This is a genomic window from Hymenobacter montanus, from assembly GCF_014699115.1.
In the GTDB taxonomy this organism is placed as follows: Bacteria; Bacteroidota; Bacteroidia; order Cytophagales; family Hymenobacteraceae; genus Hymenobacter; species Hymenobacter montanus.
In genome coordinates this window covers 1-115,343 of sequence record NZ_JACXAD010000017.1, presented here as the reverse complement: position 1 = coordinate 115,343, position 115,343 = coordinate 1, and the positions used below count along the sequence as shown (strand labels likewise).

The following is a 115,343-nucleotide window of genomic DNA, read 5'->3' as shown; positions in this document are numbered from 1 at the left end:
GACCACGACCTGTATTTCGCCCAGGGCTACCTCACGGCTCAGGACCGGCTCTGGCAGATGGAGTTCCAGACCCACGTCGCGGCCGGCCGATTGGCCGAGCTGGTGGGCCCCGCCCGGTTGGAAACCGACCGGTTTTTTCGGCGCATGGGCCTGCCGTTTGGCGCGGCCAACTCGCTCAGGAGCATGATGGCCCACCCCACTACGCGCACCGTGCTAGAGTCGTACTCGGCGGGGGTGAACGCCTACATCGGGCAGCTCACGCCCGCGACGCTGCCCTTCGAGTACAAGCTCCTCGACTACCAGCCCGAGCCGTGGCAGCCGCTGAAGTGTGCCCTGCTGCTCAAGTTTATGGCCTGGGACCTGAGCGGGCGCACCGACGACCTGCGCATGAGCAACATTCTGCGCCGCTACGGCCCGGCCATCACCAAGGACCTGTTCCCGGACTACCCCACCCGCGAGGACCCCATCGTGCCGGTGGGCACGCCGCTGGACTTCAAGCCTTTGCCCATACCCGCCGTGCCCAAGTCGTTCGAGGCGGCTTACGCGGCCCACCAGCTGCGCGACGAGCCCGCGGCCGACCTGGGCTCCAATAACTTCGCGGTGAGCGGCGCCAAATCGGCCTCGGGCTACCCGCTGCTGGCCAACGACCCGCACCTGCAGCTCAACCTGCCCAGCATCTGGTACCAGATTCAGCTGAGTGCGCCGGGCGTGAACGTATACGGCGTTACCATTCCCGGCTCGCCGCTGGTTATTATCGGCTTCAATGAGCGCGTGGCCTGGGGGGTGACCAACGTGGCCGCCGACGTGCTCGATTTCTACCAGCTGAAATTCCGCGACTCCACCCGCCGCGAATACTGGCACGACGGCCGCTGGAAACCCGTGCGCCGGGTGGTGGAGCACCTCAAAGTGCGCGGGCAGCCCGACCGGCTCGATACCGTGCTGTACACGCACCACGGCCCGATTGTGTACGACAAGCCCGAGAAACCCTTTCTCGCTCAAACGCCCATTGCCCACGCCATGCGCTGGACCGCCCACGACGGGGCCAACGAGATCCTGACCTTCTACCAACTGAACCGGGCCCGCTCCTACCCCGACTACACGGCGGCCCTGGCCAGCTATGGCTCACCGGCTCAGAATTTTATCTTCGCCGACACCGAGCAGGACATTGCCATCTGGCCCAACGGCCGCTTCCCCCTGAAGTGGCGCGATCAGGGCAAGTTCATCCTCGACGGCACCGACCCGGCCTACGACTGGCAGGGGTGGATTCCGCCAGCCCAGAACCCGCACGTGAAGAACCCGGCCCGCGGCTTCGTGAGCTCGGCCAACCAGTTCTCGGCCGGGCCCGACTACCCCTACTACTTGAACTGGACCTATAGCAGCTACGAGCGCGGCCACCGTATCAACCAGCGGCTGAGCGCGATGAGCGGGATTACGCCCGACAGCCTGCGTGAGCTGCAAAACGACGTGCTGGACCTCAACGCCCAGCTTATGCTGCCCCGCCTGCTGGCCCTGGTGGCCGCTCCCGGGGCCGGCCCCGCCTCAGCCGCTATCCCGGATGAAACAATCGTGTTGGCCGAGATGCACCGCTGGCGTTATCAGTACACCGCCGATGCCGTTGGGCCCAGCGTGTTCAACTTGTGGTACAACGACTTGGTGAAGCGCCTCTGGGACGACGACTTCGGGGCGCAAGCCACCGGTCTGGAAATGCGCTACCCGGCCCGCGACCGAACCAACAACCTGATCCTGAACGAGGACACCTCGCCCTGGATTGACGACCATCGAACGCCAGCCCGGGAAACCCTGCCCGAGCTCGCTCGGCAAAGCCTGCGTTTCGCCATCGACTCGCTCACCCGCAAATTCGGGCCGCCTTCGCCCAAGTGGCGCTGGGGCAGTCAGAAAGGCACCGACTTGCTGCACCTGCTCCAGCTCAAGGGCTTCGGGCAGTTGGGGGTGGACTGTGGCGGGGGCGCCGGCATCGTGAACGCTACCTCCAAGCGCAATGGCCCGTCCTGGCGCATGGTGGTGGCGCTGGGCCCGCGGGTACGGGCCTATGGCGTATATCCCGGCGGGCAGAGTGGCAACCCCGGCTCGCCCTTCTACAATAATCTGCTGGAAACCTGGCGCGTGGGCCAACTGGATGAGCTGGTGTTCCTGCGCTCAGCCCAGGAGCCGAACCCACGCGTGGCTACCGCCTGGGTGTTAAAGAACAACTAGGCGTTCTGACGCTCCGCAGCACCATGCTGCGCTGTTCAACGCTCAACCAAGTTGCTACGTTTCGCTATTTTGGGTGTTGTTAAACGAATAGAACGAATAGGGTAAAACCTCCGACTCAGCGGTTCGGCAAAGCGTGATCCTAGGGGTTAAGCTTTTTTGGGTTTTAGCTTTTTGGCTTCTTCTTCGCTGATGCCCGTTAGTTCTACTATTTGCGATATGGGAAAGCCTTTTCCTTTTAAGGCTTTGGCAAGGTTTAGTTTTTCTTTTTGAGCGCCTATTTTTTCCGCTTCCTGTTTAATTTTAGCCTGCAGCTGATAGTTGGGAACATACCTGGTACTTTCCTGTATCTGCTGTAACAGGCCGGTATCGCTAAAGCTATTGTAGGCTTTTTCTCCGATGATTAAGTGATCTATCACTTCAATACCCAGAATGCGGCCTACCTGTAATAAACGGTCGGTGATGTCTATATCTCCTTGGGAGTGCTTCATTTCCCCCGTAGGATGGTTATGTACCAATACCATTTTTAGCGCGGCTTTTTGTACGGCAATCCTGAACACCTGCATCGGCTCTACGGGTACACTGGTCGTAGTTCCGAGGCTAATCAATTCTAAGTATAAAATACGATTGGCATTGTCTAAACCAATCGTCCAAAAATGTTCTTTGTTCCGGTCGATTTTATTTTCTCGCAACAAGACTTGCTGCATTACGCCATAGATGTCGGTGGAGTTGAGCAGCTTTATTTTTTGAGTATCGGTTAATTTTATATTCATCTTTTTTAAGCGTTTTATTGCTAGAGCAGGATGATAAAGGTAAGGTATTGAGTGGGACTGTTCTACGGCGGTTTGTAACTCTTGCATTTAATTGGCCAAGTAGCTCTCGGTTGAACTTACGTAGCGTTGACCAGCCATATATGCATCTGATCGAGGCAGCGAAGCCACCTTGGATACCCGACGCAGCTTCGCTATTCGTGACCAGGCCGTGCGGCTACTTAAGCGGAGCGGCAGCAAACGATGTCCTCACGTTGTCGCACCACAGCACTACGCTTTTGTAGTCGACAGGCTTGGTGCCAGGTCAAGGCGAAGTACCCATAAACATTTTCAAGTGCCCAATACTACATGCTTGGCGGCGTGGAGCCACATCTGCAAGTCGGAGCCTAATTCCCCAGGACCAGCAGTTGCATTTATAAGCGATGCCTTGCAGGCCGCGGGCTGCGCCGACATCGTGCAGGAAAAAGCGTCGTCCTCCAAAGACTACCGCAGTTCCAGCAACTGCTGACTCGGCTGCGCGCCTGCAATACGCTCCTTAAAAAACCTCGTGATGCTGATGACGGACTTTCAAGACAAGGGGCCAAACACATAGGCCACCACCCACGCCGTGTCCACATCCTCTACCTACCAGAGCCAGCGCGGCTGCCGCTTGTAGCCCAATCACATCTCGTCGGCGTAGACGCACAATGTTGTGGGTTGCTGGCCTCCATAGGCCGGATGCACAGGCGGGCGCTAGTTTATTTACTCGATCTTTTTTTAGCTGCGCCATCACCACTTGTGGGCTGATGCCCAACACACGGCCCGTGTCGCGGATGCCGCTGCCATTCAGGGCAAGCGCTTCAACGCGGTTGCCCATACCGGCCCTATGCTTGTAGAGCAACTGAAAGCGGCGGCAGACCGTGCACCGTAGACTTGGTGCCCCACGGCCCATCGGCCGTGGGGCTATGCCTGTACACGTGCTCGGGCTGGTGGCAATGCGGACAAACAACAGATTCGTGGACTATGACGCAAGATGTCTCTTCTCTACTACAGTAACGCACAACCAGCTTTTTCATATCTACAACCTTTCTTCTATTATAGCCTTATGAGATTTAATCATTTCTTTTTTCCATTTTGGTGTAGTTCCTTTCCATGTGGAATGATGAAATTGCATCTCAAATGCTTTTGCGTGCAACACTCCTTCTCCAGGAACATGCCCTTTAAGATGACCTTTTCCTTCATGGACGGCAGCATTTTGTATGTTTTCCACAGTAAACTCCCCATTTGTTGTCCATAAACGGCTTTGTAGCTGAAATGTCATTGTACCATTCGTAACACGCATATTTGCAGGAGAATCTTCCTGCCCCATATATGAACGATTCCCATCATTAGTCTTAATTTGTAGCAAAATATTGGGGGTTTTTGATGGTTCTATATAACTCGTTGAAGTTTTACCATTGTGAAGTTCTGAAATGGTAAAGCCCATGTCTTTCCCTTTTGATACTATATCCGTTAATGCACTATTGATCATATTCATTGTCCCTGGGCTCATGCTAATCGGGTCTTTTCCCATTATCTGGGGAAGTGTTTGTCCATATTGCAAAGCAGTTTCATGATTTATGTTATTTGAATAGTTTGCACCAAATCCACCCCCTTGAATTCCTCCCAATAAGGCAAACATTTGCTCACTCATGAAAATTACCTGCCCTGTAAATCCTTTACTATCGTTTCCCAGATATTTACCATCTAATCCATAAATTGGAGAATGAGGCATCATCCCATCTGGGTCAATAAGAGATACAGGATTATCAAAAGCATAGTTATACGGGCTGTGGCTGCTCATCTTCCCCGCGAGCGGGTCGGTTGCCATCCACCTTCCAATACGTGGGTCATAAATTCTTGCCCCAAAGTCATAGTTGCTGTTGAATTCGGCATCCTTCTCCTTCCCATTAAACCCAAAGCGGTAGCCGGTAATATCGTTCCAGGCTCTTCCATTCATGGTTAAACCGAAGGGATAGTAATCGCTGGTGCTGGTTACACTGGCCCACACGTGGGGATCCTGCATGCCTACCTTATCGCTGACGGTGGCCAGCACGTTGCCCAGGTGGTTGCTTAGCTCGTAGTTTTTCTCCCCCAGCCTGCGGGTGCCGATGCCCACGCCGCCCTTGTACTCCCCTATCCGGGAACTACCGTAAATGGGCTGTTCAATCAGGCTACCGTCTTTGTAAATAGCCATTACATTGCCGGAAGCATCCCGCAGGTAACGCGTAACGGTTATCGTGTTGTTCACTACCACCTGCTTCTCCACCCGGTTGCCGGCCGCGTCGTACCGGTAGCGAATGAGGAGACTGTCGTCCTTTACTCCCACCTGACGAATCTTGCCGTAGGGCGTCCACTGGATTTTCGTCCCCTCGTCCTGGTCGAGCACCAGGTTGCCGATGGCATCGTACTGGAAGGTGCCATTGTCCACTATGTGCGCCCAGAAGTCGGTGCCCTGCGCGGAGCGGAAGTTGAGGCTCATCTGAATCTTCTCCAAAGCCTTTACCTCCACCAACTTGCCGGAAGCTACGTAGGAGCTGCCCGTTAAGGTCAGGTTGCGGTAGCGGATGTCATCTTGCACCACCCTGCCACTGCTAATGATTTTATCCTTGGCGACGGGTTTGACTTCCCGGAGCTTATTCGTGCCGGGGTAGTAAGCGTACCGGAAATCGTCCTGCAGCGCCGCCGTTTCATCGCGCCGCTGGAGGGTGAGCAGGTTGCCATTGCCATCATAGGAGTAGTCCTCGTCGTAGGCGCCCGCAGAACCCGAAGCGCGCGCCCCAAAGCCACTGCCGGCCTGGTAGCTCGTCAGGCTGCGGCTTTGCACGATCCGGTTCAACTGGTCATACTGGTACAGCATGCCCTGCATTCCCTTGGTGCGGTTGTTGGCCAGCTCGCCAAGCTTGGGCAGGTCGGTCACCATCCAGGCGATGTTGCCGTTGTAGAGGCCCTGGTGTCCCATCGTCTGCCGGAGCCGGGGCCAAAGCTTATCGCGGGAGTCGGACAAGGCTACCGAAGCGTTCAGCGGCTGGTAGTCGCCCTGGTAGTAGCCCAAGGAGTAGGCAAAGGCGTCATTACCCACCGAGGAGCCCGGGCTGCCATCCCGGCCCGCATCACCGGCGTAGGGCATGTTCACCCCTTTCAGCCAACCCTGCAGGGTATAGTAGTGGTCCAGCCCCTGCACCCGGTACTCGCCCAGCTCCACCCGGGCCAGCGGGCCGTGCAGGTAGTACTGGTATTTCGCCTCCTTGTTCCAGAGAAAGCCGTCGCTGGAAGTGAAGACCGAGGTCAGCCGGTTGTCGGCATCGTATTGGTAGCGATGGGTGAACTCGTCGGCCTGGCCATACTGGTAGAAGACGTAGTTGACCTTGCCGCTCACCAGGTCGTAGCGGTAGTCGGTCCGCTTGGGGGCCAGGCCCGGCAGGGCCTGCAACAACGACCGCACGTTGCCGTGCACGTCGTAGCTGTAGTAGGTGGCGATGGTGTCGGAGAACCCCTTCTCCAGCATGGCCGTCCAGGAGACCCGGCTGCGCAGGAATTGCTGGGCGAAGACCGACCGGAGGGATTTTTTAGGGAAGTCGTAGTATGTGAGGGTGCGGTCGGCCAGTTGGTAGTCGCCCCGGCCCGCCGAGGGGAAGGAAGGGGAATCCAGCGAATCCTTCAGGGCCGCGAGCGGCTGGGCCGTAGCCAGCTCGCCCACCTCCCTAACCCGGCCCTGCTCGTCGTAGCGGGTGTAGGAATAGGAACGGGCTGGCTTGGTCGCCAGTATTGGCGATTGCTCGATGTTCTTCCGTTGCTCGGCGTTCTGCGAGAGGCGCAGCTGTCCCTTCTCGTTGTAGAAGGACCGCGACTCCCCGCCGTCGGGCGTGTGTTGGGCAACTAAGGCGTTGAGCGAGTTGTACTGGTAGCGGGTCCGGAGCAGGTGGGGCGGGTCGGTGCGGTTGCCGGCCAGGAAACTGGCCACCCGGGCAGGGGTCAGCGGCTTGACGCCTTCGGGCGGCACGGTCTGCGCCAGGTTGCCGGCCTGGTCGTAGTAGTAGAGCGTGTAGTGATGTTCCTTCGACGCGTAGGTGTAGCGCAGGGCCTCACTCACCCGGTTCAGGCAGTTGGTCCGGTAGGCGGCGTAGGCCGTACTGGTCAAGCCCTCCAACAGTTTATCGATGGCCAACTGGATGAGGATGCTGTTCTCCTGGGCCGCGTTGGCCTGGCATTGGGCCACCAGATCGTTCAACGAGAGCACGACGGAGAACGGATTATGCTGGTCGTAGGCCAGGCAAGTATTAACCACCCAGCCGGCAACGAGCGTGCGCGTCCGGCTGACCAGCGTCAGGGTGCGGGCTCCCGGATTAGTAATTTTATAATAATACCGGGTCCCGATATCGGCGAGCGTCAGCGGGGGCGTGGTGTAAGTAAAAGCCGTCGCGGAAGGGCTCGCCTGGAGGGCGGTAGTCCTGCCGTTGGCCACTTTGAACCACTGGTAAAGGCTGGCGGGCGTGGTGGAGCGGTCTACCGCGGCCGTGAACGTGAGGGTACGCCCCACGGGCACGGTGATGCGCAGGCGCAGGTCCACCGAATCCTGCCTATTATAAGAAAAACTCGTTCCGGGTAGTTTATGCTGGATAGTATATAGTAAGTGTTCAAAAGTGAACTGATTATCCATAATGGCTAGATCCGACAGAGTGGGAATGGTGCAAATACTCGTGGGAAGGACACCCGTCAGATACTTGTTATTGGACAGCGCCAGCATCTGCAGGCTGGTCATCCCGCCTATTTCCGCGGGAATTGGTCCCGACAGGAAATTATCGGATAGCTGAAGGATATAGACCTGTTTAAGATTACCAAAGCTCGTAGGGATGGAACCCGTCAGCGCATTGTTCATTAAATACAAGCGAATCAATTTACTCAACGCTCCGATTTCGGTTGGAATGGACCCGGTTAGTTGATTGGCGCTCAACTGGAGATAGGTTAAATTCTGTAATAAGCCAATGGTTCGCGGAATCGGGCCCGTTAGGCGGTTATTGTTCAGAATGAGTTGGCTCAAGTTCGGCAACCCTCCAATCTCGGCCGGAATTGGCCCGGTCAGGTTAGGGTTAAGGCTGATAGACAGGCTATTCAGATACGTCAGGTTGATCAGGGCAGCAGGAAGGGAGCCGTTCAGGCGGTTGTTGGAGAAGCTAATGCGGGTAACGTGTGGTTGGTCGACCCCATTAACCCTGACCATCGAGACCGTTACGCCCGACCACTGGCCGGCTAGCAGCGAATCCAAACTACCAGTTTGCCAGCCTTTCTTATTGATCCAGCGAGGGCCGCCGGTCGCATTGTATAGGGCCAGGAGTGCCTGGCGCTCCTGTTCGATGGTGGAAGGAGGAGGTGGGATAATCGTGGGCGTAGGCGAGGGATTGCCAGTGGACGGGTTCGGAGAAATCGGGGTGGTCGTGGGCAGGGGCAGGTACAGGGTCGTATCGCGGACGCAGGAAATCGGGTTGGCCACCGCCACCCCATTCAAGCTGCAGCCACTACGCTGCAAAATCGCCTCGATGGCCACCAGCGAGGGGTTGGTAGCCAGGTCTTCAATGAGAATAACCCGGAAGAAATTTTTGGGGTTGCCGTTGAAATACGTTTGCAAATGGCCCGCCACCGCTATGCTGTCGGCCGCACTCAACTTGTGGGCGCACTTGTTTTGGATGGCGGCGATGCTCATCTGCAGCTGCGGGACGCTGACCGGGCCCGTGGCTCCGTTGGTCTCCCCGTAGGTGGTAATGCCATCCGACGTCTGGGGCAGCCCATCCATCAACTGCAGCGAGGCTTTCGCACCCGGGCAGTTGTTGTATTCGGGAATTTCCAGCTTGGTTTTCCGTTTGGCCTCCAGGTAGAAGCTCTTGTAGAGGGTCCAACGCTGCTGGCTGAGTTGGGCACTGTACGCGGCCGGGCTCAGCTGGGAGCGGCGGCCCATCAGGTCCAGGTACAGCAAGTGCTTGCCGGCCGGATTGGGTTTCCCCTGCTCGTCGATGTAGAAGGCGGTGTTGGCCGGATCGATCACCTCCGTAATGGGTCCCCGGTAGGTCCTGCTGTCGTCGGGCGTGCCGTCATTGTTCGAATCAACAGGTAGGGTGGCCACAAACACGTCGTTGAGCTTGGCCGCCGCGCTGGCTTTGTAGTCAGCTCCACTCAGGGCCGGGTTATTGAAAAACGGATCCAGGTCCAGGGTCCGGTGGTAGCCTTTGCTGACGGCCGTCTCCCAGGTATCCACCCGCGCCAACTGCATCTCGAATACATCGCTCGGCTGGTTCTTGTCGCAGAGCAGGTATTCGCAATAGGCGGGATGGGCCCTAATGCTGTCGAGGGGCACCTGGTAGGGTTCCTCCCCCGCTTCTCCGTACTTCCCCTGGTAATAGGCTACGATCTGCTGGTAGATGTTGTCACAGTTGCGGGTGGCCACCTCCTGTATCGTGGTCTCAATAACGCTTTCCGCCTCCGGGCAGGACTCGGTACAGATCGCGCAGTTGTCGGGTTGCACCACGTAGCTGTCGCGGATCTGCTGGATCTGCTGCTGAACCGAAGGATTGGCTAGCACCAGGGTGGAAAGCTGCTCGAACGACAACTCGTGCGGCGTAAGCGTTTTCACCACGGTATAGTTGCCAATGTCGGGCAGCGACAAGGTGAAAGCCGCGTTAAGGGGCGTCGGACTGGCGCAGCTGGCCGCCGAAATATTCCGCCGCTCATAGCTGTATTCGCTGGTGGATTCGTTGCCGATGGCCTGGCTGATCTTCACGGGGAAACCTTCCGGATCCGTCAGCGTGATTTTCAGATCGAAGGCGCAGGTCTGGCAGCCCAGCTGCTCCAGGGATGCCGCGTAGGCCGACAGGTCGTATTGGAAGGTGTACCCGGTATTCGGACTGGTGTTGAGCAGGGTGTGAACGGTCGTGCTCACGCCATCCTGGATGGCGTTGCGGGTGCCTGCATTGACCGTGATGGGTGCGAGGCTCAGCGCCGTATAGCTCGGTAGGGCCTGCACGTTGTCGGGTTTCTCCCCGGCCAGAGCCGTGGCGATGGTGCGCCCTTCCTGGTCCTGGTAAGTCACCGACACCTGGCCGTTGGCGTCCACGGCCAGGTTTTTGCGATAATGGCTGGCCGCGCCGACGTTGGAGCCGAACAGGCGAACCAGTTCCTCGGTCACCGCCGTGCCGTAGAACTGGCGGCTGGCGTGGAGGCTGTCGATGCGGAAGCGTTGGCCCACCCCGCCCTGCCGGCTTACCCGCCCGGTGGCGTCGTTGAGGTATTCCGTCTGGCTGTAGACGTAGCCGTTAGCCTGGGGCGTGTAGTTCCGGTGGATGCTGGTGAAAGGATTCAGCGGGGAGTAGTATTGCGCGGCTCCGACCTGGCTGGACATCGGGCTGTTCTCCAGCCGGTAATTGTCATAGTTGAACTTCTGACGGCCAGCGCCCGTGTGGTCAGCTACGGCCGGGAGAAGCGGGGAGAAGGCGTGGAAATTGGCATGGTAGGTAAGCGCACTGTCCCCGGCCGGTACGGCCATCACCTCCACCGATTTCCGGCCTTCGTAATCGTAGAGGCTCTCCCCCACCAGGGTCCGTCGCTCGGAGCTCAGGTTGGTCAGTTGCTGGCGAGTTCGCAGACTGCCATCCAGGTACGAAACCCCGTGCTTGTACTCCCCATTTTCGGTGAACGCGGTTTGCCGCTGCCAGGTCTTATCCGCTTGGGTGTTGTTGACGGCGATTCCCGCGTTACCGCTGTAGAACCATTGGCCGGGAATCCGGTGCGTGGGATACGCCGGATTATAGCCCACGGCCCGGGTCCGGTACCACAGCCGGCCTTTGGGATACACCAGGGCGTGCTGGTAATAACGGTTGGCCGTGGAAATGCGAACGGGCTCCTTGTAGGCGAACGCCGCGTCGGCCGTTGCTCCCGCAAAGGGTTCATGATCCTCAATGAACACCCATTCCAGGTCGTAGGAGGCCGTGGCCGTCCCGGGATGGTTCCATTGGACGCTGGCATAGCCATTGGCCAAGGAAGTGTTCAACGTGATGGCCGTCGACGGATTGAACGCCTCCTCCAGGTGTTTGAAGAGGAGCACCTTGAGTGAAATGTTCTGCTGGGGCGTCTCGGTGCTCGCGGTTTTGGTTTTGATGGCCACGTAATAGTTGCCGTCGCAGGAAACCAGCGTATCGTGAAATACGGTGGTAATGAAGGTCTGGGTGCCCATGTCCACGCGCAGCGGCTTAGTCCAAAGCACCTCCGAGCCACGCAAGAAACTGACCTCCAGATCCGCCGTCCAGGGCTGGGTGGTGTTGCGGTCGCCCAGGTCGTAGAGGAGTTGTACGCCCACGTAGTAGCGTCCGCTCAGGCAGCGTGGACCCGGAAATACGTTCTTCTGGATCCCCGCGGACAAGTCGCTGAACAGGAACTGGCGTTCGACGTCCGGCAGGGGCAGGCGGCCCTCCCGGCTCACCCGAATGGCCGGGGGTATCCGGGTCACCGATTGGGCGTGCCCGACTGAGTACTGCAAAAAGCCGAGAAGGAGGGCAAAAGCAATGCGACCCAGGGCAAACAGGTGTTTCACCGCCGAACGTTTCATGGGCGTTGGATAAAGGGAAGAGCTTACTGAAGGAAAGGGCTTACGGGAGGCTTATTTGCGATCTTGCAGCCGCTTTTTCAGGGTTTCGATTTCCTGCTGCTGGGCTTCCAGCTTGTGGTCCTGGTTAATCATATAGAGGGTCAGCTCCTCGATCTTTTTCAACAGCAGGGCGTCCATCTGCCCCAGGCTGTGGCCGTTTTCGGTCACTTCCCTGGCCGAAGGCAGCTCCTTCAGGTGCTTGTTGGCTTTCAGGTAGCCATCCACCTCCTTCAGCGAGGGAAGCTCGTAGGTGGGTTCGAAGACGTAGTCCGGCCAGGTGGCGCTGGTGGATTCCACCCGCACGTCCTTAGCCCCGATTTGCCCGTTGACGGCTAACGTGTAATTGTTGGGGTTGGAAGCCAGGGGAGTTCCGATAGCCACCTTGCCTTTAATGATCAGGTCGTTCTTGCCAGGATCCGCGTAGCTGTAGTCATCCGAGACCAGGATCCCGCCCGCCTTCAACCCGTTAGCATTCAACCGGTTGTAGATGTGCAAATACTGAGCCGTCTCGGGGGTATTGATGGCCGGGGTGGCGGAATCGATGAACAGTCCGTTGGCGCCGATTTTACCCGCCACCTGCAAGGGGTAAGCCGGCGCGTCGGTGCCTACGCCCACGTTACCGTTGCCCAGGATGGTAAACAATTCGGTTGAACTAGCAGCGTCGTTGCCCCGGAAAAACCGGTAGGCGTTGGTACTGCTGGGAATCTGGAAGCGGAAAGTGGAAGTAGGCCTAGCCTTTAGGACTCCCAACCCGTAGAACTGGTGGTCATTGTCGGCATCCTCGAGCAACACTAGTTTTCGGTTTCCTGTGGTGTTGCCCAGTTGCAGTTGGGCGTGAGGGTTCGGGGTACCGATACCTACATTGCCTGCCGCCAGCAGGTTTCCTTGCCCGTAATTGCTTCCACCGGAAACGTAGCCTACTAGTAGGCTAGCATTGGAAATTTTGACCGGGGCGGTCGCCGAACCGTTCAGGTTCAACCCATTGTTTTCCTGAATGGCCGTCACATCCGCTCCCCCCGAGGAGGAAAAGGAAAGCAGTGATCCTGATCCCATAGGACCGCCCGAACCCACGTTGTCGATCACCAGTCTCCCGTTCACTTGCAGCCTTCCGGTTGGCGTATTCGTGCTGATGCCAATACCCATGCTGCCCGCCACAATTGAATTGCTATGCACCGTTAAGTTATCCCAGATACCCACCTCCCGGAGGCCCCCCGCGGAACGGTTACCCGCGATAATCAGCTCTTTATGAACTCCGTTGTCATTGTAAATGGCGGCTCCGCCATCCCCTACCCCGTACGCGGACCAGTCAGTATAAGCGGGGGTCAAGGCATAGGTGCCCCCAATACTCCCGCCATCCACGTGCAGTCTGAACATCGGCCTAGACGTACCAATGCCCACGTTGCCAGTGTTGTAATAGATGTTTGTACCCGTAGTGGTCCACTGAGACAAACCCGGAACCACCTGGGCATTACTTTCCCTAGCTAGGAAAAACAGGATAGGAAAGAGGAGATGCTTTTTCATGAAACTGCGGTGTTGAAAGTTGAAATAGCTAGAGAAGATTTTAACTGATTGGCATCTCCATTTAAAGAGTCGCAAACCTTTTCAAAGTCCCTCAGATTGGCTGAGGTGGTAATGCTTGAAGCTAACGGCCGGCTGGACGGTGCCACCCGAACGCGTGATGTAGCGCGCTTCCGCGAACACGTCCGGCCCGAACCGGGGCTGGGGATCGAACGTGAGGAAATGGATGGCTACCAGCGGACCTTGCCGGTACCGATACCGGATTTCCGACAGGAAGCCGGTTCCGCCGTCAATCAACAAGTCGATGCGGTCCACGGGGCCTTTCTTTTGCACGACCCGGTAGTGATCCGTGTGGCCTTTCCGGCCCAGGTACTGCGGATCCTCGTAAAAACGGAAGAGGCTGTCCAGATTCGGGGCTTTGGCGGCCTGAAAGGACGGGCCGGCGCCGGGTTTCCGGGTGTTGAACATCATCTCGCGGGCCGACTTGTCCACCATCACGATGAACCGGGCGTTGAGCAGCATTTCGGTAGTCCCGAAAAGGTACCAATAATTGGCGCCCTCCCGCTTGATGTCCGCCTGCTCCTGGTAGTAGGGGGTAGTGGCGGTTTCTTTTTCAAAAGCCTCAATCCGCATTACGACGTGCAGCCGGTTGCTCTGCGAGTAGAGCTTTTGCATGCGGGTGACGGCCTGCTTGAGATCCTGGGCCCTCAGCGATGTGCCGGCCCACAGCACCAGGGCCACGGTCATCAAGAATCGGGCTCGCATCCGGGGGGTTGGGTTAGTTGCCATTGCCCTTGAGGTAGTTCACGTTTTCCGTGAGGGTCTTGATGCCCTCCTCGGTTTCCTTTTTGGTCAGGTAGAGGTTGCCTTGGGCATCGTAATAGAAGAAGGAAGCGAAATTCTCCTCGTCGAGGATGGCGCGCAGCCGGTAGTCGTTCAGCTGATAGACGTAGCTCTTCATGTTGCCTTTCTCCGGATGCAGGCGCAGGTCGTCGTACCAGGCGGTACCGGTACTGCCCGGGCGGAAGGTCACCTCCAATTTGGCATCCTTGTCCGGGCAGGTGAATACGCCCCGCACCTGCTGCCATCCTTCAATCACCGGACCGGCCGGCTCGAAGAGCACCGAGCGATTAGCCAGCAACGTGCCCTGCGCATTCTTGAACGTCAGGGACACGCCCAGGTCGTCAGCCAGCTTGGGGGTCTGTACTTGCGAATTCTTGACCGATACCCAGGCCGAAAGCAGGTAAGACTTACCGGTTTCCAACTGGAGCTGGGGCTGCTGGAAAGTTTTTATGGTCGTGATTCGCAGGCTGCTTCGCCCCGCGTGGGCATAGGTCGTATCCACATCGGGCTCCACGCCGGGGTTGACTTGGTTTCTCACCCGCAGGTTTCCGAACCATACTCCGCCGAAGGGCGCGCGTTTGAGCACCAGCAGCGAAAAGGCGGGCTTGGTAGGATGCGCCTGCTTGCAGACCACGTCTACGTCCTCCTGGTAGTTAGTCACTGGGAAAAACAGGCCGAAGGCCCGGGCCTGAACATCCACTTTCGTGACTCCTTCCAACTCGCTGAGGCGGGCCTCCACCAACACTGACTGGCCCACGCCGATGTTGACGGGATACGTGGAATATTGTGACAAAGGCCGGGTCCCGAACACCCAGTTGCCGGTGGGGTTTCCATCCAGGTGCTCAAAACTGGTGAAGGCCATTTCCGCGTGCCGGGTGTTTACCCCGTTGGCCGAGGGCAGGTGGCCGCCGTAATCGTATAAGGCCGCCGAATACACCCCCAGCGCGTCCCGGTTCTCCAGCTCGTAGCCGGAGGGACTGTAGAGAGTCTTGGATTCGGCCTTGATCCAGTGCGGGATGGCATTTAATTCCGCTTGCGGCCAGTTGAACTGTTCCGCAGTGAAGGTGCCGTCGGTGGCGGTCTTGACCGGAGCCGAGGCCTGGCGGTCCACCTGGTAGACATAGGTTCCTTCGTTCCGCCATACGCCCTTGGCGCCATTGAGGTAGCTGTTGCGCGCCCCCAGTTCCTTGTTGTCGTAGGCCAGGGGCCAGACATCCGAAAACGTGGAAGCGGTCGTCTGCAGCACCTGTTCCTGTTCCTGCGTGAGCACGGTCAGCACGGTGTCCTTGACCGGATTGACGTCCGGGAGGATCGTGACCGACTTGGTTTGGCTGATGTTGGTCGCGTCACAGGCGCCGCATTTGTAACTGACCGTGAGACGAACCGGGTAAGTACCTGGCTGGGCATAGGCATGCATGGGATCAGCCTCGTTTGAACTCCCCCCATCCCCGAACGACCAGTTGTAAGACGTAACCTGGCAATTTTGGGGATTGCTCAGGGCAGGAGAAAAGATGGTGGCGCATACATACTTCCGGTAGGTAAAGTCCAGGGCTGGAGTGACATTCGGAAGGATCGTGATCGACTTGGTTTGGCTGATACTGGTCTCTCTACAGGCGCTGCATTTGTACCTGACCGTGAGACTAACCGGGTAAGTGCCCGGTCGGGTATAGGTATGGATGGGATTGGACTCGGTTGCACTTCCCCCATCCCCAAACGACCACTCGTAGGACATGATCTGGCAATTCTGGGGATTGCTCAGGCCAGGAGAAAAGGTGGCGGCGGTGGTGGTGGTGCACCCGTTCTGCTGGGAAGTAAAGTCCAGGGCTAGTCTATCCAAGGTGGACACGTCGAAGAAAAAACACCGGTTGTCCAAGAAGTCGACGCCAGCCCCGGTCTGTAGGTTAGTAGCATCCGCGCCGGGCTGGTTGAACCGGCCCAGTTGGAAGAAGAAGCAGTCGTCTCTTCCCGTATTGGCCCCCACCGTGGCGGGGGTACCTCCAAATCCATTCTTGCCGCCGGAAGCACTACCGGTCGTCCACTGCATATCCCCGTAGTAAAAGCCCACGTTGTTGCCCACCCCAACTAAAGGGTCCGAACCATTCGTGATCACGAGCTTGAACGTGTTACGTAGGTCAGCCTGCATTCCAAAATATCCTACGTGGTCCCAGATAACGGTTACGCGGGTGGCTTCCACCTTGTAGTAGACGAGTCCACTGTCGGAATTGCGAGTATCCACATCGGCCCAGAAGGGGGCTACCATGGGGTATGTGGAGGGAAACCCGGAGGAGGAATATGTGTCGTATGGCCTTCCGAAAGATATGTTTCCGTTGTTGTTCACATAGATCTCTCTATAAGAGTCTCCATAAAACGTAAACGTGAAAGGCAGCTGGATCGCCTCCGAGGAACCATCGTCGTTGCGGTCTCTACCATAGACGATCAAGGGTCTAAAAGAACGATCGCCGACCGGATTTTCGATGAAGCACGGGGGCGGGGGCGGGGGGGGCGGGGGAGCCGGCCTATTGGCAAGGGATTGCCCGGCAGCCACTCGCAAAAGGCTGGCTGGTACGGGGTAGTTGGTCAGCACCGGCGCTTGCACGGTGGCTGGCAACCGGCCCTCTGCCTTGGCCCGTTCGTACTCGGGGCTGTCAGCAGTGAGGGGGGCCTGGGCAAAACCGGCCCTCACAAGAGTCAATACGATGCCTGCTACTAGGAGTAATCTGGTCATTGGGTTTTCGGAATGGAACGGGTGACCGAATGCGTGCGGGGGGCTCCGGGCCTGGTAGGGTCCTGCAAGGCAGTCACGCTGCCCGCCATGACGCCCAGTTGGTTTCGGAACCCGGATCGCACCACCAGGCAGCGGTAGTTGGTTTGGGTCAGCTCCCGGTCGGCGACCAGCTGACTGGCCCCGTTGCTCTGCCCGGTATACACTCCGCCCGCCACCGGATTGGCCAACCCTCCTTCTCCGCCAGGGTATAGCAGGAGTTCATCACCGGGCTGCAAGGGCAGCGTCCCGGCGCCCGGGGAAAACTCGTAGAGATTATCCCGGTACAGGCTCCTTCGCACCTGGCTCACCGAGAAGGTCAGGCCAATATTTTGATAAGCAGCCCCCATCCCCGGGTACTGGGAATAGGCGGGGATGAAATAGCTGTAGACCGGCGCGTTGAAGTTGTTGTTCACCACCGAAAGCACGGGGGCGCCCGTCAGCCGATCCCACTTCAGGTGCTGGGTGGTCAGCTCCGAGCCTTCGTTGTGGGCCACGGTCTTCTCCAGGATGCCCGTTTGGAAGATGACCTTGTTGGTGACCGCGCTCCGGAGTTGGTTGGAGGCCTTGCTAACGGATGGCCATACCGTTCCGATCGGTATCGGCAAGACCCCAATCACGATGGGGATGTACAGGATATCCAGGTTGGCGCTGGCTCCCCCTTGCCAGGTGTTGTCCTCGTACTGCCGCATGTCGGCGAAGAACTCGTTCTCCTGGCCCAGGGTGTAACGTTTGAGGCTTGGATTCGACAGATCAGCCGCGTCGGCCAGACTCAGGGTGCCGTCCGCGTTCTCCTTGAAGGTGTTGACCAGGGCCTGTACTTTCTCCCCCTCGTAGAGGCGGGGAGCGACCCGGTATTGGTACGCCACCCAGGAGATCGGCTCGGGCTCCAGCTTACCTTGGGGATCCTGCCGGTAGTTGCTCACCCGTTTGGGTTTGCCGTGCATATCGTTGGTCCGGATGCTGTAGCCTTGGCTGGTAGACAGCTTGGAGATGTTGATGCTGCCCAGGAAAGGGATGAGCACGGAGAGTCGGTAGGGCTTGTTGGCTTTTTCCGTTTCCTCGGTGATTACCGGAAAATCCCGGGCCGTGTAGAATTCGTGCACGGTGGCCCCGGTGGTACCGTAGCTGATGCCCTCCCCGGAAGGAAAAATGGGTTTGTTGTCGGGCGTCGTGGCGTGGCGTACTGATTTGCCAGCCAAGCTGGCGGCCGCCAGACTAGTGACCGTTACCTTGGAGTATCCCACCTGGGCCCCCGGATAGTAAGCTTCGTTAACGGGGTACTCAAAGAAGAGATTATTGTCGGACCGCAGGGGAACGGACTGTACGTACTTCTTGGCGTAGCGCAACGGATTCTCTTCCCCGCCCACCAGGGGCTCGTAGGCGGCCACGCCGCTACTGATGGTCTCGCCGTTGTCCACCGTGGTGTATTCGTAGACCTGGCCGTAAACGCCCTCCCCGTCGTGGGCCCAGTTGTCCTTCAGCGTAATTTGCCGCACGCGCAGCCCCCCGCCGAATTTGGACCGATCGGGCGATTTCAACCGGATCCAGGATTCGCCGGCCACCACTTCCTTGCCCCAGCCCTTGTTGTTGCAGTAGTTGTTAAACCCCTCGAACATTTGCCGGATCTGGGTGAACATGCTGCTCAGGCTCCTGATCTGGTCGATCCGCTCGCTGGTGCTGGTGGTGGGGGTGAGTCGGCGGCCGGAGTTAGCCAGCTCCGGCTGGTTGGTCCGCAAGTGCTGCCAGGCCCGCATGGAAAAGGGGTGGCGGCCATCCTCCGCCTTCACGTGGAAGTAGCCGTAAGCATACCGGCCCTGGGCGTCTTTCTCCAGCCCCATGGGTTTGGCGAAGTCGATGTCGGCGTAGCCGGAGATGTATTCGTAAAAGTCTTCCCCCGGACTTCGCAGGTTGATCTTCAGCTTGAAGAATAGCTGTTTGCGTTTCGAATCCAGGTATTTGCGCACCTCGGCCGACCCGTCAACGGGCTGGCTGCCCGGGAGGGGCTTCTCCAGCGGGAAGCGCACTTTCAGGTTGCCGGCATTCAGCTCGAATTTGGCGCTTCCCGCCGCCGTTTCAGGAGCCTGGTAGGGGTCCACGATCTTGGTCATCTGGGTGGCCACTTCGTGCTGCACGTAGCCGTAGTCGTCGGCCTCGTAGTCCACCTGGATCTGACCTCCCGAGGGCAGGGTAATCTGCTGCAGGCTCCAGGAAGCCGCCTGGTCCGCATACGCTTGCTTGTTGGCGGGATCCTGGTCTACGTAGGGCGCGTCGTGGTTGTACTGGTAGTTTCCCGCCGGATAGGGCTTGTAGTTGCCCCAACGGTCGTAGGCGTGCATGTCGTAGGCGGGATTGCTCGTGTGGTAAGCGAATACGTAGGGATTGAGGCTACCCCGCTTGCTGCTGCCGTACTCGAACCACACCTTCTTCAGGGTCAACTTCCCTTTGCCCTCGCTGCTGTTGTGGATGCCCGGGCAGAGGGGGTAGCTGGCGTCGTACTCCAACTTCACCCGCTTCAGCGGATGGGTAATGCCCGCCGAACGGGTGTAGAGCTGAACGCTGTCGAGCCGATGGACGGCTTTGCCCCGGGCGTCGGTATCCTGGAGCTTAGCGGCCACCCCGAAGCCATCTTTGCGCGCCGAGGTGTAGAACCGGGCCACGTGGGACTTGGTCTCGGCCCGTTCCAGGTACCAGAGTTCCTTCTCCCCGTAGGTGAAAGAGCCCTTGTCGTCGCGCGGGTCGGTCTTCCAGCCTTCCTGGTAGTGCGCTTTGGAGAAGGGATCCCGCCATTTGTAGCGGTCGGTATCAGTAGTGGTTTTCCGGTAGGTGAACTTCACCCAGTAGCCCAGGTCATCCGGACTGACGCCGTCCCCGGTCACGTCCACGTAGTCCGGGCCCACCACCGAGGTGAGCAGGTAGGAATGGGCGTAAGGGGGTATTTCCATCCGCTTGAGGAACTGGTCGGTGTTGTTGTGCGAATAGCTGGGATCCCCCTGCCCACTGTTGCCGACATTCACGCGGTTGACCTGGCCGGCCTCCTTCCTCACGCTGAAGGAAGTCTCCTCCTGGTACAGGTTGTAGGCGGGAATGGCGTAGGTGTAGCGCAGTCCTTCCCCCGTCAGGGCCGTGTAGCCTGCCGGATGGTGCCTGGGTAGCCCAGCCCGGGAATAGTCGACTTCAGCGCCGCCCGCGTCCCGGTACTTCACTTTGAACAAAGAAAGTTGTTCGGTAGCGCCACTCAGCAGCTGTTGGTTGGTCACGGGCTGAACCACCTGGTGGCGCGGCTTGCGCTCCCGGTTATAGGAATCGGTGGCAGGCGCCGCCTTGGCCGGCAGGGTCGCGTTTTCCAGGGCGGCGTCCGCCAGCGGGTTGCTGTTCGCTCCCGAAAGCCTCACCCGAACGGCCTCGGCTCCCTTGATGTCGTCCAGCGGCTGGGCGGATTCGCGGTTGGCCTCTCCGTGCACCTTGAAGTACCAGGGTTCGTAGGGATCGTTGAGTCGTGATTGTTGAAACTTCGCCGGTTGGGCCAGCAGGTTGTTATCTGCCCATCCTCCGGAGGTGGATTTGGTGAAGTTGACGCTCAGGTTGACCCCAATGTGGGAAGCGGCTGGCCCCACGTCCACGCCGACGGCTCCCCCGGCGGTTTCCGAGGATACTTCAGGATCGCGAACAATGCCGTAATCGTTGCGCATCGGCCGGTACATCGCCGAGAACCCCTGTCCAGTGGCCGAATAGATGTCGTACGTCAGCGAGGGGATGGCCAGGTTGGGCGACTCCTGGGTGATGAGACCATCCTTTTCCCGGTTGAAGTCCATCAGGGCATCGGACGCGGTGGCGTCCTGATAGTGCAGGTAGCCGTAGGCCGGCGCCTGGACCCGCTTCCTGTCGTGCCTCAGGGTCTGCTGGCTGTAGTAGCCCCGCACGTAGGGCGCGCCGAAGATTCCCCACCAGGCGGCCCCCGCCTTGAAGGTGGCCGCCAGGTTGATGTTGCTCATTGGCATGGTGATCTGGGGGGTGTAGCCGGGATGGGCAAGCGAAAGGGAAGCGGAGCTGGCATAGCCGCCAACGCTCCAGGTTCTTTGCTGGTCGGGGTGCCGCTTGTTGGGATAGTAGTATTGCTTACCACCAGTACTGTGCGTGAAGGAAAGGGTGTGCAGCCCTTCCTTAGAGTTGTACCCCGAGCCCAGCCCGAACTCGCCGAGCTTGCCCTTCAGGTTCAGGGAAGGATTGACGTTGACGCCTTCCTTGGAGTCCAGGCTCAGGTTCAGGCCCACTCCGCCGGTCATGCCCGAAACGGTCCTTTGAAAGCCCAAGTTGGCATCGATGCTGTAGCCGAAGCCCTTGTAGTTGTTCTGGGAAACCCCCAACCCCACGCCCAGGCTCGCATCCTTGCCGAACACCTCCACCTGCACGCCGGCCCCTAGTCCGACGGTCACGCTGGGAGCAATCGACATCTTGGTGTAGACCATATCCCCGCTGAACTCGTCGGGCAGCCCCCGCATCTGCCGGGAAACCGAACCGGGCTGGAGGCTCCATCCCAAACCGACCCAGCTGGCTTCCTGATCCATCCCGATGGAGGATTGGTAGGAGAGGTTGAACGGGTAGCCCCCATTGGGACCCGGCAGTTCAAACAGCGGAATGTTGTACGAAAAGTCCCCGCTGAACACGTCGACCATGTCGGTGGTGGCGGCGGCCTGAAAGCCTTGCGTCTCCGGCTGGCTGGGTCCTCCCGTCAGGGCGTAGGCCGGGGGAGGCTGAACGGCCAGCACCAACAGCCAGGCCGCCAGCAAAAGGCAAATCGTTCTTTTCCGGGAGCGTAGAATTGTTATCATAGTTGCAGGGCGGGCAGGTTGTCTTTGGATACCGTAATCGTCAGCGGCGCCGCGCCGAATCGGGGGGAATCAATCACCAGGGAGGCTTGCCGGGCTTGGCTGCCGTTGTTTTCAAAGCCGACCACAAAGGTTCGGCTGTTGGCGGACCGGGTCGCGTACTGCTCAAAATGGTACAGCACGCAAGGCAGCCGCTGCCCACCCTCCTCCAGGTGGATGTCGTTCTGGAACTGATAAGAGAAATAGTACAGGCGCTCCTGCTTTTCCGCGGTCGTGCCGGCCCGGTAGGTCATGAAGTTGGCCGCCGCATCCTGCAGGCCGACGGTGACGGTGAAGTATTGAAGCTGGTCGATTTCCCGGCGAACCTCGGTGGCAGCAGAGCCGGGCGAGGCCCCCGCTCGTTGCAGCCACACGTAATCGGTGGGGGTGTACTGCACATCCCAGACATATTCGCCTTCCGGCTTCTGAACGTGGAGGCCATGGCTGTAGTCCTGGACCCAGGCCAGGTAGGAAGGCGGATCCAGCTTTCCTGAACACGCGCTCAGGCCCAACAGCAGCAGCGGGGCCGTTCGGAGCCAGCGCCAGTTTCTCCGATAGGGGTCTCTTTTTTCCATGGACAAGAAGTCTGGTTTCCGGCGAGGGGGTTTCCGTACTGGTCTTTTGGTGACAGGAGTTGGGTGGCTCAAGGCCGGGCCCGACCCGAATCCGGCAAGTGCCCGCCGGCCCGGCAGGGGGCTCACCGAAAGGAGTATCGGTATGGGGTTCATTACTTGGGACTTTTCACCTGGAGAAGGTCTCTTTCCCGCAGGGGTTCCACGAACAGGGTGTGAACGCGCCTCCTTTTTTCCGGACACTCCAGGTAGACCATCTGGTCCCGCTGGCTGCCGCAGGCATCCTGCACCCGCATCAGGACGTAATAGTTGGGGTTCTTGTCGAGGGTGACCACTGCCGTGCTTCCGGCCGCTTCGATGCGCTGCTCCCGTGGTTGATAAAGGAAGTTCGTCCGTTCCTCGTCGAGCACGTACCAGTTCACCTGGTAGGGGGCTTTGCCGCCCGAGATTTCCCCGTGGAACTCTACGGCATTTCCGGTCGGCTCCCGGCAGGAGAACCGCACGGGATTGACTACCAGCCGCACGTTCGGCAGTTCCTTGCGGACGGGCTCAATCTTACGGAGGCACAAAGCCAGCGTCTGTCCGGATTCATCCCGGGCCTCAACGGTGTAAGTCTCTCCGGTCACCCACTCGGCAAACAGCGGCCCCAGGTCGATCCGGAAATAGTTGCTGCCGTAGGTTTTGGCCAGCCGGTAGGAGACCAGCGGTTCCCGTTTCCAGTTGTAGACGGTTAGCGGAAGTTCGGCAGCGCGGCCCAGCCGGTCTTCGTACTGGAGGTTGAGGGCTCCTTCCTGCAGTTCGTGAACGGTGGTAGGCACCCCCTGGTTGAGGTTGAGGTAGTAGGAAGCCTCCGGTTCGGTCTTCGCCGGTTGACTCCAGGCAATCTGGGCATGCAGCAGAAAGGCCCACAACCCGTAGCCTGTCCAGGTGCTAAACAAGCGTCTTTTCATCGGTCGTCGCGTGAGTTGGTGCTGATTCCGGTACGGAGCATCCAGGGGGAGTAAGAATTTTCGAGAATGCGGGTGTTTTGCAGTTGGTATCCCACCGACAGGTTCAGGGAAAGGGAAGAGCTCAGCGCCAACCGGTAACCGGCACAAATCATCAGGTTGTGCCGTTTGAAGATTTCCCGTAATTCCGGATCTGCTTCCCCGTAAGAGTCAAGCAGGTCCTCGGCCTGCAGATAGGCCTTGCGGGCCAGGAATTCGGCCTTCAGAAAAGCCCGCACGCCCAGGGAGGGATGGACTGTCCGCCCCTGCCGTCGCAACAACAGGTTCGGACCCACGCCCAGCGACAGGTTACCCAGGAAGTGGTAGCCCAGGGCCGGAGAAAACTGGACGATGTTTAGGTTGACGCCCGACATCCCAACGAGGCCTTCGAAATAGGAACGCTCCCAAAACGTAGGCTTTTGCGTGTAGGTGAGCAATTCTCCCTTGGCCAGCTGCTGCGTTTGGGTGAGCTTCAAACGGGCTTGCTTCAAATTCACTTTCCGAAGGTTGGCAAACCTGGAAAGCTGGTCAGTTTTCAGCAGGCCAGCCGCCATGGGCGACAGTTTTTGCAGGGAGCTGTCGGGCAGGGTCCAGCCGGCCAGGTCGGTTTCCGGGGCCCCCGCTGCAGGCACGCCAGCGACGGGGAGTGGCACTGCCGCCGCTGGGGCCGGCGGCACGTTGGCCGGAGGGGAAAAGAATTCCCGTTGAATGCCCCCAAGAAGCTTCTCCTTGGAAACCTCCTGCTGGGGAATGGCTTCCCCCGCGTGCCGGAGGGCATTGCCTAATGGGAGGCCAGCCAACGAATCGGCCCGGGAGCGCCATAGTTTTTCCGAATAAACCGGCAGGGAGGGATAACTACCCTTCACCGACAGCAACGAATCCCGCAGCGCGGTTGCCCGGCGCGTGAGGGCCTCGGATTTGGTCGCGCTCAGGGCGCGTCTTGCTCCCTTCTCTACCAGCTCCGGCCCGGACGAATTGCCCAGTGGCAACGTCTGGCTCCAGACCGAAAGCGGGTAAAGCAAGCATACGGCAAAAAGAGGTAGCTGTATTTTCATGCAAGTAGGTGATTGAGTAGCAACTCCTGCCGTTTCGCGGCTGGAGATAGCTAAGGCTTTTTTAACATAGCCCGTTCGCGCTCCGGGCGACACCGCGTTGGGCGAAGGGAAGGTTTGCCGCCGCTCCCCCTTTGCGAATAGCGGCTGATCTACGACTAGCGAGCCTGCTGCGGGATGCGGTAGCGGACCCGGGTGGTGCCCTCGGTGGGGTTGGGCCCATTCTGCCCGGGCTGGCCCCCCGCCCCGGTTGCGGCGGCCGTTGGGGCGGAAGCGGCACCCGGTTGCTGGTTCAACAGATTCTCTAACCGGGTCAGGCGCGCTTCCAGCGTCGCCATCTGGGCGTCTTTCTCTTGGAGGCGAGCCTCCATTTGGGTGTCTTTTTCTTGAAGGCGAGTGTTGAGCTGCGCCAACTGGTCCTCTTTCTGCTGGAGGCAGGTATGCTGCTCTTGTTTGAGCTGCTCTATCTGCTTTTGCTGCTCCTGAACGGCGTTGACGAGGATGTAGTTGAGGGCATTAGCATCGTAGTCGAGGTACTCCGCTTTCCGGCCCGTGGGGTCCTGGTAGGTGAACTGGCCCACCATATAGGGCGCGACCTGCTGCATCTGCTGGGCAATCACGCCCACGTACCGCTTGCCCGTGGGCATGTTCGCCTGCCCGTTGTACTCAAACCACACCGGCTTGACTTTGCTGAGCACCTCCAGCCCGTCGGTGAACTCCGACACGTTCTTCTTCAGGCGCGCATCCGAGGCCACCGCCCAGCTGCCCCCCCCGGGCTTGGCCGCCACCCCGTTGACGTGCAGCAGATACGCCGGAGCGGTGGTGCCGATGCCCACCTTGGTTGAGTCCGTGGCCCCGTTCACTCCCTTGATGGCCCCGAGCACCAGGCTGTTGGAGGCCGACACGTACGCCCGCGCCCCGATGGCCCCGGCGTTGGATAAGTCCCCGGCGCTGGTGTTGGCTTCGTAGCCCAGAAAGCAGTTGAAGGAGCCCTCGGTATTGGCCTGGCCGGCGAAGGTGCCCACGAAGCTGTTGTTACTGCCGGTCGTGTTGTAAAAGCCGGCGTCTCGTCCCACAAAGCTGTTGGCATTGCCGGCCGTGTTGGAGGAGCCGGCTAGATACCCCACGAAGCTGTTGTAGATGCCTGTTGTATTGGAGGAGCCCGCCTCGTTGCCCACAAAGCTGTTGAAGTTGCCGGTGGTATTAGCGAAGCCGGCCCTATATCCCAGAAAGTTGTTGCTACTGCCCGTCGTATTCGAGTTGCCCGCAAATGTGCCGACGAAGTTGTTGTTATTGCCCGTCGTATTCAAGTGGCCAGCTTGGGTGCCCACAAAGCTGTTGCCACTGCCCGTCGTATTGGTGTACCCAGCATAATTGCCCAGAAAGCTATTGGCGTCACCCGTGGTATTGGAATAGCCGGCTTCATACCCCATGAAGCTGTTGCTATTGCCCGTGGTATTTAGCCGCCCCGCTCGGGTACCCAAAAAGCTGTTATTACTGCCCGTCGTATTGGCGTAGCCCGCTTCGCTACCCAGAAAGCTGTTGTTTGTGCCCGTGGTGTTGAAGTAACCGGCATAGGTGCCCACGAAGCTGTTGCTAGCACCCGTCGTATTGGAAAAGCCGGTCTGAAATCCCACAAAGCTGTTATTACTGCCCGTGGTATTAGTGTTGCCGGCCCCACGCCCCACAAAGCTGTTATTACTGCCCGTGGTATTCGAGTAACCCGCATAGGTGCCCACGAAGCTGTTGTTATCACCCGTCGTATTGGCGTAGCCCGCCGCATGGCCCACAAAGCTGTTGTTATTGCCCGTCGTGTTGTTTTGACCCGCCTGGCCGCCTAAAAAGCTGTTGTAGCTGCCCGTGGTATTCGAGTAACCGGCAGTAACTCCCACAAAACTGTTGTTACTGCCCGTCGTATTGGCGTAGCCTGCTCGATGCCCCAGAAAGCTGTTTTGCAGGCCCGTGGTGTTGAGCCTACCCGCATCGGTTCCCACGAAGCTATTATATGCGCCCGTGGTATTGGAGTAGCCGGCATTGGTCCCCAAAAAGCTGTTTTCAGTGCCCGTCGTATTAGAGAAGCCCGCCGCATGACCCAGAAAGCTGTTGTAGGCGCCCGTGGTATTGGAGGAGCCCGCAAAGCTGCCCAGAAAGCTATTGCTATTGCCCGTGGTGTTGGCGGCGCCGGCCTCATACCCCACAAAGCTGTTGTGATTGCCCGTGGTGTTGGCATAGCCCGCCCCACGGCCCACAAAGCTGTTAGAGGCACCCGTCGTATTCGAGGCGCCCGCCACATATCCTACAAAGCTGTTGTTCGTGCCCGTCGTGTTAGCGGCCCCGGCCTGATAGCCCACAAAGCTGTTGTTGGCACCCGTCGTATTGGAAAAGCCCGCTCCAGTGCCCAGAAAGCTGTTATATGCGCCCGTCGTGTTGTGGTACCCAGCATTGGTTCCCAGAAAGCTATTGTCATTGCCCGTGGTATTGGAGTAACCGGCATTAATCCCCACAAAGCTGTTAGCTTCCCCCGTGGTATTGGAGTAGCCGGTTGCATACCCCAGAAAGCTGTTGCTGGAGCCCGTCGTATTAGAGAAGCCTGCCGCATGTCCTAGAAAGCTGTTTCTACTGCCTGTGGTATTGGCGGTGCCGGCCTGATACCCCACAAAGTTGTTGTTGGAGCCCGTGGTGTTGAGCGCACCAGCTTCGGTGCCCACAAAGCTGTTGAAGGTACCCGTCGTATTGGACTTGCCGGCTTGGGTGCCCAGAAAGCTGTTATTACTGCCCGTCGTATTGGTCAGGCCCGCTTCGAGGCCCACAAAACTGTTATTGCTGCCCGTCGTATTCAAGTAGCCGGCCCGATACCCCACAAAGCTGTTGGAGTTACCCGTGGTATTACGATAGCCTGTCCAGGTGCCAAAAAAGCTATTGTTACTGCCCGTTGTATTAGACACGCCGGCTTCTTGGCCCACAAAGCTGTTGTAGGAACCCGTCGTGTTAACATAGCCTGCTCTGCTGCCCACAAAGCTGTTGTGGACGCCCGTGGTATTAGCGAAGCCTGCCCCCGTGCCCAAAAAGCTATTCTCATAGCCCGTCGTATTGGAGTAGCCCGCCTTATAGCCTACAAAACTGTTGCTCGATCCCGTCGTATTGGCGGTGCCCGCTTCTCTGCCCAGAAAACTGTTGAAACTGCCCTCCGTATTGGCGGCGCCGGCATTCACCCCCACAAAGCTGTTGTAGCTGCCCGTGGTATTGGAGAAACCCGCCCGATGCCCCAAAAAGCTGTTCTGAAGGCCCGTGGTATTTGAGTAGCCGGCCTGAACCCCCACAAAGCTGTTGGCTTCGCCCGTGGTATTGGCGTAGCCCGCTTGGGTGCCGAAAAAGCTGTTGTTGGAGGCCGTCGTATTGGAGAAGCCGGCCTGAACCCCCACAAAGCTGTTGGCACTACCCGTCGTATTGGCCTGGCCCGCAGAGCTGCCCACAAAGCTGTTGCTGTTACCCGTCGTATTGAAGCGGCCGGTAGCAACCCCCACAAAGCTGTTGTACTCGCCCGTCGTATTGCGTTCGCCGGCCACATACCCCAGAAAGCTATTGTTACTGCCTGTGGTATTGGACCCGCCCGCTCCATACCCCAGAAAGCTGTTGTAGTTGCCCGTCGTATTGGCGTAGCCTGCCGTGACACCCACAAAGCTGTTGCCGCCGCCCGTGGTATTACGGCTGCCGGCCTCATACCCCACAAAGCTGTTGTTAGTGCCCGTCGTATTGGAGTTGCCTGCAGCAACCCCCAGAAAGCTGTTGTTGAAGCCCGTGGTATTGTGATTGCCGGAAAAGGTGCCCAGAAAGCTGTTGCGTTCGCCCGTCGTATTAGAGGAACCGGCATTACTCCCCACAAAGCTGTTATAAGTGCCCGTGGTAGTGGAATAGCCGGCATAGGGCCCCACAAAGACGTTGGCATTACCTCCCGTGCCGGAATTAACGCCAGCATTGTAGTTCTGGGCGCAGAGGGGAGAGAACGAGAGCAGACCCATCAACGACAGCAGCAGCCGAAGGAATGATTTGCTTGACTTCAGGTTCAGGTAAAAGTCAGCTTTCATAGGCAAAAGAAGAAAATGAGGCAGGATAAAAAACAAATGTATAATTATTTTCAATGTATAATAATTTTCATAGCAATTTTAAAAAATGTCAATCAGGTGTTATATCTGGCTTGCTTCCCTACCAACAGGCTGAATAGCCTGCAATCCCATTGGCTTCCGCCTCACCACGGTTCTATCTCTATTATCCTTGGGCAACCGCGGTAGGGTAGTCGACTCAAATCGCCTGGCGGATACGGGTTTGAACGGGCCGAAACGCATTCCCCGGGCCCAGGCGGGGACTCCGCCAAGCAAGTCCTGATGCATTCGGGCCGTTTTTCTGCCCTGGCCAGGGACCACGTGCCGAACCAGGGCCCCGCCTGATGAGCAACAGCAAAACGCCCCACAGGTCATCGCCGGGCCGCTGGCCTCGCTGCATCACTTCGTAAGCACACGGGCTTCGCGCTATTTTTCGCCCCTTGTAACGAGCCCCCAGTACGACCGCGAGGATATTCTGGAAAAGACCAAGGTCGGCCAGCAGTTGGCTGCTCAGGGCAGGCACATTGGCCGGCCCAAAGCACGTGATGCGTACTACCTCTAATTATTTGGCGGTGGTTTAACGTAGGGTGGTGCCACGAATTGCCCACAGGGCTTCGTGGTACCACTACTAGCTTGCACAACGGACCGAACGACTAGTGGTGCCACGACTTGCCGTCGTGGCACCACCCCATTTTAGACCACCGCCAATTATTTAATAAATATTCCGTGAATCCCAGTGGCTAAAACCGCTCCGCCAACATCAGGGTGTTTTATATTCCTTATCCTATAAATTCGCGACATGGCTCCCCGTATTAACCCTCTTCTGACCGGGAATGAGTGGCCGCGCAAAATGCTCAGGTATTATTTTCTGTTGCTTTCCGCGCTGATTTCCCGGTCTGCCACCGGCCAATACTTCGCTGACACCGCCCAAGTATATACCTACGTGGAGCAGATGCCTGCCCTGCCCAGCGGGGGCGGCAACTTGGCCTTGGTGAAAGCCATTCAGCAGCGGGTGCGGCTGCCAGCCGAGGTGCGCGAAGGCCGGGTGGAGGGGCGCGTTTTCGTGCGCGTCATCATTGGGGCGAGCGGCGTGGCCCGGCAAGCGGCGGTGCTGCAAAGCCTAAGCCCCGCCTGCGATGCCGCCGCCCTGGCGGCCGTGCAACGCATGCCCCGGCTGGTGCCCGCCCGCTACAACGGCCAGCCCGTGGCGGTGCTCCTCACCGTACCGGTAATGTTTCTATCCCCTAATCACGTTTTTGCACTTGCTGAAGTAGGCCAGCCACCCCAGTTTCCCGGTGGCCGGGCGGGCCTCGAGCAGTACTTGCAAAAGAATCTGGTGACCCCAGCCGAGGTGAAAGAGCGCGACTTGCAAGGCGAGGTCACCATTCGCTTCGTGCTGAAGGCGGACGGGCGAGTGGGCGCCTGTGAAGTAATTAACTCACTCTGCACCAGCTGCGATGAAGAGGCACTACGGCTGGTCCGCAACTTTCCGCGCTGGCAGCCCGGCCTCGGCTACGACGACCAGCCGGTGGCCGTAGCCCAAACCCTGAAGGTATGGTTTCAGCCCCCACCCCCACCCGCCGGCACGCCCGAGCCGGTTCCGGAGCAGCAAGTATATGCCCAGGTAGAGCAAATGCCGGCGCTGTCCGGTCGCCCCGGCCCTGGTGCCGTGCAGGCCGCTCTTCAAGAACTTATCCGCTACCCCGAGCAGACGACCAATGGCGAAGGTGAGGTCAGCTTCGTGGTCGAGCCCGACGGCCGCGTCACCCGCCCTCTCATGCTTAAAAGCATCGGGCACGCGACCGATCAAGCCGTGCTGGCCGCCGCGCTGCGCTTGCCCCGGTTCGAGCCCGGCCGGCAACATGGTCAGCCCGTCGCCGTGCGCCTGGTCGTGCCCGTGCTGGTGGAAATCCGCTAGGGCCCGAACCTGCATCAACCTCACTGCTGGCCCGTGCGCTAGAGCGTGTTATGGACTTGTAGGCGAACTTTGCGAGGATGGAACTTACCCGCCGCGCTTACCCCAGCGATGTCAGCGACGAGGAGTGGGCCTTTCTGCTCCCGTAGTTGCTGCTTGTACGCGAAGATGCTGGACAGCGCCAGCACCCCCTGCGGGAGCTGTTTAACGCTTTGCGCTACGTGGTGCGCACGGGCTGCACCTGGCGGTATTTACCCCACGATTTGCCGCTCTGGGCTGCGTGTTACCAGCAATGGGCCCGCTGGCGTGACGCCCGCGTGTTCGAAGCCCTGACCGACGACCTGCGCCAACTCCTGCGCCTGAACAGCGAACGCCCAGCTGCCCCAAGCGCGGTGATTCTCGACTCGCGCACCCGGCAAAGCACGCCCGAAAGCGGCCACCGGGCCGGCTATGACGGCGCGAAACGGCGCAAGGGCAGTAAGGTGCACGTGGCCGTGGACACGCTGGGGCACTTGCTCGCCGCTGTTGTCACGCCGGCCAACGAACCGGACCGGGCCCAAGTCGGTGCCCTGGCTCACGTGGTGCAGGCCGTCGCGGGCCACCAGGTGAGATTGGCCTATGCTGACCAGGGCGATACTGGCGATGCCCCCCAGCAGGCGGCTCAGCAGCAAAGTATTGACCTACAGGTTGTCAAGCTAGGCCACACCAAGCGCGGCTTCGTGCTGCTGCCCCGCCGATGGGTCGTTGAGCGCAGCTTGAGGTGGAGCGCCCGCTACAAGCGCCTGGCGCGTGATGATGAACGCCTGGCCCTGAGCTTACAACAACTCCACTACCTGGCTTTTGTCGGAATCATGCTCGCTAAAGTCACCGCGCTCAACCTCGGCGTCAGTCCATAACACGCTCTAGTAAAGTATAAGATTATCGTAATTGGAGCAGAGTAATACATAGGCCTGTGATGCTTCTAAAGCGAAAGATCTATCGGAAGTATTGGGGTATGCAACAATTTTTGACATATGAAACCTCAAACCATCAGTTCACTAACACAAAGCATAAATGATTGACTATATAAGCAACAAGAGTAAATAAGCGAAAGAGAAGTAAGCTGTGACTTTACATTGCTAACTATAAATTCCCCATAAAAACCTGCGTCAATCTACCAACATGTGAAAGAGCCAAAAACGATAAAAAAATAGGATATACTAGGCCTAGCAGTATGCATATTACCCTGCTAGCTATTGAGATACTTTTAAAGGAATAGAACAATGCAATGCCAAAAGCTATTATCACGACTAAACTTAGTAAGCTTAGACCACACATGCTTTCTTTCACCTCACGTATGTACTTGGGTGCACTATAAGGCAAGTTCCCAAATCCGTCACCGTGAAAATACTCTAGTATAAAATTACAATATGCAATCCACACATAATAAAGCATGACCAGTATGACAGCAGAAGTATTCAGGAGAAAACGCATGATTTTGAGAGGGTCTAGCTGATTCGGACACAATATAGACATAGTTTGTAGTAGCGTTTCGAAGTGGTTAGACGAGTGGTAGACGGGGAATGAGTGGCGGCATTCGACATTGTAATAGGCGATGTGATGGTCTTCTATCTGTTATGTATAGGCAACCTCATTTTATCAAATTTCTCGAGCAGCTTCGAATAAATGAGCCCAACGTATTATTCTTCCTGAACTAATCGGAAATTCCACTTCGTGTAACCAAATTGCAGGTTATTCTATAGCCCTAAAAACATCAAATTTTATCCAAACAATCATTACACCAACATAATACCCTTAACCCCTAATTTATTAGCCTCAGCAAGAATCCCCCTAGCTAATATTTCATTTTCTATGACAATTAATAAAGGCACACCATCAAGCAATGCATTTTTACTGCGCATGGCTTCAGCTAGGGTTAAGCCTGCTTTTTCGTGCAACAGTTTCATAAATGGAACTCCACGCATACCTACTTCCCAGCCAGTAAAATGTATTTTAAACACAACTAGTAAATTATTTTAAATACTAATCTAGGCATTTTACCTGGATTTGCACCAGTGGTCCTTTTAGCGCCCTCTACAATGAGCTGATCTAAGTTACGTTGACGGCCAAAATCTACGATAATGTCTCTGACACCTTTGTAACCGAGTTGATTGGTAACTGTCCCATCGATGTCAAAATTTCTGATAGTAAGAATTCTGGCGGTGGTCTAAAGCGAGGTGTGCTCGAATGCTTTTCACACAACAGCTCTGTGCTTCCTGTGGCAGCGAGCACATTCGGCGCAATGGCAGCGCCGCCAGCCATGCCAAAGACCGGTGTCGTACCTGCAGCTATCAGGCTCGCTTTACCCCAGCCGCCATCGCCAAAGCGGGGCAGTACGAACAGGTGGACAAGCTCTTGAGCGAGCGGGTTTCCCAGTGTGGCATCCGTGCGCTTGACGGGCATCTCGCGCATGACTGTGGCCAAACGGGCAAAAAAAAGCCCAGTCGCCCCCGTCGCCCCTGCCACGACTTCGCCCGAAGAAGGCCCAGAAAAAACGCTGGGAGCCCTTGAACTGGACGAGATGTGGTCCTACGTGGGCCGCAAAAAAGCTCTGGTTGGCCGTCGAGCGTGGCAGCCGGCGCATCGTGGCCTGGGTCGTGGGCCAGCGCGACGCGGCCACGGCCCGGCGCTTATGGCTGGCGCTGCCGCGCCGCTACCGGCGGCATTGCTGGTCACCGACTTGTAGGACGCCTATATCGGTGTGTTGCCCGGCTGGCAGCACGCCGCTGTTCCAAAGGCAGCGGCGGTACCAGCATCGTGGAGGCCGTCAACTGTTCGCTCCGCCAACGCTGTAGCGTCCTCGTGCGCAAAACCTGTTCCATTAGCAAATCTATAACCATGCACATGGTGCGAATTAAAATTGTCATCGACAACTATAACCGCACCATGAATTAGACCACCGCCTATTTTTTATCTATATAATAACCCCCTTTAAATACTGTATAGAATATTATCTACCGATACCATGCAGGCTGCTCTTCAAGAGCTTATCTGCTACCCCGAGCAGACGACCAATGGCGAAGGTGAGGTCAGCTTCGTGGTCGAGCCCGACGGCCGCGTCACCCGCCCTTTCATACTTAAAAGCATCGGGCACGCGACCGATCAAGCCGTGCTGGCCGCCGCGCTGCGCCTGCCCCGGTTCGAGCCTGGCTGGCAACACGGCCAGCCCGTCGCCGTGCGCCTGGTCGTGCCCGTGTTGGTGGAAATCCGCTAGGGCCCGAACCTACATTAACCCCACTGCTGGCCCGTGCGCTAGGCACTGGGCTTGTTGTGGATGCCAGCCGGCCCCAAGCGGGCCCTCTCGGCTACTTACGCTGTGGGCTTTGGGCATTTAGCCGTTGGTAATAGTCATGCGCGCCACGCCCGTGCCACGGATAGTGCTCCACTGCGCATTGCGCTCCACCACTAGAGCACCAACGCGGGCTTACTGGGCCGCCTTGCGCCCGGCGCCCAGCACGAATAAGCCCCGGTAGCGGCAGGGTGCGTCCTGGTACTTCGGCTGCCCGTTTTTGCTGCCATTGCACCGCTGCACGCTGTCGCATTTCACGCCGTGAGATTGAGTATGAATCATCAGACATGCTTATGGTCAAATACGCTTTAAACAGATCACCGCCCCACATCTCCTTGACTAGATAATGTTATACTTTATAGCCCATGCACCTCAATACTATGTGGTTTACTATCAAATATTTATTACGCATGTTATTTTTTGACAATCAATTTGCTGAATTGCTAACTACATGGTATCTCACTTTTATTGAATACTTTATTTTTATAACTTTTCTTATTTCATCCTACTTTTTATTGTTTTTAATATATTTTTAACGATATTTGCATCACAGCTATAAAGCAGCAAATACGTATGGAGATTAAAAGCATATACTCTGAAACGGCCCTATATGATGTTTCTCGCAGTGTTTTAAGAGTCTGTTTGCTGTGCGTATTTTTCTTTTCCGGTATCGCCGGGTCAGCAGCCAAAAATTATAACAGCGAAATATTTTACCCGGCAGCAACTTCTAATAACAACGCTGGCAGCACTTCACCGGACTCAGTATTTCAGGCCTTGGAGGAAACCGGTCATTACGTCGATGCTCTCTCGCCGTCCAACCTACAGGAGTTGCCCATCGGAGTAAAAAAGCGAATTGGTAATTTAACTTATACGGTTGCTTTTGTAAAGGCAAAGCTCAACCCCCAGCATGCTGCCCTCACGGCGTTTGCCAAGATTGAAATTCCACAGCAGAATACGCAAACCGGCAAGCCTTTCTCCCTATTCTTTGGGGCGGAGGATATAAAGTTCTCTTACAATGGCGGCCTGGTGGGCGATGCCCGCCTGGTGCTGCTTGATAATGTGGCCATTCCCTTCAACGGAAATAAGTGGGAGCTGGACCTTAAAGGCGGCTTCGATGCAGCAACCGGAACCTTCGCCGATCTGACCTATGTAAAAATTGACTGCGAAGGATTTAAGGAGCTGGGCGTATCGGCAGATGTGGCCTTTAGCCGCGATGTGGTTATTCCGCTAAATGCGCAGATGGATATAATTCCGGACCCGACGCAGCGGGTCAAGGGCGCCTTTCATACCATAGTGAAAGACTGGAACGACATGCTCGTTGAGGTGTCGCTAAGTCCCTTCGCGCTCAAAGCCCAGCCCAAATTTGCTTTCACGGTAAACCAGGCCGTGTTTGATTTCAGCGACTTGCGCAATTCACCTTCCGTTGTATTTCCGCAGAAGTACACTACGGAACTGCTGGATCCCGCCAATATGAATCTGTGGCGCGGCGTATTTGTGCAATCGCTGCAGGTAGTGCTGCCGCCGGAGTTTAAGCAAAGGGGCAGCAACAACCGCATCTCGTTTGGAGCGCACAACCTGCTGATAGATAATTTCGGGGTCAGTGGCGACTTTTCGGCTAATAATATCCTTGCCCTTAACAACGGTGACGCCTCTGGCTGGGCCTTTTCGGTAGATACGTTTGCCCTGAAAGTAGAAGTGAACCAGCTTAAGGCCGGAAGATTTGCCGGCAACCTGAAGCTGCCTGTTTCGGAGAAAACCGACCTGCACTATACGGCCGCTATTACCCCTACGGATTACCTGATCGCCGTCGCGAACAATAAGCCACTCGACTTTTCTTTATGGCGGGCTACGCTCCATCTGGACAGAGGCTCTACCGTGCTGATGGCCGTGCAAAACAGTCAGTTCAGGCCGAAAGCCATCCTGAACGGCTACATGTCGCTGTCGATGAGCAGCGATACAGCGGCAGTCCGAGACACACTTAACGATAAATCGAGAATACCGAAGCTCACTTTCCAGGCGCTTACGTTGCAGACGGAGCAACCTTACTTCCAGGTGCAGGCGATGGGCTATGCCGGGCAGGTGAAGCTCCAGAATTTCCCGATTTCGCTCAATGGAATTTCAGTCGCGGCAGTCGGTGATGATGTATCCCTCAAGCTGGGCATCGCGGTCAATCTGATGTCTGGCAACTCGGCATTTGGTGCTTCCGGCGATGTCGCAATCGTGGGAAAAATAGAGAACAACGGGCGACAAAGGTGGAAGTACGATCACGTGGCCCTGAGTGCGCTGGCGGTAAATGCAGACTTTGGCGCGTTTGCGATAAAAGGCGGTCTTCAAATTCTGAAGAAGGATCCGGTTTACGGAGATGGCTTCAACGCGCATGTGGAGCTGGACCTCAAAAAAGGCTTTAAGCTGCATGCTCAGGCCAATGCCATCTTCGGCAGCACCACTTACCGCTACTGGATGGTGGACGGCCTGGTGGATGGCCTCAACATACAGGCCGGCCCGATAACGCTCACCGGCTTTGGCGGGGGAGCCTCGAACCGCATGAAACGCAATGCTACCGCGCCCGTCATGGGTGGCGTCGGCCTTACCTACACCCCGGATCAGTCGACCGGATTTGCCTTTAAGGCCGCGGTGTTTTTTGCCGTTGGCGCCAAAGATCTGGTGAAGGGCAACCTGGCTTTTGAGATAGTCTTCAACAGCAGCGGGGGCCTCAATAAAATGGGCCTCTACGGCGATGCGAAAGTATTGGCGAGCAGGGCCGAAGGCATGGCTGGCCTCGATAAGCTACAGGCCAAGCTTAAGCAAGCCGCCACTGCGGAGGAGTCATTCGCCAACCAATATGGCCAGGGCGCGCTGAATGCTTTGGGCTACTCCGACAAGGCGAAACAATTCACGGCTCTCCCCCCCTCCAACGACCAGACCAACGGCATTGAGGCCAAGATGGGCATCGAGTACGACTTTCAGAATAACGTCCTGCACAGTACCTCTGAGATGTATGTAAGCCTGGTAGGCGGCGTGCTCAGGGGCCGCGGGCCCAATAACCGAGCGGGCTGGAGCGTGCTGCACATCGAACCCGGCAGCTGGTATATGCAGATCGGCACGCCACAAGACCGGCTGGGCCTGCGCCTGGGCATCGCATCGCTCAACGTAGAGGCCGGGGGCTACTTTATGATGGGTGACAACATGCCCCCCAGCCCGCCCCCGCCGCCCATCGTAGCCAGCATCCTTGGCGTAGATGCCCAAGAGCTAAACTACACGCGTGACCTCTCGGCATTAAGTGGTGGCCGGGGGGTTGCCTTTGGGGCGGATTTCAGCGTGGACACCGGCGACCTCAGCTTTCTCATCTTCTACGCCTCCTTCCAGGCCGGCGCGGGCTTCGACATCATGCTGCGCGATTATGGTACGGCGCAGTGTAGCGGCGGCAACGGGCCTATTGGCATCAACGGCTGGTATGCGAATGGGCAGTCGTATGCCTATATGCAGGGCGAGCTGGGCCTGCATATAAAACTATTCTTCATAAACAAGAAAATACCCATCATAAAAGGCGCGGCGGCGGTGCTGCTGCAGGCCCGGGCACCGAATCCTTCCTGGTTCCGCGGATATCTCGGTGGCAGCTACAATCTACTCGGCGGGCTGGTGCAAGGCTCTTTCCGCTTGAAGGTAGAGCTGGGCCAGAAGTGCGAAATCGTAAATGCTGGTCCGGCAGCAGGGCTTGCCGTTATCTCAGATATCACCCCCAAAGAAGGTAATACGGGTGTCGATGTATTCGCGGCGCCGCAGGCTGCCTTCAACATGAAGGTGGAAAGGAACTTTCGGATGGAAGATGATGAAGGCATAAAAACCTACTTCATCAAGCTGAACAAGTTTGAGGTAGTGAAGAGCGGGCAAGCTGTAGAAGGTACTCTGGAGTGGAACAGCAACCACGATGTAGCCACCTTCCATTCTTTTGAGATTCTGCCCCCGCAGGCTTCGCTTACGGCTAGAGTAAAAGTTGCTTTTTATGAAGTGAAGGATGGTGAACAGGTGCCGGTGTATGTGAATGGCGCTATTGCCACCGAAGAAAAAGCAGTATCCTTTACGACTGGCACGGCGCCCACTACCATTCCCTTCCAGAACATCGCCCACTGCTACCCGGTCATTGACCAGCAGAACTTTTACACCGCCGAGCGCAGCACCGGATGGGTGCAGCTAAAACAAGGCCAGTCCTACCTCTTCGATAATGCCAATACGTACAGCGGCTCGTTCGTATCCGCAACGGATAGCCTTACCGTGCCGGTCACTTACCAGCAATCGGCGCGGCGGATCGCCTTTACTATGCCGCAGCTGGCGCAGGATAGGGCCTATCGCTTCCTCATCAAGGCCACTCCGGTAACGGCCTCGCAAAGCACCGTGAGCGAGACGACCACCCAGGCAAATATTGGCGGCGACGCAAATAATACGCTGGCGGTAAAAAGCAAAACGCTCAATGGTACCGCATCCAACGGCGGCGCCGCCGCCAAGCTGCTGACGTATGACCTGCGCACCAGCCAGTACCCTACTTTTAGCGCGAAGCTTCAAAGCATAACGGTTGCTAACAACAATATCAGTAAGCCTACCGGCACTTCCGACATTGTATTGCTTGGTGCTACTACCACGGCCAACGAGCCTTTTGATGTAGCCGAGCTGGTTGGTAATACGTATTCTTCCGGCCCGCTGGCATTCATCACGGCAGTGCCGGACGACAGCTACTACAGGACCGACATTCAGCCCCTCATCTATCAGCATTACGGGCTTGGCGGCATCGTAATAACGGCGCGGGACACGGCTCTATTGGGCGCACCGCCGTTGCGGGCCGTTCCGGTCAGCAATGCGTACAAAGTATACGCGGAGCAAGGTATCAATGAGCTATTCCGCAAGACCACTTTTCCGTATGGCTACGAGCTGGCGGCGTTGTACAAGCAAGATTATCGGGAGCTGCAGTACAAGGTGGTAAATGCCACGCTGGGCACCGGCACGATGGCAACCTACTACAACCTTATCATGAATCCTTTCCCGCTAATGACGCGCGGGAATTATAAAATAAAGCTGCTGTACCGCTTCCCGGATGGTACGTCGGGCAGCAGCGGCATTTTCCAGTACTACTGTCCTATCAACTAGAAAGATGAGAGCCGTGTCAGCAAGGATTTACCCTGTTATAGCCCTTTTTTGCCTGCTTGCATTTGCCGCAGGAGCACAAAGGGTGCCGGCCCGGCACCCATCGGTAAAGGTGCTCAGCCGCGTGCAACGGGATAAGATTCTCCTGCGCTGGGCGCCGGATGCGGCTATGGCCTGGCGAAAGTGCAACAAATGGGGCTATACGCTGGAGCGGTATACTATCGCCCGGGGCGGAAAACTGCTGCCTACTCCAGAAAAGAAAGTATTGCTTACCGGCCTTAAGCCCTCGCCCCTGGCCGACTGGCAGGCCCTTGCTACCGCCGATGATAATGCCGCCGTCATCGCCCAGGCGCTCTATGGCGAAAGCTTTAAGGTAGGTAGTGGGGAGAATAAAGTAGCTCGCGTGGTAGCGGTAAGCGAGGAGCAGGAGCAGCGCTTCGGCTTCGCGCTCTATGCGGCCGATCACAATTTCGAAGCGGCCCAAAAAGCCGCCCTTGGTTACCAGGACCGGGATGTGCGCAAGGGCGAAAAATACCTATACCGCGTTTACAGTCTCGTACCACGTGCCGAATTACCCATTGACACGGGCGGAGTTTTTACCGGCCTTGATAATTACGAGGAATTACCCAAGCCGCAGGAACTCGTCGGTATTTATGGCAACAAATCGGTGATGCTGAGCTGGAACTACGAGCTCCTGCGCCAGCAGTACAACAGCTACCTCGTGGAGCGGTCGGAGGATGGGGTCAACTATAAGACGCTGAGCAGCCTGCCGGTTACAAACCTTAATGACAAGGACGGCCGCAAAGCGGCCAGCATGTATTATGCCGATACGCTGGCGGTAAATGGGAAGCAGTATAGCTACCGGATACGCGGCATCAATCCCTTTGGGGAAACCGGCCCGCCGTCGGAGACGGTGAGCGGAAGTGGGGTAGAGCTGCTGGCCTATGTGCCCTTCATCACGCACAGCGATTTGCAGGGTGACAAGAAGGTGTTGCTGCAATGGGAGTTTGACAAGGCCGGCGAGCCCTTACTGCAGGAATTCAGCGTTGCGGTATCCGACAAAGCGGATGGCTTTTATAAGACGGTTATGGCCGGCATTTTGCCCAGTAACCGCAACGCCACTTATGTTCCTCCAACACCGCTGGCAGGTAGCAACTACTTTACCATTACCGCGCAGCCAAAGAGCGGCAAGGGGCGCACCTCTTTCCCGGTACTGGTGCAGGCGATTGACTCCATACCGCCCGCGCCGCCAACCGGTTTGGAGGCCATAGTGTACACCACCGGGCTGGTGCGTATTTCCTGGAGAGTGAATAAGGAGAGCGACATGCTGGGCTACCGGCTCTTCCGCGCGTCACAGAAAGACGAAGAATACTCGGCGGTGAACAGCCAGATCCTGACGGGCACGGAGTACATCGACACCGTGCAGATACAATCGCTCAACAAAAAGGTATACTACAAGCTAAAGGCAACCGATCAGCGCTTTAATAATTCCGATTTCTCCGTCCCGGTCGTGGCGTTGAAGCCAGATCAGTTGCCCCCGGCCGCGCCCATCTTCACCGGCTACGAAGTAGAAGAGAAGGGCATCCGGATTAAGTGGGAGCCGAGCCCCTCGACGGACGTGGTAAACCACATCCTTTACCGCAGCGACACCCCCGACCTGAAAGGAGCTATCGAGCTTAAAAGTTGGAAGGCCGGCGATACCGCGACCACCTATTTTGATGAAAACGCGACGGCGGGCAGAACCTATACCTATACCATCACCGCCGTTGATGGTATGGACCTAAAAACGAGCGCTCCTCAACCACTGACGGTTTCGGCGGACCGGATGGCTAATCTGATACGCCCCGCGGTGAGGGGCCTGAACGTCTATAAGGATGAGAAGTCGGGCTACATGGATGTGTTCTGGCAGTATGCGGAGAAAGGCGTAATAGAATATCTCGTCTATCGTGCGGAAGGGACCTTGCCGCCGACGCTCTGGAAGACGTTGCAGCCGGGCACCTACAATGTGCGGGACGAAAGCGTGCGGAGCGGAAAAGAATATAAATACAGTGTGGTTGCGCGCTTTGAAGATGGCGGGCAGTCGAAATTCTCAACTGTTAAAACGAATTTCTGAGATGAGGAGAATACTATTACTATTTGTGCTGGCACTGAGCTTTTTACCCCGAGCGGTAAAGGCGCAATCCTATAAGCTGGAGTACGACGTTCAGTTCTACTTGGATGAGAATAGTGGCAACCGTCGGTACTACAATACCATGTACTATACTACGGTCAATAATGGTACGCCCCAAACGGTAAGTGCCTTTGACATGTACAGGGAAAGAGGAGACCCCCATATCGTCGGTTCCATTACAATTCCTGCCAGTCAAGGGCCCATCAAGCGTCTGTGGATTAGCACAAATCGGCAGGTGCGCGTTTTAGGCACCTGGAATGGCGACTGTAGCGGCGGCAGAGATACTGATATTTATAATAATCCCGGAAACGCGGAATATTGCTTTAATAGAGCAAACTGGACCGACTGGGGCTGCCTGACTTCGCTGGGGGATGACAACGCTTATACCAACGTTCTGAAGCAATACCCGGTCTATACGCTTACCCAGTCAGATCCTTCTGGTTTTCTGCCGTTAGATGACAACATAACCTTTACCGCCTCATCCGGATTCAGCGCTCCGTTTTACAAGTGGGAATATTCCTTAGTAGGCAATAACGGCCCCTGGACTTCACTCCCAGCATATAACGGGCAAAGCACCTTTCAGGCAAGTGCCAACAGCATATTGGGCAATGCCGTAGCCGAGGCTAATATAAACAGGCCGATATGGATACGCATCCAGAAGGGTTGCGGAAGTTCGGTTGATCCCGTTACGCCACTCCAGCTTAGCATTCGCCTCCAAGCCCCACGGATAGTGAGTGTTGTGCCTCAACCAACCCGCTGCTTTGATGAAAACAACGGCTCGGTAGTCGTGACTTTTGACCGCGTATTACGGGCGCAGGAACAATTGTTTCTGACCTTTAACGGTACTAGCTCATTTCAGGGGGCCCTCCTACCCGGAGCAACTCAGTATACCGCGCCCGCTAGCTTGTTCGCAGGTCAGTACGTGCTTGATCTTTTGGGGACGTACACAAATAATGGTACAGTTGCTCCTACGTACACGGGCGATTTGCAGCATCACCGGGCTACTTTTACCGTCCAAAAGCCGGCGGCGGTTAGTTTTTCAGGTACTCCCGTCAATGTCTGGTGCTATAATGGCTCTGATGGCGAGATCCAGCTCAGCGCATCCGGCGGCGTCGGAACTTATTCCTACCGCTTCTACACCGCGGCCAACCCTGATCCCGTCTGGTATCCATTTACGAACGCAACCACTCATACCATCACGTCCCTGCTGCCCGGCACCTATTTCATCAAGGTGCGCGATGGCAATGGCTGCGTAGCAAAAACGCTCAACGGCACCGGGCCCGAAAAGGTCGAGACCATTACGATTACCCAGCCCGCCGACCCGCTGCGGGTTGACTTGGTAAGCCAGCAAAGCCCCACCGCGTACGGGTTCACCGATGGCAATATTCATGTCGTGGTCTACGGGGGCACTATTAATGCCAACAATACTTATAACCACACCTGGACGGACGCCAGTAATAATCCCGTCACTACGGAATCGACCTGGTTCGCAAACGGCCAGTATCATATTCAGCTGCAGAATATCGGCGCGGGGACGTACACCCTCACCATCCAGGACAAAAATTTCGCCTCCGCTACTACCCGCGCTGGCTGTGAGGTTATTCGCAGCTACCCCATTACGCAGCCGCCGCCGCTTACCGTACGTCTTGAAATATTCCGGCAGCCCTCCTGCAATAAAGCGAATACCCAGGCCGACCCTTGTACCGATGGCGAGCTGAGAGCTCATGCCCGGGGCGGTACCCGTTTCTCACCCGGCTTGCCTTATCTCTACACCTGGAAAAAGAAGGACGCGCAGAATAACTGGGTAGTGATGACGAGCTATACCGATAGCACCGCAGCTGCTTTAGAAAGCGGTTGGTACGCCGTAAACGTGCAAGATGCGAACGGCATCATCCTCGGCCAGTACCAAGCCAATGTCCTGGTACAGGCTACGGACAGCACGGTCTTCCTGCCCGAGCCCCCGCTGCTCACCATCAATGAGACGGTGACGCCGGTCAGCTGTAATGCCGGCCAGAATGGTACAATCATCAGCGGCGTAGCCGGTGGCACGCCACCCTACCAATATTCCTGGAACACCGGAGAGAGTACCGCGAATCTTTCATCGCTCGCGGCCGGCCGCTACTTTCTTTTCGTGAGAGACGCGAACGGCTGCCGCGCCACCAAAGCGATTGTGGTACCAGAGCCTACCGGATACGTACTCACCGTGAATGCTACCCCACCTACCTGCCATGATGGGTGTGACGGTAGCATCGTCCTGAATCTTGCGGGCGGAGTCCCACCTTATACATACACCTGGCAGCAAACCGGGGTAAATACCAATACCCTTTCAAACCTCTGCTCCGGCACCTATCAGGTAACCGTGAGCGACGCCAACGGCTGCTCTTTCGCCCGAGTCATCACCCTGGATAATCCACCTTTACTTGACCTCGGCCTCCCGCGTGATACGACGCTTTGCAATGGGCAGTCGGCCAGGCTGAGCATAGCTATCAATGACCCCGGCGCTTCCTACAGCTGGACCTCCGACAACGGATTTACTTCCACAGACCCAACGGTAGTCCTTACGGCGGCCGGTAATTATTATGCGCGACTCACCAATGGCCGGGGCTGTGTAGGTACAGCTACCATTACCATCCGCCGCCTGAACCTTGATATTGCCGCCGATATGCTGCTGCCCACCAGCGCTATCACCGGCGAAGAGATCGTGCTGGTAAACGTGAGCCGCCCGCTGCCGCAAATTGTTGAGTGGATTTTGCCGCCGGCTGCGACCATACTCGAGCGCACCGATAATTTCATCCGCTTCTCATTTGCCGCCGCCGGGACGTACCCAATTACCCTTCGCACCGGCATTAATGCCTGCCGCGAGCAGGTAACCAAGAACGTGATTGTAAGCCCGGATGCCGGCCTACCGGGCGTAGGCGTCACCGCGCCGCCCTTTATTGAAGACCTGAAGGTGCTGCCGATACCCAATGATGGCACCTTCACCGTGGAGCTGCGCTTGCGCCAGATAGCCGAGGCATCGCTCAGGCTGGTGTACGTCAACAGCTCCGCAGTGGTAAGCGAGCGGCAGCTCCGCGGCAATAAGCAATACGTGGAGCGCTTTAGTCTGCCGGGGCTCGCGCCGGGCCTTTATATGCTCGTGGTACAGACGCCCCAGGCAGTGCGAACTATTAAAGTGATGATCATGCCATGAGAAAGGAAAGTAACTGGCTGACAGCCTTACTGGGCGAGGCTTTAATAATGATGCTGCTACTGTGTGGATGCACGAAAGAGAATCCGCTGCCGGCAAAGGCGGACTTCAGCTACGTCGTCAAAGACAGTAACTATTCCGTGCCGGTGCGCATCACCTTTACCAACAAGAGCACCGGTGGCGAGCGTTTTAAGTGGACGTTTGAGGGCGGTGAGCCGGGCAGGCTGGACACGGAAGACCCCGGCACGATCGTGTACAACAGGCCCGGCATTTACCAGGTGCAGCTCACGGCATCCAATAACGATGGCGAAAGCGATGTAAAGAAGGTAGTGATCAAGATTGACAGCGCCTTCAACATTCATTACATCGCGCGATTTGTAACCGATTCTTTCCCGGCGGCTACGGTGCGTATCACCAATACCTCACAGGGGCCGGAGACGTACCAGTGGACCTTCGCGGGTGGCCAGCCGGCAGCATTCAGCGGGCCGCGCCCGGGTAATATCGTATTTGCCGATCCGGGCGATCACCTCATCTCGCTCACGGTTTCGAATGGCCGCAAGACCCAGACGAAAGATACCGTACTACACGTCGCGCCCCACCTGGCCGCCGCGTTTAGTGTTATACCCGACTTTGACGATAGAGACTGGGAAGCGCCGGTAAAAGTCTATATCGCCAACCGCAGCATCAGCGCTACGCAGTACAACTGGTCGGCACCGGGCGCTACGGTTACTTCATCCACGCAACGGGCTCCATCCTTTATTTACCGTGATCCCGGCACCTACACCATCACGCTCGTCGCAACGAATGGTAAAGAGACGCAGCAGACCCAGCAGACCATCGTGGTGCTGCCCAATACCAACCTGCGGGTGCTGAACGATGTGTCGTTTGGCATCAACACGGCGCAGAACACCACCGGCTGCTACTTCTCGACGGCCAAGCGGAAAGTATACCCGAAAGACTCGGTAGTAGCCCTCGGTAACGCTATTGATGTCGTGTTCTATGGGCTTAACGCAGCCTTTACCTACAACCGATTTGTAGCCCCCGATATGAGCCTGACAGTTGGCCTGGAGCCGGTGCCGGGCGGGCTGCACACGCAGTACATCAACTCGCTGGAAAGCTGCAACTGCGGGGTCTCTTTCACTCCGGCTGACTTTGATGCAATGACGACGGATGCCCGGCTGCAGGCCACGAATTTTAGTGAAAGTCCGGCCGGGCTTCAGCCCTTTACTAGTACGACTGTTCCGCGCATTATACTCTTTAAAACTGCGGCAGGCATCAAGGGCGCGATCAAGATAAAGCGCTACGTGAGCAATGGGCAGCAGTCCTATATCGTGGCTGATCTGAAGTATCAAAAGCAACCGTGAATACTTCTGCCATTTCAAGAATAATACGGGCCCAGTCTCATGCAACCATCATCCATTACCCCATTCCTCGTCCTGACTCTTACCGCGGGCACGGCTACCGCGCAGTCGGTGCAAGTGAAGCACCAGATGCTCACGGTAGACGGCGTAGAAGTAGGCCCGGTTGCTGAGGAAAAGCTGCCGGCAGATGTATACCGATACCATTTTTCCGACACCGCCGGCCACGAGCTCTTTACAGCGGAGTGGCATACCCTTGGTACCCAGTATTACCTAACCCTCGCCCTTCCGGGCTACGAGCGCAAAGCCGACCTCCAGTTCGTACCCACTGGTATAGGCCTAAACCCGGCCAAGATTATTGCCAACCAGCTTATCAAAAATAATGGCCTGCTCGCGAATAAGAGCTGGGATATGGCGGCTATTCGCCACTATATCGACACGCACGATCAGGCGATGAGCGACCTGGCCAAAAGCGAGCGGGACGCGTTGTCCAGGGCGGCGGAGGCAGCCAAAAACATGGATCTGAAAGTATTGCCTAACGGCCGTATCACGGCGTACGGCGGCAAGCCGTTCGGCCGCTATGTGGTTCAGAATGAGGCGGAGCGCCGAATACAGTTCTATAATGCCGCTAACGAGCTGGTGGCCGCGGGGGCGCCGGTTTACGGGAGTTCCCGGAGGTATGCCTATAACATGCGCCGGGACAATACGCTGATTGAAGTTGATGGCGAGTTCTCCCCTGGCATTACCGAACAACCGCAGTATTTTCTGGCGATGGCTCGGCAAGGCCTGATGGCGCAGCTCGCCAAAGGATACTGGTCGGCAGCAGATTCTTCCCGCATCCCCGTAGCCGTACGGCAGCAGGCAGCATTGGAGGCAGGCGTAAACGTGGTGAACCAGCCGGGTAAAGTAGTGTTGGCCGATGGTACGGTGAAGGAAGGCACGATCAACCTCGCTTTCATCAAGCATCCGGAGAAAGGCATTACCGACCTGGACTTTGGCGAGCGGCTATCCTTCAACTATAAGAATGAGTCCGGCAAGGGGAAGAACGCAACCTATAAGCCGCAGGAGCTGAAATCCTTCGAGGCGGGCGGCCGCACATTTGAAAGCGGGCAGGTGCAGCAGCCGCTCATGAAGGAGAACCATTTTCTCGAAGTAGTATACCGGGCCGGCAAGGCCGGCCTCTTCAAATGGTACGCGGACAATGGAATGAGCTCCCTCGTCTTCAAAGCCGATGATCTGGGCCTGACCGTACCGCTGGGCGCCCTGACAAAAGGCAGGAAGGGCGCTAAAGGGGTGTATGAAAAATGCCCCGCGCTGGAAAAATGGATAGCTACCCACCAGCCCGCCGCGGACGAAGCAGGCGGTAAAGAAGTCGTGGACGCCTACTGTCGGTAATGCTTGAAAACCCTGTTCTAATGCGAAAGCGTGTACTTTTCTTGTGCCTTGCCGTCGGTTGCGGCAATCTATCGGCGGCGGCCCAAAGCCTCGACCTCGATCACTTGCTCCATTATAAAGACAAGTATATTCGGTTGGGCGGCGGGGTCTTCTTCAACAATGTTTACACCTACAGCGACGACTCCCGCGTCCGGCAGCAGCCCTTTACCTACACGGTGGGCGGCAATGTAAACTTGCAGATCGCCACTTTTTCGCTGCCGTTTACCTTTTCTTACACCAACCGGCAGTATACCTACACGCATCCTTTCAAGTTCAACCGGCTGAGTATTCACCCCAAGTATAAATGGGTGACGGCGCACATCGGCGACTGTGCGCTGAGCTTTTCGCCTTACTCGCTCAACGGCGTCATGTTTACCGGGGGCGGGGTTGAGTTGGCGCCGCCCGGCTCGGGCCTGCGGCTCACGGCACTCTATGGCCGCTTCCTCAAAGCTACTGAGCCCGACAGCTTCAACATCCCGGCTTACGCGCGCTGGGGCTGGGGCGTGAAGGCCGACTATGAAAAGGAGAAGTACAAGGTCGGGCTATCGGTGTTTCATGCGAAGGACCGCCGGTCGTCCATCAGCACCCCATCCGACTTCCGGTCCGTTTATCCGCAGGAAAATATGGTAGTAGATGCTACGCTGAATACGACCCTCACTAAATGGCTGGTGATCGATGGCGAGTACGCGGTGAGCACTCTCACGCGGGATCTGCGCTATACCGACCGGCCATCATCACGGGCCGGCTTCCTCGCGCCGCTGGTTAGCGGCAACTCCTCTACCACCAGCTATCATGCCTATAAAGGTGGCATCACCGCTATTGTTACCAAGGCACAGCTGCGGCTGGGATATGAGCGGGTAGATCCGGATTATACCAGCCTCGGCGCCTACTATTTCACCAACGACCTGGAGAATACCACGCTGGCGCTCAGCCGCGCCTTTCTAAAAAACAAGCTGAACATTGCCCTCACCGGGGGCGCCCAGCACGATAACCTAAACAACACCAAAGTGCGGACTTCGAAGCGGTTTGTCGGCTCGGCTTCCACCACCTACCAGGCCAGTGAAAAGCTGAACCTGAGCGCCCAGTACAGCACCTTCCAGAGTTACAGCAATATGCGCTCGCAGTTCGATTACATCAACAGCGCCAGCCCGCTTAACCCGGCCGATACCCTGAATTTCGCGCAAATATCGCGCAATGCATCGGGCAATGTGGCCTGGACGGTGAAGAAGAGCGAGACGGCGCTGCACCTCTTCAACGCCAACGTAGGCTGGCAGGATGCGGCCGACAAGGAAGGAGGTCGGGTGCGGGCCGGCGGGGGCTCGACGCTCATGAACTCGGCGCTGACCTACACTATTCAATACCCCAAGAAGGGCCTGGGCCTTACCGCCGCGGTAAACGGCACCTACAATACGGTCGGCCTGGCGAATATGTATCTCTTCGGCCCGGCGGCGGGCATTAGCCAGGCCTTCGCGAAGTCGGGTATAAAAACCGGCCTTTCGATTGCCTACAACAATGCCTTTGCCGATGGCGCCTCTACCGGCGACGTCTGGAACCTGCGGGGTAATGCGACTTACACGCTCCATAAAAAGCATCAGTTCTCGCTTAGCATCACTGATCAGCTGCGCAAGACCAGAAGTGGCGTTGCCCCCGGCAAGCGCTCACAATTAATGATTGCCTCTTTCAACTACGCCGCGGCGCTGTGAGGCGCAGACGATAGTCACTAAATAAACGAGCCAGGGCCAACTACCCTCCGCGATTAACGCTTCAACACCCTTACCCATGCCCCGCCCCTTGCACTGGTTTCTATTCATCGCGCTCAGCGTGTTGGGCTTTCTGGCAGCCCGGCCGGCCGTCGCCCAGGTCTACCCGGTGCAGGTCACGGTCCAGGCCCTGCCCCCCTACCCCATCTACCTGCGCGAGTTTGCCGCCCCCACCGCCGCCTCCGACCGCCTGCGCTTGCAGCTCCTGCTCACGGACCTGACCGTGCCCACCCGCCAGGTGCGCCTGAAGATGAAGCTCAGCAACACCAACGGCAGCACGGTTATTCAAAACGGCGACGTGGTCGCCCGCGCCTTGCCCCTGCAGCTTTCCGGCGGCCTGCCCCTCTACTTGGGCAGCGCCGACCTGGACCCCTACTTCGCCCCCGAGAACCTGCCCGGGCTCTCCCCCACCGCCTACACCCAGCCCCTGCCCGAAGGCGTCTACCAGCTCTGCTTCGAGGTCTTTGACTACCTCAGTGGCGAACGCCTCTCCGGCCCCAGCTGCTTCACCCTGAGCATCATCCAGAACGATCCGCCCCAGCTCGCCCAGCCCCGCGATCGCGAAGCCGTCGCCCTGGCCAACCCACAAAGCCTGCTCTTCCAGTGGACCCCGCGGGCCATCGGCGCCTCGGCCGTCGAGTATGAATTTACCCTGGTCGAGCAGGCCGATGCCCAGCTGCCGCCCCAGGTCGCCGTGCTCTCCCCCCCGCTCTACCAGACCACCACCGCGGCCACTTCCCTCTACCTCGGCCCGCTCGAGGCGCCCCTGCAGCCCGGCCACCGCTACTGCTGGCGGGTGCAGGCCCAAGCGCGGGCTGGCACGGAGACCGTCGGCACGTTCAAGAATAACGGCTACAGCGAGGTCTGGTCTTTCCGGGTGACGGATGCCACCTGCACCGCCCCCACCGGCCTCATTGCCACCGAGCAGGCCAAGCGCAGCCTCAAGCTGGGCTGGACGGCGGTCCCCGACCCGGTGCCGGCCTACCGCCTGAGCTACCGCGTGCACGAAAGCAGCAGCGTCAATGGCGGGACCTGGTACGACCGGCCGGCCGCCACCAACAACCTGCAGATTTTTGACCTGGACCCGGCCACCGAGTACGAGGTGCGCGTCGGGCGGCCCTGCCCCGGCGGGGACTATGTGTTCGGCAACAGCATTTATGCCCGCACCCGCAGCGCCACCGATAGCGCGACGAACACGAGCTGCGGACTGCCGCCCAACCCGGTGGACGTCAGCAATACGAGTCCGCTGGCTTCGCTTAGCCCGGCCGAGAAGTTTACCGCCGGCGATTTTGAGGTAACGGCCGTGGAGGTGACCGGCAGCGGCGGCACGTACTCGGGCAAGGGCTACATCACGGTGCCCTACCTGGCCAACGCGAAAGTGAAGGTGAAGTGGGACGGCATTAAGATCAACAGTGGTCGCAAGCTGGTGCAGGGCGTGGTGGAAACCACCTGGGACCCGACCATGAAGGGCATTACCGATATCGACGGGGTGTTTACCGGCGGCGCCGGCACGGGCAGCGTCGTGACCGGCACCGTGGCCACCGATTACCACACTTCGTTCGAGATCGGCGGAGTCGGCGACTTCAGCTTCAGTGGCAGCGACGATCAGCCGGTGATCACGATTGCCAACCACACCAATGGCGGCGGCTCGGGGCTGACCATTCCGGCCGGGCCACTGCCGGTGAGCGTGAGTGATCCCTCGGGCGACGTGTATGTGGTCGAGAAGGGGCCGGACGGGCACCCGACTGTGGTGCACGCTGCCACGCCCGTGCCGCTGGCCATGAGCCCGGCCCAGCTCAATACGCTCAGTCCGGACAAGGGCAAGGTCGTGTTTAGCAAAGGCGACAAGACCGTCTACGGCTTTGATGCGTACCTGCCGGAGTACGAGGCCTCGACGGCCTGGTCGAACAAGTACGAAGCACTGGGCACGGCCCCCACCTATCGCGTGGCGGCCAAGGCCGCGCTGGCCGCCAAGCCGGACCGGATCCTGGCCCAGCTCACGCTGAATGACGCTTTTCTCAAAGCCGATAGCGTCCAGTTCATCAGCGGCAAGGGGCTGCGCTATACGGCCACCTATCAGGGAAATAACCGCTTTGAAGTGCTGCTGGTCGGCAGCAGTGCCAATGATGCCCAGGAAGTCTACGCGCTCTATCCCAAGCGGGCCTTGCCGGGGGGCACGGCGGCCCCCCGCGGCCAGTACCTGTCGCTGGGCAAGCTGCTAGTGGCGGGCTATGCGCCGAAAACGGCGAAGGTGGTGGTCGTACCGGTGAACGGGGCGGCCGTGAATACGGACTCGGTGCGGGCCGCCCTGGCCAGGGCGTACACGCCTCTCGGCATTACCTGGGAGGTGCAGCAGGCCGCAGCCTGGACCGACAGCGGCTGGGATGCCAACCACGATGGCAAGCTGAAAGTCACTGGCACCAGCGGCTGGAGTGTGTACACCTCGGAAATGACGGCGCTCAATGCGGCTTACCAGGCGGCGCACCCCTTGGTGAGCGGGGCAGCCTACCTGTTCGTGCTGCCGGGCGTGGCTGACAATGGTGGCAGCGCTACCAGTGGCGATGTGGCCGGCGATATGCCGCGGGGCAAGCGCTTCGGCTACCTGTTTGCCGGCAGCCTGACCAACAGCACGGTCGGCCGGGTAGCGGCCCACGAGCTGGGCCACGGGGTGCTCAAGCTGCTGCACACCTTCGACAACGCCTATGGCTTTAGTCCGGGCGCGCTGGCCCAGAACCTGATGAGCTATGGCAGCGGCGATCGCCTGAGCAAGGTGCAGTGGGATGCCGCCCATGCCCCCGGCCTCGTGATCGGCCTCTGGGAAACCGAGCAGGATGCAATGTCCTATGGTACAAGAGATCGTCGTATCCCCTTGGCTTGGCGTAATACCAGAGATTCCTCCGTTAACTTCCTGACGCCACATAAGCAGATTGTCCGACTGCCCAAGAAGGTCATCCAGGCCTACTTTACGTTTGGCACCGGCGAGTATCCTTCCTTCCCGGATATGCCGGCCGGGGTGCTCAAATCGTTTCTGGTAGCGGAAGGTAAAGACACGCTCAGTTACGAGGCGGTTATCAGCAATGGGCAGTTCACGGGCTACTATCGGAATGGAAGTCCTTACACAGGCTATCTGGCCAAAGACGCAGCGGTAGAAGATGGCACCGCCGTCATGCTACTGCCATACGCTAATGGCTTTAAGGCATACCGTCTTAAAGGACTTACCGCGCTAAGCTATATGACCAGCAACCCGACGGCGCCAGTCATAAACGTGCTGGATGCGACTTCGGCCAAGCTGCCGGCTCAAGCATGGGAAGAATTAACGGATTTCTCCTTTGATAGAGAACAGGTAAGGACCGGCATTTCCTCTACATTGATCAATCCGGCTTTTACCGACATTTTGACGGACCTCTCCAATAAGAACGAAGAGTACCTGACGCTGACCAAGATCATGGAGTACCGGACGATATATCCGGACATCTTCGATCGGATGACCACCACATTCGGTAACTGGGGGCCGGTAAGCAACTGGCTATTAGTAAACTTCAACGACTTTCTGAATATTTCTGATGCCAGCGGTCAGATTAATATGCTGATGGGTAAGGAGAAAGAGCAGATTACTGCGGGCTACTTCGATTATAAATGCTATCAAAATGGGTGGGGCCGCCTTTCGCGGCCCACGCTCTATGCGAAGTTCCTGGCCACCTTTAAAGAAGCTATCAACAGCTTTCAGATCAGCAACCGCGCTACTATTGCCCTACTGACGAATACAACTTTTTGCAGTAACAGCTCGAATGAAGATAGTTGGTTTGGCGCAGGCACACCACCCTCCGCGGAGGCGATACGGGATGCCGTAGTAGCGATGTCGGTAGAGCAATTGAAAACGATTTGCCCGGTCAAGCGGGCGGAGGCGATTGCGGTGGTGCTGGATAAGTTTATCGTTAGCGAGCCTTACGAAAACGCCATCTATAAACTGATGTGGACCTGTCCGCAAACCGAGACCAAAACAGAGGAATTTCTGCAGCAGCTTAATGATCTGACGTATAAGGGCAAACACCTGCTAGGGACCCTGGCCTCGGCCATCGACGACCGTACCTTGTTTATGGGCTCCGACCTGAATACCTATGTGATGGACTATTTTAAGGAAGCCTATAAAACAGCGATAGCACATAAGAACTCGGCTTTTTATAATACCTACCTTAAAAACATTCTCGAAAAGCCGAACACTGATGCCGATTACTACAGCGTGATGGCTGGCCGGGTAGTGACTTATAACTACGTCAGCTTTGGCAAGCGACTGTTCAAGACACTAGCGAATGCTGCATTAGGCAGTGCGGCGGTGCCCGTAACCGGCACCAATGTAAAAACCGTCGTAGAGTATAACGAAAGCACGGGAAAGCTAAAGTATGCCAACCAGGAAGTAAACGCCTTTATCCCAGTAGCGACCTTCGGCAGTCGCGTCTTTGATCCCTTCGAGCCGATCATCCTCGACGTCAAAGGCAACCTGATAGATGTGTACGGCGATGGCGACCGCACCCCCTATGTGCCCGCCTACCTACTCTACTTTGCTGAGAAGAAAGCCGATGCCCGAACCACGCAGGCTGCCGTTCAAACGGCCGCGGACGCCATCTCCCTGGTGATCCCCGGCGCTCAGGCCACGCTGGCCCTGCGCCTGCTCAATTATGCCGATAAGCTCAGCTCCGTGTGCAGCATTGTCGGCACCATGGCCGACGAAGATTACCCGCAGCTGGCCAAGATACTGAACATAAGCTCGGCCGCCCTGGGCATCACCACCCTTACGGCAAACCTCAGCCTAGCCCGCCTCAAGAACGTGGCCGGCAGCAGCGACCGGGCCGCCAATATGATTGAGGCCGGCAGCCACCTCAACGCTGCCACGCATACAACTGATGTAGAAGCACTGTGCCGGTCCGTTACGACGGCCAATGCCGGCAGCGAAGTCGCCAATGCGTTGGGCAATGCCAAAGTGCGGGCCTTCCTGCTGCGAATGCTGGAAGAAGAAAAGGCCGCTGCGCGGGTATCGGGTAAGACGAGCCTGGTGGAAAAGCTAGAGGCCGCTACGGCCAAAATCATCTCCGGCTATGCCATCACCAGCAAGGCCAGCCTGGTCTCGCTGCTGCAGTCGAAGTTCCCGAAGCTGACCGGCCTGTTTGCCCGCGATGGGCACTACCTGCTCGAAGGCGGCTACCTGAAGTACGTGAACGCGGAAAAAGGGATTGCCCCCACGGCCATCGCGCAGCTAACCAGCGATGGAAAGAATGTAACCGTGCTCGATAACATTGCCAACAACACCCTACCGGCGAACATTGCCAACAACATTGAGGAAGTAACCGAGGAGGCGGCCCTGATCTGCCGCAACGGTGCCTGCGAGCTGGTGGAAGGTGGCTGCTTTGCCGCCGGCACGCCGGTAGCCACCCCGCGCGGCCTCAGAGCCATTGAGACCCTGCAGGAGGGTGACAGCGTGCGGGCCTACAGCGAAGCAACCGGGGCCTGGGGCTGGGGCCGCGTGGCCCAGCGGGTAACGCGGGCGGCCGGGCGGCTGTACTACGCCGTGTGCGGGCGCGATACCCTGCGTAGCACCGGCGACCACCCCTACTATACCCGCAGCGGCTGGCAGCCGGCAAAAGCGCTCAAGCGAGGCACGGAGCTGCTGCTGGCCAGTGGCCTGTGGGCAGCAGTAAGCGCTACGGGCTATGCCGATAGCGGGGCACTGGTCTATAATATAGAAGTACTGCCCCAGCACACTTATGCCGTGGGGCGTGATGGGCTGCTGGTGCACAATGGCTTCACCTGCTTTAAGAAAAAGTACCCAAACCTGGCCAATGCGAGCGATGAGTTCTTTAGGAATTTTGGGGGTGATGCTAACATGCTGGCGCAATTCGATAACGGTACCTTTAGCTATGCCGCCTGGGACATGCTAGAGGCCTACCCGAACTTGCGAAAAGAGGCCCTCTACCTGAATAAAGCCAAGGCGGTACTAAACAAGGGCCACATTAGCGCAGCAGATCTAAAGACAATGGTGGCGGTGAACGACCAACTGAGAGGGCGGGCTACCGCTTTGACTGACTTCTTGGATGACCTGGATAACTTTGCACAGTATAGAAACCAAAGCGGCTTCAACAGCTTAGTATCGAGCCTAAAGGCAGGTAATTTTAATGGTGCAGGTGCGGATGGGGCCAATTGGGTAATCTCGGCGCTGCGCAAGGAAGGAACGAGCGTGTTTCCGGCACTCTCAACTAATTTTGAAGTTTCAGTTGATATCAATGGGAGTATTAGACGTTATGATGCGATTGTGGGACAGAGGGGCAGTAGAACAGGACTTTACTTCGAATTCAAATCTTATAAGAGCGTTCCTCCGGCTGAATTCTCTACTCAGTTCATCAATGACCTAAATAATATAGACATTGGTAGTCTATCCCAGCTAAAATGGTATTTTGATGCAGCAAAGAATCCATCTAATTTCTTGTCTAACATGACCAATGCGATTGACGCTATGGATATGTCATCAGTACTACCTCAGACATTCGCAAAGTTTGGCGCTGCCAATGCAGCGGACTTAAAACTTCTTATTAAAAACAATATCAGCACCATCTTCCAAGTAAAGTAAAATCATGAAGTTGATAAACCAGCAGTCAGGTGCTAGTCAGCTAATGCTGACTGGCGATAAGGTGTTGCAATTAGACTTGGCAGCTCAAGCAGTGATTGATATAGGTTCAGGCAAGCGCATTTCTTGTCCGCGAGTGAGGCAGCTGGATAATAATTTCTATTCCATGGAAGTGGGTAGAATAATAGTATATGATTCTAGTTTGGAACCGGTAAGGATCATCTCAAACCCTGCCATAGATCCAGAAACTACATCCCTTGTGTCATTCAGCGCAGATAAATATATTCTTGAAGTATTCCATTTAAGCGCTAATTCTAGCGTTGGCCTTCAAAAGGTGATGGAATTTGATAACCATAGTAAATTAAACGAGACGCTTATGAGCAGCAAATTACTTAACCAAAACGTCCGTTTAAACTTTCGCCCTGAGAACCGATATAAACCAACTTATTTTCGGTGCTCTGACTTTTGGGGCACCCAAACTTATTGGGAATATAGTATAAATGAGAATGAGTCCTTATTTAGTAATGAGTATTTCATCTATAATGATTTACTGTTGTTTTGTACAATCGAGAATTCAAGAATACTTCCTCATGATTCTTTATTCTTTGTTGTCGCTCTCGATTTAAAAACAGGCCAATTTATGTGGCGCAGATCTTTACAGGCTCCTCCTGGCTTATTTGATTCAACCCAAGGATTATTTATAAATGTTTATGGTAACCGCCAGCGCTTTGGTGAACAAAAGTATTATCAAATATTCGATGTCAATAATGGTGGCTTCTATCTGGGCGGGCTTAACTACAATGGCGCTTTGTATGGCGTAGGGCCAGCCGTAGAAAGCATTAACGGTGATCGATTGTATTTCGCAGGTAATCATAGATTTACAGACCATAATGAAAGAAAGATACCTCAAATGGGCTGTTTTAATATAGCTAAGCGGATAATAGAATTTTGTGAGCCAATCCTGGAAGCAGAGGAGTTAGAGCCGCAACAAATACTTTTCAATAATGGACTATGGTATGTACGCACTGCAGACAGCCAATTATTTGTATTTAAGGAGTGAATTCTGAAATCCGGGTATTATAATGAGATTAATTGAGCGCATAGAAAAGGCAGAAAATCTTTTCCGCATAGGTGAGCAGATATTTGTTGCTACACCCACGTACATTATAGACTTAGCTTCTGGCCGATCGGTAGACATCAACCCGCTCAATGGCTGGCATTCCGGTAATTTTTTCTATAAAATGCTACCAGACAAGGTGAGTATTTACGATACTTCATTCAACCAGCGGGATTTTCTCTATAAGGATGTAGAAGGTGTAGTTGTATTAGACACATATAACATTATTCTTTTTGTATACAAGGGTATTGAAAGACAATATTACATCACAGGTAACCAAGTAACGGAGAAAAAGGGGCCATGGTGGGGACACTTTCTAAACAAGGATTATCAATTTCACTACGACGAAAATGTCTCTGGCTCAGCCAAGCACTTCCGCTGCTCAAATCTGCTGGATACACAAACCTACTGGGAATACGAGTGTTTATCGGGAGAACATATAATTAAAAATGACTTTTACTTATACAATGACATGTTATTGTTTCTTGTGACGAAGCCTCGGGAGCGAAACGATGTAGCTAATAGCAATTATATCATCGTGCTAGACCTTAACACAGGAAAAGAAGTCAGACGTCTCTATACCCGTGGCTTCAATAACTTATTCGACCCAGTACGAGGCTGGTTTATAACTATCTATGCTGATACCCAACTGCATGGCGAGCAGAAGTGGTATGAGATCATCGATGTAAACACCGGCGGCACCTTCTTTGGTGGGCTCAACGTGGAAGAGCCGCTTTACTGGGTATCGCCTGCCGTCGCTAGTCTGAGCGATAATAAGGTCTATTTCGCTGATAGATCTTCGCGCCCCTCAGAACTTATTGATACAGTACCCAGAATAGGATGCTTCAATATAGAAACCCGAAAGGTAGAGGTATGTGTGCCCATCCCGGAGGCTGACAGTTTGAGCATCAACCAGATACTCTACAATAAAGGGTTGTGGTACTTGCGCACCGGTCTCAATGAGGTGCTGGTGTTTGAAGAATAAAGCGGGCCCATAGAACTACCGCTGACCACCGGCTCGTAGCAGTGCAGGTAGTCAGGTAGCATGTTTAGCGTTCAGCCATCTTCCTGAAATATCAGGGAGATGGCTGAACGCTAAACATGCTGCGATAAAAACTAGTCTCATTACACTGGATGTAATAACAATTTATGCAATTGGTGACGCCGCCTTAGCGGCGAAGGAGTAAATTGAGGTAAAGATCAGCGCTTAATATTCTAAAGGGCGGGAACAACAACTACAGACAAGGGGTGCATTGGATAATAAGAGACATAGCAAATGATGCCAATACCTTCAGCGGCAAGACACTTAGATTTGAAGAGAATGTGGCCAATGCAAGGGGAACGACCTCCTTTATTGATGTTTTTTGTGAGCAATGTATTCCACCTAATCTAAAAATAGAGTATAAATCTGGGCCAGGAAGTATCACCGCTGGTACGATAAAGGACCAATTTATTGAGCGGGACTTGTTTTCTGCTGAAAATCTGAACGAAATTCAGTGGCGAATGACTAATACAGGGATGACAAAAGAAAAGATGGTCGACTGGATGAAAGCCAACAAGACTTCGCTAGAACAAATACTAAATGCTGACCCTGCTAGAAGAAGTAAAATTGCAAGCTGGTTTAATTTGGCTCGGGGCACTACTACTATACCCGATCAAAAAATCATTGACTTCGTAAACAACAATTACACAACCATATTTAGATGAGAGTAATATTTAAAGCACACTTTGCAAAGGCTGCCTTATTAGACATTTTTCCTACAGGTCTTCTAATAGAGTTCTTCGGAAATCAGCCTAGTTTAAAGTTCTTTGACAGGAACTTGCACGAACTTTGGTGCTATCCTATCCAAGAGATTTCGATGCTATATCTGCGCCGCGACTTAATCAGTTTCTATTGGTACGAAGCGGGAGAGAGTAAAGTCATTGATTTAACTAATGGCAGGGTAATTGAGCAAGAACCACGAATATATATTTATTCGGACTCCGACATAAAAGCGTACGTAGAGAATAGTGACGAAGCCAATCTTGTCATACAAAAACATGGAAATAAAGTTTCTATACCGGATGTAAACGGTGAATGTGTTTTCGGCCCAACACGGCTGTTACGTGACTGGTACAAAAAGAAGCTGACAGAAACCTATTCTTCGGATGATGGGGAATTGTTGTGGCAGGTAAAATATGCTGATCTTCTACAATCTGAGAAAGCTTTCCTTCATAGCAATATAGTAGCACATAATGACAAGGTTTACTTATCTGTAGATGGCACCGAAGATAGGGGGATGTTTTGTTTAGATTGTATTTCGGGCCAAGTACTCAATAAATATGAGTCTATTATAGGCCGGATTATCAATGACAATAACATTATATATTCTTTATTTTCCAACGAAATCGTTTATTTACATTTAGAAACAGAGCAATTAAACGTTTGGAGTATTAATGATATATTAAGAGAAAATGGCTTTGTCAGTAACTTTTATCAAAAATGGATTGTGGTAGATGGAGTCCTGTTTTTTACTCATTTTACTGGCACCGATAACGCCAAGCTTGGGGCTATAGATATTATACAAAAGACATTAATCTGGAAACATGATTTACCGCTTAATACAGCCTTGATCGGTGGATTATATGTGAAAGATTCTACTCTTTATATACATACCCAAGATAATTCATTGTACCTTTTTGATCTTGAGCACTAGTACTTTGCCTCTGTCAATGCGCCAGCCTACTTACTCTACTTTGCCTAGGAGAAAGCCGTGACAGCGTGCGGGCCTACAGCGAAGCTACCGGCGCCTGGAGCTGGGGCTGCGTGGCCCGACGAGGGGATAGGGAGCACTATGTAGATTTCGATCCCAGTTGGGCTAAGGCAATGGAAAATGGTTTAGCAAAGCTGAAAGCGAAAATCAATGCTGCTTGACTTATTGAGAATATAGATAACAGTGTGGTATATGGCAGGGGCGTTAACCTCTCCTTGGCATCAGGCATCGTGGTATTAAAAGGTATCCGTAAATTAGCTTATGCTGGTGAAGAGAGGGCTTTCAACGCAAAAAGCCGCTCCTAAGGGAGCGGCTTTTTGATAAAGGTCAAAAAAGCTACTGGTATCCCTTGCTTTAGGCAGCGCCTTTTTTCTGGGCGCCATCCGAACTACCAAGCTGACGCTTACCCTCCCGGCTGCTTACATCATGAGCTTCGCCTTCGTGGCTGTCGTCGTTAACCCGATTGATGATTACTACGGCTACGGCGGCCAATCCGGCAATGCCTAAAATCATCTGCGTGGGGCTGAATCGCTGAGCGGCCTTGCGCAGAAGCACGCCGCCGTGCTTGAGCAGGTCGTCAATGTGCTCGTGCTGGCCTTCAAAGAGGACGTGGTAAGCGCTTTCAAACGTGCGCGCCAGGTCTTCGGGCATAATTTTTTCGAGTTGTTGTTCGATTTGGGCTTCCATAAAGGAGGTACTGAAAGGAGAAGTTGAAAGAATAATAAGGGAGCTGCCTCAGCCAAGCCTTACGCAAAAAGCCGCTGCCAGGCTGCCTTTTTCTATCCAAACTCTAAATAACCACCAAGGATCCATGCATAACCAGGTGCTTGTTATGATCAGCTATTTGGCGCTTATCCCCTCATACTAAATCCTTTTTTTTACGCTAGCGCAACCATGCGCGAACGTACAGATAGGGTCCGCACAGCTGGAAGCAGAGGGCTACGCGGCCAAGCAGCTTAAGTCTATGGGCAGGCGCTGAACACTATAGGCTGTACTCGGTCCACGATGCGCTTCATGGCTCCAGCTACCAGTAAGGCCACCGGGGGCTGCGCAAGGCCTGGGGGTTCGGCTATCACGAGCCACGGAACTGGGATATACCGTGCGAACAGCAGAGGTGTTGAACGCGCTGTAAATAGGCCGCCTTCGACCTCTTCCGCCATAAAAAAGCGCCCGGCTGCTGAAGCCGGGCGCGAAGTGCTTTTATAGATGGCTGACGCGTTATTCTGCGGTCGCCTCTTCGATGTTGCGCACGCGGCCCGCCGCGTAGAAGTTGCGGCGGTAATACGCCTCGTGCAGGGAGCTAACCATTACCCCGCCGTTGGTGGCCGAATGGGCAAACTTGCCGTTTTTCAAATAAATGCCCACGTGGTAGATCGGGCCCCGGCCCCGGCGGAAAAAAACCAGGTCCCCGGTTTGCATCTGGGCCTTGGCTACGTGCTGGGTAGTAGCAAACATCGAGCGGGAGGAGCGCTTCAGCACAACGCCGTACACCTCCTGGAATACGCGGGTTACGAAGCCCGAGCAGTCGGTGCCGCGGTGCGAATTGTTACCGTAGCGGTAGGGAGTGCCAATCCAGTCGGTGACGGTCCGCAGCAAGTCCTTATTTTCGTCGAAGGCCAAGTGTACGCCCAGGGTTTGGCCGTAGTATTGGTAGGCGAGGGAGTCGCGGGCGGCCGCCAGGGCAGCCGCCGTGGGGGCGGCGGGCTTGGGGCCAGGCACGCTGGCGGGTGGGGTAATAGCTTTGGGAAGCTCCGCAGGAAACTCCTTCATCGTGGTGGCCGGAAACAGCGATGCTTCGGCAACGGCCGGTGCCACGCTGGCACGGACCGCAACCGAAGCATCGGGGGCACGTTCGAAGAAGAAGGAGAGAGCTAGCGAACCAGCGGCGAGGCAATAGAGAAAAGGATGTTTCATTGTCCGTCGTTAGGGGAAGGGCTAAAATCCGGGTTCCGGGGAAGGTTAAGGAGCCGGGCAGTGAGGGTTTCTTAGGCGATAGGCAAGGCGTTGAGTAGCCGAGGAAAGAAGTGAAAAAAAGAGTTGAACCCAACGATTTCTATTATCATCGGAATGGGTAGTTGGGTAAAGCTAGGGCATATTTTTGGTAAACCACTTCTTTTCGCTAAGAAAAAGACTAATTTTCTTTGTAAAGTACAGAGCAATAGCCGTAAAATATTTTTTGTGCGTGCAACCCGCTATTTGGCCAACCCGTATTAGCTTGCCCAAAATATTCCTCTACCCTCCCCTCATGCAACCCCTCCGAACCTGGACCCACTCACCCCTAGCCCGCATTGCTCGCATGGTGCTGGGCAGCCCGCGGGTGGCCATGGTTATTGGGCAAACCGTGCACTTAAGCGGGGTCACCCGGGAGCAGTTTCTGGCCGACCCTGAATGGGTAGCCCACGAACAAGTTCACCTGCGTCAGTACAAGGAAAATGGCCTGCTTCCTTTTCTGTGGAAGTACCTCGTTGAGTCGGCCCGGGTGGGTTACTACCACAACAAATACGAGGTCGAAGCCCGCGAAGAAGCCCGCCGGGTAGTGCTGGCCAATCCCAACCACGTGTTGGTCCCACTGCCGCGGCACGCCCGGCCAAAGGACATTGTCTGACCAGCTTATTCGTTCCTGATACCCGTACCCAAGTAACTGTATAAGGGCAATCATGCTGAGCGGGGCCGCAGCAGGACTGCCCTTATACAGTTATTGATGATTGACTACTTAAGTCGGTTCGCGTTCACCTAGCAAGGCATTATGGGCTATTCGCGGATGAAATGGGTCTGGCTGACTCGGCCCTGGCCATCAAACAGCCGCAGGTGGTAAAGCCCCGCCGGCAAGCCCGCCGTGACCAGACGGTCGGCGCCGGCCGGCAACCCTTGCCGCAACACCACGCGGCCGCTGGCATCCGACACCTCGGCTTGCACGGGGCCACCGGGCACGGCCGCCAGGCGCAGGTATTCGCGGCACGGAACCGGATACACGCTCAGCCGGGCTGCCGCGGCCCCGCCGCGCGTGCCCAGCACCAGGGCGGGGTCGCGCGTGACGGTGCCTTCGCCGTTGAGGATCCACTGCTGGGGGTCCACCTCGAGGCCCGTGACCGTGCCCGCCACAGCCAGGCTGTACCCCGAGACGGGCTGGCCCTGCCGCAGGCGCACTATTTGGCTCGTACCGTCGGCAAAACTCAGTTTGTAGTCGACCTCGGTGTCAAAGAAGGGGGTGACGGCGGGCATGGAAACGGTTTCGCTGCTTTGCAGGTAGAGCGTGTTGCCACTTTGGTTCCAGCGCACGGTGAACGTGGGGTAGCCTTCGCCCTGGTACCACTGGTCGAAGAAGTACTGCAGGGAGCGGCCAGCCTCCGCCTCGAAAATGCGTTGCAAGTCCCGGGTACGGGCCGCGCGGCCGGCGTAGGTGCTTTGGTAGGTGCGCAGGGCCCGGAAGAATTTGGCATCGTCGTTCAGTAGATACCGCAGCATGTGGACTATAGCCGCCCCTTTTGCGTAGCTCAAGCGCTGATATAAGATGCGGTCCACGTTTAGTGTGTCAAGTACCCGCACGCTGCCACCGGGCTCCGACATCACTAAGGCAGTGCCTTGGTCTATGAATGTCCGCGCATCCGCCGGCGAGAGGGCTTGCAACGTTAAATATGATCCATAGGTAGCAAAACCCTCGTTGAGCCAGATGTCCTGCCAGGAGGCACACGTGACATTGTCACCAAACCACTGGTGAAACAGCTCGTGGGACACGAGAATAGGGTCGTCAATCGCCCCTATGGTAGTCATGGTCTGGTTTTCTATGGCAGTTCCAGGATAAGTAGGCACGAGGCAGTGGCCGTACTTTTCGTTGGCAAAGGGGTACGGCCCTACTAGGCTGGAGAAGTTTTCAATCATGGCCGGCACCAAGTCCAACTGCGGACGGGCCTGGTCGATAGCGGCTTGGTTGTAGAGGTAGTTGACGATAGGAATGGCCGGACTACCCGCCGGATGGGCGTAGTTGGTGTACTCCACGTAGGGGGCCACGGCCACTGAAATCAGGTAGTACGCAATAGGATGACGCGACTTCCACTCGTAGCGCGCTTTGCCACCAGGCAGGGGCGTCACGCGTTGCAGCACCCCATTAGAGCCGACTTTGTTGAGTAGCGTGGTCGTCACCCACACATCCGACGAGTCCGCTTTGTCGGTGAGTACCTGCTTGCACGGAAACCATTGGTACGAGTAGAATGGCTGGCTGAGGCTATACGTCACAGTTACTCCAGAAGCAGGATCTTGATTTGTAGCTAGGCCGCTACGCGGACCACTGCTCGGTGCGGTGCCGTGGTAGTAAATGAAGGCATTGAACAACTGACCAGCCGGTACGGCTACGGCCAGCTTCGCGCTAACGTCGCCGGCCACTCGGCGCCAGCCCGGGGCTCGTCGCCCCTGCACCACCACCGAGTCGATGGTATAGGTCGGGTATAACTCAAAGGCCAGCGAATCCAGTGCTGCCCCACCATTGCGAGCTTGCATGCGCACCGAGCCGGCCACGGCCACGCTGGTGTTCTCCAGGGCCAGGTCCAGCTTGTAGTACTTCACGTCGTAACGCGCCATCTGCTGGCCGTGCCGGGGGGAGGAGAGCGGGCGGCGGGCGGCTGTCCGGGCCGCCGGGCAGTGTATTCCTAGTCCAGTGTTCGGCTTGGCAACCGGCACTGGTTGAGCCTGGGCAACGGTACTATGACCAGACGAGGCACCTGCCGCTAGCAAACAACAGAAGCGAAATAGGTTTTTCATGAGGAGAAGGTTTGGGTTAATTGGTACCCAAAGCTTGCCCATGGGAAATCGGGTATCTTCTGTGTAAGCTTAGCCGAGTAATAAAAGCGAATGAATGTGTCCGTCTGTATTTAAAACTGTATTCATAATACTGGTTGTCAACCTATTATTTATTCTTCATGAATTCAGAAGGTGGGCAGCCCACAACGTCTTTAAAGGCCTTGTAGAAAGTAGAGCTGGTATTGAATCCGGCCTTGTAAGCAATGCCCAGCATGGTATAATTCGCAAAGGCGGGGTCGCGCAGCAGGCGCTGGCTCTCCTCGACGCGGTGGCGGTTGACGAACTTGTAGAAGCTCTCGCCGAAGCCTTCGTTCAACACCTGTGAGAGGTGATTGGGGTTGAGCTGAAGCTGCTCGGCCAGGGCCGTCAACGACAGGTCGTTGTCGAGATAGGGCTTGGCGTGAGCCATGTGCGCGGCCAGCCGTTCCATGAGGCCCTGGATATCAGCTGGCGTCAGGGTAGAGTTACGATACCGTACGTCCTTCCCTTCCTCGATTTCCTGAATGATGGGTAACACGGCCTCAGCCCCTACTTTGGCGAAGACGTATTCCTGAGCAATGGCGTGGTACGTAACCCAGTAGCTAGAGAATAACAAAGTAAAACCCAGCATATTGAAGCCCAGCCTACTGGTTGTATCACTGAACTCATCAGATACGATCCACACGGCGAATAGCCCCGCCGCCATCAGCAACAGATGGCGGAGCCAGCGCAACTGCCGGTCGTCAATCGAGGAAACCAGCTCCCGCATCACCCGGCCGTGCCGCACCAGCAACCAGTAGCAGGCCACGCCGTACCCAAAAAGCTGTACTTTTTTGAAGTAAGGAGCAACAACGATATGCGGAATGGTTAACCAATTTTCCGGCTTTAGGTAGGCCAGCTTGGTGGCCGCGTCGGCGGTATAGAACCCCCACAAAAGGAGAAAATAGCCGGGTAACGCCAGCAGGTGCAGCAGGTGCCGGGGCCGCAACTGAAAGTCAGGCCGCGTTTGGTAGAGAATGTAGCAATAAAGCAGTGGGCCTAAACACAGCGATAAAAAAGGGTCGGACTCTATCAAATGCGGATAGCGCTCAAAAAAGGAGGTGCGGTAGAGGATGTCGCCCAGAAAAAAGCTGGCGGCCAGGCACAGCAGCAGCAAGCTGAGCGTGAGGTTGGCCTTCCGGTTGCGAGCCTTGCGTAAGGCCAGCAGCAAAATGGCGGCCATCACCAGGTTGGCAATGGCTAAGGCCACGCAGAACAGGTATACGGTAAACGAGAGCGTCATGGGGAGCGCACGACCACCAGCGGCCGGTCAAATGTACCCCCGTACGCATAAAGGCCGCCACCCGGCCAGCAGGCCGCCGGAAAGAGCGGTTCCTCTTACCCAGCGGCCTGCTGCTTATATCTGGGCTTCCTGACTGGCTCTACCCGTGCGCAAGCAGCTAGTACCTGCTCACTCAGCCAGCTTCCTCACCACCTCGCCCGCCATCTCCTCAAATTTGGCATTGAGAGTGGGGGAAAGGTCGGCGTTGCAGTTAATGGAGGCAAACAAGCTGGTCTTTGTGCTGGGAATATACACCAGCTTGTTGGCGTAGCCAATCAGGCCTCCCGGATGCCCGTAAGCCTCCACACCGTACTGAGGAGCATAGTTCCAGACGCCTAATCCGTAAGAGAACCTATGGCCTCTAGGGTCTCTGGTCGTCGGCGCGGGAAAGGCTAACATCTGCTCAGCGCTACGGCTGTTGACGATACGCCCCAGCGCGAAGGACTCGATGAACCTAACGAAATCACTCGGAGCCGCGATGATGCCGTCTTCGCCCAGCGTCACCTGGGTGAAGGCTTTCTGCGTGGCCGTTACGTTCTCAAAATCCATGGGCACGCTTTGGCCTTGCAAGCCCTTCACATCCAGGTAAGAACCAGGTAAATCGTAGCCCGACAAATCGCGCGGGTAATACGTCTGCCGCAGGCCCAGAGGATTGAAAAGCTTTTCCTGAAGCACCTGCGCGTAGGACTTGCCCGTTATCCGCTCGATAATCCGGGCCAGCAGAATGTAATTGCAGTTCGAATACTGCGCATCGGTGCCGGGCTCAAACAAGAGGTCTTTGCCTTCGATATAAGACAGGAACGTCTCGGGCGTGAAGGAAGCAAACCACGCCGGATTATTGATATTGACCAATGCGCCGTTCTGAAAGTCTGTTTGCTCGGTGTAGTCCTGGATGCCGGAAGTATGGTTGAGCAGCATCCGCACCGTCATCCGGTCCGACTGTGGAATCTTTCGCAATTGTTCGGCTGGCAGGTAATCGGCAAGGTGGGCATCCAGGTTGATTTTGCCTTCCTGGCTCAGCAGCATTACCACGTTGGCCGTGTAGAATTTGGTGACGCTGTGCGCGTAAGCTAGCTGACACGCCTGCATGGGCGTCTTGGTTTCGAGCTGGGAATAGCCCGTGGCCCCCTGCCAGTAGCCGTTAGCGTCTTTGAAGGCCACCACGGCTCCGGGAAAGTAGACGTCGGTGTAGCGCTTGATGATGGCCTGCACTTGCGCGGCCTTGGGGTGCGCGTCAATAGCGGGGGCACAAACGGCGGCCGGCTCGGCTACTTGCTTATCCTTGTCGCAGGCCGTCAGGCACAGGATGGCGGTGGCCACACAGGCCAGATGTAGGGTCTTCATGTAAACTACGGAGGGGTTGATGAGGGAAAAAGCTGGTCGTGGACCAGTGAGCGTTCGGTGAGCTAACGCCCGAAGCTCCCCCGCAGATTACCCCCCGACGTCTACGTCGTTCAAGCCGGATATCCAGCCGTTTAGGCCAGGTCTACCTAGATCAAATTAGACACTCAATATTCTAGCAATCAGTTTATTTGTTCTTACTCACAAACTCAGAGGGCGAACAGCCCGCCACCTCTTTGAACACCTTATAAAATGTGGATTTGGCGCTAAAGCCGGCTTCGTAGGCGATGCCCAACATGCTGTAATGCTGCAGCGCGGGGTCCAGCAACAGGCGCTGGCTTTCTTGTACCCGGTGGCGGTTGACGAACTTATAAAAGCTTTCGCCGAAGCCTTCGTTGAGCACCTGGGAGAGGTAGTGGGGGTTGAGCTGGAGCTGGGCTGCCAGGCGCGCCAGCGACAGCTCGGGCTCCAGGTAAGGTCGGACCTCGGCCATGTGTTGGGCTACGCGTTCCATTAAGGTCCGAATGTCCTCTGGCGTCAGAGTGGAGGTCCGATAGCGCACTTCTGGCTCCTCCTGGATAATGGGTAGCACGGCGGCTACGCTAGCGGGCTCGAACAGGTATTCCTGACTTAGGGCGTGGTAGGCAATCCAGTAACTAAAAAACAGCACACCAAACCCCAACAAGTACCCGGCGGGTCTGAATAGGTTGCTGACCAACCAGACTACGAACAGCCCCCCAACAGCTAGCAGCACGTTGCGCAACCACCGCAGTTGTAGGTTCTCCACGGCGGACGCCAGTTCCTGAATCACGCGGCCGTGGCGCTGGAGCAAACGATAGCTCACAATACCATACAGCAGCAACTGAGCTTTGAGCAAGCACGTGGCAAGGAAATAATGGGCAATTGCCTCCCACCAATTCAGGCTTATGTAGGTGCGTTTAATCGCCGAGCTGCTGGTAAAAAAGTCCCACAAAATGATAAAGTAACCGACTAAGGGCAGCAGGTGCAACAGATGAATGGGCCGTAGTTCCATATCCGGCCGGGTCTGGTAGAGAATGTAGAAGTACAAGAGCGGCCCCAGCGCCAAGGTGAGAAAGCTGTCGTAATCCATCAGCTGCGGGTACCGCTGAAAGAAGTTGTTGTTGAGGAGGATATCACTCAGAAAGCTTCCGGCCAGACACAGCAAGAACAGGGCGAGTGCAAGGTTAGCCTTTCGGTTCCGGGCTTTCTTCAGCACGAAGAGCAGCACGGCCGTCAGCAGCAGGTTGGCCACTGCGAAGGCTACGCAGAAGAGGTATATGTTAAACGAGAGCGTCATGGAAGCGCACGGCCACCAGCGGCCGGTCAAATGTACCTCGTACGCATAAAGGCCGCCACCCGGCCAGCAGGCCGCCAGAAAGAGCGGTTCCTTCTCTTCTCCTTGCCCGTAGGAGCTTGTCCTTACTCTCCCACTTTTTACCCATGCAACACTCCGGACCTGGACGCGCGCTTCCTTGGCCCACCAGGCTCGCCTAGTACTGAGCAGCCCGCCGGTAGCGATGGTGGTTGGGCAAACGGTGTACTTGAGCGGAGCCACCCCACAACAACTTGATTAAGGGGCCGGAGCACGCATCAGCTTAAGGCCAAATGCCTACGGCCAGGGGTTAAATTATTGACCGTTAGTGCAACTTATGGCGGATAACTTACGAATAAAAGCTTCGGCAGCCTATGGCTGCGGACCTGTTTTCCTCTCTTCACTTACATTCCCTTTCCTTTATCATGGATAACCAACAAAACCAATCGGGCACTCCTATGCCCGGCGACGACGTTCGCGTACAAAATGCCGGTACCTCCACGGGCAGCACCGGCCTGGGCAATGACGCCACGGTTTCTGGTGGCGCTCGCAAATCAAGCTCGGCTCGCAGTGGTGCGCAAGGCGCCAGCGAAACTCAGGCCAGCGGCAGCAACCAAAGCAACCAGCAAAACGACAACCAGGGCGACGGCCAAACGGGTGACAATATCCTCAACACTGCCCTTGCAAGCAGCAAAAAGTGGATTGAGGACTCGGGGGTTCTTAGCAGCGTGAACCAGTTTCCCCAAAACGTGAAGGAGTGGAGCAATCGCGCCGTGAGCCGCGTCAATGACCTGAGCACGACTCAAAAAGTTGTGGGTGGGGCCCTCTTAGCCGTTGGCATCGGTTTGCTGGCTACCCGCAAAGGCAAATCCAGCAAATCGGAGGCGCGCTACGGGCGCCAAAGCGGCAGCTACGGGCGCAGCGGCTACCAGTCGACCGATGCGTTGGGTAGCCGCCGCTCGAGCTACGGCAGTAGCCGCTCCGAAAGCGGCTCGGCCTATGGTAGCAGCAATTACGGCAGCAGCTCGGGCAGCTACGGCGCCAACTCGGGCAGCAATGTTAGCGGTGGGATGAGCAGCAACGCCTCGACCGGCGGCGACTTTAGCCCCCGTACTTCGGAAAGCAGCTACCGTTCGAAGAGCGAAGGCTTCCGTGATATTGAGTAGTCCGTCGGCCTTAAGCTGACGCAGGCGCAGTAAAGCCCCGCTTCAACTCGAAGCGGGGCTTTTTGTGCTTTGGCGCTTGATGCCGGTTGCCAGCGGGAACTTGTTGCCAACAGCTGGTCTGCTACCTAGATATTCATCGCAGACTCCCGCCGGCGCATCTTGCCCGCCGGAATGCCGAACATCATCTTGAACCGACGACAGAAGTAGGCGGTATCCTTGTACCCCACTTCTTTGCCGATGTCGCGGATGCTCTTCTTGGTGGTGCGCAGCAGGAATACGGCGCGCTCCATGCGCTGGTACTCGATGTAGTCCTGCGGGTTGATGTTGGTCAGCATCTTGAAGTACTGGCCCACGTAATCCTCGCTCACGTTGGCTACGCCGCTCAGCACCTTGTTAGAGAGGTCGCCGCCCAGGTTCTCCTTGATATAATTGAACAGGTCAATCAGACGGGGATCCTTGAAGTAGGTGCTGTTGGTGGCGAGCTGCTCCACGAACATGTTGTTGCGCAGCACATAACGCACCACTTCCACCACGATGTTCTCGGTGTAGATGCTGATGAGTCGTTCGCGTCCCGGTAGGTCCTGGATGCTTTCCTCCACGACTTTGATAACCAAGTTCGCTAGCTTCGGCTGCCCGCTGATAAGGAAGGCTGGCACGTCGAGCGAAGCGAAAAAGTTGACGGAGTCAAACACCTTGGCCTCGAAGCTCACGAAGCTGTGGCTTTCGGCATCTTCGCCGATCAGGTCGAGGTCTTCGTTGGAATGGAAGAACTTATCCTTGTTAGCGATGAGGTCGTCGTTGCTGATGACCCGGTTCTTTTGGTCCTGGCCGTAGGTCACGCGGGTCGACCGGCCACCGGGGATGAAGAGCATCTCCCCTTCTTCGACCACCATCTCCTCGTCGCCGAAGCTGATGTGGCCCTTATGCAACAAGATGAGGTTGTTGCCAACGTCGTAAGAGTTGCGCACGGTGAAGGGCTGATGCAGCACCAAGTTCTTCGCCTTGATGTATCGGACGCCCAATGATTCAATTACTTTGTTGTAATCTTCCATAATATGTGGTGCCAAAAGGCTTGTGGAGGTTGCGGTTTGGTTGATTGGGTAGATTCCGCAGTGCAATATAACAACTTGAAATTCACAAAAACTAAAAACCCAGCCAGAAAGTGGCTGGGTTTAATGCAATGATTCTGAATTTTAGGCTATTCGCTCTCTACTTTAGTAATTCCCGTGAAATCACAATTTTCTGAATTTCGGAAGTTCCCTCGTAAATCTGGGTGATTTTGGCGTCGCGCATCAGCCGCTCCACGTGGTATTCTTTCACAAAGCCGTAGCCGCCGTGAATCTGAACCGCTTCTACGGTGCTGTCCATCGCCACCTTCGAAGCGAAGAGCTTGGCCATGGCGCCCGACTTGCCGTAGTCGGCGCCGTGGTCTTTATCGGCCGCCGCCTGCAGGCAGAGCAGGCGGGCCGCGTCGATGTTGGTGGCCATATCCGCCAGCTTGAACTGAATGGCTTGGTGCTTAGCTATCTCCACCCCAAACGCTTTGCGCTCTTTAGCGTACTTCAGGCTGAGCTCCAGCGCGCCGGAAGCAATGCCCAAGGCCTGCGCGGCAATCCCGATGCGGCCACCAGCCAGCACCTGCATGGCGAACTTGAAGCCAAACCCGTCGTCGCCGATGCGGTTCTCCTTGGGAACCTTTACGTCGGTGAACAGCAGCGAGCAGGTATCAGAACCCCGGATGCCAAGCTTATTCTCTTTGGGCCCCACCTGGAAGCCGGGTGTGTCTCGCTCAACAATCAGGGCGTTGATGCCGCGCGACTTCAGCTCGGGATTAGTTTGGGCAATAACGAGGTAGACCGAGGCCGTGGTCCCGTTGGTAATCCAGTTCTTGGTGCCGTTCAGCAGGTAGTAATCGCCCATGTCTTCGGCCGTGGTGCGCTGGCTGGTGGCGTCGGAGCCGGCTTCGGGCTCGCTCAGGGCGAAAGCCCCGATAATCTCGCCTGAGCATAGGCGCGGCAGGTACTTCCGCTTCTGCTCTTCGGTGCCGTATTTCTCCAGGCCCCAGCAAACCAAGGAATTGTTCACCGACATAATGACGGAACAAGAGGCGTCGACCTTGGAGATTTCTTCCATGGCCAGCACGTAGCTCACGGTGTCGAGGCCGCTACCGCCGTATTCGGGGCTCACCATCATGCCCATGAAGCCCAGCTCCCCCATTTTTTTCACCTGCTCCGCGGGAAACTTCTGGTGCTCGTCGCGTTCGATGACGCCGGCCCACAGCTCACTCTGCGCAAAGTCACGGGCAGCATCGCGTACGGCCAATTGCTCTTCGGTCAGCTGGTAAATGTTGGTGGAGGTGGCGGTTTGCATGGGTGGGACGGGAATAATGATTAGGGAAAACAAAAGTACGGCCCTACGCAATGGCAGGCAAGGCCAACCATAAGGAGCCGACCAGCATAACAACCAGCCTGAAGCAAAAAATGATCAACGAACATGGTCGCTCAGCCCCAAAATGAATCTTGATTTTCAAAGCTTCGGCTGGCTTTTACCGCTCCATGCCCCTTCATCCTGGTAGCCGCTACGCCCTGGCCTTGCTTTTCGGGCTCGCTGGTGCCTAGCACTTGGTACGGCCCGTTCCATACTTGGTCATCACACCGCCATACCTTCCTCACCCCTTGGTCTTGGTGTACGTAAGCGGGGCCTTCGAAATACTGGGTCGGGCTTCTCCCCCACCGCGGGCTACTCCCAACGCACGTCCAGCAGCCGCAGTTGGACGTTGCGCTGGCCCCGGTACTCGTTCAGCTCCACCGTGTAGCAAGCGCTAAAGGGCTGGCCCTGCTCGATTTCGGGCAGATAATTCGCCAGGCCAAAGCCAATCGCGTCCACCACGGGCCCGGAGACATCAGCGGCGGCCAGGCGCAGCTTGAGGTGGCCCTGACCAACCACGCGCGCACTGTTGGGTACCGCCACCAGTTGCTGCGAGGCAAACACCGGGTTCGGATTACCAGGGCCAAACGGCTCCATACGGCGCAACTCGGCAAAAAACGCTTCATTGACCCGGCTCAGCGGCAGCAGCGCGGCTACTTCGACGGGGCGCACGAGGTGCTCGGTGGTAAGCGTACCCGCTACCACTTCCTCGAACCGGCGCTGAAACGCGGGCACGTTCTCCACTTTCAGGGTGAGCCCGGCCGCCGCGCGGTGTCCGCCAAACTGGTCGAGCAAGGGAGCGCAGGCCTCCAAGGCCTCATGGACGTCGAAACCCGCTACGGAGCGAGCCGAGCCCGTGGCCTTGCCATCGCGCTGGGTCAGGATGACGGTGGGACGGTAGTATTGGTCGAGGCAGCGCGAAGCCACGATGCCCAGTACGCCCTGGTGCCAGTCGGCCTTGTATAGGACGGTGGCCCGGGCATTTTGCAGGTCGGGGTTGCCGGCAATCATATCCAGGGCCTCCTGGGTGGTGTGCTGGTCGGAGCCGCGGCGCTGCTGGTTCATTTGGTCGACAACCTCCGCAGTATACCGAGCTTCCTGCTGGTCGGGGGCCAGCAGCATGGCCACGGCCCGGCGGGCGTCGCCCATGCGGCCGGCAGCATTGATGCGCGGCGCGAACCCAAAAATCAAGCTGCTGATGCCCAAGGGGCCTTCACGGAGCGTAGCCAGCTCGCGTAAGGCGGCTAGGCCCGGGCGCAGCAAGTGGGCATCCTCATTGAAGCGCCGCAGGCCGTGGGCGGCCAGAATTCGGTTTTCACCGGTAATGGGTACGATGTCGGCCGCGATGCTCACCGTTACCAGGTCCAGCAAGTCGTGCAGGGGAGCCACGGGCAGGCCAAGGTGCTCGCCCAGGGCCTGCATCAGCTTAAAGCCCACCCCGCAGCCTGATAACTCTTTGTAGGGGTACGCGCAGTCGGCCCGCTTGGGGTCGAGCACAGCCACGGCGGCCGGCAGCTCGTCGCCGGGCAAGTGGTGGTCGCAAATAATAAAGTCAACGCCCCGGCTCGTGGCGTGGGCCACCTGTTCCACGGCTTTAATGCCGCAATCGAGCGCGATGATGAGCTGGAAACCATTATCCGCCGCGGTGTCGATGGCCTTAGCCGAGATGCCGTAGCCCTCGGTGTAGCGGTCGGGGATGTAGTCGCGCAGCCGCTCGGCGCCGAACAGGGGCAGCAGGTAGCTCATTACCGTGGCCACGGCAGTAATGCCATCCACATCGTAGTCACCCAGCACGAGCACCTTTTCGCCCTCCTGGAGAGCCCGAGCGAGGCGGCTGACGGCGCGGTCCATGTCGCGCATCAGCAGGGGGTTGGGCAGTTGGCGCAGGCTGGGATGAAAGAAGCTCGCGGCGGCCTCGGGCGTGTCGACGCCGCGCTGTACCAGCAGGGCCGCTATTTCGGGGGCCACGGACAAGGCTTGCGCCAGCCCCTGGGCCTTAACGGGGTCCTGTTCGGGGATGTAATTCCAGTATTTGCTAGCGAATATGGACATTGGATACTTGTAGAAATGGCCCCAAAAGTACGCCCAAACCCCTCCCCACGCCCACCGACGTATCTTCGGGGCCTGGCTTTCCAGTGCCGCACCTTATGAGTAAGTTTCGAGAATTTTATCGTAAATACCGCCAATACATTCTGTCTGATGGGTTGATGTATGTAGTGTTTATTCTGGTACTGGCGCTGATGTTCGTATTTTTTGGCTAGGAGCGCGACGCTCCGGGGTCGTAAGCGGAAATGTCGGCCGAAACCTTTGCTTAGGCTCGTTGAACTACTGGTTTCGGGCAACCGCAACCAGCGTGATTATGTCGTCCTGGCGACTCATTATAATGCGGCCAGGTCAAAGCCTGGCCTTACAGGACCCCATCACCCCGCAATTTTCGGAAGCGCTTCCGGGCTTCCGCCACGTAAATGCTGCCGGGGTATTTGGTTATCACCTGGTTGTAAAGCTCCTGGGCCTTGGTCTTGTCTTTCACGTCCTCTTCCTGGATGCGGGCCAGCAAAAACAGCGCGTCATCGCTCAGCACGTCATCTTTGGGATTGGTAGTGATGCGCTCCAGGGTGGCGGCAGCCCCCGCGAAGTCGCCAGTGCGTCGCTGCAGTTGGGCCTTAAGGTAGTAGGTATCGTCGGCGAGGGCGTGGCCGGGGAACGTCGCCAGCAGCGCATCCAGGCCCCCGATGGCTTCCTTAATCTTGTTCTGGAACACCAGCTTCTCCACGGCCGCGTAAGCCCGCAGGCCCAGGCCCAGCGTGTCCTCCACCGTGTTGTCCTGAATCAGCAGCGAGAGCTGCATGGCATCGTTGGCAATTTCGCGGGTGGTGGCCTCCTTCAGAATGTCGAGGTGGCTTTGCGCGAGCTTGAAGTCGCCGGCGTAGTAGCTCAGCCGGGCGTTGCGCAATTTCGCTTCGTAGCCCAGCGGCGAGTCTTTGTGCGACTTCTCGACCTGCGAGTACAGCAGCGTGGCCTCCCAGGGCTCCCCTTTCAGCAAGTACAAGTCGCCCTGTGTCACTTTGGCTTCGTCGACCACCTCGTCGCTGGCGCGGGGCATGTCGATTACCTGCTGCAATAAGTCCATGGCCTTAGCCCGGTCGTTGAGCTGGAAGGCGTACAAGTTGGCCAGGTTGCGAAGCACGGGAGCCGTCTCGGGCGTACGGCCCAGGTCCGTGAGCAACTGCTCGTAGTCAGCTACCAGCGCACGCACCTTAGCTTCGTCCACGGGGTAGGTGTCGCGCACCTGCGCCTCCCGGGCCTGCAGCAGGCGCTGCCGGGCCGCGTTGCCGTAGGGGCCGCCGCGGTATTCCTTCGCTACGTAGGCATACCCCTCGATGGCGCTTTCATAGTCTTTATTTTGCTGGGCAACGGCCGCCAGCTGCATCACCCGGCTGCCTTCCTGGTGGCTGCGCCGGTCCAGCGCCCGGGCTTGCACCAGGGCCCCGCTGAAGTCGTGCCGCTGCATCTGCAGCCACAGCAGCAGCTCGCTGTACGCCATTTGCTCCGGGTGCTCTTGCGTGGCGGTGAGCAGGAGTTTTTCCAGCGCATCGAAGTCTTTCTCTTCCCGCAGCGCATTTTGCAGCATGTTGCGCACGAAGGGCAGCTTCTGCTCATCCTGGGCCACCAGGCGCAGGGTCTCGGCCAGCAGCTGGGGTTGATTCTGGCCCTGGGTGTAGAACTGAATAAGCTGCGGGGCATATTCCGTCTCGTTCCTGGCCAAGGCCCGGCCCCGCAGGTAGGTCCGCTCGACCCAGGCCGGCAGCCCGCGGCGGCTGAACTCAGCCGCCGCGGGCTCCACTTGCGCCAGGGTAAGCTGGCTCAGCACTTTTTGCCACTGCTTCTCGGCGGCCGAAGCGTTGCCCGACGCCGCGTATACTCCCCCCAGGGCCACGCCAACGGTAGCATCTTCCGGATGCAGCTTACTGGCTTTTTTGGCCAGCTTCTCAGCCTCCTTATGCCGCTTCAGGGCCTGCAGCGAGGCCAGATACACCGGGAACACCGCCGGGCTCGTTTGCTCTTCGGTCGACAGCTTCTCAAACAGGAACACCACCTTCTCGTGCTCGCCCCGGCTAGCGTAGTCACTGGCCAGCGCGGCGCCGCTCACCGGAGCCCAGGCCTTTGGAGACTGCTGGGCTCCCGCCGGGAAGGCCAGCAGCAGAGAGGCAGCTATTACGAAGGAATGCGGACGCATAAGTAACAGGATTGATTGTGAGCTGGTAGCCAGCATGCTTAACGCCAAGAAATCTGATAACGTGATAACGCGGATAACCCGTGCCTGAGTAAACGTCGGGTTCCGGCTGCTTCGTTCAACGAAAAACCTGCCGGTGCGGGGTCCTGGTTTCGCGGTTAATAGACGTCCAAAAACGAAAAAGGGCCGCACCCGAAGGTACGGCCCTTTTTAACGGGATGAGCGCCTGCTAGAAAAACTTCGTGCGGTTGTCTTTCACGTTGGCGTGGGCCTTGATGGCCTCGTAAATCTTGCCATCCTGCTGCTGGGCGCGCTGCTGAGCCAGTTGTTGCTGCACCGCTTTCAGATTGGCGGTGGGGGCCGCGGGCGCGACGTTTACCAGCTCTACCACCAGCACGCCCTGTTCGCCCTGGATGGGCGCCGACTTCTGCCCCGGCTTCAGGGCGTAGGCTTTGCCCACGGCCAGGGGCTCGAAGCCCACGTTCGGGATGCTACCCTGGCCCAGCACCACGCCGGGGGCGGTACCTACCTGGGCGGTCGAGCCGTATTTGGCGGCCATCTCTTCCAGGCTGCCCGCCTTAGGCAGTTTGGCGATGATCTGCTTGGCTTTCTCCTCGTTGCGCACCAAGGCCGACAATTCCGGCCGCAAGCTGGCCACGGTAGCCACTCCCTTGGGGCGCTGGTCGGTGAGAGCGGCAATTACGTACTGGTCGCCCATCTCATATACCTCGGAGATGTCGCCCACTTTGGTTTCATTGCCGTTCTGATTGAAGCCAAAGGCCCACCGTACCAGGTCACGGGCGTTTTGCAGGTTGTTCACGCTGCGCGCGCCCCGATCCAGGTTTTTGGCTTCCTGCTTCACCAGCGTCTTATCCTTAGTTACCAGCTTGCGGAAGCTCTCCAGGTCGGTGGCTTCGCCCTTCAGTTGCTGGGCCTTGGCGTACGCCACGTCACGGGTGGCGTCGCTGGGGGCAATGGTTTTCTTCACCTCGGCCACCTGGTAAGTTTGCTTGGTGGGCGCGGCGGTGATTTTGATAACGTGATAGCCGAACGACGTTTCCACCACGTTGGGCAGCAGGCCGGGGGCCGTGGCGCTGAAAATGGCCTTTTCAAACTCGGGCACCATCCGGCCCTGGCCGAACCATCCCAGGTCACCCCCTTGGTCCTTGGTGCCATCCGTACCAAACTGACGGGCCAGCGCGGCAAAGTCGGCGCCACCTTTGATTTTCTTCAGGATGTCCTGGGCCTTGGCTTTTGCGGCAGCTTTGGCTTCGGGCGTAGGACCTTCAGCCTTGATGAGGATGTGGCTGGCCCGGGCCGCAGATTGCTTGCCGGTGCCAACCCCCGTTACCTTGTACAGCGAGTAGGTGCCCGCCTCGGCGTAGGGCCCGTAGACTTTGCCCTGGGTCAGGGGCAGTTGCTTGCGCAGCTCCTCGGGCAGGTCGGCGGGGCTGCGGAAGGCTTTGTTGTAGGGCTGCTCGGAATTCTGCATTACAAATAGAGAGTCGACCGGCGCGGAGGCAAACTGCGTTGCCAGCTCCGCGATTGAGCTTTTCACGGCGGCGCTGTCTTCTTTCGAGGCGACCACCGGCACGGAGATGTACTCCACCGAGCGGCCTTCCTCTACTTTGTACTTGCCCTGGTTCTTGTCGAGGTAAGCCTGCAGTTGCGCGTCGGTCACCTTTACGGCCGAATCCGAGATAGTGCTGTAGGGCACGTACAGGTACTTCACGGTCGCCTTGGTGTTTTGGTTGGCATCGTAGCGCTTGGCCTCGGCGGTGGTCACGTACACCGAGTTTTTCAGCAGGGCGTTGTACTTGTTAGCCAGGCGCTCGGCGGGCAGGTTGGCTTCGAAGTTGTGCCAGGCGGCCTGGTTTTCGGGGGGCAGCTTGTCCAGGTTCTTCAGGTACTCAATCAGCCGCGCCTTGTCGAACTGGCCGGTAGCCTTATCGGTAAAGGCCTGCTTGATGCCCGGATTGATGTTGTCGCCCTGCACCATGTCCACCAGCTCGTCGTCCGACACCGTCAGGCCCAGCTTTTCCCACTCCGGCTTGAAGGCCAGGCGGTAGAGGGTCTGGTTCCAGGCTTGGTCGCGCAGGTAGCCCATGGCCTGGTCGTCGGGCTGGCGCTGCTGCTGGGCCGCGAATGCCTGCTTGGCTTGCTCGAGGGCGTTGTTGTAGTCGTTCAGCTCTACTTTCTCCCCGGCTACCTCTCCCACCACCTGGTCGTTGCGGTTGAAGAGCCGGTTTTTACCCCCTACCAAGTCACCGCCGACAATGAAGAGCAGCATGCCCACGGCCACAAGGCCCACCGCTACGCCTGATTTTTCTCGAATCGTGTTAATTAAAGCCATTCTTTGGGGTCGGTTGTCAGTTATTCAGTAGTTTGGTTGGCAGTGCTGGCGGCAGTTGCTTGGAAGAGCCCTACAACTGTCAATAGGTAATTGACAATGCGTTGAGCATGGTCAAAAGAGGCGCAAAATAACCAGAATTTGACCGGTAATCAAAGCGCTACCCGATTTAAAGTCAATCCGCTGCCTACCCCAGCCGATGCGGACTTCCCAACCTCCCCGTGCTAGAGTAGCCCTCAACCAAGCCAACAAAACCACCTTAGCGGCGTTTCCTGGTTGATTTCGCCGTTGTTTTGGCCCGCGCTTGGTTGGCTAATTTGGCTTTTTGCTCCGCCACTTTCGCCGCCACTCGCTCCTGCTGCCGCCAGTAGAGCAACGGCATCCAGCAGAGGGTCGACACCATGAAGATTGAGTAGTTTGCCGCTAGGTCGTTGAATAAAATCGTCTGGTAGACGCCGATGATAAACGCCACCACGCCCACGGCAAAAAGAACGGTGCGCAGGAGAGACTTATCAAACTTCATGGCTTGCTATTTACCAGCTACTTATTTTTTCTTCTCCCACCCAAAGTCTTGTTGCAGGCCCATCCGGTAACGTTAGCGGGCGGGCTTTGTCGGCGCGGCAGTCGTAGGCGCGGCGAAAACCCCTTGGGGACGGAGAATCCGGTAGCGTGAGAAATTCTGATTGGCGGTGAGTCCGTATCCGGTTAGGTACTCGGTGGGAGTAGTGACTTTTACGAACATCGCCGAATCGGTGTAAATCATCTGCTTATTCTTATCAAAAAACAGTTCCTCGGTGTCCATGCGCTGTTCTTGCGGCACGTTCACCACCCGCACCGCCCCGCGCATGGTGTAGACGTTTTTGGCTTTGTCAATCTTGGCGTACTTGGCTGTTAGCGTATTGACCACGCTCTTTTTGCCGTCGGCCGAATAGAAGGTGACCACAATGCCTTTGGGGTACAGAAAGTCGCCATTCTCAAACTGCTGCTCCAGGGGCGCGGTAAGCTGAAACTTCAGCTTCGCCGAGTCGCTGTAGAGGGTCAACACGTTCGTCGACTCCCGGAAGGGCCCCGTGTAAACCAACCGGGGGCCAGTATTCTCTTTTTTATCGCAGCCGACCAGGGCCAGCAAAGCCAGCAAGGTCGCGCCGCCCCACCAATGCCGAAGTTTGTGCAAGTCGTTGAAGCCGTTTGATGCGTACTGATTACTGCAGGCGCCGCTTGATGAACCAACGGTTGTTGAGCGTAATACCCAATTGGCCCCGGATATAGTTTTCCTGGACGTTGCTGGTACCCGCGGCCCCATCAAGAACCTTGGTATTGCCCCGCACCCCGTACGTAAATGCGAGGCTAAAGGTGGTAGACTCCAACGGCGTAGCCGTGGGGAGCGGGAAAGCAAAGCCCCAGCTCACCGACCGGTCGTACAGCGTCTGGCCGCTGGCCTGGTAGGGCAGCTGCGCGAAGCTCACCCCCGCCCGATAGGTTACGCGCCGGAAATAGTGCTCGATCGAACCCGGGTCGGGCGTGAACTCGCCACCAAGGCCCAGGCGCATGGTGTTGCGCAGGGAGCCGCCCTTGTCGCCGAAGCTGGTGAACTTCGACCACTGCTGCTGCGAGGCATCCAGGTTAAGGCTCCAGTTTTTGTCGTTATCGAGGCTGATGCCTAGCTGAGACAGTGCGGGTACGTAGGTGCTGCCGCGCCCGTCGCGCAGCTGCGTGGGGGGCCCGACGAGGGCCCCGGCCAGGTCTTCCTGCTCCTGCGTAACCGTCTGCTGCCCGCTCAGGTTGTGGCCGAAGCTGTGCACGGCCGCCAGGCCCAGGCTCAGGTCTTTGCCGACCTTCTGCCGATAGTGGGCACCCGCCCGGAAAGCAAAATCTGAATAACGGGTCTGGGCGCGGTCCACCGACCGCACTAGGCTGGCAGTGCTGTTGGCAATCTGCACGAGGGTGCTGGTGGTTTCGTCAGTCACCCCGAATATGTAGGAAGCGGTGAAGCCCACGGTAAAGGCTTTGGTAAGGTGGTACCCTTGGCCAAAATAGGCCTCCGAGACGCCACCAGTGCCTTTGTACTGCTTCAACACCTGGGTTAGGGTCGGCGCACCGGCCACATCCTGGATGGAATTCGACTCGTAGTCCACGGCGCTGAGGGGCTTTAAGCCGACAGCCGCGCCCCACTTGCTACTCAACGGCACCGACATAGCCAGATAGCCCAGCGTAGCGTTGCCGCTCCGGCTCGATGAGCTGGCATTTTTTACCGTTTTGTATTGGCCGTTGTACCCCGCCTCGAACGTCGTGCGGTTAGTGTAGTACAGCAGCGCCGGATTCAGCTCGTTCACGTTGACGGCGTTGGGCGCGGCCAGCCCCACTCCGCCCATGCCCTGCTGGCGGACGCCGCCAACGTTGGGGTTGAACTCTCCCAGGCCGATGCGCGAATACGGTGAGTTGCCCAACCCTTGCGCTTGCGCGCCACCAGCTAACAACCCCGCCACGCCCATCAGCACCAGGCGCTTCATCTCTTTATTTGACAACATGGTAAGCTAAAATCCGATTAAGGCCGAGCAGCACCAGCTCAGGCACAACAAAGATACGAGCCGGGAGCCGGGCCGCTAGAAAAGCGGCGTCGCCTCCCGTCAGCAACACCCCGAGGCCGGGGTAGCGCTGCTGGTACTGGGAGATGAAGCCCCCGATTTCGGCCACGGTGCCATTCACCACGCCGCTCAGCAGGCTTCCCGTAGTGGAGTCACCAGTGAGCGGAATCGTTGCATCAGCGGCCGGCAGCTCCAGCAGCGGCAGCCGCCCCGTGAAAGTGTGGAGCGCACGCAGCCGCATGCTTAAGCCGGGCCCGATGCTGCCGCCGTGGTACGTGCCGTCGGCCGTTACCAGGTCGCACTTCAGGGCCGTGCCGGCATCCACGATGAGCGTGGCCTGCCCAGGCCGGAGCCCGGCCGCGCCCACGGCGGCAGCCAGCCGGTCGGCGCCCAACGTGTGGGGCGTGGCATAGCCATTGCGCAAGGGAATAGCCGTGGTGGCGGGCGAGAAAGTCAGGATTTCGCCCGCCACTAACTCGCGCAGCTCCTCGGCTCGCAACGCGGCTTCCTCCGCTACCGAAGCCACGATGACGTGCTCCGGCTGCCAGCGCCGAACCACTTCCCGGACCTGGGCCGCCGAAAGGCCCGCCGCCGCTTCGCGCAGCGCCGGGCCCTCGAAGCACCCGGCTTTCACTGCGGTATTACCAATGTCGAGGGCAAGGGTGCGCAACAGACTAACCGGGGGCCGCTACTTACAGAAAGTACTTCAAGCGGATAACTTCCTGCTCGGTCAGGAAACGCCACTTCCCGCGGGGCAAATCCTTCTTGGTCAGGCCGGCGTACTGCACGCGGTCGAGGGCCACCACTTCGTAGCCGAGGTGCTCGAAGATGCGGCGGACGATGCGGTTGCGGCCGATGTGAATCTCGATGCCCACGAAATGCGCGTTGCCGGCCACAACGGCCACGTCATCGACGACGGCTTTGCCATCTTCCAGCTCCACGCCTTCGGCAATTTTACGCAGGTCTTCCTCCGACAGGGGCTGGCTTAGCTCGACCTGGTAGATCTTCTTGTTCCGGTGCGAGGGGTGCGAAAGCTTCTGGGCTACTTCGCCATCGTTGGTGAAAAGCAGCAAGCCCGTCGTGTTCCGGTCGAGCCGGCCCACGGGGAAAATTCTTTCCTTCGAGGCGCCGGCCACCAAGTCCATCACCGTGCGCCGGCCTTCGGGGTCTTCGGTCGTCGTGATAAAATCCTTGGGCTTATTCAGCAGCACGTACACTGCCTTCTCGCGGTTGAGGTTGGTCTTGCCGTACTGCACCGTGTCGGTAGGCTGCACTTTGTAGCCCATCTCCGTCACTACTTCGCCGTTCACCCGAATCTCACCGGCGGCAATCAGGGCGTCGGCCTCCCGGCGCGAGCAGATGCCCGCGTTGGCGATGTAACGGTTCAGGCGCAGCTCGTCGGTCCCGAAGTCTGCTTCTTCGCTGCGCCGACGCTTGTTGCCCCGGGTTTTGTCGTTTTCGTAGTGCTTGAGGTTTTTGTAGTCGGGCGCTTCACCGGGCCGCTCGCCGTAGCGGGGCTTGTCGGCGCGGTTTTCCTGTACGGCCGGCCGGCCGGCGCGGGGCCGGTCGGCGCTGGCCCCGTAGCCGGTACCGGAACGACGCACGCCGCGCTCCTGGGCTTTCAGGGCTTCGCGGCGCTCGGCAAAGCTGCCCGGGGCGGGCGTCCACCGCTCGCCGGCCCCACGCTTCTCGTAGCCACCGGGGCGCTCGCTGGTGCTGCGGCTGGCGCCAAAGCCTGCCCCGGCGGCATGGGTAGCGTTCTCGCGGCGGCCAAATGCGCCAGGCGTGAATTTCCGGCCAAACGCGGCCTCATCGCCGCGCCGCTCGGCATCGGCGCCGCGCTCGCCGACGAAGTCGCGCCGCCCGGCACGCTCCTCCCGGGGCTGCGGCGGGGTGGCTTCGAAAGGCCGGGCCGACCGGATGGGTCGGTTGGGCCCCCGCTCCTCGGAGCGCGAAAAATCGTCCGGCTCGCGGGGCGTGCTCCGGCCAAAGCTGCCCCTGGGGCGGGGGGCGCTGGGCTCGGACTGCTCGTAAGGATTCTGCTTCTGGAACTTGCGGTTGCGCTCGCCGGGCAAGCCCCGGGGCACGGCCTTTTCGCCTGGGCGGCGATAAGGCTGACCACTCCAGTTTTCCTTGGGCTGATACAAACGAACAGGCCGGGCCTCGGGCGAAGCCGGGGGGCGCTGCTCGCCGCGGTCATCCCAAAACCCGCCGCGCTCCGGGCGCTCGGGACGGCGGCCGTAGCTGGTACCGCTGCGTTGCTCCTTGTCCGGGCGGGGGCGGTCGCGGTCGTCGCGGGGGCGGAACCCGCCCTGCTCGCGCTGGCCGGACTCCTGGCCTCCGAAGCCCCGGTTACCAAAGCCGCCTTCGCGGTTGCCACCGCCAGAAGGGCGCCGTCCACCATCGCCAAAGCTGCGCCCGCCGCCGAAGGCCCCATTCGTGGCCGGGCGGCCAAAAGCCCCGTTGGTAGCGGGCCGCCCATTACCGGGCCGGGACGAGCCATACCCGCCCCGCTCGCGCTCACCACCCCGGCCACCCGGACCGCTGGAACCCGGCCGCTCGTTCCGGCCACTAAAGCCGCCCGGGCCGCCTGCGTTACGGCCGCCGCGACGGTCCGCTTTGTCTTCTGAAAAATGTTTCTTGCCCATGGGGGTAATAGTTGCTTGCCGTATCGCTACGGTATGATGAGAACGTGGTTTCAGGCTCGGCTTCTAGCTGCCACCCGGGTAAAGCACCCACTGGCTGAAACGAGCCCTTCGAGTTAAAAAGCAAAAGCCCGAACCTGCTGGCCGGCCGCCGCAGCGCCGGCCCCCAGATTCGGGCCTCGGCCAATCCGACAACTTAGTCGCGACGGGCCATTTTGGCCTCAATAGAATGTTGGGTGTGCGGCACCGCCCGCAAGCGCTCCTTCGGAATCAGCTTGCCCGTGCCGATGCACACGCCGTAAGTGCCGTTTTTGATGCGGACCTGCGCGTTTTCGAGCTGCTGGATGAATTTCATTTGACGCGAGGCCAACTGGTTCATGCTTTCCTTCTCGGCCGTATCGGCCCCGTCCTCCAACACCTTGGCGGAAGAAGCCGTGGTGTCGGTTCCCGATTCGTTGCTGCGGTTCAGGGTCTCCTTGATAAAGGACAACTCCTTGCGAGCCGCTGTCAGTTTTTCCTGAATAATCTGGTCGAACTCATTCAAGTCTTCCCGGGAATAGCGAATGTTGTCTTCGTTCATCGAAAGGGTATAAAAAAGGCTATTGAGAAAGTTTAGAAGATTGCTAAAAGCAGCAAACCGGCAACACAACGAAGCGGTAAATGGTTTAGCGGCGACTATGGTATTTGGTACTTTGATTTAAAGCTGTTGCACGCTTGATTTTACGGGTCCAAAGTTACGACCGGCGGTCCGGTTTTTCCTTCCGTACTAAAACCCGAGCATTTGGATGGCGGCCACGGCTGCTTCCACACCCTTATTGCCGTGCTTGCCGCCCGCCCGGTCCCAGGCTTGCTCTAAAGTATTGGTGGTCACCAACCCAAAAATAACGGGCTTATTGAATTTTAATCCAACCTGGGTAATGCCCTGCGCCACGGCGTGGCAGATGTAGTCGTCGTGCTTGGTTTCGCCCTTAATCACTACGCCCAGGCAAATCACGGCGTCCATCTCGTCGTGCTGGGCCAGAAACTGCGCGCCGAGCGTGAGCTCGAAGCTGCCCGGCACGGTGTTGCGGAAAATGTTGTCGGCGACGGCCCCGTGCTTCAGCAGGGTTTCGTAAGCTCCCGTACTCAGCACGTCGGTTATCTCGCGGTTCCACTCCGCCACGACCAGCCCGAAACGTTTCTCCCGGATGTCGATGAAAGTAGAAGCGTCGTACTCGCTCAGGTTTTGCAGAGAAGTAGCCATAGTATTCTTAAAAAGCAGTCATCCTGAACACTCCGGCGGCGCGGAATATTCAGGATGACAATGAGGGATTGGTTAGGTTTCTATTTCGCCCCTTCCAGTTTGGCTTTGAACTGGCGGGCCTCCGTCACTTCCTGGGCCGTGGGGTACTCGTTGATGATGCGGTCGTAGGCTTTGATGGCGCCGGGCACATCGTTGGCCAGCTCGCGGGCCGTCGCTTCCTTCATTAGGTAGCCGGGCGAGAAGTACTCGTTGGCGTTGTGGTCGGCCGCTTTGGCGTAGAGGTCGGCGGCTTCCTTGGGCCGATTCATCTCTAGCTGGGCATCGCCCATCAGCGCGTAGGCCCGGCTTTGCACGAGGTAGTCGTCCGAGCTAAAGTCTTCGAGGTAGTCGAGGGCCGCTTTATAGTCGCCTTTCTTGAGCGAAGCCACCCCGGCGTAGAAGTTAGCGAGGTTGCCGGCTTTGGTGTTGCCGTACTCATTGGCCACCGTAACCAGACCCGGAGCTTTGCCATCACCCTTAATTGCTTTGTTCAGCGAGTCGGCTTCCCAATGGTTCACGGCGCGGAACATGCTGGCCTGCGCTTTGGTGTCTTGCTGGTTGCGCCAGGAGTAGAAGCCGAAGCCGCCCACCACCGCCAGCACCACCAGCGCCAAAAGGCCCAGTAGCACGTTGCGGTTGTTGCGCACAAAATCTTCCGACTCGGCCAGACGGGCCGCCAGCGCGTCCGGGTCTTCCAGCAAGGGATTTTCGGCGGGCAGGTTTTCGGCGGGGGCCAGCGGGTCGGCCGACACGTTCTGAACGGGTTGCCCCTGGCGGGCCTGCTGGCTCTTGCCAGTGTAAGGAATCTTCGACATTAGGTTTTAAGAAGCGAGGAGCTAGAGGTTAGAATTGAGGGTAACTGCCGGGGCCTGCGTAAGGAGGTATCAAGCATGACTCCAGATAAAAATCCCGGCACCGCCCTGGCAACTCCTATCCCGTAGCTTCCAGAAGTTAATCGTGGATGTAGGGGTAGTCGTCCTGCACGTACACGTCCTTGTACAGCTCGTCGGGCGTGGGATAAGGCGACGTCTCGGCGAACTCGACCGCCTCGTTCACCTGGGCCTTAATGGTCTCATCGATGGCTTCGAGGTCAGCCTCCGTTGCCATGCCGTTGGTAAGGATGGTGTGGCGCACGCTTTCGATGGCGTCGCGGAGCCGGTAGTCTTCCAGCTCCTCCTTGGTGCGGTACTTGGCCGGGTCGCTCATCGAGTGGCCCTTGTAGCGGTAGGTTTTGAATTCAAGGAGCGTGGGGCCTTGGCCCGAGCGGGCCCGCTCGGCCGCGCGGGCCACAGCCTCGTGCACATCTTCTACGCGCATGCCGTTCACCGGCTCCGAGGGCATGTCATAGCTCAGGCCAATCTTGTAGAGGTCCGTTACGTTCGACGTCCGGGCCACCGAGGTGCCCATGGCGTAGCCGTTGTTCTCAATCACGAAAATAACCGGCAGCTTCCACAGCATGGCCATGTTGAAGGCTTCGTGCAAGGCTCCCTGACGCACCGCGCCGTCGCCCATGTAGCAAATGCAGAGCTTACCCGTTTTGTTGTACTTCTCGGCAAAGGCAATGCCGGCCCCCATGGGAACCTGCCCCCCCACGATGCCGTGGCCGCCCATGAAGCCCACCGACTTGTCGAACATGTGCATCGAGCCCCCCTTGCCTTTAGAGCAGCCGGTGGCCTTGGCAAACAGTTCCGCCATTACGGCATTGGGCGAAGTACCCAGCGCCAGCGGGTGGGCGTGGTCGCGGTAAGCTGTGATGTACTTGTCGCCTTCTTCCAGGGCGGAGACGGCTCCCGCTACGCAAGCCTCCTGGCCGATGTAGAGGTGGCAGAAGCCCTTAATCTTTTGCTGGCCGTATAGCTGGCCGGCCTTGTCCTCAAACTTGCGCATGAGCTGCATTTGCTCGTACCAGCGCAGGTAGGTTTCCTTCGGAAAGGTAGCCGGGGCATCGGCCTGTGTGGATAAGTCGGTGCCGGAGGCCGCCATGGTAGGGGCGTCGGTGCCGGGCAGCACGGGGTCGGGCTGGCCGCCGGTGGTTGCCGCTTTACCTTTCCCGCGGGCTCCGGAGCCGGTAATTTCCGCTGATTTGTTGGAAGCAGCTTTTACTTTCGTATCTGCCATAGCACGTTTAAGGAAAGATTAATTCGCGTTGGGAGGGCGAAATTACGTAAAACTGCTGGCAATACCGAACCTTATGACCCTTGACTCCCTGCAACTGCTTTTTTTTAAAAATTACGACGAAGCTTCCCTGCGCTTATCCCCCGGCCTTAATTGCTTCATCGGGGACAATGGCAGCGGAAAAACCAATCTGTTAGACGCGGTTCACTATTTGTCGCTTACCAAAAGCGCCATTACGGCTTCCGATGCCTTGTGCATCAAGCAAGGTGCTGATTTCTTTGTAGTTAAGGGCAATTTCTCGTCTGAAAAGATAGTTGGCCACGAAACCATTCAGGTGAGCTTGCGGCTGGGCCAGAAAAAGACCCTGACGCACAACAAGCAGCCCTATGAGCGGATGGCCGACCACATCGGTCGCTACCCCGCCGTGCTGATTTCGCCCTACGACACCGACCTTATTCGCCAAGGCAGCGAAGACCGCCGTCGGTACTTCGACAGCCTGATGGCCCAGCTCGACCACGAGTTTCTGGAACTGCTCATGGCCTATAATGCCCTGCTGCGCCAGCGCAACGCCGTGCTCAAACGGGGCGACCAGCCTACCCACGGCTTCGACCGTGACTATCTGTTAGCGCTCGACGAGCAGCTGGCACCCATTGGGCAGCAGCTCACCATTCTGCGGGAGGCTTTTCTGGGAGAGTACGTACCCATCTTCCAACGCCACTATCAGCAGCTGGCTGATGGCCGGGAACTAGTCACGCTTACTTACAAGAGCCAACTGCTGGGAGCTGATTTTGCCCGGTTACTACGGAACAACGAGCGGCGTGATTTTGCCTTGCAGCGCAGCACTACTGGCTCGCACCGCGACGATTTTGTTTTCCTGATGAATGAACTGCCGGTTAAGAGCCACGCCTCGCAAGGCCAGCAGAAGTCGTTTGCCATTGCCCTCAAGCTAGCGCAGTTCGAAATACTCGCCACCAAGCAGCAGCACAAACCGCTCCTGCTACTCGACGACATCTTCGACCGGCTCGACGACAAGCGCATCGCGCGCCTGCTTGAGCTAGTAGCCGACGAGACCTTCGGCCAGGTGTTCCTCACCGATACCAACCTGGAAAGAACCGATCAGGCATTGGCTCGGGTGGCGGCCCCCATTCTACGCTTTCGGGTGCAGGATGGCACGGTGACGCCGGTTTAGCAGGCCCGGATATTACCTTTGTGGTCCGGGAACAAGGTCGCATTTGTCCTTCCATACCGGTTATCTACTCCGTGAAAAAGCCCTCCTCCCCTTCCCGTACAGGCGACATCTCCCTCAAGGAAGGCCTCGAAGCTTTGGTGCGAACGTACCGGCTTCAAGGCAAGCTTAATGAGGTAACTGTGGTATCGAGCTGGGAACGGGTGATGGGCAAAGCCGTAGCGCTAAAAACCCAGGAGGTGTACGTTAATAAAGGGCGCCTCTTCGTCCGCCTCAGTTCGGCGCCGCTCAAGCACGAGCTGCTCATGGCTAAAACCCGGGTAGCCGAGCTCATCAATGCAGAGGTAGGGGAAACGGTGGTCACCGAGGTTATTTTCCTTTAAGCCGGAATTAGCTCTAGGGATAAGCGGGGTTTCTTTGCCTGCCAAATTTCTATCTGGGCTGGTGCACTATGTGTAGGCAGCCTTAAGATATTATTCTCATCTACCGTGTGCTCGAACGCCTGCCAGCACTACGTGTAGGCCGCAACCCTAGACGGGCTGCTTATGGGTTGGGGGAAGGCCCGGCAGGTAGAGCCGTATCTCCTTATTTGAAGCGTGGAGTAAGCATAGAGAGGAAGCCGGAAACGGTAGAACGGTAGGAGTCTCGATCGAAATCTGCCGCTACTCTCCTGGTATATTTCCCCAGCCGCCAACTATCCCACCCCCACCTATGCATAGTTGTGCATAGTCGCAGTGGAATCAGGAAAACAGTTTGCGCGCTGGTCGCTGTTCAACCATTTCAGTTTGGTAAAGGCTGATGCAGCTGGCCTATTCCCACTGAGTAAGTGGTCAGCTTCCCTTGTTGACAGACTCTTTAATGGGGCTCTTCAATCATTGAAGAAATTTGGGACTAACCATTGGGGCGAAAGCGCCCTCTCGTGCGATACAGTTTCGGCTTCCGAAAAAGCGTCTCATCCCTGCTTGCTTGTTCGGCACTCTACATCTAGTTGAACTCCCCTATCGGTCTTCCTCAGACTCGACTACTAGTCCGTTCGTTACAGGTAGCGCTTCTAAGTTCGCCTCGAACAAAAATGTTTCACGTGGAACATTTTTGTCACTTCGGACCATACACTTTTAGCAAAAGCTCATTGTAGGCCTCTAGAAGGGCGATGTACTTGGCTTGGAGGGCCAAAAGCTGCTTATATGGGTCAGAATCGGCTGTTTGAGGCGATGTTACACGTGGTGTAACAGGCTGTGTAACAGGTACGCGAGCAGGGGTTGTTACAAATGGCAGCGATGATTGTTGTACAGCTGTAAAGTCATTCGAGAAGTCATGATTGATAATGTCTCCTATTTTCTTTACGAAGTTGTAATCAATTGTTTCCTCTTTGAATTTACGGTATATCGTAGGACGTGTAATACCCAACTCCTCTACGATACGCGTGATGGAAATACCGCTGTTTTTGATAGCTTCCTGCAGGATTTCGCCTTGGTGTGGCATATTTAGGGTGTTGCGTAACGCTTATGCAAATATGTACGATTAAAGCCAGCTATACAAATTTGTTTTGGCAATAATATTACAAACACATTGTTTACACTGATAATTTACACGTAAAATTTACGTATCGTGTACGAGTAACAGTTGTATCAACAATGTATTGCGCATGAAAATATAACACCCCTGTAACGAATTATTTTGTCCTAATAATTATTTGGGGATGGGTCTGAATGCTGTTTAAAGTGGTCAACTCAAAAAATGAGTCTCCCCTTCACCTACTCTTAAGAAGATTACGCGCTCACGAAGGACCGGCGTAGCCTCTATCATGCCTCCCCCCATCTACTCCTAAGAAGATGTAGCGAAACTGAAACTGACGTGTGGCGGCGTCGCATGTCGGGGCTTAGCACCCTGTAACGCTTACTCGCACTGCTCCCTCCTCCGAGTGATGTTCGGCTTGCAGGCGCAGAACCTCCCAGCAATACGTCAGACCCACGTCAGTACCGTACTCATCCCGAACGGCCTTTTCTTCGCTCACACCTTACAAGGGGAAAGAGACCTATCAGGATAATCAGGCCTGTGCGCCTAGTGCAAAGCCCCCACTTGCAGCGCTCGGAAAGCTTGCCCGATGGCAGAATAAAACCCGGGTTATAGGTAGTTGCTACAGAGCTCAGCGGCCCGGCCCGATACTGAACCGCTCAGGCAACTCATCTTCGACCAATACTTAAAAGTTAGGTGCGCCCCTTTGGCTGGGGCACTTGCCGAAGCACACCTATCAGGATCGCACAAGGTCGCATATGTCACCGCTTGCGCAGTATTCAGATAAAAGCACGAAAAGAAGGTCGCCGGTGAGCAGGGTAGAATGCTGCTCCCTCTTTATGCTTCTCTTACCGGATAGCCTAAGGCAGGGACAGGCAACAGATTCGCCAATGGCACCAACGGAGCATTGTAGTCGGGCATGACACTTGTTCCATGCTGTAAGGAAGTAATCCAGCCACGGGCGTACCCCTACTTCCTGCAAGGCACGCTAATCCAAATCGAGATCGTGGAGCAGACGATCAGCTGTTTCTTCCCTATCGGGCTGGAGGCAGATAATGAGGTCGAATCATTACGCTGACGCCGAATGATTATAAAATTGGCCGAGCCCAGCTGTTGTCCCCTAAACGTCGGCCCGTTAGCCAGGGCCTTGTTGCGCGCGTACAGGCAAAAGCGGCCGGGCGCAGTTGTTGCTCGCTAGGGATTGAATCATTATGCTGGCGCCGAATGATAGGAAGTAACTTAGTCGCGCCAAATTCACCTTGACCCGATGCAAGGCGGGGTTCGGGTTATTTTTGCCGCGTACTATCACTGTTTACGACCCCCTATGAAAAAATTGCTGTTATTAGTATTGCTGCTGGCGTTAGGTGCTGGGGGATACTACTACTACCAAGTCCAGAACGGCCCGAAAGGGGCTCTGCTCGGGGCTGCCGCCGCCGTACAGGCTCACGACATGGCCGCGTTTGAAAAGTATGTAAACGTGAACAGCGTAACCACGCACCTGGTAGATGACGTGGCCCAGCAAGGTTCTTTTCTCACTTCACTCATGCCGGGCGGCAGCCTGATGATGAGCGGGGCTATGCGACTGCTGAAACCAACCCTGGCCAACGCCGCCCACCAGGAAGTGCAGCGCTACGTCGAAACAGGCTCGCTGGAAGCCGCTGCGGCAGCCGCTCCCAAGCGCCTCGTGAAGATTTCGCTCACCGGCTTGGCCGGTAAAATCGTGAGCCCGGAAAGTGAGTTTAAAGGCATCAAGTACATCCACGAAGAAGGGGAAAACGCCCTGATGGGTTTGGAGATAACCCAACCCAAATACGATACCACCATGGTGGTCGAGGTAAAGATGCGCCATCAGGGCGACCACTGGCAGATCGTCCAGATTACAAACAGCGGCGAGTTGCTGCGCGGCGTGGCGCGGTTGGAGAAGAAGCGCCTACTGAATTAGTAGCTCATGCCTACATCAGGCTAATGATGTTTAGTAAAACACGAAGCCCCAGCCGAATTGGCTGGGGCTTCGTGTTTACAGGCAGGCTACTTGATTAGTGAGGCTATTTGCGCCCGGAGAATAAGAAGTAAATAATGGAGCCCGCGACCGGGAAAATCCAGATGACTACGCCCCAGATAAACTTCTTAGTGAGGTCCCAATCCTGCTTTAAGAGGCTGACGACGGCAGCGAGAGCGAGAATGAGGTAAACCACACCAGCTATTGAGAGGCTGCCGTTGGCGTTATAACGACTGCACGACGCGGTGAGCAACAGTACAGGAAGTAGTAAAGCCGGGAAAGACAACCGGGAAACGAAGTGGCGAAGCGTCTGCATAGAAAAGAGTCGAAGGTGAAAGAATGATTTCTCCCCTTATTACGCAACGCTTTCTAGTATAGATTATACAAATTCATTATACTTCAATTAATTTACTGATAATCAGTTGTTTACTTGAAGAAAGAGGCTGATCTGCCGAATAAATTCAAGACCAGAAGCGGGCATGAACACCAACGTGAGCGCCACCCCATAGAGCGCACCGTAGAAGTGGGCATCGTGGTTGATGTTATCGCCCCGGCGCCGGCCCTGGTAATAGGAATATATCAGGTAGAGGAAGCCGAAGATGAAGCCGGGGATGCCTATTGGGATAAACATCAAGTAGATTTTGTTGAGCGGCGCGAATATCACCCCGGCAAAAAGCACCGAAGCTACCCCACCCGAAGCCCCCAGACTGCCGTACTCACGGTCGTCGCGGTGGCGGAAGTAGGTGGGAATATCGGAGACGACGATACCGCCTAAATACAGCAACAGAAAGCGCCAGATTCCCCCCGTTCCGCCGAATCCATCGATGCCAGGCGCACCGGTACCATTGCACAGCACTCCGAGCACGAGGCCCCCGAACGAGTAGAAGGCAATCATGTTGAAGATTAAGTGGCCCCAGTCGGCATGCAGGAAGCCCGAGGTGATGAAACGGTAAAACTGGCTCTGGTCGCGAGCCATGCGATAGGGCCGGAGTATCCATGATTCCATCAAGTCGTAGTTAGACCAGGCGTAGACGGAAATGGCCACGGTGAGGCCGACAAGAATGAGAATGGGGTTGAGCACGTACTAAGGAAAAAAGGTTTTGAATGTAGCCGTTAGTTGCTGGTTCGCTATTGAAGCAGTGTCGTAGTCCGTGTCAGCCCGTGTAACCTCCCGTGCTCCCTGCGGAGTCGTACCCGGTAGGGCGGGTCCTAGTTTCCTTCAGGCGTAAACCCCCAGCAGAGGGGAGCCAAACGACCAGCTACTGGTTTCTGCTGGTTAGATAACAACTCAAAACCGAAGCCTGGCTCCTCTGGCGAGCCACAACTAACCACTAGCTTTCCCGGTCCATGAGGTGGAGGGCGAGGTGGAGCAGGGGCTCCTTACGATCGGCGGGGGCGGCTACGCGCTCCAGATGCTGGAGGGCATCCTGAAAGTACGCATTGATGAGCGTCTCCGTTTGGGCACGAATTCCCAGATCGTCGTAGATGGCCCGCACGGCCTGCACCTTAGCGTCGGCATTGATGACGGGTTGACCGATGAACTGGCGCAGGATAGCTTGTTGCTGCGGGTTGGCCTGGGCTTGGGCGGTGAGCAGAAGAAAGGTTTTCTTATCCGAGACGATGTCGCCGCCTACTCGCTTACCGAAAGTGGCGGCGTCGCCGTACACATCGAGCAGGTCGTCGCGGAGCTGGAAGGCTAGGCCTATGTCGGTCCCGAACTGGCGAAGGTGCTCGGCCGCTTCATCCGAAGCGCCGGCGAGGCGGGCGCCGAGCTCGAGGCAAAAGCCGAGGAGAACCGCTGTTTTGAGGCGAATCATGTCCAGGTATTGGGCAATGCTCACCTGGGGCTCGGTCTCGAAGTTCATGTCCCACTGCTGGCCTTCGCAAACCTCGGCGGCGGTCTGGCTGAAGCGGCGGAGAATGGTCGGCAGCAGCGCGGGCGGCACGTCCAGGAACAGCTCGTAGGCCCGCACCAGCATTACGTCGCCACTCAGGATGGCCACGTTGGGATTCCACTTTTCATGCACCGTAGCCTGGCCTCGGCGCAGCGGGGCCTGGTCCATGAGGTCGTCGTGGAGCAGGGTGAAGTTGTGGAAGACTTCGGTAGCTACCGCGGGCTTGAGGATGGGGGCGAGCTCATCGGTGAAGAGGTGGGCACCGAGCAGGGTGAGCAGCGGCCGAATGCGCTTGCCGCCCAGGCCCATGATGTAGCGGATAGGAGCGTAAAGAGTATCGGGCTGCTCGCCGTAGCTGAGTTGCGCGAGGGCGGCCGTGATTTGAGCGGGGAAGTCAGCAGGGGTCATATTGCCTGCAAAGAACGGGGGCGTTTGTCAATGCGAGTGGGGCTAACTCAGCGACGCTTGCCCTTGTGGGCGCCTTTCGCCATGCCGCCGCTGCTATGGTCGCGGTAGCCGCGGGGAGAACCTCCGCGGGCCCGCTTCTCCTCGGCTTCGCGCTTTTTTACGAAGCTAGGGCGGTCGTCAACCAGCTCGAAGTCGATGGTGCGGTCGAGTAGGTTGGCGGATTTTACCACTACCTCCATCGGGTCGCCGAACTGGATGATGCGCTTGGTCCGGCGGCCCACGATGCGGTAGTTGTCCTTGTCGAGCTCGAACTCATCGCCGGGAATGTCGGAAAGGCGGACCATGCCCTCGCACTTGTTCTCCTCGATCTCGATGTACATGCCGCGCTCGGTGAGGCCCGAAACCACCCCCTTGAAGGTGTTGCCGATTTCATCCAGCATGAACTCCACCTGCTTGAACTTGATGCTGGCGCGCTCGGCATTGGCCGCGAGCTTTTCGCGGGCCGAGGAATGCTTACACTCCTCTTCCACGGGCTCGGCCGGCACGTTCTTGCCGCCGAGCAGGTAGTGCTCGAGCAGGCGGTGGGCCATCATATCAGGGTAGCGGCGGATGGGTGAGGTAAAGTGCGAGTAGTGGTCGAAGGCCAGCCCGAAGTGGCCCACCGGCTCGGTGGTGTAGATAGCCTTGGCCATGGTCCGAATGGCCAGGCCCTGGATGACGTTCTGCTCGGGCTTGCCCATCACGTCCGAGCTGAGGTTATTGAGCTCGGTGCTGATTTTTTTGGGATTGTCGAGCTTCAGCTTGTAGCCAAACTTCTGGGCGAAGAGGGCGAAGGTTTGCAGGCGCTCGGCCTCCGGCGCGTCGTGGGCGCGGTACACCATGGTGAAGCGCGGCTTGGTCTTTTTGAGGTTGAACACGAACTCGGCCACCTTGCGATTAGCTAGCAGCATGAACTCCTCAATCAGCTTGTGGGCATCCTTGCGCTCCTTCACGTACACGCCGAGGGGCTTGCCCTGCTCGTCGAGGCGGAACTTCACCTCCTGGGTTTCGAAGGTGATGGCACCTTGCTTGAACCGCTGGGCGCAGATTTTCTTGGCCATGTCGTTGAGGATATTTATCTCCTCTACGTAGTCGCCCTGCTTGGTTTCGATGCGTTCCTGGGCCTCCTCGTAGGAGAAGCGGCGGTCGGAGTGGATGATGGTTTTGCCGAACCACGACTCGTAGAGCTTGCCGTTCTCGTCGAGCTCAAATACGGCCGAGAAGGTCAGCTTGTCTTCGTGGGGGCGCAGCGAGCAGAGGCCGTTCGACAGGCGCTCGGGCAGCATGGGAATCACGCGGTCGACGAGGTAAACCGAGGTAGCGCGGTGCTTGCCCTCGCGCTCCAGCTCGGTGCCGGGGCGCACGTAGTGGGTAACGTCGGCGATGTGCACGCCCACTTCCCAGTGGCCATTGTCCAGCTTCTGAATGCTCAGGGCGTCGTCGAAGTCCTTGGCATCGGCCGGGTCGATGGTGAAGGTGGTGATGTTGCGGAAGTCGCGGCGGCGAGCAATTTCCTCCTCAGCAATCTCCTCACTGATGGCTTCCGACTCGGCCTCTACTTCCGCCGGAAACTCGAAGGGCAGGCCGAACTCGGCCATGATGGCGTTGATCTCGGCTTCGTGGCCGCCGGCAGCGCCGAAGTTGCGGATGATCTCGCCCACCGGCTGGCGGTGGCTGTCGTCCGGAAACTCGTTGATGCGCACCAGCACCTTGTCGCCGGTGCGGGCATCGTGCAGCAGATGCGGCGGCACGAACACGTCGAAGTACACCTTGCGGTTGTCGGGTTGCACGAAGCCCAGGCTGCCCTGCACCTGCAGCCGGCCCACAATCTCGGGGCGCTGGCGCTTGAGCACTTCCACCACGTCGCCCACCGGGCGGCCGTCGCGGGAGCTGCGCAGACGCACCCGCACCACGTCGCCCTGCAGGGCAAACTTGAGCTGGTCGGTGAAGACGCGGATGTCGTCGGCATTGCCAGTGCCCTCGGGCACCACGAAGGCGAAGTTGGGCGTGGCCAGATCAACCGTGCCAATCACCGTATTGGAAGGGCTGCGCTCGGGGCGGTCGTCGCCATCGACGTAGTCGAAGCCAGCCGAGCGGCGACGGTGCACAATGGGGTCGCGGCCGAATTGGTCCTGCACCGAAAGGTTGCGCGGGGGCTGCACGGGCGAAACCGCTTTTTTAGCCGATTTGCGGGCGTTAGACGGCAGCAAGGCCGTAGCGACAGCGTCTGGGTCAGCCAAGCGGTATTCGTCGTTCTGAAGCAGGGTAATCAGTCCTTGTTTCCGTAGCTGCTTGATGTGGGCAAAAATCTCCTCGCGCTGGCCCTTGGTGGTGACGCCGAGGCGGCGGGAAAGCTGGCGGTAAGCAAGAACCTTGGTGGGGTTGTCGGTGAAAGCGCGCAGCACCTGATCTTGGGTGATGGGCGCGGGTTCGGGCTTTTCGCGCTTGGCGCGGGGAGCCCGGGAATTTTCGGGGGTGTTCATGTGAAAAATAAGGCCGCCGAAAAGTTAATTGATCGCAGGCGGCGAGAGCGGAAAAATGAATGAGCTGACGGAGCGGGTCGCAGTTAAATAAAACGCGGGCTGGGCCGGTAAGTTATACCGGCGGCGCTCAGGCTTTACGGCCCGGCTCCCGGCCAGCGGTACGGGATGCTCGGCGAGAGTCGCTCAGAACTCAGCGAAGGCTACGCCCTGCTGGCGACGGCGGCCTCAATGTCGGTTAGGCGGTCCTTAGGAATGGCGGCCAGCAGGCTTTGGGTGTACTCGTGCCGGGGGTGGGCGTAAATCGCGGCCGCGGGGCCGCTCTCCACGATGCGGCCCTGGTGCATGACCAGCAGCCGGTCGCTCATAAACTGGGCCACCGACAAGTCGTGGGTGATGAAAAGATAGGTGATGCCGAACTCGCGCTTGAGGTCGTTGAGCAGGTTCAGCACCTGGGCCTGCACCGACACGTCGAGGGCCGAGACCGACTCGTCGCAGACAATCAACTTGGGTTGCAAAGCCAGGGCGCGGGCAATGCAGATGCGCTGCCGCTGCCCCCCGCTGAACTCGTGCGGGTAACGCTGGAAGTGCTCGTCGCGCAGCCCCACGGTACGCAGCAGCTCGAGCACCTTGGCCTTCTGCTCCTGCCGGGTGCCCCCGACCTTGTGTACCCGCATCGGCTCCCAGATAGCCTCGCCCACCGTCAGCATGGGATTGAGGGCGGCGTAGGGATCCTGAAAAACCAGTTGCAAATCGCGCCGCCGACGGCGCAAATCACCACCGGATAGCTTCGCCAAATCGGTCCCCTCGAACAGGATGCGGCCCGCCGTTGGTTCCGTGAGGCGGAGCAGTGCCCGCCCGAGGGTGGTCTTGCCACAGCCCGATTCGCCGACCAGGCCGATAGTCTCGCCCGGGTAGAGCGTGAAGCTGACGTCGTCCACGGCCCGCACGTAATCGGTAGCGCGGCGGAAAAACCCTTTCCGGAGCGGAAAGTGAACCTGCAGGTTTTGGACTTGCAGGAGGGCCTCACGGCACCCCTCCGGGACCGACCCCCTCTCCGGGGGTGAGGCAAGATGTTCCACGGGGAACGTTTTGGTAGTTTCAATTTTATCCCGTAACTGCTCCACTTGAGGCGATGCTTCCGTAAGGGCTTCACTTGGTAGCGGAACCACCGGGGCAGGTAGGGCAAAAAGTTGTCCGCTGGCGTCCTCCCGCATGAAATCAGCTACCACGGGCAGGCGTTTTTTGCCGACTGACAGGTGGGGGCGGCACGCTAACAGCCCTTTGGTATAGGGGTGCTGAGGGTTGGAAAAAATATCCAGCACCTTCCCCTGCTCTACCACCTTGCCCCGGTACATCACCAGGATGCGGTCGGCAATTTCGGCGACCACGCCGAGGTCGTGGGTGATGAACAGCACGGCCGTGTTGTGCTGACGGCGCAGGTCGTCGATCAGCTGAAGCATGCGCGCCTGCACGGTCACGTCGAGAGCGGTAGTGGGCTCGTCGGCAATGAGCAGGGCCGGGCGGCAGGCCATGGCCATGGCAATCATTACGCGCTGCTTCTGGCCGCCGCTGATTTCGTGCGGATAGCTACGGAAGATGCTTTCGGGGCGCGGGAGCTGGGCTTCGGCAAACAGCTCGAGGGTGCGCTGCTTGGCCGCCTTCTCCGTGCAGTTGGCGTGCAGGAGCAGGGCCTCGACTACCTGGCTGCCGCAGGTGTACACGGGGTTGAGCGAAGTCATTGGCTCCTGAAAAATCATTCCGATGTCGTTGCCGCGCACCTGGCGCAGGTCGTTGTCGGAAAGTTTCAGCAGGTTGGTTTCGCCGAGCTTTTCGGATTGGAAGATGGCTTGGCCGCCGACAATCCGGCCGGGCGGCATCGGAATCAGGCCGAGCAGGGCCAGAGAGGTAACGGACTTGCCCGACCCCGATTCGCCCACGATGGCTAGCGTTTCGCCCCGGCTCAGGGCAAACGACACGCCATCCACGGCCCGCACGTTGCCACGGTGGCTGGAAAACTCAATGGTGAGGTTGGAGACGGTAAGCAGCGGGTTGGGCACGGACGAAAATAGGGATAGAAAAGCGCTACGGGGCGTTCATTAGGCTAAACCATTGTTGGCCGCGACACGTGCGGTGATACCTGCTGGTAGTTTATCAGGTTAGATATTCCGGGCCGGCGAAACCAACTGCTCACCCTCATCGACTACCGGAGCCGCTGATTGGGATTGACGGAAAAAACGGCTCTGGTTAAGTAAAATCAGGAATACTCCAACGGAAATGGAAGCGTCGGCGACGTTAAAAATAGGAAACCCCGAGCTGTATTGGCCCCCAATAAGAGGCCAGGACTCAGGGAAATACCCTTGGTAAAGAGGCACGAAAATCATGTCGATAACCTGACCATAAAACCAGCGCATGGGTGAGCCCAAGGGCGCGTTGCCGTAGATGATGCCGTAAAACACCGAGTCAATCAGGTTGCCCACGGCACCTCCCAAAATCAAGGCCAGGCAAGCAATGTAGCCGGCCGGGATGCGCTGACGGCAAAGACGAATGATGTAGTAAACCAGGCCAGATACCGCCAATAAGCGAAAGCCGGTGAGCACCAGCTTGCCATAGGGAGCCGGCAGCTGCGCCCCGAAAGCCATGCCGGGATTCAGCGTGTAGTGCAGCTTGGCCCAGTGGCCCAGCAGCGGGATTTCGCCGTCTGTTCCCATCGGCATGTAGGTGTGCACCGCCCACTTCGAGAGCTGGTCGAGCACGATGACGAGCCCAGCCAGCAAGAAGAATTTAGTGGGAGAATACTGGCGGTTAGCGAGGCTTGGGTGCATAGATGAGAATGTGCCTACGGGCAGAGAGAGCAAACGAGACAGAACCGCTCAGCCTTCAGAACAGAAAGCCGGCTATAGAACGGCCGGGGCCTCAGTCTCCGAAGCAGGGCTGGGGCTGGTAGCAGCCGGTACTTGCTCCTTATGATTAAAAAAGCGGCCTTGATTAAGCAGAATAAGGGCGACGCCGATGAAAATAGAAGAATCAGCGATGTTAAAGATAGGCCAAAGCGACACGTACTTCCCCCCTACCAAGGGCCAGTTCTGGGGCAAAAAGCCTTCGTAGATGTCCACGTAAAGCATATCGATAACCTGGCCGTAGAACCAGCGCGTGGGCGAGCCGAAAGGTGCGTTGCCGTAAATAATGCCGTAGAACACCGAGTCAATCAGGTTGCCCACTGCGCCCCCCAAAATCAAGGCCAGGCAGGCAATGTAGCCACCAGCGGCCCGTTGGCGGCAGAGGCGAACAATGTAATAGCTCAGGCCAAATACCGCTAAAAGACGAAAAGCAGTGAGCACCAGCTTGCCGTAAGGGGCCGGCAGCTCGGCCCCGAAAGCCATGCCCGGGTTCAGCGTGTAGTGCAGCTTGGCCCAGTGGCCCAGCAGCGGAATTTCTCCCACCATGCCGGGCTGCATGTAGGTATGCACCGCCCACTTCGAGAGCTGGTCGAGGCCAATAATGAGCAAGGCCAGCAGGAAGAATTTAACGACGGATTGCTGACGGGTAGTGAGGGTTGGATGCATGCAGGCGGAGCCAAAAGTGGCAATAGCAGCGGCCTGGTTTATTACCGCAGTTTTGTACTTCTTATAACTGTTTTTCTGGGGTTTTAAACCACCAAAGACGAGCTTACCGGCCGTTTGTGCGGCGTAGAACTCGCCAAGGGGTTGAATCCTTGGCGAGTCACTCATAATTAAGCAGTTGCGACCTCTAAATGCACCGGCACGGAGTAGTCGTCAAACTCCAGCACCGAACCGCCGTTTACCTCCGCCGCAAAAGTGAGGGCCAGGGCCTGCGTCTCGGTCCGGATGTAGTCGCCGAAGGTGGCCACAGCCGCTGCTAGCTCGGGCTGCTGGTCGGCCAGCGTGACGCGGATTTTGTCCTGTACCTCCAGGCCCGATTCTTTGCGCAGGTTCTGAAGGCGGTTCACCAGCTCGCGGGCCAGGCCTTCCTGGCGCAGCTCATCGGTCAGGGTTACGTCGAGGGCCACGGTCAGGGGGCCGTCGGTAGCCACCAGCCAGCCGGGCAGGTCGTCGGTGCGGATTTCTACGTCGTCGGGAGCCAGCATGATGGGTTGGCCTTCCACAAGTACGGCGAGGCTTCCCTCCTTCTCCAGCTGACTGATTTCGGCCGCCGTCATCTGCTGAATCCGGGCCCCCACCGCCTTCAGGCGCGGGCCGTACTGCTGGCCGAGGCGCTTGAAATTGGGCTTCACCGACTTCACCAGCACGCCACTCTCATCATCCAGGAATTCAATGTGTTTCACGTTGATCTCGGCGCAAATCAGGTCCTCCACGAGGCCGACCTGCTCTTTGGTCGTGTCGTTGAGTACCGGCACCAGGATACGCTGCAGGGGTTGGCGCACTTTCAGCACCGACTTCTTGCGCAGCGAATGCGCCAGCGAGCTGATGCGCTGAGCCAGCTCCATTCGCTCCTCCAGCCGCGGGTCGATGCGGGCGGAGTCAGCTTCCACTAGCAGGGTCAGGTGCACCGAGGCCACCGGCGGAACCTCACCCCCGGCGCCCGATTCGCTTGATGCACGAAGCCCCAGGAGCGGGGAGCCAGCCGTGAAGTTTTGCACCTGTTGCATATCCGGTGTCCCCTCTCCTGGGGAGAGGGGGTCAGGGGGTGAGGTTACCACCTGCGCCGTCATGTTCCGGTACAGCCACTCGCCGAAGAATGGCGCGATAGGCGACATCAGCTGGGCTACTACCACTAAGCATTCCTGCAGCGTCTCAAACGCGGCGCGCTTGTCAGTTGTCAGCTCGCCTTTCCAGAAACGGCGGCGGGAGAGGCGTACGTACCAGTTCGAAAGCTGGTCGGTTACGAAATCCTGGATGGCGCGGGCAGCCTTCGTGGGGTCGTAGCCGTCGAGGTGGGCGCGCACTTCCACAATCAGCGACTGCAGCTTGCTCAGAATCCAACGGTCCAGCTCGCTCAGCTCAGCCAGGGGCACGCGCTCGAATTCGCGGGCCTGGAAATCGTCGAGGTTGGCGTAAAGCGCATAGAACGAGTAGGTATTGAACAGCGTGCCGAAGAAGCGGCGCTGCACCTCGGTTATGCCCGCCGGGTCAAACCGGAGGTTGTCCCACGGTGGCGCGTTGGCGATGAGGTACCAGCGGGTAGCATCGGGTCCGAACTGCTGGATGGTGGCAAACGGGTCGACGGCGTTGCCCAGGCGCTTGCTCATCTTCTGGCCGTCCTTGGCCAGCACCAGGCCGTTGGCGATGACGTTTTTAAAGGCCACGGAGTCTTCCAGCATCACGGCCAGCGCGTGCAGGGTAAAGAACCAGCCGCGGGTCTGGTCCACGCCTTCGGCAATGAAGTCGGCGGGGAAGTTCTTCCGGAATGTCGCGTCGTTTTCGAGGGGGTAATGCCACTGCGCGTAAGGCATGGCGCCGCTATCGAACCACACGTCGATGAGGTCGGGCTCGCGGTACATGGGTTGGCCTGAGGGCGAGACCAGGAAGATGTCGTCAACGTAGGGGCGGTGGAGGTCCACACCCAAGGCAAGCGGCACTGGCTGATACGAGTCGGAATCGCTTGGGTCCGCCTGCACATTATAGCGCAGCGTGGCCCAATCAATCGAGGCTATGTGCAATTGGGATGTGTCGCCTATTGGGCCAGCGTGTTGAAAGCTAACCGTTCCGTCGTTCGCGGCCGTTCCGAGCTCGAACCAGCCCTCGTACTTCCCGCCATCGGTCGTGTCAAAATATACCCGGTAGCCCACATCGGCTAGCTCGCGCACGGCTGACTGCCGCAAAGCGGCGGTTGTCATGACCTCTGCCGCCACGGCCTTATCAATCTCGGCGCTCAGTTCGGCGATGCTGCCGATGCAGATTTCCTCCGTCCCGTCCTGGGTGCGCCAGATGGGCAGGGGCGTGCCCCAGTAGCGCGAGCGGCTGAGGTTCCAGTCCACCAGGTTTTCGAGCCAGTTGCCGAAGCGGCCGGCGCCGGTGCTCTCGGGCTTCCAGTTGATGGTTTGGTTGAGCTCGATGAGCCGGTCCTTTACCGCCGTGGTTTTGATGAACCAGGAGTCGAGCGGATAGTAGAGCACGGGCTTGTCGGTGCGCCAGCAGTGCGGGTAGGTGTGCTCGTACTTCTCCACTTTGAAGGCCGTGCCCTCGCGCTTCATCTTGATGACGATGTCCTCATCCAACGTCTTGTAGTCGGCGCCGGACTGGTCGTGGCCGTCGTAGTTCTTCACCCAGCGGCCCCCGAACTCGCCCATCTGGGGCACGTAGCGGCCCGTCCGGTCCACGATAGGGCCGAGCTTGCCTTCGGCGTCGGGCACGAGCAGCGCGGGAATGTCGTTCTGCTGGGCCACGCGGAAGTCATCAGCGCCGAACGTGGGGGAGATGTGGACGATACCGGTTCCGTCGTCGGTGGTCACGAAGTCGCCGGGGATGACCCGGAAGGCTTTTTCTTCGCCCTCGAAAGCGGGGAAGCCTTCTTTAGTGCCGAACAGGCGCTCATAGTTGATGCCAACCAAATCTCTGCCTTTGAATTCAGCTAAGATCTTAGGTCTGATGGCTTCAACAGTAGCCATAGCTTGTTTCACTGGGTCCAAAACAAGCGGGTCCTTTTCGAACTGCTTTACAAGGGCTCCAACGTTCGGTACATTAATTAATTTATCAACTAGGGCCTTGGCAGCAACAACAACAACCTTTTCATGCGTGTACTGATTTTCAGTTGCTAATAAGGCATAATCGATATTATTCCCCACTGCCAAGCCGGTATTAGCTGGCAAAGTCCAAGGCGTAGTCGTCCAGGCCAAGATGGACACTTTGGCGTCATCGCCAGCTAGTGAAAACAACTTCTCCGACTTCTCGTCCCGCTTCACCTTGAATTGTGCCACCACGGTCGTATCCTTCACGTCGCGGTAGGTGCCGGGCTGGTTTAGCTCGTGCGAGCTGAGGCCGGTGCCGGCGGCCGGCGAGTAAGGCTGGATGGTGTAGCCCTTGTAGAGCAAGCCCTTATCGTACAGCTTCTTGAGCAGCGCCCAGCAGCTTTCGATGTACTCCGGCTCGAAGGTCACGTAAGGGTCGTTGAGGTCGACCCAGTAGCCCATTTTCTCGGTCAGGTCGTCCCACTGCGCCTTGAACCGCATGACGGTTTCGCGGCAGCGCTGGTTGTACTCCTCCACGCTGATTTTCTTGCCGATGTCCTCCTTGGTGATGCCCAGCTCCTTTTCCACCTGCAGCTCGATGGGCAGCCCGTGGGTGTCCCAGCCGCCTTTGCGGGGCACTTGCTTACCCAGCAGGGTCTGATAGCGGCAGAAGATGTCCTTCACCGTGCGGGCCATCACGTGGTGGATGCCGGGGGCGCCGTTGGCGGAGGGTGGTCCTTCGTAAAACACGAACGTGGGCTGGCCCTCGCGGCTGCTCACGCTCTTCTCAAAGATGCCGTGCTCCTTCCACCAGGCGAGGATTTCTTCGCCCACCTGGCCATAATTGAGCGGCTGCTTGTATTCGGGGTATTTCATTTTTTGCTCTTTCAACTCTTTATCTATTGACCTTCATGCAGAAGGCAGCGAACCTACACTCGGCCTAGCCAAGCAGCTTGCCAGCAACAGTGATTACTGCTGTTGCAAAAAAGCGGGCCAGGTGCTGCGCTCGGCATGACATTCTTCTTTTAACCGCACCCAGCTTTAGCTTCTTAAGCCGCCCCGGGTCTTCACGGTCATTTTATCCAGGTTTAGCTCCAAATCGTCGTCTTCCTCGTGATACGACTCGTCGTAGTGCCGCACCAGTGCTTTGTTGTGGATCAGGTTGCCCTTGCCGTGCTCGAAGGTGACCAACAGGCAGGGCAACAAAATCAGGTTGGAAAAATTCGTAATCAGCAGCGAAGCCGACATCAGCAGGCCCAGCGCTTTGGTGCCGCCAAACTCGCTGAAGGCAAAGATGCTGAAGCCCACCAACAGCACGATGCTGGTGTAAATCATGCTGGTGCCCGCTTCGCTCAGCGTTACCGATACGGCTTCGCGCACCCGGTGGCCATTCAGGGCCATTTCCTGCCGGAACTTAGCGAGCAGGTGAATGGAATTATCCCCGTCAATACCCAGGGCGATAACGAAAATCAAGGCCGTGCCGGGCTTGAGCGGCAGGTTGAAATACCCCATGATGCCGGCCGTAAGAATCAAGGTCACCGCGTTGGGAATCAGGGCAAACAGCACCGTGCGGGCCGAGCGAAACAGAATCAAAACCACCAGGCCCACCAGGCCGAAGGCCAGAAACAGGCTGTCGCGCAGCGTATTGATGATGTATTCGTTGCCTTTGGTGAACAGGATGGTGGTACCGGTGGGCCGCACATCCATGCCCGTACCGTTGAAGATGCGGTGCATCTCGGGCAGGATTTTGTTGTTCATCAGCGTGTCGAGGTTGCGCGAGCCGATGTCGGCAATCTTCAGGCTGATGCGGGCCCGCTGCCCGGTGCTGTCGACGAAGGAGCGGAGCAGCTTGCTGTCCATGCCCGCGCCCGTGCCTTTGGAATTGGCCAGGCTGCTGAGAATGAAGTTCTTCTCGGTATTATCGGGCAGGCGGTAGAATTGGGGGTCGCCGTTGTAATATGCTTGGGTGGTGGCCTTCAGAAAAGCAACGATGCTGATGGGCGACGTGACCTCGGGCTGCGTGCGCAGGTAGTTCTCGAACTGGTTGATTTTTTCCAGGTTTTTGAGCTTGAGCAAGCCGCGCGGCTTGTGGGTGTCGACCACGAATTCGAGCGGCATCACCCCATTGAAGTGGCGCTCAAAAAAGGTCAGGTCGGAGTTTACGGAGCTGTTCTTGGGTAGGTCATCCACCATGAACGACACCGATTCGATGCGCCGAATGCCCACGGCCGCCCCCAGCACCAGCCCCAGCGCCACCACGTACACCGTGGGGCGGCGGTCCATCACCAGGTGGTCGAAGAACTCCAGCAGCTTGGTGAGCGGGGTCGCATCGAGGTGCTCCAACTGCTTGGGCGTGGGCGGCGGCAGGTAGGTAAATACCGCCGGAATCAGCAGGAAGCTGATGACAAAGGCCACGAAAATGTTGACGGTGGCGACCAGCCCGAATTGAAACAGGATGGCAATGTCGGTGAAACAAAACACGAAAAAGCCCACCGCCGTGGTCGTGTTGTTCATCAGCGTCACGAGGCCGATTTTCCGGATCACCCGGGTCATGGCCAGCATCTGGTTGCCCGATTTGCGGTAGTCGTAGTGGTAGCGCGAGAGCAGATAGGTGCAGTTCGGAATGCCGATAACGATGATTAAGCTCGGAATCAGCCCGGTGAGCAGGTTGATCTTGTAGCCCAGCAGCACGATGGACCCGATGGCCCACACCGCCGTGACGCCGACCACCAGCAGCGGAAACACCACCGCGGCCCAAGTCCGGAAGAACGCCAGCAGCGTAATCCCGGTCACCACCAGGGCCAGGATGGTGAAGAAGGTCATCTCCGAGCCCACCTTGCTGGTCATGGTGTAGCGCACGTAGGGCAGGCCCGCGTAGTGCAGGCGGATGTTGGTCTTCTGCTCGAAGACCCGGGCAAAGCCTAAAATATTCTTCATCACGGCCTGGCGGCGCGACGAGTTGAGGTACTTGGCGTCCAGGGTCAGGGCCAGCAGCGTGGCCCCGGTGGTCGGGCTGATGAGCTGCCCTTTGTAGAACTCCACCCGGTTTACCTCGCGCATCAGGCTGTCCAGCTCGGCCTGGGTACGCGGAAAAGTCTTGAAAATGGGCGTGGCCCGAAACTGGTTGGTAGCGGTGTCTTTGCGAATAGCCAGCAGCTTGGTCACGCTCAGTACGCCGTTCACCCCTTCCATTCTGGCCAGGGTATCGGTCAGGCTGCGCAGTTCGTTGAAGTTGCCCAACTGGTACACGGCACTGTCTTGCAGGCCCAGCACCAACACGTTAGCGTCTTCGCCAAACTGTTTTTTGAATTGCTGAAAATAGACCATGTCCGGGTCTTGCGGGCTCACCACCTGGGCAAAGTCGTAGGTCATCTCCACATCCTTGGCTTTCCAGGCCATGAACACAGTGATAAGGGCCAGCACCGCGACCAGCGAACGGCGGAACCGAATAATGAATAGCGCGAGATTAGCCCACATAAGTCATATAAAAAGGCGAAGTTACGCAAGGGGGAGGCGGCTATATTTTCTAATCAGCCGGCGTCTAGCGGTGCCAGGCATAAATCGGTCGCTTCCACCCCCCTGAAGCATGGTTTTTTGGGAGTGTTATTCACAGCAAAAAGCCCCAACTTTCGGAAAAGTCGGGGCTTGCCAACCGTAGGCGTAGAACGAACTGACCGAACCACGCGCGGACTCTGCGAGTCCGCGTTACTACAGCTTCTCAAAAATCCGGCGGAAGCTTACGGCCTCGCTGATGTAGCGGCGCAGCTCGGCGATGGGCATTCGAACCTGCTCGCGCGAGTCGCGGTCCCGCACTGTCACCGTGTCGTCCTCCAGGGTCTGGTGGTCGACGGCGATGCAGAAGGGCGTACCGATGAGGTCCTGGCGGGTGTAGCGCTTGCCGATGGCGTCGCGCTCCTCCAGCACCAGGCGGAAGTCGAAGCGCAGGTCGTCGAAAATAGCCTGGGCTTTCTCGGGCAGGCCATCTTTACGCACCAGCGGGAAAATGGCGGCTTTCACCGGAGCCAGGGCCGGGTGCAGGCGCAGCACGGTGCGCGTCTTGGTTTGCTGGGCCTCGCCCTCCCCTTCCGTGATGGTTTCTTCGGCGAAAGCCTGGCAAAGGGTGGCCAGAAACAGGCGGTCGGCGCCGACGGAGGTTTCCACTACGTAAGGCACGTAGTTGCCGTAGGGCTTGCCGGTGGCCGGGTCCACGTCGTTGTCGAAGTACTGCTGCTTTTTACGGCTCAGGTGCTGGTGCTGGGCCAGGTCGAAGTCGGAGCGGGAGTGAATACCTTCGATTTCCTTGAAGCCGAAGGGGAACTCGTACTCGATGTCGACGGCCGCTTTGGCGTAGTGGGCCAGCTTGTCGTGGTCGTGGAAGCGCAGCTTGTCGGCCGGCAGGCCCAGGGCTTCGTGGAAGCGGCGGCGGGCGGCCTTCCAGGTGTCGTACCACTCGCCTTCGGTGCCGGGGCGCACGAAGAACTGCATCTCCATCTGCTCGAACTCTCGCATGCGGAAGATGAACTGCCGGGCCACAATCTCGTTGCGGAAAGCCTTACCGATTTGGGCAATGCCGAAGGGAATCTTCATGCGGGCCGACTTCTGCACGTTCAGGAAGTTCACGAAGATGCCCTGGGCCGTTTCGGGGCGCAGGTACACCGGCGGCGCGTCAGCGTCTATCGCTGAACCCTGTGTAGAATACATCAAATTGAATTGACGAGCTTCAGTCCAGTTAGTAGAGCCTGTACCAGGCTCAGATATATTTGCTTGCTTTATAGCATTACTGAGAGAGTGAGGTGTTCCTATTTGCAAAGCAGTAGTCAGAAGACCAATCATATTTTCTGCCTCAGAAATTCTGTCTTCGTACGAATTCCAAGTTCCATCAGGAATGGAATTAGGTATGCTTTGCTTGAACTTCAAACCCTCAATCTCCTTTTGAAGCGCGACAATTTTCTCCTCAACAAGCACGTCGGCCCGGTAGCGCTTTTTGCTGTCGAGGTTATCAATCAATGGGTCGTTGAAGCCTGCGACGTGGCCGCTGGCCTCCCAGGTCTGGGGCGCCATAAAAATGGCCGCGTCGATGCCCACGACGTCGTGGTGCAGCTGGGTCATAGTCTCCCACCACAGGCGCTTCAGGTTATTTTTCAATTCCACGCCGTTGGGGCCGTAGTCGTACACGGCGGCCAGGCCGTCGTAGATTTCCGATGACTGGAATACAAAGCCGTATTCCTTGGCGTGGGCCACGATATCCTTGAGCTGGGTAGTTTCGAGTGCTGAGTTCATGCCCACAAAAGTAGGCCGCTACCGCCCAAGCTGATGCTGCCCCGGGGCCCCAAGGCCGGGCTCCGGCCCCGGCTCGCCGTCAGGAAACAATTCGGTAACATACCGGGGCCGGACCGCCTCCCTACCTTTGACGTATCATTTAATCTAGATTTCCATCAATCCACTCTTTATGTTTGGTTTAGAACCTCACGTGCTGCTGCTTCTCGGGGTGTGTTTGTTAGCCGCCTGCGCGTTCGAGTTCGTCAATGGCTTCCACGATACCGCCAATGCCGTGGCTACGGTTATTTACACCAACACGCTGCGGCCCTGGGTGGCGGTGGTGTGGTCGGCCTTCTGGAACTTCATCGGCGTATTCAGCGGGGGTATTGCCGTAGCCATGGGCATTGTGTACCTGCTGCCGGTCGAGAGCCTGATCGACGTCAATGTGTATCACGGCATCGCCATGGTCGGGGCCCTCATCCTGGGGGCCATTATCTGGAATGTCGGCACCTGGTACTACGGCATTCCGGCTTCGAGCTCCCACGCCCTCATTGGCTCTATTTTGGGCGTCGGCATCGCCTTTTCGCTGCTGCCGGGCTCCCGTGGTGCGGCCGTGAACTGGGGCAAAGCCGGCGAAACGGGCATTGCCTTGCTCGTGGGCCCGCTGCTGGGCTTCGCGCTCACCATTGGCATGATGTTCCTGTTTAAGCGCTTCGTGCCCAGCAAGGCCATTTTTAAGGAGCCTCACAAGCGCAAGCCCCCACCCCTCTGGATTCGGCTACTGCTCATTATAACCTGCACGCTGGTGAGCTTTTTCCACGGCTCGAACGATGGCCAGAAGGGCGTTGGGCTGATTATGCTGATCCTCATTGGTATCGTGCCCACTTACTTCGCCCTGGACCAAACCAAAAACCCGCTCGACCTGCGCGAGTCCCTGGGCAAAGTAGAATACGTAATAAGCCGCGTAAACCGCGACGAGCTCAGCCCCAACGATCAGAAAAACCTGGCCGAAGTACAGGCCCAAACGACCGACCTCAACCGCATCTTCGCGGGCAAAACCACCATTCAGGAGCTACCCCAGCGCACCCGTTTCGAAATCCGGCGCGACGTACTGCTGCTGGCCAACCGCGCCAAAAAGCTCCTCAGCTCTCCCAACGTGAGCCTGAGCACGCAGGACCGGGGCATTTACGACGCCGCTATTGCCAACATGCGCACCTTCACCGACTACGCTCCGTGGTGGGTGCTGCTGGTAGTTAGCCTCTCGCTGGCCTGCGGCACCATGATTGGCTGGCAGCGCATCGTGAAAACCATTGGCGAGCGCATCGGCAAGGAACACCTGAGCTACGCCCAAGGGGCTTCGTCTGAGCTGGTGGCCGCGGCCATGATTGGCGTGAGCACCCAGTTCGGACTACCTTCCTCCACCACCCACGTACTCACGTCATCTATCGCCGGCTCCATGGTGGCCAGCCGCGGCGTGAAGAACATCAACCCGCAAATGGTTCGCAACATTGCGCTGGCCTGGGTACTTACCCTACCCGTCACGATGGTGCTATCGGGCTTGCTCTTCCTCCTGTTCCGCGCCATTCTTGGATAATTGAACTCTACTGCACAGCATGTAAAAAGGCTGCTCCGGTTGGAGCAGCCTTTTTTAATTAAAGAAAGAATTAACAGGAGTACCTGTTCGATAAAGCTTCATAAACAGTAGGTAAACTAGCTGCTTTCATCTACTTATCCACTTATCCACAGCTGAAAGTCGGGATAATGTGGATAACCTTAAACTTACTGGGGCCACAGTACTTCCATATCGTCATTAATGAAAACGCCGAAATTGACGAACTGCAGTTCTCCCTCTTCGAAATACAGGTCAATCATCGACTTCTCGTAGGAAAGGCGTACTGCTCCCTCTTCCATGGTTTCAAGCTCGGGCTCCGGCTGGTTGTTGCGCTGCATCAAGGCCTTTACCTGGTCCAGGCTGAGGCCGTGAATGGCTTCGCCGAAGAGGCGCATGTTGGGGTTGTCGGTTTCGATGCAGCTTAGGCGGAAGTCGTCTTCGCGATCGAAGTAGAGCGACAGCAGGTAGTCGTCTTCGTGGTAGTTCCAGGCCTGGTGCTCGAAATCGTCGTCTTCATCCGACTCCTCAATCTCTTCGGGCTCGCCGACCAGGGTACGAACTTCGTCCATGGTGGCTCCAAAGCGCAAAGGGCCCATGCCGGTACCCAGAATAATTTCGTTTTCCTCGATGCTGGAGGGTTGGGACTTGCTCATACAGTTGAGATGAAAGGATGGGGCAAAGGTAGTTGTTGGTGCTTGGGTGTTGGTGCCTAGTGCTTGGTGCTTGGTGCTTGGCTGTTCTGATATGAATCTATTCTGGGTCCAGGCACCAGGCACCAAGCACCAACTCACTTGCCATATTTCTTGATGAAGGCTTCTTTCTGTCGCAGATACTCGGGATGGGTTTTGGCTTGGTCCCACTTGCGCTTAAAAATAGCCGCGGCGGCCACTTTATCCTCATCTGGGTGGTTGGTGCGGGGTAGTTCGGGGCGGCCGTGGGCCCCGCTCTGCCCCTTCTTGTCGGCGGGCACGGGCCCGGCGTATTTCTTGCCGCCGCGGTGGTTGGCGTAGCGGCGGGCTCTGGTAAAGCCCATCTGAATAAACTTCCGAGCCATGTCGGCTCCCACAAAATCATGAGCCTTCAAATACGCCTCAAACAACGCGTAAATCGCCTCGGACGACTCGGTAGCCGCCGCGGCATCTTTGAAGCGCCAGTGGGGCAGGATTTCGCCCTTGTAGGGTTGCACCAGCAGCACGCCCTGCTCGCCCCGGCCCACGCGATACAACTCGGGGTGCTGGCGAAAATCGACAGTGTGGAAATCTAGCGTGTAATCGAACGGCATCGGGCGCTATACGAAAACCGGGTAGTATCAGGATGTCGGATCCCGGCAACTCCTCAGAACCGGGACCAAACCATAATCCTTTTCTAAAAATCCTCTTTTGTTGCCATCCATCATTCTTTAGAGTTACCAGTAGGTCGGAAGCACTTCATCATCACAATCAGTGTGGTTACTAAGCCGGAAACCATCTATAACCGCATGGTCGCTGTGACTATTGATGTATGGAAGGATGCCCAGCCGATTCTGAATCTCTTGAAGCGCCGCCTCCAGCCGTGGTGCGTTAAGTTTCCACACTGCGGGCTGTGGCTGGGCTAGAAGGGTATAAGGAAGCCACGCATCGCTCTGCGTGCAGACGTTAACAATATGGGCATCCAGGGTTTTCCCCCATAACCAGGTAACATCAGGTTGTTCCTGTTCCTGCCCATCAGCATCCAAAACAACCCCTGCTCCCATCATATACAAGTCAATCGGATAAAGAAAGGAACGCTGCTGCTCTAGTTTATCCAAGGCTTTCTCGCAGTAAGTTACCAGCTCTCGACTACCAATCTCTTGGGGAATGGCGACGGTAACATCTGGCTCCTCCACCCTGACTGTATCACCGGTATCCGGGTTGGGGCGCAGCCAGCCTTCGAAGATTACTCTGGAAGGTCGAAACAGGTCGTGCACTTCCAGCACAAGGGCCGCTGACTGACACATTTCCAGGAGTTGGTGCAGCTCCGTGCGACTAGTTGGAGAGACCAGGCGTCGGCGATCCTCGAACCACCAGTCTGCTACAATTCCTTTTTTTCTATTGAAAATCATTCGTCAGGTTCGTTTACGCGCAGTTTTATCGACAATTAGAGCATTGTCTTTACTTATTTCTGTGGTTTGAAACGTTAAAAATCTGATAAGTTAAATTTTGGAAACAGTTGGAGCATAATCGTTTTATACCAGAAACCGACTCATTGGTAATTACATCGTCGTTCATTTTTTATTCTTGTATATCCCGTTGTATTTTTAAGCCATTTGCATTTCTGTGAAAATTAATCATTGCCGAAATGAAGTTGAAATTACTTTAAGTTGCATCTAATTCTTTCTGGATTACCAGAACATTAAATCCACAGAGCAACATCAATTAATTGATTTCAAGATTGGTCAGCATTTGGCGAAATTGCTGTATATAAATAAATTCTCTCGAAAGGCTAAAATTAAGGCATTTCAATTGCTTTTCATTTAAACTAGAGATTTTGAAACTATCTCTAAGTACGCGACACCCAGTTATCAGTTAACTGTATTAAGTATTAAACTTATGCTAATTTTGTTACCAACGTGGCCTATCATTCGATTTGCGCGATTGCATCTACTGGCAACACATTACCATTGATCACAGACATAATTCCCGGTAGATAATGGTCCATCATCATCACGTTACCGTAAACTAAGGATCCAATCAGGGCTGAACTCAAATTGTCATTCTCGACCTCAGCGTTGGTTTTGTAACGAATTTCCCCATTAGCAAAATCTAGCTCGAAGTTGCCGAATACCATGCCGAAATTAGCTCTTGTCAGAAACTCTGCAATCTCTAATCGTTTATTTTCTGGTACTTTGATGGGGCAAATTGAGTAGAAAACAAATTGCTGTTGTGATTCTCTAGCTTTGGCATAGCAATTCAATTGCCCATTTTGACCCGGGAACTCCATTCGTAAGATTGGTTCTTCTTCAAGCTCAATGAATTCCCAGTCATCTTCTTTAAAAAATTTGACTATTTTCTGAAATATTTTACCTTTATTTTCTATCATTTTAAGTGCTTTTATGCTTAAAATGAGCCTATTATAGGCCTATAATATTTAGTTATCAATTAATGAAAAAATTTCCCGTACTAATTCTTTTGCTTCTTCCATTTTCTGGACAATAAGCTCTTTCTCTGGAATGTCTTGATTTGCTTCTAAAAATTTTGGGGTCGCAGAAATAAGGAAGTCTGACTTACATGATTCCTTCCAAGTCATAAATAAAGTATAAATGTCTGCCAATGCGTCAGTATATCTATTCAGAAGGTAGTTATTTATGTAACGGTCATACTTTTCCTTAATTGGTGTAAATAAAGTCACTAATTCGTGTAATTTATTTTTATAGCTCATTATTTTATCCTGCAAAACTTGAGGGCTATTTAGAACTATTGCAGTATGTATTTGTATATATTTTTCTATCTCAAACAAAAAAATATACCGAAAAAGAATCCTCCTGCTTATGATAACCCATGAAATTTATAGCATCCTTAAAATAATATATGGCAGGATCATTCCCATCGGTAAGTTTTAAGAAACGAACGAATTCTCCGCCATGGTGCTGATAAATCATAAACATATCCGCAGCAAACGCTCCTTTCAAGCTGCCATTATATCCATCACTTTCCATTAATTTTTCTAACTCCCTTTTTTTTTGCATTCTCAGAACATGGGAATAGAAAAAATTCTCTCCTTGGAGGAAAAATGCCAGCCCGTGTCCGCAAAATCGGAGAAATTCCACATACGCACCAGGTAGTTTTAAGCCATTAGGAAGTTCTTGTTCTATTGCTTGGATTTCTTGGTCAGAACAGCCTTTAAACTCCCAATCTTCAAATGTATTAAGGGCCTTAATCTTCTCAATACTTTTATCTAAGTACATACCCCATCCTCCTTGTCATTAAAGATTATGATTAATTCTTCACCATTCCCACTAAATTGATTTTCAAGTTACTAAACCTCTTCTAAGATACAGACAAACGCATTATCTCATTCTGAGGCTAAGTTTCGTGAATCATGTTTTTAACGTTGTATGTAACTTATCACCTGCCAAATTTTGGTTGAAGTCATTGTGTTCTCTCCCAGCGGTTGTCGGGCTAAATTTAACTCAGGGGGCTCCACTCGCTAAAGGTCCAATCGGTTAGCAGGTCATCGAGGTGCGTATTTCCTGGTGGGTCTACCTTGTCCCTATCTCGATATGCCTCAACAACGACGTCTTCCCAACAGCAAGTGCCCGGCTTCCTGATGAAGCAGAAGGGCAGTTCCTTCCATACATTAGCGATGGCCAGGCACTCATATTGCTCTTTGGGGTCATAAGAAACTTTTCTTAAGCCTAAGACTCTGGGGGAGTCACAGAACTCTTTCAAAGTCCGATCCAGTGATGACAGGAACGCCCCATTCTTGAGCAACATGAATCCGTGTACTTGCCATAAGCGCTTTAGGCTGGCTGGAATCTTTCCGGTAGACTGCTCAAAAGCCTCGATCTGCTCGATCGGCGTCGGCAAACCAGCCAGCATAAAGCCATCTTCGAAGTATTGGGCGATGTCGGGGGGGTAGTCGTCGAAGTCACCTTTATTCCAATCCTGAATGTAGTAGACAAGCATGGGACCTAACCGACCATTAGTTACTATCATATTCAACGTGGACTGACTCAGGTACTCGACAAAGCGAGGCAATGCTTCACGCGCTTCACCCCAGAGCTCAGCAACAACAGCAGTGCAAGACGAGCCTGTTATTCGCAACCACGATGACGGGATTGCCTCTTCCTCCTGGAGCTTCGGAAGCTGTTCCGCGTCGTATAGGGTGTCGATAAAACCACCCCATTCCGTGAGCAAACGGCGTCGAAGGTCGTTTCCAGCTTTATCAGTTAGTATCATGTCTACGCTAAAACTTTGGGTGGATACGCTGCTGGGGTTAGCTTTTTCTTTTTTATGGCTGAAACGCGAACCCCGTCCATGTTATAGTAAGAATAATTCGCCTTCGTGGTAGTTACAGGCTTGGTGCTCAGAATCATCGTTGCCCGACCCTTCAGTCTCCTCGAGCTTGCCGACCAGCGTACGAACTTCGTTCATAGTGGCCCCCAAGTGTAAAGGGCGTATGCCCGGTACTCAGGATAATTTCTTTTTCCCGATGTTGGAAGGTTGGGCAGTGCTCATAAGGCTGAAATGCAGGAAAGTAGCAAAGGTGGAGGTTGGTGCGTGCGTGGTGCGTAGACCGTTCTGCTGATCTAGCATCCGCGAAGCCGAAGCATCTCGCGTGCATACAGAATTAATTTAATCGTTGAATCCGCCGACCTTCGATTCAACCGAAGTGAGAGAGATCTCGGTTCCGCTCGGCATCGTTGAAGCGCCATAAGGGCCGAATTTGGCCCTTGTATGGGGTACTAGCAGGAAGCTTTAGCCTACGCGATACAACTCGGGGAGCCGTCTGAAATATAAAATATTGAAATATAGCGCGTAATTAAACGGTATTAGGTGCCATACGGAAACCGCGTGGCATATGGATATCTGAACCGGGCCCAAACCCTTGAACCGGGCCCAAACCCTTGAACCGGGCCCAAACCCTTGAACCGGGCCCAAACCCTT

Annotated in this window: 72 protein-coding genes and 1 pseudogene (1 of these 73 running past the window's edge); 22 read left to right on the top strand and 51 right to left on the bottom strand. The window is 56.8% G+C overall.

What is annotated here, in order from left to right:
- Positions 1-2,214 carry the 3' portion of a penicillin acylase family protein gene (locus IC235_RS15155; protein ID WP_191006033.1) on the top strand. The gene continues 237 nt to the left of window position 1, outside the view, so 2,214 of the gene's 2,451 nt are visible here — the last part of the coding sequence; the start codon falls outside the window, past its left edge; the stop codon is at positions 2,212-2,214.
- Positions 2,215-2,360: 146 nt separating this feature from the next.
- On the opposite strand, the gene IC235_RS15150 is transcribed toward IC235_RS15155, so the two are convergent.
- The gene (locus IC235_RS15150; RefSeq protein WP_223847331.1) at positions 2,361-3,071 is read right to left on the bottom strand and encodes a JAB domain-containing protein; all 711 of its coding nucleotides are present in this window, start codon (positions 3,069-3,071) and stop codon (positions 2,361-2,363) included.
- A gap of 244 nt (positions 3,072-3,315) precedes the next feature.
- Between IC235_RS15150 and IC235_RS15145 the strand changes: the two genes are divergently transcribed.
- On the top strand, positions 3,316-3,489 hold the full coding sequence (locus IC235_RS15145) for a hypothetical protein (protein WP_191006032.1): 174 nt from the start codon (positions 3,316-3,318) through the stop codon (positions 3,487-3,489).
- 549 nt (positions 3,490-4,038) lie between these two features.
- On the opposite strand, the gene IC235_RS15140 is transcribed toward IC235_RS15145, so the two are convergent.
- The 9 genes from IC235_RS15140 to IC235_RS15100 form a co-directional block, all read right to left on the bottom strand.
- On the bottom strand, positions 4,039-11,592 hold the full coding sequence (locus tag IC235_RS15140) for an RHS repeat-associated core domain-containing protein (RefSeq protein ID WP_191006031.1): 7,554 nt from the start codon (positions 11,590-11,592) through the stop codon (positions 4,039-4,041).
- 51 nt (positions 11,593-11,643) lie between these two features.
- Complete coding sequence (locus IC235_RS15135) at positions 11,644-13,152, bottom strand: autotransporter outer membrane beta-barrel domain-containing protein (RefSeq protein ID WP_191006030.1); 1,509 nt, start codon at positions 13,150-13,152, stop codon at positions 11,644-11,646.
- A gap of 81 nt (positions 13,153-13,233) precedes the next feature.
- Positions 13,234-13,914 carry a LolA family protein gene (locus IC235_RS15130; RefSeq protein WP_191006029.1) on the bottom strand — a complete coding sequence of 227 codons (681 nt, stop codon included), beginning with the start codon at positions 13,912-13,914 and terminating at the stop codon, positions 13,234-13,236.
- A gap of 13 nt (positions 13,915-13,927) precedes the next feature.
- A complete protein-coding gene (locus IC235_RS15125; RefSeq protein ID WP_394355272.1) occupies positions 13,928-16,717 on the bottom strand; it encodes a PKD domain-containing protein in 2,790 nt (929 codons plus the stop codon).
- On the bottom strand, positions 16,714-21,585 hold the full coding sequence (locus IC235_RS15120; protein ID WP_191006027.1) for a hypothetical protein: 4,872 nt from the start codon (positions 21,583-21,585) through the stop codon (positions 16,714-16,716). The genes IC235_RS15125 and IC235_RS15120 overlap by 4 nt, the downstream gene beginning before the upstream one ends.
- Positions 21,582-22,196 (bottom strand): hypothetical protein, encoded by a 615-nt coding sequence (locus IC235_RS15115; protein ID WP_191006026.1) that lies wholly within the window; start codon positions 22,194-22,196, stop codon positions 21,582-21,584. Before IC235_RS15115 ends, IC235_RS15120 begins: the two co-directional genes overlap by 4 nt.
- Positions 22,197-22,348: 152 nt before the next feature.
- Positions 22,349-23,143, bottom strand: a complete 795-nt coding sequence (locus IC235_RS15110) for a hypothetical protein (protein WP_191006025.1) — start codon at positions 23,141-23,143, stop codon at positions 22,349-22,351.
- Positions 23,140-24,234 carry a hypothetical protein gene (locus tag IC235_RS15105; protein WP_191006024.1) on the bottom strand — a complete coding sequence of 365 codons (1,095 nt, stop codon included), beginning with the start codon at positions 24,232-24,234 and terminating at the stop codon, positions 23,140-23,142. The genes IC235_RS15110 and IC235_RS15105 overlap by 4 nt, the downstream gene beginning before the upstream one ends.
- 155 nt (positions 24,235-24,389) lie before the next feature.
- Positions 24,390-28,316, bottom strand: coding sequence for a tail fiber domain-containing protein (locus IC235_RS15100; RefSeq protein WP_191006023.1), 3,927 nt, complete (start codon positions 28,314-28,316; stop codon positions 24,390-24,392).
- 814 nt (positions 28,317-29,130) lie between these two features.
- On the opposite strand from IC235_RS15100, the gene IC235_RS15095 reads away from it, so the two are divergent.
- Positions 29,131-30,249, top strand: coding sequence for a TonB family protein (locus IC235_RS15095; RefSeq protein WP_191006022.1), 1,119 nt, complete (start codon positions 29,131-29,133; stop codon positions 30,247-30,249).
- Positions 30,250-30,326: 77 nt separating this feature from the next.
- Positions 30,327-31,142 (top strand): annotated as a pseudogene (locus IC235_RS15090) (IS5 family transposase).
- An 879-nt stretch (positions 31,143-32,021) separates the two neighbouring features.
- On the opposite strand, the gene IC235_RS15085 reads toward IC235_RS15090, so the two are convergent.
- Together IC235_RS15085 and IC235_RS15080 are read right to left on the bottom strand one after the other, a co-directional pair.
- Positions 32,022-32,246, bottom strand: coding sequence for a hypothetical protein (locus IC235_RS15085; protein WP_191006021.1), 225 nt, complete (start codon positions 32,244-32,246; stop codon positions 32,022-32,024).
- 112 nt (positions 32,247-32,358) lie between these two features.
- Complete coding sequence (locus IC235_RS15080; RefSeq protein WP_191006020.1) at positions 32,359-32,697, bottom strand: hypothetical protein; 339 nt, start codon at positions 32,695-32,697, stop codon at positions 32,359-32,361.
- Positions 32,698-33,250: 553 nt separating this feature from the next.
- On the opposite strand from IC235_RS15080, the gene IC235_RS15075 reads away from it, so the two are divergent.
- A complete protein-coding gene (locus tag IC235_RS15075; RefSeq protein ID WP_191006019.1) occupies positions 33,251-33,499 on the top strand; it encodes an energy transducer TonB in 249 nt (82 codons plus the stop codon).
- Between the two features lie 210 nt (positions 33,500-33,709).
- Here the strand turns inward: IC235_RS15075 and IC235_RS15070 are convergent, their stop codons facing one another.
- Positions 33,710-33,856 carry a hypothetical protein gene (locus tag IC235_RS15070; RefSeq protein WP_191006018.1) on the bottom strand — a complete coding sequence of 49 codons (147 nt, stop codon included), beginning with the start codon at positions 33,854-33,856 and terminating at the stop codon, positions 33,710-33,712.
- A gap of 492 nt (positions 33,857-34,348) precedes the next feature.
- Here IC235_RS15070 and IC235_RS15065 point away from each other — a divergent pair, with 492 nt between their 5' ends.
- The 11 genes from IC235_RS15065 to IC235_RS15015 all read left to right on the top strand — a co-directional run bounded on the left by IC235_RS15065 (position 34,349) and on the right by IC235_RS15015 (position 59,048).
- Positions 34,349-38,713, top strand: a complete 4,365-nt coding sequence (locus IC235_RS15065; protein WP_191006017.1) for a hypothetical protein — start codon at positions 34,349-34,351, stop codon at positions 38,711-38,713.
- The gene (locus tag IC235_RS15060) at positions 38,661-40,823 is read left to right on the top strand and encodes a fibronectin type III domain-containing protein (protein WP_191006016.1); all 2,163 of its coding nucleotides are present in this window, start codon (positions 38,661-38,663) and stop codon (positions 40,821-40,823) included. The genes IC235_RS15065 and IC235_RS15060 overlap by 53 nt, the downstream gene beginning before the upstream one ends.
- Before the next feature lie 796 nt (positions 40,824-41,619).
- Positions 41,620-44,070, top strand: a complete 2,451-nt coding sequence (locus IC235_RS22505) for a SprB repeat-containing protein (RefSeq protein WP_317173590.1) — start codon at positions 41,620-41,622, stop codon at positions 44,068-44,070.
- Entirely contained in the window at positions 44,067-45,431 is a 1,365-nt protein-coding gene (locus tag IC235_RS15050; protein WP_223847330.1) for a PKD domain-containing protein, read from the top strand. The genes IC235_RS22505 and IC235_RS15050 overlap by 4 nt, the downstream gene beginning before the upstream one ends.
- A 39-nt stretch (positions 45,432-45,470) precedes the next feature.
- The gene (locus IC235_RS15045; protein ID WP_191006013.1) at positions 45,471-46,820 is read left to right on the top strand and encodes a hypothetical protein; all 1,350 of its coding nucleotides are present in this window, start codon (positions 45,471-45,473) and stop codon (positions 46,818-46,820) included.
- Positions 46,821-46,840: 20 nt separating this feature from the next.
- Complete coding sequence (locus IC235_RS15040; RefSeq protein WP_223847329.1) at positions 46,841-48,562, top strand: TonB-dependent receptor; 1,722 nt, start codon at positions 46,841-46,843, stop codon at positions 48,560-48,562.
- 76 nt (positions 48,563-48,638) lie between these two features.
- Entirely contained in the window at positions 48,639-55,238 is a 6,600-nt protein-coding gene (locus IC235_RS15035) for a polymorphic toxin-type HINT domain-containing protein (protein ID WP_191006011.1), read from the top strand.
- Between the two features lie 4 nt (positions 55,239-55,242).
- On the top strand, positions 55,243-56,295 hold the full coding sequence (locus tag IC235_RS15030) for a hypothetical protein (protein WP_191006010.1): 1,053 nt from the start codon (positions 55,243-55,245) through the stop codon (positions 56,293-56,295).
- Positions 56,296-56,317: 22 nt separating this feature from the next.
- On the top strand, positions 56,318-57,337 hold the full coding sequence (locus IC235_RS15025) for a hypothetical protein (RefSeq protein WP_191006009.1): 1,020 nt from the start codon (positions 56,318-56,320) through the stop codon (positions 57,335-57,337).
- A gap of 263 nt (positions 57,338-57,600) precedes the next feature.
- Complete coding sequence (locus IC235_RS15020; protein ID WP_191006008.1) at positions 57,601-58,059, top strand: hypothetical protein; 459 nt, start codon at positions 57,601-57,603, stop codon at positions 58,057-58,059.
- Entirely contained in the window at positions 58,056-59,048 is a 993-nt protein-coding gene (locus IC235_RS15015; protein ID WP_191006007.1) for a PQQ-binding-like beta-propeller repeat protein, read from the top strand. The genes IC235_RS15020 and IC235_RS15015 overlap by 4 nt, the downstream gene beginning before the upstream one ends.
- Before the next feature lie 411 nt (positions 59,049-59,459).
- Here IC235_RS15015 and IC235_RS15010 read toward each other — a convergent pair whose 3' ends face one another.
- Both IC235_RS15010 and IC235_RS15005 read right to left on the bottom strand, forming a co-directional pair.
- A complete protein-coding gene (locus tag IC235_RS15010) occupies positions 59,460-59,792 on the bottom strand; it encodes a hypothetical protein (protein WP_191006006.1) in 333 nt (110 codons plus the stop codon).
- A 531-nt stretch (positions 59,793-60,323) separates the two neighbouring features.
- The gene (locus IC235_RS15005; protein WP_191006005.1) at positions 60,324-61,019 is read right to left on the bottom strand and encodes a C40 family peptidase; all 696 of its coding nucleotides are present in this window, start codon (positions 61,017-61,019) and stop codon (positions 60,324-60,326) included.
- 331 nt (positions 61,020-61,350) lie between these two features.
- Between IC235_RS15005 and IC235_RS15000 the strand changes: the two genes are divergently transcribed.
- Positions 61,351-61,710, top strand: a complete 360-nt coding sequence (locus IC235_RS15000) for a hypothetical protein (protein ID WP_191006004.1) — start codon at positions 61,351-61,353, stop codon at positions 61,708-61,710.
- Between the two features lie 146 nt (positions 61,711-61,856).
- On the opposite strand, the gene IC235_RS14995 is transcribed toward IC235_RS15000, so the two are convergent.
- The 4 genes from IC235_RS14995 to IC235_RS14980 all read right to left on the bottom strand — a co-directional run bounded on the left by IC235_RS14995 (position 61,857) and on the right by IC235_RS14980 (position 67,858).
- The gene (locus IC235_RS14995) at positions 61,857-63,860 is read right to left on the bottom strand and encodes a M1 family metallopeptidase (RefSeq protein ID WP_191006003.1); all 2,004 of its coding nucleotides are present in this window, start codon (positions 63,858-63,860) and stop codon (positions 61,857-61,859) included.
- Between the two features lie 145 nt (positions 63,861-64,005).
- Positions 64,006-65,160, bottom strand: coding sequence for a helix-turn-helix domain-containing protein (locus tag IC235_RS14990; protein ID WP_191006002.1), 1,155 nt, complete (start codon positions 65,158-65,160; stop codon positions 64,006-64,008).
- 168 nt (positions 65,161-65,328) lie between these two features.
- Positions 65,329-66,543 carry a serine hydrolase domain-containing protein gene (locus tag IC235_RS14985; protein WP_191006001.1) on the bottom strand — a complete coding sequence of 405 codons (1,215 nt, stop codon included), beginning with the start codon at positions 66,541-66,543 and terminating at the stop codon, positions 65,329-65,331.
- A gap of 184 nt (positions 66,544-66,727) precedes the next feature.
- The gene (locus IC235_RS14980) at positions 66,728-67,858 is read right to left on the bottom strand and encodes a helix-turn-helix domain-containing protein (protein ID WP_191006000.1); all 1,131 of its coding nucleotides are present in this window, start codon (positions 67,856-67,858) and stop codon (positions 66,728-66,730) included.
- A gap of 440 nt (positions 67,859-68,298) precedes the next feature.
- Here IC235_RS14980 and IC235_RS14975 point away from each other — a divergent pair, with 440 nt between their 5' ends.
- Positions 68,299-69,039 (top strand): hypothetical protein, encoded by a 741-nt coding sequence (locus IC235_RS14975; protein ID WP_191005999.1) that lies wholly within the window; start codon positions 68,299-68,301, stop codon positions 69,037-69,039.
- Between the two features lie 125 nt (positions 69,040-69,164).
- On the opposite strand, the gene IC235_RS14970 is transcribed toward IC235_RS14975, so the two are convergent.
- The 14 genes from IC235_RS14970 to pdhA all read right to left on the bottom strand — a co-directional run bounded on the left by IC235_RS14970 (position 69,165) and on the right by pdhA (position 86,545).
- Positions 69,165-70,091: a helix-turn-helix domain-containing protein gene (locus IC235_RS14970; protein WP_191005998.1), complete on the bottom strand. Its 927-nt coding sequence runs from the start codon at positions 70,089-70,091 to the stop codon at positions 69,165-69,167.
- A gap of 157 nt (positions 70,092-70,248) precedes the next feature.
- Positions 70,249-71,409, bottom strand: coding sequence for an acyl-CoA dehydrogenase (locus tag IC235_RS14965; RefSeq protein ID WP_191005997.1), 1,161 nt, complete (start codon positions 71,407-71,409; stop codon positions 70,249-70,251).
- A 369-nt stretch (positions 71,410-71,778) separates the two neighbouring features.
- Positions 71,779-73,518 (bottom strand): single-stranded-DNA-specific exonuclease RecJ, encoded by a 1,740-nt coding sequence (gene recJ, locus IC235_RS14960; RefSeq protein ID WP_191005996.1) that lies wholly within the window; start codon positions 73,516-73,518, stop codon positions 71,779-71,781.
- Between the two features lie 355 nt (positions 73,519-73,873).
- Entirely contained in the window at positions 73,874-75,703 is a 1,830-nt protein-coding gene (locus tag IC235_RS14955; protein ID WP_191005995.1) for a tetratricopeptide repeat protein, read from the bottom strand.
- Between the two features lie 226 nt (positions 75,704-75,929).
- Positions 75,930-78,053 carry a SurA N-terminal domain-containing protein gene (locus IC235_RS14950; protein ID WP_191005994.1) on the bottom strand — a complete coding sequence of 708 codons (2,124 nt, stop codon included), beginning with the start codon at positions 78,051-78,053 and terminating at the stop codon, positions 75,930-75,932.
- A 256-nt stretch (positions 78,054-78,309) separates the two neighbouring features.
- The gene (locus tag IC235_RS14945; RefSeq protein WP_191005993.1) at positions 78,310-78,573 is read right to left on the bottom strand and encodes a hypothetical protein; all 264 of its coding nucleotides are present in this window, start codon (positions 78,571-78,573) and stop codon (positions 78,310-78,312) included.
- 72 nt (positions 78,574-78,645) lie between these two features.
- Positions 78,646-79,224 carry an LPS export ABC transporter periplasmic protein LptC gene (gene lptC, locus IC235_RS14940; RefSeq protein ID WP_223847328.1) on the bottom strand — a complete coding sequence of 193 codons (579 nt, stop codon included), beginning with the start codon at positions 79,222-79,224 and terminating at the stop codon, positions 78,646-78,648.
- 28 nt (positions 79,225-79,252) lie between these two features.
- Entirely contained in the window at positions 79,253-80,578 is a 1,326-nt protein-coding gene (locus tag IC235_RS14935; RefSeq protein WP_191005991.1) for an OmpP1/FadL family transporter, read from the bottom strand.
- Complete coding sequence (locus tag IC235_RS14930) at positions 80,565-81,305, bottom strand: type III pantothenate kinase (RefSeq protein ID WP_191005990.1); 741 nt, start codon at positions 81,303-81,305, stop codon at positions 80,565-80,567. The genes IC235_RS14935 and IC235_RS14930 overlap by 14 nt, the downstream gene beginning before the upstream one ends.
- Before the next feature lie 22 nt (positions 81,306-81,327).
- Complete coding sequence (locus tag IC235_RS14925) at positions 81,328-83,283, bottom strand: pseudouridine synthase (RefSeq protein WP_223847327.1); 1,956 nt, start codon at positions 83,281-83,283, stop codon at positions 81,328-81,330.
- Positions 83,284-83,476: 193 nt separating this feature from the next.
- Positions 83,477-83,860, bottom strand: a complete 384-nt coding sequence (locus IC235_RS14920) for a TraR/DksA family transcriptional regulator (RefSeq protein WP_191005989.1) — start codon at positions 83,858-83,860, stop codon at positions 83,477-83,479.
- A 186-nt stretch (positions 83,861-84,046) separates the two neighbouring features.
- A complete protein-coding gene (gene ribH, locus IC235_RS14915; protein WP_191005988.1) occupies positions 84,047-84,523 on the bottom strand; it encodes a 6,7-dimethyl-8-ribityllumazine synthase in 477 nt (158 codons plus the stop codon).
- Between the two features lie 80 nt (positions 84,524-84,603).
- Positions 84,604-85,377, bottom strand: a complete 774-nt coding sequence (locus IC235_RS14910; RefSeq protein ID WP_223847326.1) for a tetratricopeptide repeat protein — start codon at positions 85,375-85,377, stop codon at positions 84,604-84,606.
- Positions 85,378-85,513: 136 nt separating this feature from the next.
- Positions 85,514-86,545, bottom strand: a complete 1,032-nt coding sequence (gene pdhA / locus IC235_RS14905; protein ID WP_191006054.1) for a pyruvate dehydrogenase (acetyl-transferring) E1 component subunit alpha — start codon at positions 86,543-86,545, stop codon at positions 85,514-85,516.
- Between the two features lie 208 nt (positions 86,546-86,753).
- Between pdhA and recF the strand changes: the two genes are divergently transcribed.
- Positions 86,754-87,866: a DNA replication/repair protein RecF gene (gene recF / locus IC235_RS14900; RefSeq protein ID WP_191005987.1), complete on the top strand. Its 1,113-nt coding sequence runs from the start codon at positions 86,754-86,756 to the stop codon at positions 87,864-87,866.
- A gap of 71 nt (positions 87,867-87,937) precedes the next feature.
- Positions 87,938-88,246 (top strand): DUF721 domain-containing protein, encoded by a 309-nt coding sequence (locus IC235_RS14895; RefSeq protein WP_317173589.1) that lies wholly within the window; start codon positions 87,938-87,940, stop codon positions 88,244-88,246.
- Positions 88,247-88,958: 712 nt separating this feature from the next.
- Here IC235_RS14895 and IC235_RS14890 read toward each other — a convergent pair.
- The gene (locus IC235_RS14890) at positions 88,959-89,345 is read right to left on the bottom strand and encodes a helix-turn-helix domain-containing protein (RefSeq protein ID WP_191005986.1); all 387 of its coding nucleotides are present in this window, start codon (positions 89,343-89,345) and stop codon (positions 88,959-88,961) included.
- A 1,357-nt stretch (positions 89,346-90,702) separates the two neighbouring features.
- On the opposite strand from IC235_RS14890, the gene IC235_RS14885 reads away from it, so the two are divergent.
- Complete coding sequence (locus tag IC235_RS14885; protein ID WP_191005985.1) at positions 90,703-91,320, top strand: hypothetical protein; 618 nt, start codon at positions 90,703-90,705, stop codon at positions 91,318-91,320.
- A gap of 103 nt (positions 91,321-91,423) precedes the next feature.
- Here IC235_RS14885 and IC235_RS14880 read toward each other — a convergent pair whose 3' ends face one another.
- The 10 genes from IC235_RS14880 to IC235_RS14835 all read right to left on the bottom strand — a co-directional run bounded on the left by IC235_RS14880 (position 91,424) and on the right by IC235_RS14835 (position 108,128).
- Positions 91,424-91,693, bottom strand: a complete 270-nt coding sequence (locus tag IC235_RS14880) for a PLD nuclease N-terminal domain-containing protein (RefSeq protein WP_191005984.1) — start codon at positions 91,691-91,693, stop codon at positions 91,424-91,426.
- Positions 91,694-91,795: 102 nt separating this feature from the next.
- Positions 91,796-92,458 carry a rhomboid family intramembrane serine protease gene (locus IC235_RS14875; RefSeq protein WP_317173588.1) on the bottom strand — a complete coding sequence of 221 codons (663 nt, stop codon included), beginning with the start codon at positions 92,456-92,458 and terminating at the stop codon, positions 91,796-91,798.
- Between the two features lie 250 nt (positions 92,459-92,708).
- The gene (locus IC235_RS14870; protein ID WP_191005983.1) at positions 92,709-93,680 is read right to left on the bottom strand and encodes a polyprenyl synthetase family protein; all 972 of its coding nucleotides are present in this window, start codon (positions 93,678-93,680) and stop codon (positions 92,709-92,711) included.
- A gap of 47 nt (positions 93,681-93,727) precedes the next feature.
- Positions 93,728-96,202: a ribonuclease R gene (gene rnr / locus IC235_RS14865; protein ID WP_191005982.1), complete on the bottom strand. Its 2,475-nt coding sequence runs from the start codon at positions 96,200-96,202 to the stop codon at positions 93,728-93,730.
- Positions 96,203-96,402: 200 nt separating this feature from the next.
- Positions 96,403-98,259, bottom strand: a complete 1,857-nt coding sequence (locus IC235_RS14860; protein ID WP_317173587.1) for an ABC transporter ATP-binding protein — start codon at positions 98,257-98,259, stop codon at positions 96,403-96,405.
- 99 nt (positions 98,260-98,358) lie between these two features.
- A complete protein-coding gene (locus IC235_RS14855) occupies positions 98,359-99,024 on the bottom strand; it encodes a lipoprotein signal peptidase (protein WP_191005981.1) in 666 nt (221 codons plus the stop codon).
- Between the two features lie 72 nt (positions 99,025-99,096).
- Positions 99,097-99,765: a lipoprotein signal peptidase gene (locus IC235_RS14850; RefSeq protein ID WP_191005980.1), complete on the bottom strand. Its 669-nt coding sequence runs from the start codon at positions 99,763-99,765 to the stop codon at positions 99,097-99,099.
- 167 nt (positions 99,766-99,932) lie between these two features.
- Entirely contained in the window at positions 99,933-103,724 is a 3,792-nt protein-coding gene (ileS, locus tag IC235_RS14845) for an isoleucine--tRNA ligase (protein ID WP_191005979.1), read from the bottom strand.
- 165 nt (positions 103,725-103,889) lie between these two features.
- Positions 103,890-106,325: an efflux RND transporter permease subunit gene (locus tag IC235_RS14840; RefSeq protein WP_191005978.1), complete on the bottom strand. Its 2,436-nt coding sequence runs from the start codon at positions 106,323-106,325 to the stop codon at positions 103,890-103,892.
- Between the two features lie 231 nt (positions 106,326-106,556).
- Positions 106,557-108,128, bottom strand: a complete 1,572-nt coding sequence (locus IC235_RS14835; RefSeq protein WP_191005977.1) for a glycine--tRNA ligase — start codon at positions 108,126-108,128, stop codon at positions 106,557-106,559.
- 169 nt (positions 108,129-108,297) lie between these two features.
- Here IC235_RS14835 and IC235_RS14830 point away from each other — a divergent pair, with 169 nt between their 5' ends.
- Entirely contained in the window at positions 108,298-109,701 is a 1,404-nt protein-coding gene (locus IC235_RS14830; protein ID WP_191005976.1) for an inorganic phosphate transporter, read from the top strand.
- Positions 109,702-109,886: 185 nt separating this feature from the next.
- On the opposite strand, the gene IC235_RS14825 is transcribed toward IC235_RS14830, so the two are convergent.
- The 7 genes from IC235_RS14825 to IC235_RS14795 all read right to left on the bottom strand — a co-directional run bounded on the left by IC235_RS14825 (position 109,887) and on the right by IC235_RS14795 (position 114,635).
- Positions 109,887-110,372, bottom strand: coding sequence for a hypothetical protein (locus IC235_RS14825; protein WP_223847325.1), 486 nt, complete (start codon positions 110,370-110,372; stop codon positions 109,887-109,889).
- 134 nt (positions 110,373-110,506) lie between these two features.
- Positions 110,507-111,001, bottom strand: coding sequence for a DUF4385 domain-containing protein (locus IC235_RS14820; protein ID WP_191005975.1), 495 nt, complete (start codon positions 110,999-111,001; stop codon positions 110,507-110,509).
- A 123-nt stretch (positions 111,002-111,124) separates the two neighbouring features.
- The gene (locus IC235_RS14815) at positions 111,125-111,799 is read right to left on the bottom strand and encodes a hypothetical protein (RefSeq protein ID WP_191005974.1); all 675 of its coding nucleotides are present in this window, start codon (positions 111,797-111,799) and stop codon (positions 111,125-111,127) included.
- A gap of 515 nt (positions 111,800-112,314) precedes the next feature.
- Positions 112,315-112,776, bottom strand: a complete 462-nt coding sequence (locus IC235_RS14810; protein ID WP_191005973.1) for a type III secretion system chaperone family protein — start codon at positions 112,774-112,776, stop codon at positions 112,315-112,317.
- Positions 112,777-112,824: 48 nt separating this feature from the next.
- Positions 112,825-113,193: a hypothetical protein gene (locus IC235_RS14805; RefSeq protein WP_191005972.1), complete on the bottom strand. Its 369-nt coding sequence runs from the start codon at positions 113,191-113,193 to the stop codon at positions 112,825-112,827.
- A complete protein-coding gene (locus tag IC235_RS14800; protein WP_191005971.1) occupies positions 113,186-113,641 on the bottom strand; it encodes an SMI1/KNR4 family protein in 456 nt (151 codons plus the stop codon). The genes IC235_RS14805 and IC235_RS14800 overlap by 8 nt, the downstream gene beginning before the upstream one ends.
- A gap of 220 nt (positions 113,642-113,861) precedes the next feature.
- Complete coding sequence (locus tag IC235_RS14795; protein WP_191005970.1) at positions 113,862-114,635, bottom strand: hypothetical protein; 774 nt, start codon at positions 114,633-114,635, stop codon at positions 113,862-113,864.
- Positions 114,636-115,343 lie beyond the last annotated feature (708 nt).

Excerpts from the sequence above, each read along its gene's own strand:
- IC235_RS15040 (WP_223847329.1), top strand. The coding sequence starts at position 46,841 with ATGCGAAAGCGTGTACTTTTCTTGTGCCTTGCCGTCGGTTGCGGCAAT.
- IC235_RS14800 (WP_191005971.1), bottom strand. The coding sequence starts at position 113,641 with ATGTACTTAGATAAAAGTATTGAGAAGATTAAGGCCCTTAATACATTT.
- IC235_RS15120 (WP_191006027.1), bottom strand. The coding sequence starts at position 21,585 with ATGATAACAATTCTACGCTCCCGGAAAAGAACGATTTGCCTTTTGCTG.
- IC235_RS14990 (WP_191006002.1), bottom strand. The coding sequence starts at position 65,160 with ATGACGCTCTCGTTTACCGTATACCTGTTCTGCGTGGCCTTAGCCATT.
- IC235_RS15105 (WP_191006024.1), bottom strand. The coding sequence starts at position 24,234 with ATGAAAATACAGCTACCTCTTTTTGCCGTATGCTTGCTTTACCCGCTT.
- IC235_RS15005 (WP_191006005.1), bottom strand. The coding sequence starts at position 61,019 with ATGAAACATCCTTTTCTCTATTGCCTCGCCGCTGGTTCGCTAGCTCTC.
- IC235_RS14910 (WP_223847326.1), bottom strand. The coding sequence starts at position 85,377 with ATGTCGAAGATTCCTTACACTGGCAAGAGCCAGCAGGCCCGCCAGGGG.
- IC235_RS14980 (WP_191006000.1), bottom strand. The coding sequence starts at position 67,858 with ATGACGCTCTCGTTTAACATATACCTCTTCTGCGTAGCCTTCGCAGTG.
- rnr (WP_191005982.1), bottom strand. The coding sequence starts at position 96,202 with ATGAACACCCCCGAAAATTCCCGGGCTCCCCGCGCCAAGCGCGAAAAG.
- IC235_RS14890 (WP_191005986.1), bottom strand. The coding sequence starts at position 89,345 with ATGCCACACCAAGGCGAAATCCTGCAGGAAGCTATCAAAAACAGCGGT.
- IC235_RS14970 (WP_191005998.1), bottom strand. The coding sequence starts at position 70,091 with ATGGAAGATTACAACAAAGTAATTGAATCATTGGGCGTCCGATACATC.
- IC235_RS14820 (WP_191005975.1), bottom strand. The coding sequence starts at position 111,001 with ATGCCGTTCGATTACACGCTAGATTTCCACACTGTCGATTTTCGCCAG.
- IC235_RS14880 (WP_191005984.1), bottom strand. The coding sequence starts at position 91,693 with ATGCAGACGCTTCGCCACTTCGTTTCCCGGTTGTCTTTCCCGGCTTTA.
- IC235_RS14855 (WP_191005981.1), bottom strand. The coding sequence starts at position 99,024 with ATGCACCCAAGCCTCGCTAACCGCCAGTATTCTCCCACTAAATTCTTC.
- recJ (WP_191005996.1), bottom strand. The coding sequence starts at position 73,518 with ATGTCCATATTCGCTAGCAAATACTGGAATTACATCCCCGAACAGGAC.
- IC235_RS15030 (WP_191006010.1), top strand. The coding sequence starts at position 55,243 with ATGAAGTTGATAAACCAGCAGTCAGGTGCTAGTCAGCTAATGCTGACT.
- IC235_RS15130 (WP_191006029.1), bottom strand. The coding sequence starts at position 13,914 with ATGCGAGCCCGATTCTTGATGACCGTGGCCCTGGTGCTGTGGGCCGGC.
- IC235_RS15080 (WP_191006020.1), bottom strand. The coding sequence starts at position 32,697 with ATGCGCGAGATGCCCGTCAAGCGCACGGATGCCACACTGGGAAACCCG.
- IC235_RS15140 (WP_191006031.1), bottom strand. The coding sequence starts at position 11,592 with ATGAAACGTTCGGCGGTGAAACACCTGTTTGCCCTGGGTCGCATTGCT.
- IC235_RS14850 (WP_191005980.1), bottom strand. The coding sequence starts at position 99,765 with ATGCATCCAACCCTCACTACCCGTCAGCAATCCGTCGTTAAATTCTTC.
- IC235_RS15135 (WP_191006030.1), bottom strand. The coding sequence starts at position 13,152 with ATGAAAAAGCATCTCCTCTTTCCTATCCTGTTTTTCCTAGCTAGGGAA.
- IC235_RS14975 (WP_191005999.1), top strand. The coding sequence starts at position 68,299 with ATGGATAACCAACAAAACCAATCGGGCACTCCTATGCCCGGCGACGAC.
- IC235_RS15110 (WP_191006025.1), bottom strand. The coding sequence starts at position 23,143 with ATGAAAAGACGCTTGTTTAGCACCTGGACAGGCTACGGGTTGTGGGCC.
- IC235_RS14965 (WP_191005997.1), bottom strand. The coding sequence starts at position 71,409 with ATGCAAACCGCCACCTCCACCAACATTTACCAGCTGACCGAAGAGCAA.
- IC235_RS14885 (WP_191005985.1), top strand. The coding sequence starts at position 90,703 with ATGAAAAAATTGCTGTTATTAGTATTGCTGCTGGCGTTAGGTGCTGGG.
- IC235_RS15060 (WP_191006016.1), top strand. The coding sequence starts at position 38,661 with ATGGTACGTCGGGCAGCAGCGGCATTTTCCAGTACTACTGTCCTATCA.
- IC235_RS15070 (WP_191006018.1), bottom strand. The coding sequence starts at position 33,856 with ATGATTCATACTCAATCTCACGGCGTGAAATGCGACAGCGTGCAGCGG.
- IC235_RS14870 (WP_191005983.1), bottom strand. The coding sequence starts at position 93,680 with ATGACCCCTGCTGACTTCCCCGCTCAAATCACGGCCGCCCTCGCGCAA.
- IC235_RS15115 (WP_191006026.1), bottom strand. The coding sequence starts at position 22,196 with ATGGAAAAAAGAGACCCCTATCGGAGAAACTGGCGCTGGCTCCGAACG.
- IC235_RS15000 (WP_191006004.1), top strand. The coding sequence starts at position 61,351 with ATGCAACCCCTCCGAACCTGGACCCACTCACCCCTAGCCCGCATTGCT.
- IC235_RS14840 (WP_191005978.1), bottom strand. The coding sequence starts at position 106,325 with ATGTGGGCTAATCTCGCGCTATTCATTATTCGGTTCCGCCGTTCGCTG.
- IC235_RS14950 (WP_191005994.1), bottom strand. The coding sequence starts at position 78,053 with ATGGCTTTAATTAACACGATTCGAGAAAAATCAGGCGTAGCGGTGGGC.
- IC235_RS15125 (WP_394355272.1), bottom strand. The coding sequence starts at position 16,717 with ATGACCAGATTACTCCTAGTAGCAGGCATCGTATTGACTCTTGTGAGG.
- IC235_RS15100 (WP_191006023.1), bottom strand. The coding sequence starts at position 28,316 with ATGAAAGCTGACTTTTACCTGAACCTGAAGTCAAGCAAATCATTCCTT.
- IC235_RS14810 (WP_191005973.1), bottom strand. The coding sequence starts at position 112,776 with ATGATAGAAAATAAAGGTAAAATATTTCAGAAAATAGTCAAATTTTTT.
- IC235_RS14945 (WP_191005993.1), bottom strand. The coding sequence starts at position 78,573 with ATGAAGTTTGATAAGTCTCTCCTGCGCACCGTTCTTTTTGCCGTGGGC.
- IC235_RS14825 (WP_223847325.1), bottom strand. The coding sequence starts at position 110,372 with ATGAGCAAGTCCCAACCCTCCAGCATCGAGGAAAACGAAATTATTCTG.
- IC235_RS14925 (WP_223847327.1), bottom strand. The coding sequence starts at position 83,283 with ATGGGCAAGAAACATTTTTCAGAAGACAAAGCGGACCGTCGCGGCGGC.
- IC235_RS14955 (WP_191005995.1), bottom strand. The coding sequence starts at position 75,703 with ATGCGTCCGCATTCCTTCGTAATAGCTGCCTCTCTGCTGCTGGCCTTC.
- IC235_RS14935 (WP_191005991.1), bottom strand. The coding sequence starts at position 80,578 with ATGTTGTCAAATAAAGAGATGAAGCGCCTGGTGCTGATGGGCGTGGCG.
- IC235_RS15035 (WP_191006011.1), top strand. The coding sequence starts at position 48,639 with ATGCCCCGCCCCTTGCACTGGTTTCTATTCATCGCGCTCAGCGTGTTG.
- IC235_RS14815 (WP_191005974.1), bottom strand. The coding sequence starts at position 111,799 with ATGATTTTCAATAGAAAAAAAGGAATTGTAGCAGACTGGTGGTTCGAG.
- IC235_RS14830 (WP_191005976.1), top strand. The coding sequence starts at position 108,298 with ATGTTTGGTTTAGAACCTCACGTGCTGCTGCTTCTCGGGGTGTGTTTG.
- IC235_RS14985 (WP_191006001.1), bottom strand. The coding sequence starts at position 66,543 with ATGAAGACCCTACATCTGGCCTGTGTGGCCACCGCCATCCTGTGCCTG.
- IC235_RS14995 (WP_191006003.1), bottom strand. The coding sequence starts at position 63,860 with ATGAAAAACCTATTTCGCTTCTGTTGTTTGCTAGCGGCAGGTGCCTCG.
- IC235_RS14795 (WP_191005970.1), bottom strand. The coding sequence starts at position 114,635 with ATGATACTAACTGATAAAGCTGGAAACGACCTTCGACGCCGTTTGCTC.
- IC235_RS15045 (WP_191006013.1), top strand. The coding sequence starts at position 45,471 with ATGCAACCATCATCCATTACCCCATTCCTCGTCCTGACTCTTACCGCG.
- recF (WP_191005987.1), top strand. The coding sequence starts at position 86,754 with ATGACCCTTGACTCCCTGCAACTGCTTTTTTTTAAAAATTACGACGAA.
- ileS (WP_191005979.1), bottom strand. The coding sequence starts at position 103,724 with ATGAAATACCCCGAATACAAGCAGCCGCTCAATTATGGCCAGGTGGGC.
- pdhA (WP_191006054.1), bottom strand. The coding sequence starts at position 86,545 with ATGGCGGCCTCCGGCACCGACTTATCCACACAGGCCGATGCCCCGGCT.
- IC235_RS14920 (WP_191005989.1), bottom strand. The coding sequence starts at position 83,860 with ATGAACGAAGACAACATTCGCTATTCCCGGGAAGACTTGAATGAGTTC.
- IC235_RS15050 (WP_223847330.1), top strand. The coding sequence starts at position 44,067 with ATGAGAAAGGAAAGTAACTGGCTGACAGCCTTACTGGGCGAGGCTTTA.
- ribH (WP_191005988.1), bottom strand. The coding sequence starts at position 84,523 with ATGGCTACTTCTCTGCAAAACCTGAGCGAGTACGACGCTTCTACTTTC.
- IC235_RS15075 (WP_191006019.1), top strand. The coding sequence starts at position 33,251 with ATGCAGGCTGCTCTTCAAGAGCTTATCTGCTACCCCGAGCAGACGACC.
- IC235_RS15095 (WP_191006022.1), top strand. The coding sequence starts at position 29,131 with ATGGCTCCCCGTATTAACCCTCTTCTGACCGGGAATGAGTGGCCGCGC.
- IC235_RS14835 (WP_191005977.1), bottom strand. The coding sequence starts at position 108,128 with ATGAACTCAGCACTCGAAACTACCCAGCTCAAGGATATCGTGGCCCAC.
- IC235_RS15025 (WP_191006009.1), top strand. The coding sequence starts at position 56,318 with ATGAGATTAATTGAGCGCATAGAAAAGGCAGAAAATCTTTTCCGCATA.
- IC235_RS15015 (WP_191006007.1), top strand. The coding sequence starts at position 58,056 with ATGAGAGTAATATTTAAAGCACACTTTGCAAAGGCTGCCTTATTAGAC.
- IC235_RS15150 (WP_223847331.1), bottom strand. The coding sequence starts at position 3,071 with ATGCAAGAGTTACAAACCGCCGTAGAACAGTCCCACTCAATACCTTAC.
- IC235_RS15010 (WP_191006006.1), bottom strand. The coding sequence starts at position 59,792 with ATGGAAGCCCAAATCGAACAACAACTCGAAAAAATTATGCCCGAAGAC.